The following is a 115,343-nucleotide window of genomic DNA, read 5'->3' as shown; positions in this document are numbered from 1 at the left end:
AAGTCTTCGGTTTCTTCATATTCTGTCTGCAACTGACTCGCGAAGGTCTCAATTTCTTTGGTGCGTCGGTATAAACTATCAAACGCTGACAGCAACTCTCCTTCAGAAACGACCGCCAGAGTAATTTCGCGTGGCGCGAGATGCTGAGTTACCGCATCAACCGCAGCCAAATCTGCCGGGTCGCTCATCCCCACCAGCGCCGTATCGCTATCGGCCTCAATCACTAAAGCACGGTAGCGGCGCGCTTGAACTTCTGGCAGTAATTGCACGTCTTTCGGGTTAATTTTTTTGTCGGCGACGCTGACACGCTCAAGCTTTAATTGCTGGGCTAAGAAGTCGAGCAACTGTTCTTCGGTTATGTACTCGAGATCAATCAGCGTAGCGCCGAGCTTACGCCCGCTTATTTGCTGCTCTTGCAGCGCACTTTCAAGTTGCTCTTCACTGATGACCTGCTCATGTACCAGCAAGTCACCCAGTCGCATTTTAAGACGAGGTCGCTTCATCCTGCTCTACCAATAAGTTGAGTTGTTGCTCGATAAAGTCGAGTGTGGGCGCATGTTGAATTAATTTCCGTGCACGCTTAAACGCACTTACGGCATTTTCAGTTTCGCCTAACTGCTGTTGCGCAATGGCTTGACCTAGCCACCAACGACCCTGTGTCGGTTGTGCTTCAGTGAGAGCTTTGTAGCTCTGAGCCATTACGACCCACTGATTCAATTGCTGGGCGAGTTGCGCTTTTAACCGATAATATTCTAAGTAGTCACTCACCTGCGGCTGCGCTTGGTGTAACAATGTCAGCGCCAACTGAGGTTGTTCACGTTTTTGCAGCATTTTAGCGGCAAGTAACCGTAGTTCATGCGCTTTGGGGTTCAGTTCGAGTCCGGTGGTTAGTACCTGCAGCGCGTCCTGCCAACGATTACGGCCAAATTGGAGTGCTGCCAGTTGGCGACGTGCTTCAATGTGATTGGGCTCAATGCTTAATACGCGCTGCCAATGCTTTGCAGATTCGCTCAGTAGTCCTTTGTCCGCTGTCTCATGTGCTGCGGTAATTTCACGCTCGATGAGCTGTTGAGGGGACAATTCAACCGATTTTTTCACCAATGCCGGTTCTGGTGTTGGTTCGGACTCTGAGTCAGCTTCGGGTTTAGAAACTATTTGAGGTTTCGATTCTGACACTGCCTGTACTGCTGTATCCGCTTCCCCTATCGACTCCGCTTCAACGGGCACCGGCTGAGGTTCAGGCTTTACGCTATCTACCTTTTGCGCATTGGCAGTTGAGGGCGTTGGTTGCGGCTCCGGCGTTGTTGCTGGACGGACGAAATCACTTTTTTGTGAGTTCGGCGCCTGCTGTACTAACCGAGGCTGTGATTGCTCATCGCTTTTTGCATCAAGTGAGCGGCTATCGCCGGCCCAGTAGGTCCAGCTAACGTAGCCGGCGACAAGGGCGATCACCAGCAGTATTAGCGCTGCAATGGCAAGCGCCCAAGGCAAGCGTGAGGATGGCCCCGCAACCGCCGAGCCACCACTGAGTTCGGCCTCGCCCGGCTTTTGTCCACGCTTATCCAAATCTTTTAACACTTTATTCAATATACTCATGCGACAGAATTCCACGGCCAAGCGGGGTGTTCAAACGTTAAGCCAAGTAATGCTGAAGCGCCCACCAGCACTAATAGCAATGTCCATATCATCAGGCGCACGACCGGCGAGCGATAGCGCGTATCTGCGGTATCCTTAGTTGCCAATTTTAAATCCTTATGTGACAACCTTTTCCGTCCTTCACCGTAAGCCAATAACAGCATTTTATGTGCCAGCACATTCACCAACCGCGGAATACCGCGACTACTCTCATACAACGCGGAAACCAAACCGGCTGAAAAAATCGGCTCGCCTTTGTATCCTGCGATACGCATCCGGTGGCCGATATACTGCGCGGTTTCACGTGCATTCATGGCTGTCAGCCGATGTGAAAAGGTGATGCGTTGCCTTAACTGACGAAAGTTATGTTGTGCCAAACGTTCATCAAGCTCGGGTTGCCCGACCAGAATAATATGTAGCAATTTACGCGATTCAGTCTCTAAGTTCGATAGTAGCCGCAACGCCTCTAGACTATCCTCCGGCAGCGCCTGCGCTTCATCCACAATCAACACGACCTCACGCCCAGACTGACTAATTTCTAGCAGTCTCTCCTGCAATGCGCGAGCGAGTTGGTGTTCACTCCCTACCTCGGCGGTATCAACGCCCAACTCTTGTGCCACCGCACGCCTCAATTGATCGGGGCTGAGATAAGAATCGGGCACATACGCGGTGTAGAAATAATCAGGTATTTCTTCTAGCAAGCGCCGACATAGCAGTGTTTTACCCGTACCGACCTCGCCAGTAACTTTGATAAAACCTTCACCCGTATTCAAGGCCGTTAACACCACTTTAGCCGCTTGATCGTGACTTTTCAGCTCACAGTAAAACTGTGTATTCGGTGTTATGGTAAACGGCAGTTGATTCAGCCCGTAATGATACAAGTACATAGCGATTCAACGTTTACTGGTCTTGAGCGATATCTGGAAACCAGGTTTCCAGCAGCTCACGCGAACGCTCCAGCTCCTTTTGCCAGGTGTCAGCACCGATAACGGTTGGCTTAATTAAAATAACCAACTCTTTCTTAGATGAATCATTGCTTTTATTTTTGAAAAGGTTACCCACCAGCGGCAAATCACCCAATAATGGCACTTTCTCGACATTCTCGGACGTCGAGTTTTGCATCAGCCCACCGAGCACCACGATTTCTCCGCTACGCGCACGGACGATGGTGTCCGATTCGCGAATATTGCTACGCGCCAACGGCAACCTTAACGTTTCATCACCAATAGTGATGACTTTTTCCTGCTCGCTGGTTTCGACCACTGATGGGTGAACATGCAAAGTCACCTCACCGTCGTCACTAATTTGAGGCGTTACATCAAGTGAGATACCCGAGAAAAACGGCGTCAAATCAACATTTGAACTCGTTAGCGCATCCTGTGTGACGGTGGTATTAGTTTGCGAGGTAACATCAGTGACGTAGTACTCATCTTCACCAATTTTAATTACCGCTTTTTGATTGTTCGATGCCGTGACGCGTGGGTTTGATAGCACTTGCACACTGCCTTGAGTCTGCAACAACTCTAAGAAACCGGTAAAACGATCAGAATTAAATGTCAGACCAAACACGCCGTCGGCTGTGGCAGCGGCAATATCATTCGGAACAGAGCCATTAAAGCCAAAGTCAAAACGACCACTCATGTTGAGTTCGTTCCAACGGATACCCTGTTGATACTGGTCGCCCAACGTCACCTCAACAATGCGTGCCTCAAGAATAACCTGACGTTGCAAACGTGACTGCAAGTTTTCTAGAAACTGATCGACCGCACGTAACTTCGACGGTTGCGCGGTCACACTGACTAATCCCGCTTGCGGTGAGAGCACCACACTACCGTTACCGCCTACGATGCCTTCTATCATTTCTTCTAGGCTACCCCACAAGTCTGTCTCAGACTGCGTGTTCACTGAAGCGCCATTGGCGCCGCCAGCATTCATACCACCAAAATTCTGGTTTTGGCCGCTGCCATTCAGGCCACCTAAGCCACTGTTATTGGAAAGGCTACTATTACTACGGTTGTTGTTGCCATAACCACTGTTGTTGTTACGTTCTTGGCTCACACCACCGCTGGTAATTTGCGTTTGCGACAAGCCAAAACGTTTCAACGAAAGATAGTCGAGTGCAAATGTTTGCGTGCGCACACCTGCTGGATACACTTGGATCATTCGGCCTTCGCGACGAACTTCATAACCATAGATATCACTCACAACATCGAGTGTTTCATCAATAGTCACGTCCTTTAAATCAAGTGAAATATCACCCGTTACATCAGGATGCACAACGATGTTATAGGGAGTATCCACGGTGAGGCTGTAAAAAAACTGCTTTGCCGCAACGCCATCCGCCTGCAACACAAAGCGCGGCTCTTCACCGACGAGCTCACTCGCACCAGATGCGTTACTCTCTGCAGACTGGTTTAAAAACGCAGCGACATCAGTCGGTAGTGTGGTGGGTTTCTTATTACTACCTTGCACAGGGGTATCTTGCTGCATCGCCTGATAAGCCTCTTGTGGTTTTTTATCGGGCTGATAGGCGCAACTCGTCAGCAACGCTGCTATCGCTGCTATCCAAAGCACTCTCATTCTTGATCTCCCTGAGATTCATTATTCTTTATATTCAATGGCTGAAATAACTTAAGCACGCGTTGCTCTTGATTACTACGCAGCACAACCTGGTTAGAACCGATACCGTCAACCTGATAACCTGCGATAGTATCCCCAGGCTTGAGCCATTGATTGTTAATTAACGCGCGTTGGGAGTCACTCGACACCACGACTTGCGTTAATACTAAATTCATATCTTGATTAACACTGGCACTGCGACCGGATTGCCAGCCATAAGGCCGCGTAGGGTCTTGCGCCAACGTTTGCATAGAAGTAAGCAGCAGGACGCTTGCAAGCAAATATCCAACACGATAAGGACTAGTTAGCACCGATAAACTCCTTATCCATACTAATAATGCGCCACGCAATCGTTAGTTGCGCTTGCGGATAGGCATCAACCTGATAATTGAATCGTAGCCATTCAACCTCTGGAAACGCGGTTTGCAATTGCTCGGCATAGCTTTTGATGGTAGCAAAGTCGCCCCTAAGCACGGCATCAACCCGGTGCTGATACAGCGCTCCACTGTCTTCATCGGTAATACGTTCAGGCTGTGGTGTATTGAGCGAAATCAGCTGCATGCTATCCGGATAGTTAAGCGCTTCACGCAAAAACTGCTTTCGTTGCGCAGCACCCAATACGCTGTGCCCACTGGCTTGTTCGACGAGTTGCTGCAAACGTTTTTGCTTACTTGTAATATCTTCGCGCAACGGCTGGTTTACGTCCTGTTGCAATTGCCGCTGAAGTTGTTCGTTCAAGGCTTCAGCTTGGGTCACTTGCTGTTGCAGTTGGGCAGTACGCTGACTTGCGGTATTCATGATTTTAATTTCTGGCATCACCAATACACTGACCAAGTAAACTGCGATAAGTACCCACAACAATGTAGCAATCAGAATGCGACGATCACGAGGTTGCTGCTGAAACCAGTCATTTATTTGTTGCCAGCGCTTATTCATCCGAACCTCGCTCACTCGCCAAACTGAAGGTTTGGTTGTCCTGCTCGTCTTGCGATAAGTCGACAACCGAGAAGCGACTATCACTCAATACCGGCTCGCCATCAAAACGCGCCATCCAGCTTGGGATAAGGTTGCCCTTAATGGCCTTACCATGCAGATTAATGCGCCCCTGTGAAATACCGAACTCGGTCAACCAAAGGCCTTCCATATCAATCGCTTGGAGCTCTGTCATCAACTGCTGAGGCGCAATTAGCTGACGCGACTCTAGATGAGTCAAACGTTCGTTGAGCTGCATTTGTTGCTGAATCCGTCGACTCAAGTTCTCGGATTGTTGAACTAACTGCTGATCAGGATTCTTTTGTTGTACCTGCGACTGTAATTGAGTTTGTTGCTGCTGCAACTGCTGCAGTTGCTGGTTAATATGGTCAACCTCGGCACTGCGTTGCTCGGCTATGTTCTGTAGAACAACCCAACCCACCACGATGACGAGGATCAGAACCAATGCTGCAATTAGGCTACGTACTAAAGAAAGTCTTAGAACAACAGGCTTGAGTTCGTCGGTGTATAAGTTAATCGACTGCTTCATTGGGCATCTCCCTGTGCGCTTGGCGTTATACTTGCCGCCAACGCCTCAAGGTCAGAAAAATCCCCCTCACACAACTCATTCATCCAGTGCGGATATTCGAACAGTTCAACGTCAACCGCCAACAATTCATGCAATGACTCCGCCATTGCCTCTCGCTGAGGACCCGCGATAGCTAATACAATTTCGCGCAAACCTGCTTGTCGTAACTGCCCTTCGTAGTAATCCATTGAGCGTTGAATTTCAGTCGCAAGCGGTTCGAGCGCGCCTAATTTAATTTCTTCTACGCTATATTTGGAGAGGTCTCGCACTCCGCGGAGCTCACGGGTAAATACAAGCTCACCGGCGCGATATATTTGCGCTACATAGCGATTTTGACTGAGCCCATAAAGCACCATGCAGGGTTTTTCTCGATGCTGAAATAAATTCTTTAACACCACTTCACTCACGGTAATATCGGTGAGCTGCCATGATTGTGCCACAACCGCATCAACGATATTCACTAACAGGTCCCTTGCAGCCACCACCGCGGTGACCTTATCCTGACCACTGGCTTGTAACGGAAGTTCATAGTAATCAGTAATCATCTGATCAGGACTCATTTCTGTCAGATCATCGAGCTGAAAGCGTAAACTAGCGGCAAGATCTTCGTCCGGCACATCAGGCCGATCGATCGCGGTCGATTGATAATGAGCAGGTTGCAATACGAACGTCACTTTGGCGTCATCTAACGACAACTTTTTATAACGTTCGTTAAGGTTGCTGAGCGCTTGTGCAATATTATTTTGCTTAAGTCGCTCGACATCATTGACGATTAACTCAGGTGCCTTATTTGGCTTTTCTTTAAGGATCAACAGACGAAGTTCAGCAGCGCTGATACTTATCACTAACTGGTAGTTAGAGCCTGTTTTTTTTCCGAACAAAAAGCGCACTGAGCATTCCTTTGTTTATTTTTTGTATATGGTATCAAACCTCTTACGCTTATTGGAACATAAATGGGCGATATTTCCACAATTTTTGCCCCTATTTTGATTAATCCAAAGAAAAACGTTTAACCGTTTGCTCGAGCTGTGCAGCCAATGTTTGCAGCGTATGCGCGGTACCACTGGAATGGCGTGTGGCTTCTTGGTTTTGTTGTGCCATGCCGGCAAAACGTTCGACGGTTTCTGCGACTTCATCGCTGGCGCGATTTTGCTCTTTCAGCGCATCGCTAATTTCCTGAACGACCTGCATGACCTCATCGAAACTACCGCGAATACGCGTCATTGCCTGTCCGGTCATATCAGCGAGCTCGACGCCCTCCTCGACCTCGCTCACGCCACTCTGCATCTGTTGAACGCTCGTTTGTGTACCTCGCTGGATCTCACCGACCATATGTTCAATTTCATCAGTTGATTCTGCTGTACGTTGTGCCAAGCTTCTGACCTCATCAGCTACAACTGAGAATCCGCGTCCTTGGTCACCCGCGCGAGCCGCTTCAATCGCTGCGTTCAAGGCAAGCAAGTTAGTTTGATCGGCGATGCCTTTAATCACTGACACGATGGCGTTAATTTTCTCCGACTGTGAATCAAGTTCCGTTAGCCGTTGCGAAGCTTGCGTCACCGCCTGATTAATGCGATCCATCGCCTGCGTCATTTGCTCAATAACCGTGCTACTCTCGCGTGCTTCATCACTCGCACGATGCGCGATGGTGCGCGCTTGCTCAGCGTTTTGCGAGACTTGTTCGATACTTGCGCTGAGCTCTTGAATTGCTGTTGCCACAGAGTCCGACGCTTGCGTTTGTTCATCGGACGATGCGGACAACTGCTCAGCGGTACTCGCAACGACACCACTGGACTCATTTAACTCATTAACGGCATTGCGGATATTATTCAACATGGCTTTGAGCTTGTCTTGCATTGCCACTAACGTTGATAGCACTTGCGCAATTTCATCGTTGCCATCCGCTTGAATACGATAATTTAGTTGCCCCTCGGCAATCGCATCAATAGCTTGCTGCGCGTCGGCCAAGCGATTTTGTAACTGCTTTTTAAATGTCCAAGCCGAACCAATAGCCACAAGTGCTACCACTAAACCGCCCAGTAACGTTGTCCATTCCGCCAATAAGCTCGCCTGATCGGCCTCCGCATGGCGCTCGGTTAACTGCGTACGCTCAAAGGTAATAAAGCTATCCATTAACTCGCGCATCGCTTGCATGTCTTCGCGGCCGCGGCCTTGTTTTACAAGGTATGCTGCCTGATCCAAGCCCATCGCACCGGGGCCGTATTGTAGCCGTATCGAAATAACCGGCTCCATCGCATCTTCGAGCCAGCGCTGATAAAGCCCATTAAACTCTTCTAGTCGTTTTAGTTGTGCCGATGAACCCTGGCTGAGCTGTTTAAGCTGCTCCCAAGACTGGCTCAGTTGTGCCTTACCTTCATCATACGGCACCTTGTCTTCATCGTTACCACTGATTACATAACCGCGCTGACTACTTTGAATCAGTAGTAATTGCTTAACTAAATCTTCCGCGACTGTAATAACAGTAAAGGTTTGTTCAGCTTGAGAAGTGGTACTCACGAGTGAGCGAATACTAAAAAGTGTGGTTGTAATGAGTACAACGAGCACTAGCAAGATGGCAGCAAAGGCTGAATAGAGCTTGTGGGTTAATTTCATGGGCTTGACCGATAGCAAAAATAAGAATACTCATTTTAGTATCGGTCAATCAAAAGATAACTTCAGCCCTGAGCATTGTCATAGAGCACTCAGGTCTGAACTTAATAGACGCTCTTTATGAACGCTTCCAGTGCAACGTTTGACCCGCGTAGTAAGGCACGATAGGTCCTGTTGCAGTTGACACTTGCTCGGGTACTTGCCAGGTCTCTTGCGTTAGCGTCAGGCGCTCTTCATTCAATGGTAATTGGTAGAATTGCGCACCAAATACCGAACTAAAGTTCTCCAGCTTATCAAGTGCATCATGCTGACTAAAAAACTCTGCGTAGAGTTCAATTGCAGCGGGCGCCGAATAGCAACCAGCACAACCGCATGCGGTCTCTTTGTTTGCCTTTACGTGCGGCGCTGAATCTGTTCCCAAAAAGAACTTAGCACTACCTGATAGCGCCGCTTTTTGTAAACGCTCTTGATGCTCACGACGTTTTAAAATAGGTAGGCAATAGTTATGCGGGCGCACACCGCCCACTAATAAATGGTTGCGATTCATCAATAAGTGCTGCGGCGTTATCGTTGCTGCGACATTGTCGTGAGCCGAGGTCACAAAATCGACCGCATCACCGGTGGTGATGTGCTCCAAAATCAACTTCAGCGCGGGAAACTGCTGAGTAATTGGAATCAAATGACGCTCAATGAACACTTTTTCGCGGTCAAAAATATCGATATCAGCGTCGGTCACTTCACCGTGAACCAGCAGTGGCACACCATGCGTTTGCATTGCTTCTAATACCGGCGCTAAAGCTTCGACTGATTTTACGCCAGAGGCTGAGTTGGTGGTTGCGCCCGAAGGGTAGAGTTTAAAGCCAATGACTGTTTCCTCAGCGGCTGCTTTTTTTACTTCCTCGACCGTCGTTTCACCTGTTAGATAAAGTGCCATACGAGGATCAAAGCGCTGATCCGCGCCGAGATGAGCCATGATGCGTTCACGATAACTTAACGCGGCAGACACGGTTGTCACCGGGGGGACTAAGTTGGGCATAACCACCGCACGGTGGAACACTTCAGCAGAATGCGGCACGGTAGTGGCCAGCATTTCTTCATCGCGCAAGTGCAAGTGCCAGTCGTCGGGGCGGCGGATCGTAATCGAGTTCATCAAGTTACCTCATCGGAGCGAATACACACCTACTAGTATACTGCGTTCGTCAAGTCAGCAACAGAACCTCGTTAACGAATACCCATCGCTTCTTTCCAATGGGTCCTGCAACATGATATGTAGCGGTCGTTACCGCCAATCGCAATTTGTTGGCCCATCTTTACTGCATTACCGTGCTCGTCCACCCTAAGCGACATCGTTGCTTTGCGTCCACAGTGGCAAATCGTCTTCATTTCAACCAGCTTATCTGCGACAGCGAGTAATACCGCACTGCCAGGAAACGCATCACCAAAAGCGTCGGTACGGATGCCGTAACACATGACCGGAATATTGTGTGTATCGACGATCGTCGTAAGCTGCCAAACTTGTTGCTCCGTTAAAAATTGCGCCTCATCAAGCAAAACACAATCAATCCGACGCTGATGGTACTGCTTCAAAATGAGTTCAACGAGATCACAGTCCTGCGTAAATTGGAGGGCATCACGCGCTATACCTAGGCGTGAAGCAATTTTCCCCTGTCCTGCGCGGTTATCGATCGCAGGGGTCATGAGTAACACTTGCTGCTCACGCTCCTCATAGTTATGTGCCACCTGTAATAATGAGGTGCTTTTGCCGGCATTCATTGCCGAATAGGTAAAATAAAGTGATGCCATAGTGGGATTCTTTTTATTATCCAAGTCAATTCTGTGCCAAAATAACGCCAAGCAAATGTTACCGAGGAGTTTTCGATATGCAATACCCTGCCGATTTTATCAAGGCCATTCCTAAAGCTGATCTTCACTTGCACTTAGATGGTAGCTTACGCGCTTCAAGCCTGATTGACATGGCAAAACGCGCCAGTATCGAACTCCCCAGTTATACAGAGGAAGGTCTGTTTGATCAGGTTTTTAAGTCTCACTACAACAACTTAGGTGAGTACTTAAATGGCTTTCAGTATACCTGCGCTGCGCTTCGTAACCTAGAAAACCTGGAGCAAGCGGCCTACGAGCTCGCCATTGATAACCAAGAAGAGGGGGTGAACTATATCGAAGTTCGCTTTGCGCCTCAGTTGTTAATGAATCCAGCTGCAGGTGTGACCTTTGACACTATTATGCATGTGGTCAACGATGGTCTGAAAAAGGCGAAAAACGAATACAATCAGCAGCCAAGTGTGCAACAAGGCGAAAAGCCGCCCTTTGACTATGGCATCATCAACTGTGCCATGCGCATGTTCGGTAAAAAGGGCTTCTCCCCTTACTACACTCAGCTATTCCAGCACCTACGCGACTTTGAACCCATGCAGGTGATCCGCACGGCAGCGATGGAGTTGGTGCGCGCCAGCGTCAGAATGCGTGATGATGAAGGTTTACCTATCGTCGGTTTAGATATCGCTGGACAAGAAATCGGCTATCCGGCAAGCCAGTTCAAAGATGTGTACGAATACGCCCATGAAAACTTCTTGTTAAAAACCGTACACGCGGGTGAAGCCTATGGCGCGGAAAGTATCTTTGAAGCGCTCACGCAGTGCCACGCGGATCGTCTAGGCCATGGCTACTCGTTATTCTCGCCTGAAATGACCGAGGATCCGTCGATTGAAGATCCTAAAGCGTATGGCGAAAACTTGGCTTCATATATTGCCGATCGCCGTATTGCTGTTGAGGTTTGTCTTACCAGTAATCTGCAAACCAATCCAAGCATCGGTGGTATCGAGAACCACAACTTTAAGCATATGCTCGATAACCGTCTAGCCACGGTTATTTGTACGGATAACCGATTGGTATCGCGCACGACGGTCAGCAACGAATATCAATTAGCTGTCGATAATTTTGATATCTCGCTAAAACGTCTAAAAGACATGGTCGCCTACGGTTTTAAAAAGAACTTCTTCCCAGGCGACTATGTGGCTAAGCGCGAATATGCGAAGAAAAACTTAGCTTATTTTGATCGTGTAGTTGAACAATTTGGACTAAAAGACGCCAGCCACTCTTGAGCAGGAACAGGATAAGCGAATAAATACCCTTGCATAACAATCGTGGGGCAGCGCTCGGTCAAGAAGCGCGCCTCACGCTCTGTTTCAACACCCTCGGCAATCATGCGTAAGTCTAAGTGCTCACCTATCGAGAGAATGGTTTCAACGAGCGCATCATGCGTCGTTTTCTCACCGATACTGCGGACGAAGCTTTGATCGATCTTGAGTTCACTCACCGGCAGTTTTTGTATATACGCTAAGGATGAGTAGCCTGTACCAAAATCGTCAATCGAGAAACGGATGCCGAGTTTGCTTAACTCACGCATGACTTCGATGACTTTATCCGTGTCTTCTATCAATACCCCCTCGGTGACCTCGATCATCAACTGATGGGGTTTAAAATGATAGTTTTCTAGTAACTCACTCACTGCATGAACTAAATCGCCCCGAACAAAATGTCGGGCAGAGATGTTCACTGACAATGCATCAATGGGGTTCTCAGCAATTTCCTTAGAAACAAGAATCTGTGCGGCACGCTGCAGTACCCAACGGTCAATCGATAGAATCAAATCTGAGCGTTCAGCAATCGGTATAAATACACCCGGGCTAATGAGCCCCTGCTCCGAATGATGCCATCGTACCAAACCTTCGGCACTGACCACCTTACCCGTCGCATCCACTTGAGACTGCAAATATAAATCAAGCTCATCGTTTTTTATCGCATGCCGTAGCATTCTCTCGACATCGAATTGCCGCTTAATCTCCTCTCCGTATTGCTGACGATAGACGGCGAAGTGATTGCCCCCGTATCGTTTTGCCTTATGCAAGGCTGTTTCGGCACGACGTAACAATTGTTCTGCATTACCACCTTTTTGTGGATAGACGACCGCGCCTATGGTTGCTGACATGGTCAGAACATCATCGTCTAACTGAATTGGCTTGCGGGTGATCTTGAGCAGCGCCTCGCAGGTCTCATAGAGCTTCTCTTTGGCCACCTCGCGTTTAGAAACTTGCGGTGGGAATAGAACAGCAAACAGGTCAGCCCCCAAATGCGCGAGCTGCACGCCCTGCTGTTCCGTCCACTGCTTCATTCGCTCAGCAAAAGCTTGGACCAAGCGATTGCCGAACTCATGGCCACGCGCATCATTAATCTGTTGTAATCGATCAATGTCGACGAGTAACAAGTAGCCCAGTTCATCCTCTTCTAACGACGCGAGTGCTTGGTCGATGATTTGGGTCATATGCAGTCGGTTGGGCAGGCCGGTCAATGTCTCGTAATAAGCCATATAGTGAAGCCGCTGCTCGTCGGCCTTGCGCTCGGTAATATCGTCCTCAACCGCAATATAGTGAGTGCATTCCCCCTGTTCGTTGTAGACCGGCGTAATAATCGAATACACCGTATAAACTTGCCCATCTTTACGTTGGTTGAGCAATTCACCGCGCCACGTTTTACCTTGGTTAAGGGTGTCCCAAAGTTCATGGTACACCGATTGTTGCGTCAGACCTGATTTGAGAATGCGGGGGTTATTGCCAACCAGCTCGTCTCGTTGATACCCGGTAATCCACTCAAACGCTTTATTCACATACTCTATTTGGCCTTTGGCATCGGTAATAATAATGCACTCATTGCTTTGGTCTACCGCGGTTTCTAGATTTTTAAGTTTGGACCAATGCGCATGACGATCGGCAGCGATCGCCTCGACCTGACGCGCCAGCGCCGCAATATCATCCTTGCCGCGTACGTCAATAGCAACACGCTGTTGCTCATCCCGCATCGCCTGCACACCGGTTTGCATGTGGCCAAGCCGTTTGCTAATACGGTAGTTCAGATACCTGTGCAGAAGGGCGACCAACAACAGCACGATAATGAGCTGAATTGTCAACGTGGTAAGACGCGACTGCGCCACACTCCAAAAGGTATGCTTTTGCTCGAACGCGATCATGAGTGAGAAAGGTCGAAATTCAGGAAAGTCCGAAGATACCGTCAGCGGCACGTAAACAGTCAAGCGACCTTGGTCCTCAACGTGATGCAGCGTGATGTCGCTGTTTGCATTGAGTTCATGCCAAGTTTGCGGCGCGATACTCAACGCCTGATATAAGGGTTTATCAAGCCAGTGATGATCAGCGGCATATTCTATACGCCCCTCTCGGTTATAGATAAACGCGGCTAGGACATTCGGTTGATCTTGTAGCTGGGAAAGAATTTCATGCAACAAATCCGTGCGCTCATAACGCACTACACGATCAAAAGTGGCCTGCATCATCTGCGCTGTAGTTAAGACTTCTTGTTCAACCACGTGACGATTCTCGGCTGTTTGTTCGGTGATGGTAAAAGTGGCCAAACTGACAAACATCGCAATGCCAACGAAGCCCACCAATAACGAGATTTGGGTGCTTAGTCGTTGAAAAAACTTAATTGACATCGATGTCATAGGAGGCGCTCCATCGCTAAAAACAGATATTAGATATCATTAACGCGAATTATGCGGCTTAGAGGAATTTTATCAACACTCAATGACCGTTTTTCTTTATTAACTGCCAAAACGCGTCGCCGCAAACTGATTCAACGCTTTATGTACGAGGTAACACACCATCATTGCTGCAATAATAGCGACTAAGGTGCTACTGAGTCGGTACAACCCTGAATAGACTAAGTCTTGCGTGGGCGAGAGGTACTGACCAAATAAAATACCCACTGTGGTCAAAGCGCCAAAACCCACGCCAGCTCCCGAGGCCTCAAGCACGTGAAGCCGAGCAAACAACATCACACCGACCCAGAATAAGGGCACAATAAGCCACAATGCGTCGTACCAATCATATAGTAATAGCTGTATCGCAAGCCCAAACATGACGCCGATTAGCGTGCCCATCGCGCGTTTACGCGCATAAGTCAGCGCACCATTCCAATGCATGGGGAATAACACCAAAATAGTGGTTGCTTGCGCGGATATTGAGTCTTGCAAATCAAACAGCTGAAAGACTAAAAATGACAAGGTTGTTACCGTGGCACCCAAAATCGCCTCATGACGTACGCGGTTGGATGATTTTTCAGGCGCTACGGGAGGCGCATTGGGCTCCGCTTTGTTGGGAATTAATGTATGCATCATAAAAGCAATAACGATAGCTAACAATGACGCGAAAAAATTACTCGCAATGAGGTTATTGACGTCGGTAGTTGGATAGCTCGCATAGTGCAACATAATACTTAGCATCAACACGCCGTTGGCACCAAATAAAAACGCAGTGCCGCGTGCCATGAAAGCAAAGCGATACAGAAACAACAAAAATGCGACCATCGTCATGAGTACCGGGTGCCCACCTAATAACTGCGCCACGATACCGACTTCAATCCCACACATGACTGATGCTGCTAATAATTGGCGCGCCACATGTCCGTTAATGACCGGCACTAAACCCAGCAAGAGCATGGGTAGTACGGTAAAGAACACACCATAGGATAAGTCAAACAGCGTGGTGACTAAGAAGCCAATGGACGCCCCGAAGGCAATGCGCAAGCATTGCCGCAGACCATTTTCAGTTAATCCGAGCGGTTTCATACGTGCTCCACGCTAGTAAATATAATGTAACCAACCCAGTAGACGCACTTGAGCTTGTGCAACGGTGGCTTTAAAGCGCCCATCGGGCACAATTTGTACCGTTGCCTTAGCGCCCGCTGGACGGGTGTTATCAATACCTTTGGCAAGGCTCAGGTGCACACGCATACGTTGGGCATCTCGCACCCAGCGGTTCGAGTTAATCGGTTGTGCGAGTGTGCCATCCGCGCTCAACTGACCTGCGTTAACACCGGCATCAACGCTATCGATCGTCGCCTCATAAACGGTACCTGGCTCGGCATCAAAGACAACCAGTGCGCGCTGACCTTTTTTTACATGGCGCAAATTCTTTTCCCTAAAATCAGCCACAATATCTGCTTGAGGTGATACCAATGCGAGTAACGGGTTACCTTGACGAGCATACACACCTTCGCTGAGTTTTAAGTTACTTACACGACCCGCGTGTTGCGCACGCACAGTGGTATAGCTCAAGTTCAGCTCGGCATTATCGACCGCATTTTTAGCCTGTTGAATAAGCAGGTTGTGGGCATTGTCTGAGTCACCGCGCTGAACTTTGAGGCTCTCCAGTTGCGATTTAACCGCATCAACATTTGCTTGCGCTTGCAGCGCCGCGCTCTGCGCCTGATCAAACGCTTGCTCAGACGTGCTGCCTTCCTTCACTAAGTCTTTGATTCGCTGCGCCTCACGACTTTGCTCATCAGCAGTCGCTTGCGCTGACTTTAGCTTTGCTTGTGCAGCACGAATTTGTGCATCCAGTTGACGGTTCGACTGTTGTGCTTGCTGCAAAGCTAATTCAGCTTGCTGTAGCTGCAAACGGAAAGGTCGAGGATCTAGCGTAAATAAAGGGTCACCCGGCTCCACATACTGATTATTGTGAACCAACACTTGCTCTACCGTACCGTTAACCTGCGGCGCGACCTGAGTGACTACGCGAGTCACCATTGCTTGCGGCGTAAGCGGTAACGCTAAATCGGCCCAGAGAAAGTAAGCAAACAATGCGATAAAGCCGATAAGCGCACGCTTAACCCACTTTGCGAATTTTTCATCAGCTGTCATTGTGTGTCACCTCCTTGCTTATCGTCTCGCTGCTTTTGTTCACTGCACATTTGGTGGGCGTTACGCGAAATCACAGCTAGTACATGCTTAACCGTTTCAATGTCTTCGTCGGCAATATCAGCCATCAGCGTACGACGTACTTTAAGGATTTTGGCTTCCATTTTTTTCACCAACGCATGACCTGCATCGGTTAGGTAAACTCGCTTCGCACGGCCATCGTCTGGACATACACGCCTTACAACAAGTGACTGTTGCTCTAGCTGTGTCAACGTTCGCATTAATGATGCGAGTTCTATTTCCAACGCCTCTGCCAATTGCTTTTGACTTGCGCCATCGCCGATTCGCACCAGCTTCCACATCGCGCTCCAGCGTGGGTAAGTTAAACCTAAGGGCGCAAGTTCACGATCTGCGACCGCTTGCCACTGACGTGCTACTCGGCCCAAACGTTCTGGCACGGACAGTTGTTTGAGTTGCTCTTGCGAGAGTGTCATAACCTGATCTCATTTAGTTAGCTTGCTAAGTATATTAACAAGGTTAGCAGGCTAAGTAAATTGAGAGAGTTTCGATGAGCCTAATCGGAGATACAGATACAAAAAAAGCCCTTAAAAGTAAGGGCTTAATTAGAATTCTTTACAGAATATGTCTCAGGTGAGCTCTAGAACGGAATATCGTCATCAAAATCGTTGTCGGGCGAGAACGGTTCTGGTTGTGAAGGCTGCTGATTTTGGTTAGAACGCATCGCATTGCCTTGGTTTGACTGACCGCCTTGGCCGCCTTGAAAGCCTTGCTGCTGTCCAAAACCTTGGTTCGGATTGCCCTGCTGATTAGACGCAGGCTGATTGCCGCCTTGGTTTTGATTCATGCCCTGGTTCATACCTTGATTCATGCCTTGGTTCATACCTTGGCCTTGACCCATGCCAGAGCCGCCACGAGAATCAAGCATTTGCATTTCGTTAATTACGATTTCTGTCGTGTAACGATCTTGGCCGTCTTGACCCTGCCATTTACGTGTTTGTAAGCGACCTTCAACGTACACTTTTGAGCCCTTTTTGAGATACTCACCGGCGATTTCTGCTAAGCGACGATAAGCAACACAACGGTGCCACTCAGTTTGTTCACGCGGTTCACCTGTTTGCTTGTCTTTCCACGTTTCGCTGGTTGCGATTGAGAGATTAGCAATAGCGGTACTGTTCTGGGTATACCGAACTTCAGGATCGGCGCCCAAGTTACCGACCAAAATTACCTTATTCACACCGCGACTGGCCATATTTCTCTCCTGTTCTAAAATTTTCTCTTTTAATAGTTTAACACGCTATTGGGCCGATTTGTGACGTTCGATCAATGCTTCGACTGCATGCTCATCATACTGCTTTTTATCAACTTTTAAATAGGTGACTTGGTCGTCCGATGCGAAGCGAACCTCTTCAACACCTGAAATACCGAGTAGCGCATCATTAAACTGATCAAGGGTTTGTTGCTCAAGCCCTTTCAAACTAATCACCACGTTTGTTACGGCTTTAGGATTTTGCATCAAACGGCTCAACACAAACCATAACGCTAGTATAGCTAAACTCGCGACACCAATCCCTTTAAGCTGATAAGTTTGTAAGAGCCAACCGCCTAGCGCGCCACCGACGAACGCCCCGCTAAACTGGCAGGTCGAATAGATACCACTGGCGCTCCCTTTACTGCCCGCAGGTGCAATACGTGTAAGCAATGACGGCAGTGTCGCTTCTAAGAAGTTAAAGCCTGTGAAAAACACCACCAACGCGATGGCTATCACAATCAGCGAAGCACCCCACCATGTAATGAGTGTCGCGCCCACCATCAACAATAAAATAGACAACCTAAACCAAGTGACATGTTGATTGGTTTTTGCGCCGTGAATAATCATGGGCACCATTAACGCGATCGATAGCACTAAGGTCGGTAAATAAAATAAGGCATGATATTCAGTCCGTACATCATGCGCTGCCAACAACGTTGGTAAGCTAATGAACCAAGAGGTCAGTACCGCGTGCAATACAAACACGCCGCCATTGAGTAACCAAAGTTGCCGATGTCTCACCAAGTGTTTGAGTTCCGTGGCAACAGGCAACGCCTCGCGACGAGCTGATTTAGTCAATGTTTTCGGCACTGCGACGAGTAACAAGCCAATCCCCACGAGAGCGCTTGCGGCAGTAAACCAAAATAGGCCTTGTAAGCCAATATGGTCGGCGAGTAACGGGCCGATAATCAGCGCCAGAGCAAATGCCAAGCCAATACACATACCGATAATCGCCATGACTTTCGAGCGTTGATTATCGCGTGAAACATCGGCTGCCATCGCTAAAATAGCCGCTGCAATGGCGCCAATTCCTTGCACAGCGCGACCAACAACAACGCCCATCAAGCTATCCGCTTGTGCAGCAATCACACTACCTAGAGCAAAGACCAATAGGCCACCCACGATGATAGGACGACGCCCTATTCGATCCGATAACATGCCCAGAGGAATTTGGAAAAAAGCTTGAGTTAAACCATAAGCCCCTAAGGCAACACCCATTAACGCTGGCGTGTAATCGGGGTACTGATGGGCATAAATTGCCATGACAGGCATGATCAAAAACAGGCCTAACATGCGTATGCCAAAGACTGAGGCAAGTGCGAACGCTGCGCGCTTTTCTGTTCTATTTAACTGTTGCTGACTCATAATGCTCGCTATTATGAACGACTGAGCCGGCATTGTACCAGATACCCTAGTCTGTGCGATAATACTCGGCTCACTCGGTTGAATCATTTACGCCTATGCGCGGAGAAAAAAGTTTACTATGGACAAAATCGAAGTACGTGGTGCGCGAACACACAACCTAAAGAATTTTAACCTGACCATACCGCGCGATAAGCTCGTAGTCATCACGGGGTTATCCGGCTCAGGCAAGTCATCGTTGGCGTTCGATACGTTGTACGCGGAAGGTCAACGGCGCTATGTCGAGTCACTCTCCGCCTATGCCCGTCAGTTTTTATCTTTGATGGAAAAACCTGATGTGGACGGCATTGAAGGTTTATCACCTGCGATCTCCATTGAGCAGAAGTCCACCTCTCACAACCCTCGCTCGACGGTGGGCACCATTACCGAGATATACGATTATTTACGTCTATTGTTTGCCCGTGTGGGTGAGCCACGTTGTCCTACACACGATGTGCCCTTGGCTGCGCAAACCATTTCACAGATGGTTGATCAAGTGCTCAGCGAGCCTGCGGAATCAAAACGCATGTTATTGGCACCCATCGTACAGAACCGTAAGGGCGAACACGTCAAGGTGCTAGAAAACCTTGCTTTACAAGGTTTTATCCGGGCGCGCATCGACGGTGAGATCTGTGACCTGAGCGATCCGCCGACACTCGAGTTGCAAAAGAAGCATACCATTGAGGTGGTTGTTGACCGCTTTAAAGTGCGTGAGGGAATCGAGCAGCGCTTGGCCGAGTCGTTTGAAACCGCTATTGATATGACCGGCGGTACTGCGTTTGTAGCACCAATGCCGGGTGAAGAAGGTGAGACACTGATTTTCTCGGCTAACTTTGCTTGTCCACACTGTGGTTACAGTATGCAAGAGCTGGAACCGCGTTTGTTCTCGTTCAATAACCCAGCCGGTGCCTGCCAAACCTGCGATGGCTTGGGTGTAGAGCAATTTTTTGATCCGAGTAAGGTGGTCGTCAATGGCGACTTATCGCTCACGGGCGGTGCTATCCGCGGTTGGGATAAACGCAATTTTTATTACTACCAGATGCTACAGTCACTGGCTAAGCACTATGACTTTAAGTTGTCGGTGCCGTTTAATGAATTGAGCGAAGATACTCGCGCAGTGCTGCTCTATGGCAGCGGCAAAGAAGAAATCAAGTTCACTTACATGAATGATCGGGGCGATAAAGTCGTTCGTGCGCATCCGTTCGAAGGTATTATTCCCAACATGCAACGCCGGTACCGCGAAACAGAATCACAAGCGGTGCGCGACGAGTTGGCAAAATACATTGCCGTACAACCCTGTAAAAGCTGTCACGGTAGCCGTTTGCGTACTGAGGCGCGCCATGTATTTATCGAAAATACCAACTTACCTCAGGTTTCAGAGCGTTCGATCGGCGATGCGCTAGACTTTTTCCAAAGTCTTGAACTTGACGGTCAGCGTGGAAAAATCGCTGAAAAAATATTGAAAGAGATTAACGATAGGCTCGGTTTCTTGGTCAATGTGGGGTTGAATTACCTGAGCCTGTCACGTAGTGCAGAAACCTTATCCGGTGGTGAAGCTCAACGAATCCGTTTAGCCAGTCAAATTGGCGCAGGTTTGGTGGGTGTGATGTACGTATTGGATGAACCGAGCATTGGCCTACACCAACGCGATAATGAACGTCTTCTAAACACACTGATTCATTTACGCGATCTAGGCAATACCGTGCTGGTAGTTGAACATGATGAAGATGCAATTCGTCAGGCGGATCATGTAATTGATATTGGTCCCGGTGCGGGTGTGCATGGGGGCGAGATCGTAGCCCAAGGCTCCGTTGACGATATCGTTGGCACCGAACGGTCACTAACCGGCGACTATTTATCAGGCCGTAAGGTCATCGAAGTGCCGGCTAAACGTAACGAGCCAGATGACCGTTGGCTAAAAATTATTGGCGCCACGGGTAACAACCTAAAAAATGTCGATTTAAACATTCCTTTAGGTTTAATGACCTGCGTCACAGGCGTGTCGGGCTCCGGTAAATCGACCTTAGTCAACGACACTTTGTTTAAAGTCGCTCATCGCGAACTGAACGGCGCAACCACGGGTGAAGCTGCGCCGCACGAACGTGTAGAAGGGATGGAGCTGTTAGATAAAGTAGTGGATATTGACCAAAGTCCGATTGGTCGCACACCACGCTCTAATCCTGCAACTTACACTGGAATTTTTACACCGATTCGTGAATTATTTGCCGGTGTACCAGAAGCCAGAGCACGCGGTTACAAACCTGGACGTTTTAGCTTTAACGTTAAGGGCGGTCGCTGTGAAGCGTGCCAAGGCGATGGTGTGATTAAAGTTGAGATGCACTTCTTACCGGACGTGTACGTACCCTGCGATATTTGTAAGGGTAAACGTTACAACCGTGAAACGTTGGACATTCAATATAAGGGCAAAAATATCCACGAAGTATTGGATATGACCATTGAAGAGGCTCGTGAGTTTTTTGACCCGATTCCGGCAATTGCGCGCAAGCTACAAACGTTAATGGATGTGGGTCTATCGTATGTGCGACTTGGCCAGTCGGCAACAACTTTATCCGGTGGTGAAGCACAACGCGTGAAGCTGTCACGCGAGTTGTCGAAGCGAGATACTGGACGTACGCTTTATATTCTGGATGAGCCTACTACAGGACTTCACTTCCATGACATTAAGCAGTTACTGGCGGTGATTCATCGTCTGCGTGACCATGGTAATACCGTGGTCGTTATCGAGCACAACTTAGATGTGATTAAAACCGCTGACTGGATTGTCGACTTAGGTCCTGAAGGTGGCTCGGGCGGTGGTGAGATCCTCACCGAGGGCGCTCCTGAAAAAATCGTTAATGAAACGCGGTCTCACACCGCACGCTTTCTTAAACCCATGCTTAAATCGTCATAGGAAGAGAGGATGTTAGAAGAGCAGTTTAAAGTTCGTTTTTATGAAACCGATGCCTTAGGTCATGTGAACAACACCGTTGTGCCTATGTGGATTGAGACCGGTCGGCTACCTATATTTGAGTTCTTTGGTGAAATGTCACCGGAAACAAAAAGCCTTATCGTTGCTCGTCTTGAAGTTGATTTCGCGCGTCCCATTTTCTTTGGCTCGAATGTGACCGTAAAGACTTTTGTTCAACGTCTTGGCGGCAGTTCCTTTGATATTGGTACCGAAATCTGGCAAAAAGGTGAGCTCTGCGCCAAGGGCAAAACCGTACTCGTTTATTTCGATTTTGAGCAACAACGTTCGGTTACCTTAAGTGATGAGCTAAGGCAACGCCTCGTTGAGCTACAACATCCGGAGCATCCCATTGACGCGTGATTTGGTAAGTGGTGGGCAAAAGATTCATGCCCCTGATGACCTCAATCGCTTGTTGACTGAAATTCATCAGCAAGCGATGCAGATCCAATCGGGGAAAGTTGCCGATTATATACCTGCGCTCGCTGCGGTCGACCCCGATCAGTGCGCCCTCACGTTAACGACACTGGATGGTGAAGTGTTTAACGTGGGTGACACAGACACATTGTTTTCTATCCAGTCCATTTCTAAAATTTTCGGCTTAATGATGGCGATGGATCGTTTAGGCGACGATTTGTGGAAACGGGTCAAGATGGAACCTTCAGGACAGGCGTTTAATTCGATTGTTCAGTTGGAATGGGAAAAGGGTATTCCCCGAAACCCCATGATCAACGCAGGAGCGATTTTAATTAGCGATGTGCTAGTTAGCCACTACTCGACAAGTAAAAACGCTGTGATGAGTCTTGTGCGTAATCTATGTGGCAACGATCGTATCTATGCGGATGAATCCGTACATGCATCAGAAAAAGAACACGGCCACCGCAATGCGGCATCTGCCCATTTGATGAAGAGCTTTAATAACATTGAATCCGATGTAGACGAAGTACTCGACCATTATTTTTGGCAATGTGCGATTAGCATGAGCTGCGAAAACCTCGCACGTTCGTTCACATTTCTTGCCAATGCCGGTGTATGCCCTTTTTCTCAACGGGAAATCATTAGTAAGCGAGATGCTCAACGGATCAATGCGTTGCTATCAACCAGCGGTATGTATGACCAAAGTGGTGAGTTTGCCTTTACCGTTGGCGTGCCTGCGAAAAGTGGTGTCGGTGGCGGGATTGTCGCTATTGTTCCTGACTTTGGCGTGATTTCAGCATGGAGTCCAAAACTCAATGCGTTTGGAAACAGCGCACGCGGCATGTTTATGGTGAGAGAATTAGCCAATAGGCTTGGCTTAAGTGTTTATTAGCGTCTTAAGCCAAGACGATAAACTTGAAAGCGCGTCAAATTAAATCGCTGTAACAATTTGTCGATATGCCCCTGACGCGCTAATTCACGAACAAGTTGCTGCATTGTTTCTTGAGTCAGGCGTTTATTATGACCGACAATCATGCTCAACATGTAATCATCAAAGATCTGATCAGAGACAAGCAAATCTTTCTCGTATTGATCACCGGCATTTTGTAGGGCTGATAGCAGTTCATCATTAATCGGCATGACATCAATGCGACCCCCCATTAACATCCGCAAGTTAGTCAGTGCGGAATGAGACAGATAAGCTCGATAGGCTCGACCTAATTCATCTGCGGTACGCTCAGTACCATCGAAATTATAATGATACCCCTTTACCGCACCTACAGTCTTACCCTCTAAGGTGTTGAAAAAGGCTTGAGTCCTGCCAGGCTTTCTTTTAGCAACAAAACGCTCACGGCCTCGAATAATTGGAATGGTCGATTCCACGTTTCGATTTTTCCAACCCCATTCCTCAGACTCAAAAAAGATGACGTCGCAGCAACCATTTTCAGACAATGCTTGATAACGGCCGTTGGGAGGAATGACTTGTAACTGAAAGTCGTAGGTATCTTGATATTCATTCAAAATCTGAATGAGTTCACGAGTGACATCAGTTTCAAGCCCCATCGAAAAGTAGGGGGGATAATCATATGCAGCAACATACACAGGTGTTTGTGCGCTTGCATTCTTGATGAATGAAACGCTCGACAGAAGGCATGTTATCAACAAAAAGAGACTTCTTCGCACTGCACTTATTTAGATTGAAACTGGACGGTTATAGTGAGGTTAAACCTGATAAATGTCAATAATTGGAGCCAAATGGGGCCGTTCTGACACGACTTTACACGGATAAACACCAACCCATAAAAAAACCCGGCCGAAGCCGGGTTTTTGTTAAACGTGTTAACGTTTAATTAGTCGATGATCTTAGATACAACGCCTGCACCTACTGTACGACCACCTTCACGGATTGCGAAACGCAAGCCTTCGTCCATTGCGATTGGAGCRATTAGCTCTACAACGAACTTCAAGTTGTCGCCTGGCATGACCATTTCTACGCCTTCTGGCAATTCTACTGCGCCCGTTACGTCAGTTGTACGGAAGTAGAACTGTGGACGATAGCCTTTGAAGAATGGCGTGTGACGGCCACCTTCGTCTTTGCTCAGTACGTATACTTCGGCTTCGAACTTGGTGTGCGGAGTGATTGTACCTGGCTTCGCCAATACTTGACCACGCTCTACTTCGTCACGCTTAGTACCACGTAACAACGCACCGATGTTCTCGCCTGCACGACCTTCGTCTAGCAACTTACGGAACATCTCTACACCTGTAACAGTGGTCTTCATGGTATCTTTCATACCTACGATTTCGCACTCGTCACCRGTCTTAACGATACCGCGCTCTACACGACCTGTTACTACCGTACCACGACCAGAAATCGAGAATACGTCTTCGATTGGCATGATGAACGGCTTGTCGATATCACGCTCTGGCTCTGGGATGTAGTTGTCTAACGCGTCTGCKAGCTCAACRATCTTCTTCGCCCACTCTTCGTCGCCTTCTAGCGCTTTAAGTGCTGAACCTTGGATAACTGGCAAGTCGTCGCCTGGGAATTCGTATTCTGATAACAGTTCACGAACTTCCATTTCTACCAATTCCAACAACTCTTCATCGTCTACCATGTCACATTTGTTCATGAATACAACGATGTAAGGTACGCCTACCTGACGTGACAACAAGATGTGCTCACGTGTTTGTGGCATTGGGCCGTCTGTCGCCGCTACTACCAAGATCGCGCCGTCCATCTGAGCAGCACCAGTGATCATGTTTTTAACGTAGTCAGCGTGTCCAGGACAGTCAACGTGCGCGTAGTGGCGAGTTGGCGTGTCATATTCAACGTGTGAAGTTGAGATGGTGATACCGCGCTCTTTCTCTTCTGGCGCGTTATCGATGGCTGCGAAGTCTTTCGCCGCACCACCATAGACTTTAGCCAGAACTGTCGTAATAGCAGCGGTTAAGGTAGTTTTACCGTGGTCAACGTGACCGATGGTGCCGACGTTTACGTGCGGCTTCGAACGTTCAAATTTTTCTTTAGACATTGCAGCCTCTCTAACAAAATTCTGTTGGATGTACCTAGCAACTATGTTGCATACCGGTCGCGGTTAGAGAGTAGCCTATGATGACGTGGTGCTGATAGGCGGATTCGAACCGCCGACCTCACCCTTACCAAGGGTGCGCTCTACCAACTGAGCTATATCAGCACTGGATTGTTTGGAGCGGGTGGCGGGAATCGAACCCGCGTCATCAGCTTGGAAGGCTGAGGTAATAGCCACTATACGACACCCGCTGAAACATTGGGCCACCTCAAAACCAAGAATTGCGTGGTGGAGGGGGCAGGATTCGAACCTGCGAAGGCTGAGCCGTCAGATTTACAGTCTGATCCCTTTGACCGCTCGGGAACCCCTCCCAAAAAGTGCAATTTGAATTGGTGCCGGCAGAGAGAGTCGAACTCCCGACCTACTGATTACAAGTCAGTTGCTCTACCAGCTGAGCTATGCCGGCACCCCGGTTAGGTGGAGCGCATTCTATGGTACTAAATTTGATAGTGCAATAGCTTTGCGCGATTTTTTTTAAGTTTTTGAAGTGATTGGTTAGTTTTTACCTAATTCGCTGGTTTAATAACCAATATTTGACTCAGTTTGCCTTGTCGCAGCACAAACTGCAACAAGGCGATCCGTTTTTATTTTGCGAACGGGTGACGCAAAACAATGGTTTCTTTCCGGTCAGGACCCGTTGAAATAATATCAACAGGTACACCTGTAAGCGCTTCAATACGCGCAATATATGCCAATGCTTGCGGCGGTAACTGATTATGTTCTGTCACCCCTACTGTGCTCTCTTGCCAACCTGGCAATGTCTCATAAACGGGTTCTACCGCTTCGTAATCTTCAGCGGCCATGGGTGGATATTCACTAATGGTTCCGTCAGGCAGCTTATAGCTAGTACAAATCTTTAACTCATCTAAACCATCAAGGACATCCAGCTTAGTTAAGCAGAATCCGCTCACAGAGTTAATTTGCACCGCTCGACGCATCGCTACGGCATCAAGCCAGCCGGTACGGCGTTTACGGCCTGTTGTTGCACCAAACTCATGCCCTTTAACGCCAAGATGTTGGCCCACGTCACAATCTAATTCAGTTGGAAATGGCCCACTGCCGACACGTGTAGTATAGGCTTTAACAATACCCAGTACGTAGTCAATGTATCGAGGGCCAAAGCCTGCACCTGTCGCCACACCACCTGCCGTGGTATTGGACGATGTCACGTAAGGGTAAGTACCGTGATCGATATCAAGGAGTGTGCCCTGCGCACCTTCAAACATGATCTCTTCACCGTTCTTACGCGCTTTATCAAGTAATGCAGGCACGTCTGCGACCATCGGTTTTAGCAACTCGGCAAATTCTTTGCATTGTTTTAAGACAACATCAAAATCAATCGCGGGTTCGTTGTAGAGCTTAGTCAATGCGAAATTATGGAAGTCGGTTAACTCTTTCAGCTTATCCTCTAAACGCGTAGCATTAAAAAGATCGCCGACGCGTAAGCCTCTGCGCGCGACTTTATCTTCATAAGCAGGGCCGATACCTCGACCTGTAGTACCAATTGCTTCTTTACCTAACGCACGCTCACGCGCTTGGTCTAAAGCGATGTGGAAAGGCAAGATTAATGGGCACGCCTCACTGATACGCAGACGTTCTTTTACTGGCACATTCCGCGCCTCTAACATCTCCATTTCTTCCATTAAGGCTTCAGGCGAAAGTACCACACCATTACCAATCACACATTGTACGTTGGTGCGTAGTATGCCCGACGGAATTAAGTGAAGTACGGTTTTTTCACCATCAATAACCAATGTATGACCGGCATTGTGACCCCCCTGATAACGCACCACGAGCGATGCTTTATCTGTCAGTAGATCAACAATTTTACCTTTACCCTCGTCACCCCATTGGGTGCCTAGAATCACGACGTTTTGACTCATGTTTGCCCCGCTTAAAAAAAATCGACGTAATTTTACCCTGTTGCGTTCGGTTTGTATATGGACATAAAAAAGCCCGCGATGACGCGGGCTTCAATTTGCTTGAGCTTACTCTTTCGGCTCGCCTTGAAGATCCTGAAGGTAGCGGAAGAAATCACTCTCCGCATCAAGCACGAGGACATCCGATCCCGAACTAAACGATTCGCTATATGCTTGCATGCTACGAATGAATGCAAAGAACTCTGGATCTTGTTGATAAGAGTCCGCATAAATCTTCGCTGCTTGCGCATCACCTTCACCCCGTAGTTGGCGAGATTGGCGCTTAGCATCCGCTAACATAACGGTTACGCGTGCATCCACATCAGCGCGGATAATTTCCGCCTGCTCACGACCTTCTGAACGGTGTTCAGTCGCGACTGCTTGACGTTCAGCGCGCATCCGCTGGTAGATAGACTGACTGACTTCATCAGGCAAGTTAATCTGCATCACACGTACGTCAATAACTTCGACGCCTAAGTCAGACGCACTCTCAGCACCTTTAATGAGGGCTTCACGCATCAACTCGTCACGCTCACCTGAGACGATATCGGAAATGGTACGGCTACCAAATTCGCTACGTAACCCGCTGTTGATACGACGCGTAAGCAACGCTTCAGCTTGCGTTTTGTTACCGCCATTGGTACTCAGATAGAAGGTCGAAAAGTCGTTAATACGCCACATCACGTAAGTATCAACGATCAAATCTTTTTTCTCACTGGTAACGAAACGGTCAGGGTCACCATCAAGCGTTTGCAAACGCGCATCTAAGCGTTTTACTTGCTCAATAAACGGTATTTTGAAATGCAACCCTGGCTCAAAAACCATAGCTTCGCCTGTCTCGGCATTACGCTCAACCTTACCAAATTGAATAAGAATTGCGCGCTCACCCTCTTTAACAACATAAAGAGACGACAAACCCAAAGCGACGAGTACTACTACAATAATTGCGATTAAATTTTTCATAATTATCGACCCCCGCCACGCGTATTTGTACGACCCGAATCAGTCGAATTGTTTGAACCATTTGCGCTGTTGCGCGATTGATTCATGTTTGAGTCGGTTGGGACACGCAAAGGCGATAAGTCATTGACCTTTCTTCCTTGCTTTTCAAGAATCTTGTCGAGCGGTAGGTACATCATGTTGTTGCTACCCTCAACATCGACCAACACTTTCGGTGTTTTAGCGTAGAGGTCTTGCAAGGTATCTAAGTAGATACGCTCACGCGTTACCTGCGGCGCGTTTTCGTACTGCGGTAACAGTTCGTTAAAGCGAGCCACTTCACCTTGAGCCTCTAGGATGATCTGCTCTTTATATGCTTGCGCTTCTTGTAGCATACGACGTACTTGACCACGTGCCAAAGGCTCGACTTCACGTGCATACGCTTCCGCTTCACGAATAAAGCGTTCTTCATCCTCTTGCGCAGCGATTGCGTCATCAAAGGCTTCTTTAACCTCTTCTGGCGGACGAGCTGGTAGCAAGTTGATATCAACGATTTGTAGTCCCATTGAATACGGGTCGATGGTGCGTTCAAGTAAATCAAGCGTACGCGCACGAACATCTTCACGGCCGCGTGTCAGTACTTCATCCATCGTCGTATGACCTACCACGTAACGTAACGCACTATCGGTCGCGCGTGACAATACTTGGTCTGCGTTATCGACGTTGAACAAGTAGTTGCGCGGATCGACGACGCGATACTGCACATCGAGCTGTACCACTACGACGTTTTCGTCTTGGGTCAACATAAAGCCTTCGGTGCTATCCGAGCGGATATTGTTAACATCGACATGCTCAACTGTATCGACAAACACAGGACGCCAATGCAGCCCCGACTCGACGAGCGTGTGGAAATTACCAAAGCGCAGCACCACGCCCCGGTCAGCTTCTTTTACCGTGTAAAAACCAGCGATAAACCAAATAATAACAGCGAGGATAGCAATAATTCCGACACCCTTTGCAGGAATACCCGATTTGCCGCTACCGCCGTTACCTTTATTTCCACCTAGACCCAACTTGGCGAAAAACTTACGTAGTGCCTCGTCGAGATCCGGGGGCCCTTGATCATTGCCCCCTTGGTTTTTCCATGGGTCGCGGTCTTTGTTACCGCCGTTACCCGGTTGGTTCCATGCCATGGATGACTCCGTTAAAGTTAAAAAAACGATTACTGAATATAGTTGTCGAGTCGGTTGTCGTATTCTTTCTGCAATTTGTTCCAGTCCACAACCGACATTTTTATATCAAGTTCTAATGCACCTTGCTCATCGATACGTTCTGCTGAAACACTATTAAGTTGATATAGCGTACCACGCAGTTTACCCATAGATGGTGGCAATTTTAAGCTTAATTTGACCATCTGGGGTCCGAGTCGCTCTTTTAACGCCTCGAAAATTAACTCAATGCCTATGTTCGCCTGAGCAGAAACCCACACACGAATAGGCTTCCCTTCATCATCTCTATCAATACGAGGCGTTGAGTCTTCCAGCTTATCAATTTTGTTGCAAATCATTAACTGGGGAACTTCCCCCGCATCGATTTCTGTTAGCACCTCTGAAACCTGCTCAATATTGCTCTGTTGGTGCTCATCGGCTACATCAACGACATGCAAAAGAATGTCCGCTTCCTGCGTCTCTTGTAGCGTCGCCTTAAATGCTGCAACCAAGTCGTGGGGTAGATGACGGATAAAACCCACGGTGTCAGCAAGAATAATACGGCCGACATCTTCGATTTCTAGTTTCCGTAACGTGGGATCAAGAGTTGCGAACAATTGGTCAGCCGCATATACGCCAGACTCGGTCATCGTATTGAATAACGATGATTTACCTGCGTTAGTATAGCCGACTAAACTAACTGTTGGAATTTCCGCGCGTTGACGCGCTCGCCGACCCTGCTCACGCTGCTTTTGTACTTTCTCTAAACGGCGCAGAATATTTTTTATTCGCCCCCGAATTAAGCGTCGGTCAGTTTCCAACTGCGTCTCACCGGGTCCGCGTAAGCCGATCCCGCCTTTTTGTCTCTCTAAGTGAGTCCAACCACGTACCAAACGCGTCGAAATATGCCGCAACTGGGCCAATTCAACTTGTAATTTACCTTCGTGAGTACGCGCACGCTGCGCAAAAATATCCAGTATCAGACCGGTTCGGTCCAATACTCGACACTTGCATATCTTCTCGAGGTTGCGCTCTTGCGTCGGCGATAAGGCGTGGTTAAAAATGACAATATTAGCTTCTAACGCCTGAACTTGTTCAGCGATTTCTTCTGCTTTTCCGCTTCCCACAAAGTATTTGGGGTTCGGTGCACTGCGAGAAGCCGTTACGACGCCCAGCGCTTCAACACCTGCTGAGCTAGCTAATAAATGAAGTTCGGAGAGGTCTTCTCTATCGACTTCGGCGGGCAAGTCCATGTGGACCAATACGGCATAATCGCCACCTTCATATCTGTCGAACAACGTGTGTAGACCTCCTCACTCTGATTTATTCTTCAATATCACCTTGGTTGTGTACGCCCTGCTGAGGCAGATAGTTTTGCGGAATACGTGCCGGCACGACAGTCGAAATGGCATGTTTGTAAACCATTTGGCTCACCGTATTCTTCAACAACACAACAAACTGATCAAATGACTCAATTTGACCTTGTAATTTGATACCATTTACAAGATAAATCGATACAGGTACTCTCTCGCGACGTAGTGCGTTTAAAAACGGATCTTGAAGCGTTTGCCCTTTCGCCATGGCGGATTCCTTTTTTTGTTATTAATATCCAAGTCAATTGAGTGGTCAGTTAACTGGTAGAAACCTACTACTCACCCTAGACCAACGGTAAAATTTTGCAACTTAAACATGCCATAACATACGCTGCATTCTCAAACTTTGATCTTAGGGCGATTCTTTATTTTTCAATCTTTTACCGAAAACTTTTCGGTTGGCCGTTGCAGCCGCGATCGTACTTGATCGAGTTTATCATGAGCGAAAGTATCCAGCCAATATACATCGGGCCAGCCGCGTAGCCACGTTAACTGCCGTTTTGCTAGCTGTCTTGTAGCAATAATCCCGCGCTCTTTCATTTCTTGATATTTCAACTCCCCCGATAAATATTGCCACATCTGACGGTAACCCACGCTACGGATCGAGGGTAAATCTGAATGCAGATCCTTGCGTTCGAAAAGTGCTTCAACCTCGTGTTGAAAGCCCTCTGCTAGCATTTGCTCAAAGCGCCTTGCAATGCGCTCATGCAACGTTGCGCGCTGCTGTGGCGCGACCGCAAATTGATAAATAGGATAATTTAGCGCACCTTGCCGTTGCTGAACTAACTCCGTTATTGGTTTGCCCGACAGCTGATAGACCTCTAGTGCACGCAGCGTGCGCTGAGGATCATTCGGGTGAATTCTGGCAGCCGCGTCGGGATCAACTTGGGCTAATCGTTGGTGAAGCGCCGATAATCCATGCGAATCGAGTTCAGCCTGCAATTGTTTGCGAATGGTAGCATCGGACTCTGGCAACGCCGACATACCCTCCAACAGGGCTTTAAAATAAAGCATCGTGCCACCAATGAGTATCGGCGTACGATTACGCTTCAAAATATCATTAATTAACGCGGTGGCATCTCTTTGAAACTCAGATGCTGAATAGGTTTCAGCCGGATCGCAAATATCAATTAAATGGTGTGCAACGCCCTGCCGCTCCTCGGCAGTCGGCTTTGCCGTGCCAATATCCATGCCACGATAAACTAAGGCAGAGTCAACAGAGATAATCTCACCATCGATCTGTTGCGCTAAGTCAATTGATAATGCGGTTTTACCTGCAGCGGTCGGTCCATAAATACAGATGACCGCAGGACTTGTTTTAGGCTTCATTAATGTGCGGTACCTTGATTTCGTGAAGCAGTAATGACGTACTATTAAGCTGACGTTGCCATTGCTGGCACCAGTAGTCTGCTTGCGATTTAGATAGCGACGATTCAGCGGCAGCATCAGCAAGTAGCGCGATTATTTCATCTGTCCCTTGTTCACAGGCGCTGAGCAGTTGTAACACGCTGTTCGCAATATGCTTACGTCTTAACATTGAGGGCATTTGCTCGACGATAAGCGCCTGACCTTGCCAATAAAATTTCACGCCACATTGCGCCAACAGTTCGCTGTATTGAAGCACCTGCTTTTTCTGCCAAGATGTATCACTTAAATTAATTTTTTGCTCAACCAACAGGGGCTGACCCGCCATCCCTTGTTGAAATTGCTGCTGGATCTGCGGAGCCAGTATCTTCCTCTGAACACCAACAAGATCAAGCCAAGCCGCTTGTTCATCACGTCGAATAAGAGCAAAGCGACCTTTAAATACATCGACTACACGCCATTGTCTCACATCGCCATCGAGCTGAACGGCATTCGGTAGAATGGATGCGCCCAGACCCTGAGTATTAGACACCGTTTTAACTACACTTGATTCCCGTGCAGTTAAGTCAGGTGCCGACAAGCGCTGCACCGACTCTTGAGGTCGCTGATATTGATGGTTCGCTGTGTGAGTTTGGCTAGGGTAAAGTGGCGTCTCAGTTGAGTGGGTGTCATACTGCTCGATGTCCTCAGTCTGGACCTGAGTTTGACTGTGATTAAACAGCAACTGTTTGACCGTCTGTAAGATAAAGTCATGTACTTGTCGCTGTTGATGAAAGCGCACTTCGTGCTTTGCAGGATGCACGTTTACATCAACTTGATCGGCTGGCAGGCTGAGATAAATTGCAAATGTTGGCACGCGTTCGGCGGTTAGATAGGTCTCATACGCTTGTCGAATGGCATGATTGATTAATTTATCTTTCATCATGCGACCATTCACAAAGCTATACTGAACATCCCCTTGATGTCTGCATTGCTCGGGGGCGGCAAGCCAACCTTCAATTTGAATATCGTGCGCTTGCTGCTGGAAATACAAGGCATCTTGTGCGAACGCTGAACCACATACTTTAGCTAACCGACGTCTCAAGTGGGTCTGTTGCTGTTCCCTTACGGCTGGATAGTGACGCACCCGTTTGCCATTGTGATTGACCGTAATTTCAACATCCCACCGACTGAGTGCTATGCGTTTAATTACCTCGTCGATATGGCCGAATTCAGTCTTGTCGGTACGTAAAAACTTGCGTCTTGCTGGGGTATTATAAAACACGTCTTGGATGTCGACGGTCGTACCGTCAGGATGCGACGCAGGTTCGATTTTTACCTGCATATCCTTGCCTTCCGCCCATGCTTGCCATGCCTCCGACTGCGCACTGGGTTTCGACACTAAGCGCAAACGTGATACCGAACTGATACTGGCTAACGCCTCGCCGCGGAAACCTAAGCTGGTGATTGCTTCTAAGTCATCAATATCCGCTATCTTACTGGTCGCATGGCGACTTAAGGCAAGAGCAAGTTCGTCATGTGGAATACCCGAACCATTATCTCTAATACGGATACGTTTAGCGCCACCCGCTTCGATATCAATAATCAACTGAGACGCGTCAGCGTCAAGTGCATTTTCGATAAGTTCTTTAACGATTGAAGCGGGGCGCTCGACGACTTCACCTGCGGCAATTTGGTTAGCGAGCTCAACCGGTAACTGTTTTATCGGCATCAGTCTCTCGGTATTGTAAGCTTTTGACCAATTCTAACCACATCGCTACGCAATTGGTTCTCTCGTTTAATCGCGCGGACAGTGGTTCCATAACGTTCAGCGATTTCAGATAATGAATCGCCTGACTTCACTGTGTATTCCATCGACGCCTGTTGGGCTAGTAAGGTGTTTTCAATGGGGTTATTAATAAAGTAACGTCTGATCCCATTATAAATCGCCCGCGCCAGCTTTTGTTGATGGCTATTACTCAATAGCAGACGCTCTTCACCCGGGTTTGAAATAAAACCCGTTTCAACCAAGATCGAGGGCTTATCGGGCGACTTCAAAACCGCAAGACTCGCGGCTTGCGGTGCCGTTTTATGCATTTTGGTCACGCTACCCATCTCATCGATAATATGGCGAGCAGCACTGTAGGCACCTGCAATCGAGCGGTCCATCGACATATCTAGTAATGTTTGCGCTAAGAAAGGTTCATGACTATTACTTTGAATGATCGCCTCGGCGCCACCTAATAATTCAGACTGACGTTCGCGGGTTTCGAGCCAACGACCAATTTCTGAGTCTGCACGCCGTTTAGACAGTACCCAGACTGAACCACCGCGCGGCTGCGGCGTTCTGAACGCATCCGCGTGCACGGAAACAAAGAAATCTGCCTTAGCATCCCACGCCTTCTGTGGCCGATCATTCAGACCCACGTAATAATCGCCAGTACGCACCAAGTAGGCTTGCATGCCAGGATCATCATTAATCATTTTCGCTAGCGCACGCGCAATTTTAAGAACAACCGTTTTCTCGTATGTACCACTCGGACCAATTGATCCGGGATCATCGCCGCCGTGACCTGCATCTACCGCTATTGTGATTTTACGATCCTTGAGTTCCTCGATTGATTTTGCCGGACCGCTACGCTCTATTGACTTACCCTTAATGTCCACCACTAACCGATCGTTATAACGCTCGTTGGCCGGCAATGGGAAGATTTCAAACTCTGCAGTTTTGTTAAGTTCAATCACGATACGCGTCGATTGTGCGTTCTTCGGAGTACTCGTTCGTACTTTATTAACGAGTAAGGATTCATTCGCCAAGTTTTTCAGGTTTGCACTTAGCTTAGTACCGTTAAAGTCAATAACGATACGATAGGGTGAACTTTGGTATAACTTAAAATAACTGTATTCAGGCGCTTGGCTTAAATCAAAAACAATACGGGTTTTATCAGGTGATGGCCAAACACGCACGCTTTCGATGGCATTCTGAGCAGCCCACACAGGGCTTATCAAGAATACTAAAAATAAAGCAGTGATCGAACGATATAGCGTTTTCATCATTATTTTAATTGCGCAACAATGTGTTCACCCACAGGCGTTTGAGCGATGCATTCGAGCTGTCGCCCTTCGTTTTCATAATCTAGGTTAATGACAATATCGGCTTTCGGCAACCACCCATCGCCGCGTTCCGGCCACTCAACAAGACTGATGCTGTGCTCCGAGAAATAGTCCCGAATCCCCATAAACTCAAGCTCTTCCGGGTCAGCGAGCCGATATAAATCAAAGTGATAAATAGCTATATCCGCCAGTTCATAGGGTTCGACAAGTGTATACGTTGGGCTTTTTACAGCGCCTGTGTGGCCTAACGCTTGAATGAAACCACGACTGATAGCCGTCTTCCCTGCTCCAAGTGGCCCATTTAAAAATATCACCAACGGTGCTTTCGCTTGCTTAGCTAAACGCGCTGCCCAAGCCTGGGTAGCTTTTTCATCAGCAAGAAAGTGTTTAATTGTTTGATTCATTTTCTACGACTACTCCGGCATCCAACCGTTCACTAATTTACGAATAATTGGCATTAAATCGCTCGCCAATGTACCTCGCGGCGCAACTTCACCCGCAACTTCTCCCGCCACTGCGTGCCAGAAGACGCCGGCTGTCAGCGCTTGTGCAGGCGCTAGCCCTTGTGCCAATAATGCGCCGACAAAACCGGCAAGACAATCGCCCATTCCACCTGATGCCATCGCAGGTGAGCCGCGGTCGACCAACCAGTTGCCTCGGGTTGAGCTGATCAAGCTACCAGCTCCTTTCAGTACGATCTGTGCATGATACTGATTATGAAGCAATAACGCATGCTCGAATCGATTGTTTTCAATATCTTGAGTACGGCATTTTAAAAGACGTGCAGCTTCGCCTGGGTGTGGCGTCAAAATCAGTTGCGAGCTTTGTACAGGGTCTTGCGCCAACCAATATAATCCATCAGCATCAATAACTTTACAGGTATTGACAGCCATACAGGTTCGATAAACCTTATAAGCCCATTCGTCGCGTCCGAGCCCGGGACCAATAACGATTGCAGTTGCGGCCTCCAACAGCTCGCTTAATTGCTCGGGTTGCTCAATACCATGGACCATCGCTTCGGGTTGTTGGCTGGCAATAATGCCTACGTTATTTGGATGACAAGCAACGGACACCTTGCCGGCACCCGCGCGTAAAGCGGCCAGCATCGCTAAAATTCCCGCGCCTGGCATACCTGCGCCTGCCCCAACAATCAATACGTGACCATGATTACCTTTATGAGCGTTCATTGCGCGGTCGCCTAACCAGTCATATGGACTCCCGCTCACCCGGCGCCAATCAGGCCGCTCCAATGTTACGAAATACTCACCGACACCGAGATCGGCTAACAACAACTGTCCTACATAGGCCGGGCTGGCTCCCGTAAATAACCCGCGTTTATAGGCAATCATAGTAACGGTTGTTTGCGCCACCAAAGCTTCACCCATGACACAGCCATTATCAGCATTTATGCCTGATGGGATATCGATAGCCAGCACTGGCTTTTGTGCCTGATTCACTTGTCTGATCCATTGCGCTATCTCACCCTCGATAGGTCGACTGAGGCCGATACCAAAAACAGCGTCAACGATGATATCGGGCGATAGTGATAAGCATTGGTTCAATGGATACTCAACAAGCCCCAACTCACGGCACGCTCGTCGCGCCTGTATGGCCGGTTGGTTGTTTTCGTGTTTAAGTTTCACATTGGGCTTAAGCGCGTAAAGATCGACTTTATATCCGGCTTGGTGCGCGAGTCGAGCGACAATGTAGCCATCACCGCCGTTATTCCCCTCACCACAACAAACAGCAATACGCGCACCTTCACTCACATGGTGTTGCAGCTGTTCAAATACGGCTCGTCCCGCCAACGACATAAGTTGAGCTAAGCTATAACCAGCTAGCTCCCCTGCACGCGCTTCACTGCGTTGTAGCTGTTCGGCACAATACAAACTCTGTGCTAAACTGTCGTATCCTGACGTTTCCATGTTTAAGCTCCCAACATCATGTCAAATTCTTCAATGCATTCTAGTTTGTCTCAGGCAGAACTTGAACAATTAGCCCAAAAAATCAAGCAATGGGGCCAAGAACTGGGCTTTCAAAAAGTCGGCATTACCGATCTAGATTTGCAAAAGCATGAGGCTACTTTACAGAAATGGTTGGATAAAGGCTATCACGGCGAAATGGGCTTTATGGAGCGCCATGGAATGTTACGCGCTCGACCTGCGGAACTTCATCCAGGCTCCGTGCGGGCCATTTCGGTTCGGATGAATTACCTACCCGCCGAAGCCGGTTTTGCCAAAACGTTGAATAATGACCGACTCGGCTACATATCACGCTATGCACTGGGACGCGATTATCACAAATTACTACGTAAACGTCTCAAACAACTGGGCGACAAAATAAAGGCCGAATTTACTGACACGGACTTTCGGCCATTTGTCGACTCCGCACCTATTCTAGAACGCCCTTTGGCAGAAAAAGCAGGGTTAGGCTGGACCGGTAAACATACCTTAATACTCGACAAAGACAGTGGTTCTTGGTTTTTCTTAGGTGAGCTATTAATCAATTTACCACTGCCAATTGATAGCCCAGTCGAAGAGGCTTGTGGTAGCTGTTCGGCGTGTATGACTATTTGCCCTACGCAAGCCATAGTGGCGCCCTATGAACTAGACGCTCGACGCTGCATTTCGTATTTAACCATCGAATTAAAAGGCAGCATCCCCGAAGAACTGCGCCCACTCATGGGAAACCGTATATACGGTTGTGACGACTGCCAATTAATTTGTCCATGGAACCGATACGCACAACTGACTGACGAAGCAGACTTTAATCCGCGTCATTATCTGCACACACCTGAACTGCTTACGCTATGGCAGTGGGATGAGGAAACCTTTAATGCGCGTTTGCAAGGGTCACCGATTCGGCGTATCGGTCACGAATGTTGGTTACGTAATATTGCGGTTGCGCTGGGTAATGCACAAGCAGACGCTGACGTTATTGAAGCGCTCGAATGGCGCAGTGGTCAAGTCTCGGAAATGGTACAAGAGCATATTGATTGGGCGCTCGACCGACAACGCAGCGGAGCAGCGCAAGTGACACAACAACTTAAGCGCTTGGTGCGAGCCGTCAGTAAAGGACTACCTCGCGACGCTTAACTTATTCGGGCTTAAATACACCAATCACTTGATCAAATTCGCGCTCGCTCCCTGTACCCTGCTGCTTGGGTTCACTAAAGCGGTGTTTACACTTCACGCACTCGACTTGTTCAACATCGTTCTCAATGAACAGCATCAAGGTGTCCATACTGTCGCACTTGGGACAGGTCGCACCGGCAATAAATCGTTTCTTTTGACGTGCCACGACAGCTCCTATGTCATAAACTACTCGGTCGATGTTACCATAGATATATCCGTCAGCCCACGTAAATGGCAGACGCCCATACACGCTCGCAGTTGAGGATTGAATAGACATTAACCATGATAAAAGCCAATCACATTTCATTAATGCGCGGCGGAAAAACGCTGCTTTCGGATACCAGTTTTACGATCTTTCCCCAACACCGGATCGGTTTGATTGGTAAAAATGGCTGTGGCAAATCCTCACTATTCGCGCTTTTTCGTGACGAGTTACAACTTGAAGAGGGCGAGTTACAACTACCCAGTGAGTGGCGAATCGCCAGCGTTGCTCAGGAAACACCCGCCCTAGCGCGTTCAGCTATTGATTATGTGATGGACGGCGATCAAGGTTTTCGGGCGGCCGAGCAAGCTTTACAAGCAGCCGAAGCCAAGGGGGATGGTCATGCAATTGCTCATAGTCATGAGCAATTGGCTCAGCTCGGCGCGTACGATATTCGTTCGCGCGCAGCGATGTTACTCGATGGTTTAGGTTTTCTCCCAGAGCAAATTGAGCAGCCGGTAAGCGCCTTTTCCGGTGGTTGGCGTATGCGTCTCAATTTGGCGCAAGCGTTGATTGCCCCATCTGATCTGATGTTGCTAGATGAACCTACCAACCACTTAGATGTTGATGCTATTTTTTGGCTCGAATCATGGCTAAAGAGCTACTCGGGTACCTTGGTTATTATTTCTCACGATCGTGATTTCTTGGATAATGTCGCCACTGATATTCTTCATGTGGAAAACCAAGTCATCTCAAGCTATACCGGTAACTACTCACAGTTTGAACATCAACGTGCCGAACACCTGATGCAACAGCAAAGTGAATACGAGAAAGCACAAGCCATTAAGAAACATATGCAGGCTTATGTTGATCGTTTTCGTTATAAAGCGAGCAAGGCAAAACAGGCGCAAAGCCGCTTAAAAGCGATTGAAAAGCTCTCGGTACAAGCCCCCCTACAAGCTGAGCGTGGTATCGACTTTGAATTCTTACCACCGGCTAAATTACCTAATCCGCTGATTAATATGCGCGAAGTGAAAGCCGGATATGGTGAAACTGTTATTCTTGAAAATATTAAACTCAATCTAGTACCTGGCACCCGTATGGGGTTGCTTGGGCGTAATGGTGCAGGTAAGTCGACCTTAATTAAAACGTTGTCTGGCAAACTCGAACCACTTGCGGGTGAGCGTACGGTTAGTCAAGGCGTCTCCGTCGGTTATTTTGCCCAACACCAATTAGAAGCCCTTGATCCCGACGCATCTCCTTTACTGCATTTACAGCGTTTGGATAGTCAAGCTACAGAACAACAATTGCGTGACTTTATTGGTGGCTTCGGCTTTTCAGGTGACCAAGCACTAGCACCTGTCGAACCGATGTCCGGCGGCGAAAAAGCGCGATTAGCACTGGCGTTGATTATCTATCAAAAGCCCAACCTTTTGTTACTCGATGAGCCCACTAACCACCTAGATATTGGTTTACGTGACGCCTTAGTCAATGCTTTACAAGCTTTTGAGGGCGCGCTAATTGTGGTATCACACGATCGTCACCTACTGCGTACCACGGTCGATGAGTTCTATCGTGTCCATGAAGGCCATGTTGAGCCATTTCCAGGCGACTTAGATCAGTACCACGATTGGTTAGAGCAACAAGCAAAGCAACGGCGTGAAAAAAACACGACACCGGTAACCCTTGGTAAAGAAGCCAAGGTCGATCGAAAGGAGCAAAAGCGCCGCGAAGCCGAGTTTCGCAAAGCGACCAAGCCACTACGTGATAGGATCGCGCAATCTGAACAGCAGCTGGAAAAAATTGCCGACGCATTGGAAGTTGTTCATCAAGGCCTATCGGATAGCAGCATTTACGATCTCGACAAAAAGGACGAATTAAATAAACTGCTGGCCGAACAGCGTCGACTTCAAGCAGAGCAAGAGACTCTGGAAGAACGTTGGATGGAGGCAGAGGGCGCACTGGCTGAAATGACCGAACAGTTTGAGCAGGAAGCTGATTCATGAACCGCTCTCAGCTATTTGTTCCGCGCCCATGGTTGCGCGCATCTCATCTTCAAACCCTGTTACCTCGCTTGATTTACCGTAAGCGCCAGTGGTACGGAGCATGGGAGGTTTTTGCTCTATCAGACGGAGACTTTATCGAGCTATGTTGGTACCAGATGCCCGAACCCGATAGCCGTCGTCCTCTTGTTGTACTATTTCATGGGCTCGAAGGTTCGGTAGATTCACCTTACATTTGGCAAACCATGGAAACGCTCGCTCAGCAAGGCTTCGACTCAGTGGTGATGCACTTCCGTGGCTGCGGTAAAACACCGATTAATCGCCTACCACGTGCCTATCACTCGGGCGACATTGGCGATCCTAAAGCCGTAATTGACGCGCTCGCAAAACGCTATCCCCAGCGCTCGCTCCACGCCATTGGCTTTAGCTTGGGTGGTAATATGCTAGCGCAGCTAATGAGCTCTGATACAGCTGAAACCATCAGCAGTGCTGCAATCTGTTGTGCTCCACTTGACTTGATGAGCTGCTCAAAACGCATTGACCACGGATTTTCTAAGTTATATCGCAAATACTTACTCACGCCATTAAAATATAAATTCTCCACAAAGCAACAACGTGGCGTTTTCCGCGATTGGCCGGCCATGGCTGACATCGATGTCAGCACCATGACGAGCTTTTTAGAGTTCGATGATAAAGTGACAGCGCCCCTACACGGATTTAAGGATGTGCATGATTATTATCAACGCGCGAGTGGCAAACAGTTTCTAAAGCACATTAAACAACCCACGCTTATCATACACGCAGACGATGACCCATTTTTAGGGTCCGATGTGGTGCCTCAACCCCACGAAATGAATAGTTTCGTGGATTACGAGCGACAGCCTCACGGCGGACATATGGGGTTTATTGATTACCAACGTGGTTTCTGTAGTTGGTTACCTGAACGCCTCGTTAAGTGGGTTAGCGAACAAGAGGTAAAGCAACCATGATCATACCGTGGCAAGAATTAGATACCGAGACACTCAATAATATTATTGAAGCCGTCATCTTACGTGAGGGCACCGACTACGGTGAGCGCGAGCTCAGCTTAGAGACCAAAGTGGAACAGTTACATTCGCGCTTAAAAGCAGGTGAAGCCGTATTGGTTTATTCGGAACTGCACGAAACCGTAGATATCGTCGATAAGGGCTCTGTCACCGGTGATATCAGCGAAAGTTAGGCGGATGAGCTATGAAGACCGCTTGCCAATCCACCGCGGGATCGCCCAAAACGTAGAAGTTAGGGTTGAGTAGACTCTCGGTTTCATTGTACGTAATCGGCTCGAAGTTCTCGTTCAATAAACTGCCGCCAGCTTCGGTCACAATCACCTGTGATGCGGCAGTATCCCACTCGCCGGTAGGCCCTAAGCGTAAAAAACAATCTGCCTTACCCTCAGCAATAAAGCAGGCTTTTAACGAACAGCTCCCAGTGGGCAAAGGTTGTATATCACGTTCAGTCTGGACACGCGCCATCACTTTATGTCGTGGCTGACGACGACTAATTGCTAAAATCAACGGGTCATGATGTGGATCATCTAGCCGACGTACCGAAATAGCCTGTTTCTCACCTAGCGCATGCTTATAAGCACCTTGGTCACGAATCGCGGAGTAAAGCGTTTCACCTGGCGGCCAGTAAATAACACCAATTGCGGGTTGTCTGGCTTCAATGTAAGCGATGTTAACCGCGAAATCGCCCGATCGGGCAATAAACTCTTGTGTTCCATCAATGGGATCAATTAAAAAATAAGACGACCATTTTGCACGGGTACTCAACGCTTCGTGGCGGCTCTCTTCCGACAATACAGGAATATCAGGAAAGGCGTGTTTAAGCGCTGCAACTATATACTCGCTCGCTTTAATATCAGCAGTCGTGACTGGGGATTCATCGGGTTTCTCGGCCGTTGCAAACGCACCACTATCATACAGTTCCATAACTAACTGGCCTGCATCTCGTGCGACTTCGGCTAATTTATCAGCAATCTCGTTTAAGCTAAATTGCACAGCTGACACCTTTATTTTTTCAATTGACGTAAAGTCATCAACAACGCCGCTACACTGCGCGCCTCTGTAAAATCGGGTTGAGCTAGTAAATCGTCGACTTGGTCGAGCGGCCAAACCACCTTCTCCAGCGGCTCCGGCTCGTCACCGACTAACTGTTCTGGGTAGAGTGATCGCGCGGTAAATAAAGTCATCTTGGCTGAGAAGAACTGCGGTGCCATCGTCACTTCGGATAATCGGCTCAGTTGTTCACAACCAAACCCAATTTCTTCTTTGAGTTCACGTTGAGCCGCTTGTTCTGGTGATTCACCCGGGTCAATCAGCCCTTTAGGAAAGCCGAGTTGGTAGTCGTGTAGCCCCGCGGCATACTCTCTTATCAACATGATATGTTGGTCATCGACAAATGGGACAACCATGACGGCACCGCGGCCACTGCCCTGCATACGCTCAAATTGGCGTTGCTCACCATTACTAAATTTAAGATCAACGGCTTCGATACGTAGCAAGCGACTTTGTGCAACCACTTCGCGTTTAAGTACTTTAGGAACTTGTCGTGATGCCATGTACTGCTCCTCCTGTTCTCCCCCTACTATAACGCGTCAAACCGCTAAAGCCAGTGTTAAGCATGACAAATATATTCACATTAGGCGCATAACTGCCGCTAATGTTATGATAGAACAAGCATTTAAAGCAGGGTCAGGAGTGAGGTGAAAGGTGACTAAGCATAAAGCAACCGAAGCAAATTTTGATGTTGCCGTTATTGGGACGGGACCCGGGGGCGAAGGCGCCGCCATGCAACTTGCCAAGAATGGCAAAAAGGTGGCCGTCATTGAGCGACATGACTCAATTGGGGGTGGCTGTACCCATTGGGGGACTATCCCATCAAAAGCTTTACGCCACTCCGTGAGCCGGCTCATCGAGTACAATAACAGCCCGCTGTTTACTGGTGTCGGTTGGCAAAGCGGTATGACGTTTTCGCAGATCCTACATTATGCGTCGGGCGTCATTCGTAAGCAGGTAAAGTTGCGCTCGTCTTTCTACGACCGTAATCATGTTACGGTCATTCATGGGAATGCCTCGTTCATCGACCAGAATCGTTTGAAGGTCACTAAGAATGATGGCTCATTCGACTTTTTAAATGTCGAGCAAATCGTTATCGCGACCGGTTCACGACCTTACCATCCCAATGATATTGACTTTGACCATCCACGTATTTACGACTCTGATACCGTGTTGAGCCTCAACCATGATCCAAAGAATATTTTGATTTACGGTGCAGGTGTTATCGGCAGTGAATATGCCAGCATTTTTCGCGGTATGGGTGTGAAGGTTGATCTTATCAACCAACGTGAGCGCTTACTTTCATTTCTAGATGCTGAAATATCTGACGCATTGAGCTATCACTTGCGCAATAACGGCGTAGTGATTCGGCATAATGAAGAGTACGAAAGTATCCGCGGCTATGATGATAAAGTCGTACTGAAGACTAAATCAGGCAAAGTGATGCAAGCCGACTGTTTATTATTTGCCAATGGGCGTTCAGGTAATATCGAGTCACTGAACTGTGACGCGGTCGGCTTGAAGCCAAACTATCGTGGACAACTGGAGGTTGATGAAAACTATCGTACCCAAGTTGATAATATTTATGCGGTGGGCGATATCATTGGCTACCCTAGTTTAGCGAGTGCAGCCTACGATCAGGGTCGAATTTGCGCAACCGCACTACTTCATGGCAACTGCGATAAAGCGTTGATTTCTAATATCCCGACAGGCATTTATACGATTCCAGAAATCAGTTCTGTGGGTAAATCCGAGGAAGAGCTTACCGAAGCTAAAGTACCCTACGAAGTCGGTCGCGCTCAATTCAAACACCTTGCGCGGGCACAAATATCGGGCAACGATGTGGGCTGCTTGAAGATCTTATTCCACCGTGAGTCGCGTGAAATCCTGGGCCTACATTGCTTTGGCGAACGCGCCTCAGAGATCATTCACATTGGCCAAGCCATTATGGAGCAGAAAAACGGAGGTAATACTGTCGATTATTTCGTCAATACAACCTTTAATTATCCGACTATGGCAGAAGCATATCGCGTTGCCGCTTTGAATGGTATCAACCGACTCGGTAATTAACCGGCAAGGGCTTTGCGAAGTGGTAAATCGATACGCACGCAAAGCCCACCCTCAGCTTGGTTTCTGAGCGTGATGCGGCCATTGTGACGATCAACAATACGTTTAATGATTGCCAAACCTAAACCAGAACCCACACCGCCTCGCGCTTTGTCGCCTTGAGTAAAGGGCTGAAACAGATTTTGCTGTTGTTCTTCAGGAATACCTGGGCCATCGTCAGATACCGAGAACCAAACGGTTTTACGCTGCTTATCATAGCCAGAGCGGACGCATGCTTTTGTGTTTCCATAACGTTCAGCGTTCTCTAGCAAGTTGATAACCACGCGTTTAATGGATAACGGACGGACCCAAACCAATGGGCAGTCACCGAGATCCGCACTGAACGTTTTTTCCCAGCTATCGGGCAAATTAGCCAGTGTTTGCTCAAGTAGTTCATTGAGTGATTCACGTGAAGCCTTTTCCTGCTGATCAAGACGCACATAATCAATAAACTGGTCGATGATATCGTTCATATCATCAATGTCCTCAATGATCCCCTGAGCTAAATAATCCTCAGATTCTGGCATCATTTCGGCCGCTAAGCGTATGCGCGTCAGCGGTGTCCTTAGATCGTGAGACACCCCTGCCATCAGCAAATTACGGTCGTTTTCTAGTTCTTTTATCCCGCGTGACATTTGATTAAATGCCTTAGTCACCGACATAATCTCGCTCGCACCTTTTTCGCTCAACTGCGCAGGGAACTCACCTCGACCCACTTGCTGAGCAGCCGTTTCTAACGCTTTAAGTGGTCTGTTGAGCCAATTAGCAAACAAAATTCCGCCGAGTACGCTAAGCACTCCGATAACGATGAGATACACCACCAGTGGTGAAAACTCGCCCGAGTGAATACTCTCTAAAGGAACCCGCACCCAATAACGCGGGGCTTGCGGCGGCTTAACCCAAATATAAAATGCTTGCCCTTGCGATACTCGCACCTCTGCTGGGCCGTTCAGGTGTTTAGACATTAAACTTGATAGGTAGCCATAATAGGTCGTCTTATCGAGACCTTCGCTTTGTGCTTGCTCATCGGAGAACACGCGGATACCTGTCGCGTTATAAAACGCAACAGCGAGTGACTCATTTTGATTCGAAAGGACTCGGTCGCTAATGAACATAGTGCGAATTTGCTTAGCGACCAACTGCGACATCTGCTCAATAGAGGGCTTTACTACGTAGTTACTCACCATCAAATAAGACACTATTTGATTCAGCAGCAAAACTAGCGCCAACAAACCGACCGTACGAGCAAATGCCGACTTAGGAAACAGTTTCATTAATTCTTAAGTTTCCCATCGGGCACAAATACATAGCCCAAACCCCATACCGTCTGAATATAGCGCGGTTTGGCTGGGTCAGCCTCGAGCATGCGGCGTAAACGCGAGACTTGCACATCAATCGAACGTTCGAGCGCACTATAGTCGCGGCCACGTGCTAAATTCATCAGTTTATCTCGCGACAAAGGTTCGCGTGGGTGGCTTACCAGCGCCTTTAACACCGCAAACTCGCCACTGGTGAGTGGCATCGGTGTATCGCCGTCAAACATCTCCCGTGTCCCGAGGTTAAGTCGATAGGTGCCAAAGGTAATTTCTTGGTCATCTTGCGAAGGCGCGCCTGGCGCTTCAACACCACGGCGGCGCAACACTGCACGAATACGTGCGAGCAATTCGCGAGGGTTAAAAGGTTTGGCTAAATAGTCGTCCGCACCAAGCTCCAATCCAATAATACGATCCACCTCGTCGCCTTTAGCGGTTAGCATAATGACAGGAATCGTGTTGTTTGCTTGTCGCAAACGTTTACAAATAGATAATCCGTCTTCGCCTGGTAACATCAGGTCAAGCACCAGTAAATGATAGTTTTCACGCGTCAATAGACGGTCCATTTGCTCTGCGTCTGAAGCCACTCGCACCTGAAAGCCTTGCTCGTGCAAGTACCGCTCTAACAGACTACGCAAACGTGCATCGTCGTCGACAACCAGTATTTTAAACGTTTCCTGACCCATGATGTTCCCTGACTTAAACTTTTCTATGCTGTTAAGATAGCGCGAGATTCATCACTTATGAAGCCCGCGTGTGTTAACAAATGTGTCAATCTTGCGCCAACGAACGACTATCTGCAAGCCAAGGGAATAACGCATAGTAGAGTAACGGCACCACTAGTAACGTCAGTAATGTTGACACAGCCAGACCGAAAATTAGCGAAATGGCTAAGCCATTAAAAATGGGATCGCTCAAGATAAAGTACGCGCCCACCATTGCTGATACCGCGGTAAGTGCAATCGGTTTTAAACGCACCGCGCCAGCCAATATGACCGCTTTCTCTAACGCCATACCTCGGGTAATGCGTTGCCGGATAAACACCACTATCAGGATTGAGTTACGCACAATAATGCCCGCCAGCGCGATCATGCCAATCATTGATGTCGCAGTGAACTCTTTATCCAACAACCAATGTCCCGGCAAAATCCCCACCAAAGTCAGTGGTATGGGCGACATAATGATTAATGGCATTAAGTAGGAGCGAAATTGCGCAACCAGCAAAACAAAGATCATGAAAATGCCCACACTGTAGGCAATGCCCATATCACGAAACGTCTCATAGGTGATTTGCCATTCGCCTTCCCACTTAATGGCAACAGGCCCTTCAGCATTGGGTTCGTTAATAAAATACTGCTCAGGTGCATCGGGCATGGCAGCGATTTTATCAACCACCGCTAACATGCCGTAAATAGGCGAATCTGTCTCACCCGCCATATTACCTTGCACATAAGTGACGGGTCGCAGATCTTTGTGATAAACGCTGCCCTGCCATTGTTGTTGCTCAAATTGGGCAAAGCTGGACAACGGGATTGGCTTACCTGCATTATTGACCATAGGCAAGCTAAGCCAGTCACTTTGGCTTGCCCTCAGTTGTGTCGGAATTTGAAGCCAGATCGGCACAGCATACTTGGCGTAGGGATCGTCTAAGTAACCCAGGGGTTCGCTCCCACTCAACGTATTAATCGCCCTAGCGGTATCTGCCTGAGTCAGCCCTGCTTGCGCCGCTGCCTCCCGATCAACCGTTAATTGCCATTTAGGTGTCGGCTCGGTCAACGAAGTATCCACATCGACCACCCCGGGCACTTCGTGCATCACGTTTTTCAACTTTTCTGCGAGCGCGGCCTGCGTGGTCAGTGTGCCACCATAAATCTCTGCTACGATAGGCGCAAATACAGGCGGTCCAGGTGGTACTTCAACCACTTTTACACGGCCGCCATTGCGGCTTGCGATTTCGGCTAAAGAATCACGAATAGCGATTGCTATCATATGCGAGTCACGCTCGCGATCAGACTTATGTTTTAACTGAATCTGTATGTCGCCTTGATAGGGTGCGTTACGCAAATAATATTGCCGCACTAACCCATTAAAATTAATCGGGCTCGCCGTTCCAGCATAGCGCTGCCAACTCTCCACCTCATCAATCTCTTTCAGGTAATCAGTCATCTCGCCCAGCACACGCTGTGTTTCTAATACCGAGGTAGACTCCGGCATATCCAACACAACCTGTAACTCGGACTTATTGTCAAAGGGAAGCATCTTTAAGATAACCGCCTGATTAGCAGGTAATAATATGCTACCAATCAATAACGCGAGAATACCCAACCCCAGAAAGAAACGGCGTTTCCGATAATTAGCACCAATAAAGGCGCCCAACACACGATTAAACACCTTCATGACTTTATCAGGCGCGCCATCCTCGAGCTCTTTATCTGCATCTGAGCTATGTCGTTGGTTTCTAAGCAGTCGTAATGCCAACCAAGGCGCAACTATAAATGCCATGAGTTGAGAGAACACCATACCTGCAGACGCATTAATCGGAATAGGGCTCATATAGGGACCCATCAAGCCTGTCACAAACGCCATCGGCAATAGTGCGGCGATAATCGTTAATGTTGCCATAATTGTTGGCGAACCGACTTCATCAACCGCTTGTGGAATAAGTGATTTAGCAGGCCTATTTGAGAGCCCAAGTCGACGGTGGATGTTTTCGGTAATTACAATCCCATCATCAACCAAGATGCCGATCGAGAAAATCAGCGCAAATAGCGATACGCGATTAAGTGTGAAGCCCCAGAACCAACTGAAAACTAGCGTAAAGAGTAACGTTACTAGAACCACAACACCAACAATCAGCGATTGTCGCCAACCCATAGTGAGTAAAACTAATACGATAACCGATACCGTTGCCGATATGAGATCGGTAATGAGTTTAGTCGATTTTTCCGCGGCCGTTTGACCATAGTTACGCGTGACTTGCACATCGACATCTGCAGGGATCAGTCGGTTTTGCCAACTCGCTAAATTCGCGTTCACTGCATCAGCAACATCTATCGCATTCTCCCCAGGCTTTTTGGCAATACTGATTGTGACAGCGGGCGTATCGGTTTGACCGCCAGAGCTGAGCACTGACTGCGGCATTTGCACGTCTGCGTAGCTGAGATTAGCAATGTCATTTAGATATACCGGCGCATTGTCGTAAACCGCGACAACGATCTTTTTCAAATCATCCATCGAACTCAATGGTTGACCTACCTGCATTGGGATCGACTGACCATTGACCACAATACGTTGCTCAGCGCTTACTAAGTTACTTTGTTTTAGCGCTTGCTGAATCGCAGCCACTGACAGCTGATAACGCGCAAGTGCACTAGGCTGTATAGTCAGATGAATGGATCGCGGTACGCTACCGAGCGTTCGAATATCGCGTGTGCCAGGAATTTGCTTCAACGCTATTTCCAGTCGATGTGCCACAGCAGTCAGCGACTGTGCACTTTTGGCCCCTTCTTTAGCGCGTAGCGTCAATGTCATAATAGGTACGTCGTCAATACCTTTAGGTTTTATAATGGGTTGTGCGACACCCAATTGGGTCGGGAACCAGTCGGCATTTGACTGCACTTTATTATAAAGGCGCACTAACGCTTGCTGTCGCGGGAGACCCACTTCAAACTGAACCGTGATAATCCCCATACCAGGCTGAGCCACTGAATAGACATGCTCAACATCGGACATTTCACTCAATACCTGTTCGCCCGGTGTGGTAATGAGGCTCTCAACTTGCTGGCGACTCGCGCCAGGAAATGCCACCATGACATCCGCCATCGTGACATCGATCTGAGGCTCTTCTTCCTTCGGGGTAGCCCAAACAGCGATTACACCCAATACGACCGCCAGTAAAATAATGAGCGGTGTGAGCTGAGAGTGTTGAAATATGCGTGCAATATGACCCGATGGGCCGAGCGATTCAGGCTTACTCATAACGAATCCGACTCCAGTCTTGAGCCACGCGTTCGCCTGGTTGGAGACCCGCCAGTATCTCGACATGGTCGCGAGTGATGCGCCCTGTATATACTTGCCTTAGTTGCGGGTTGTTGCCCTTATCGACGACATACACCGCACGCAATTCCCCATCAATGTGCAAAGCAGAGCGGGGAACTTGAATGACATCACGCTCACCGATTTTTAGCCATACATCAACCGCAGAACCGGGTAATAGTCGCAAACCTTGTGACGGCACCAGCATTCGCAACTTAAAACTATGGCTCGGTTGCTGAGCATAAGGAAAAAACGTCAGCGCCGTGGCGTCGATAGATACCCCATTATCCAGCTGGATCTGTGCCGTAGAAAAGTCTCGCGCCAACGTATTAAATTGCTGAGGCACGTCTGCCACCACCCGTAACTGCTCGAGTGACAAGCCGGTAATGAGACGCTGTCCGGGCTGGACTGACTCACCTAACTCAACCCAACGATCGGTAACAATGCCTGCATACGGTGCGGTGACGCGTGTATAGGATAACTGCTTACGCGCTTCTTCGAGTCCTGCCTTAGCTTGCTTAACCGACGACTGTGCGCGTTCGAGCGCGGTCTTTGCTTGATCCAGTTCCGAGGTCGACACCGAGTTTTGTTGGAATAACTGTTGAACGCGTTGAAACTGCTTTTGATTCTGGTCTAGCGTTGCTTCTGCACTGGCGAGTTCCGCCTCACGCTGTTGCAAACGCGCTTGTTGCTCGGAGTCGTCCAAGCCTACAATCAGGGCGCCTTGCGGTACGGTATCGTCGACATCGTACGGTAACTCAACGATCGTTCCCGCTGTTTGCGCAGAGACTGTCGAACGTTGAGTGGCCTCTACCACGCCATTGACTTTTAGCCACTCAGGTTGTTGCTCAACGGTCACCTCAATCGTTTGTTGAGCGAAGCTATTGAAGCTCGCGAGCATGACCAGCGCAATCAAGAGGAAACGTAAGGCTCTCATTTTAACCTCTTACAATATGTTTTTATATATAATGATAATATCAGTCTTTTTGCCAATGCGCTAGCGGTTCGGGGCGACCTAAATAAAACCCTTGCAGTTGATTACATCCTAATTCGACCAAACGATTCTGTTGTGCTTCAGTTTCCACGCCCTCGGCAATAGTTTCGAGTCCCAAGCCATTAGCTAATGCGATTACCGTTTTAACAATCGCTTCATCACTGCGGTCGCTCAATAAATCTTTAACGAAACCTTGGTCAATTTTCAACCGTCTAAGCGGCAACAGCTTGAGGTAAATCAACGATGAGTAACCGGTGCCAAAATCGTCCAAAGCGAACTGGATTCCCGTAGCAGACACATCCCTCATCAGCTGAGCCACTTCATCGATGTCATCAATCAGCACACTTTCGGTTATCTCAAACTCAAGGTGTCGAGCCAAGCGAGGCTCTTCATCAACACGTTGTTTAAGATCGTGTAAGAAGTCACTCGCTCTAATTTGGCTCGCGCTCACGTTAATAGCCACGACCCAGTTATCATCAGTGAAACAGTGACCCAAAACGTCCATATCTTGAGTAACTTGGTCCATCACCAGATGATGCAATTGCGACATCAGTCCATTCGATTCGGCCAATGGAATAAACTCACCGGGTGAAACATAGCCGTGTTCATTATCATGCCACCGCAGTAACGCCTCAAAACCAATGCATCGAGTTTCTCCGGTTGCCGTTTGACGATACTGGGGCTGATAAGCAAGTGATAGCTGGCGATGCGTGATGGCTGCTTTTAATGAATCAAGGAGTACTTGTCGTTGGTTAAACTCTTGTTGCATCCGCTCATTAAAGAATCGAATACAGTCACCACCTGAAACTTTAGCCTGTTGAACCGATAAGTCAGCCGCTTTCATCGCTTCGAGATAATCTTTGCAGTCGGCTAAACTGACCAATCCAAAGCTAAATGAGACTGACAGTTGCGTTTCTGCTATCCAAAATGGCGCATTAAGCTTTATAACAAGCTGATTAAGCCACTCGTCCAAATCAGACAGTCGAAGCTGGTCATGGGTTGATTGGCTCAGACAATAAAACTCATCTGCGCCGAGCCGTCCAACAATCTCATCTTCTTTACAATGAGACTTGATGCGCTCACCCACTTGTGTCAGTAATTGGTCACCTACGTCGTGTCCGTAGCGATCATTGAGCGTCTTAAACTGATCAATATCAACGAACATCAACCAATCCGATGGAGCAAAGCTATTTTTTGAGTATCGCTCCGCTAACTTGTCGATTAATGTGCGTCGGTTTCCTAAATTGGTTAGGGGGTCAAAGTTAGCGAGTTTCTGCACTTCCGATTTCAGCGCTTCATACTCCGACACATCGGTCGCAATACCACAAATGCCGATAAGCTTTCCGTCAGGAGCCGTCAATGGGACTTTTACTGACCAAAATAATCGTTCCTCACCGGTTTGTTGATCAACATGCTGCTCCTGGTAGGCGAGTCGCTTTCGCGTGCTTAGTACATGGCGATCTTTTTCATTAAGGAAGTCTGCCATCGGCTTTGAAAATAGTTCATGATCATTTGAGCCGCTGATCTGCTCCAATGGCATACGTAATAACTCAGCGCAGCGCTGATTTGCATACTGATAGTTTAAGTCGCAATCTTTAATAAAGATGCAGGCATCGACACTATTCAAAATGACTTCAAGACGCTTTTCGCTCACCGCGAGTTGTTGTGTCTTTTCCTGCACTCGGCGCTTCAGCATGCGGTTGAATATAATAAAGCCAATGGTTAACAACACCAGTAGGCTCATCACATACCATATCCACTTGGGCAGCTTAATCAGCTTGGTTGCGGGCTCGTAACTGTCAAGTATCTGATAATACGCTGAATCACTATCAGCCTTGAGCGCGGCTAACGCCTTGTCGATACTATTGAGTACTTCCTTGTGAGTACCTTTTGCAACGGCGTAATAGAGTTCTGTCGGCATAAATACGATAGGCGTACTATCGAGCGCCTTGTCCACCACATAGTTATCACCAAAAAATTGATTACTCGCAACAGCATCCACTTGCGCATCTAATAGCTGCTGAAAACCACTTTCAAAACTTATGACGGGTGTCAAAATAAGTGGCGTATCAAAACCTGTCGCAATATCAGTCAAATAACTCTGTTGAACAGAGCCATCGACCACGGCAATGCGTTTGTTTTCTAGATCAAAAATATCGCGAATATTTGCGCCTGAGCGGGTATAAATTTTTGACCAGCTCAGTAGTGCAGGCTCGGTGTGAACAGAAATAAACGAAGCACGATCTTGCGTCATCGCAACATCAGGCAATATATCTATGTGTCCCTCCTTGAGTAAGGTTAAGCAGTCAGCAAACTCGCACGCTACTGGCTGAAGTTGCCAACCTTGCTGCTCGGCGATATGGCTAAGCAAGTCGCCGAGAATCCCCGATACTTCTCCCTCATCGGACTGAAAAAGTTTGGGTGGATTGTCATACACCCCAACTTTCAGATGCTTTACGGAATCAGCAAAGACATCGCTCGCGGGAACGTATAAACTGAGACAAAGAAGAAACGTAAGTATTATGCGCAAATGACAGATACCTTTGCTTAATATCATTTTTGATGAATAAAAATCACACTTATGTTGCGATCGTGCATATTTATTATTCTATATATAACATTCATTAAAACATTATGAAAACGAATCTTATCACTCGAAATGGCTTCGATAAGTTGCAACAAGAACTGAATCATTTATGGCGTGTTGAGCGCCGAGAAACTGTTGAAAAGGTCTCCTGGGCTGCGAGCCTTGGTGACCGCAGTGAGAATGCAGATTACAAATACAATAAGCAAAAGCTGCGCCGCATCGATAGCCGGATTCGTTATTTGAGTAAGCGCCTTGATCAGCTCAAGGTGGTCGATTATTCACCTCAACAAGATGGACAAGTATTTTTTGGTGCATTTGTTGAGATAGAAGACGAGCAAGGTACAATCCGTCGTTTTCAGATTGTTGGGCCTGATGAGATTTATGACTCGAAAGACGTAGTCTCGATCGATGCGCCGATGGCAAGAGCACTTTTAAAGAAGCATGTCGATGATGAAGTCATCGTTGTGACCCCGAAAGGCGAGCAATGTTGGTTCATTAATAAAATACAGTATCACGCCTTTAGCGAAACGGATTGCAGTAACGCAAAGCCGAGCCAATAGAGGCCAGTTGGATTTAGAAGTAGAGTAACTTATGGAAAGAATTAGTCAGCAAATCGCGCAGGAACTCAGCGTACAAGAAAAGCAAATAACAGCAGTTATCAAATTGCTCGACGAGGGTGCCACCATCCCATTCATTGCGCGTTATCGTAAGGAGCTCACCGGCGGCCTTGATGACACGCAACTGAGACAAGCGCATCAACGCCTGAATTATTTAACAGAATTAGAAGAACGTCGCGGCGTTATCTTGCGTTCAGTCGAGGAGCAAGGAAAGCTCAGCGACGATTTAGCCGCCAAAATTAATGCGGCAGATACAAAGACCGAGCTCGAGGACCTCTACCTACCTTATAAACCCAAACGTCGCACCAAAGGTCAGATTGCGATTGAAGCAGGGCTTGAACCCTTAGCCGACCAGCTTTGGCACAATCCAGACTTAACACCTGACGAAACCGCTAACGCGTACCTCAATACAGAGCACAAAATTAATGAGCCAAAAGATGCATTGGATGGCGCTCGAGCTATCCTAATGGAACGGTTCTCGGAACAGGCTGAGTTGCTAAAACAGCTAAGAAACCACTTATGGACACATGCTCACTTACGCGCTCAAGTAGTCAAAGGCAAAGAAACAGAAGGTAGCAAGTTCCGCGATTATTTTGACTTTGCTGAAGCATTTAACCGTATACCATCGCACCGCGCGCTCGCTCTTTTTCGCGGTCGAAACGAAGGCGTCTTACAGTTGTCGTTGGATCCAGCACCTTCACTAGAAACACAGAAAGATGCTGAAGTTGAACGGATGATTGCTGAGTTTGTCGGGTTTTCCGATCAACGTCGACCTGCTGATGCTTGGCGTGCCCAAGTTGTACAGTGGACGTGGAAAGTAAAACTATCGCTCCATCTAGAAACCGAACTCATGGCTCGGGTACGTGAGCAAGCCGAGAGCGCAGCAATTCAAGTTTTTGCAAATAACTTGGCTGATTTGCTCATGGCCGCGCCAGCGGGTGCCAAGCGCACGATGGGTCTCGACCCGGGCGTTCGCACCGGGGTGAAGGTCGCGGTTATCGATGAAACGGGTAAGGTTCTGGATACTAATACTGTTTTTCCGTTTCAACCGCAGAACCAAAAAGACAAGGCAATGCGCACCTTAGCCGGACTCTGTAAACAGCATAAAGTGGAATTGATTAGTATCGGTAATGGTACCCACTCACGCGAGACCGATAGCTTGGTTGCCGAGATGCTGAAAGCGAATGCCGATGTTAAAGCGACCAAGGTCATGGTCAACGAAGCAGGTGCTTCTGTCTATTCGGCATCGGAACTCGCTGCGCAAGAGTTTCCGAACATGGATGTTGCTTTACGTGGTGCAGTATCAATTGCGCGCCGCCTGCAGGATCCGCTGGCTGAGCTCGTTAAAATTGAACCGAAATCGATCGGCGTGGGGCAGTACCAACACGATGTTAGCCAAGCACAGCTAGCTCAAAGTCTCGATGCCGTCGTTGAGGATTGCGTAAACGCTGTCGGCGTTGACGTTAATCGAGCTTCAGCAGCGCTCCTGCAACGTGTGGCAGGACTATCCAAAACACTTGCGAAGAATATCGTTGAGTACCGTGATACACATGGCGCTTTTTCTACTCGTAAAACCTTAATGGATGTTCCGCGCATGGGACCTAAAGCGTTTGAACAGAGCGCCGGATTCATGCGCATCAATGAAGGTCAGCACCCACTCGATGCGTCGGCTGTTCACCCAGAGTCTTATCACATTGTTGAGTCGATGGCTGACAAAGCAGGCATTGCCGTTGAGCAGCTCATTGGTAACAAAACAGCGATTGACCAACTCGATTTAAATGCTTTTGTCACCGAGACGGTCGGCTTACCCACGCTGCGAGACATCGTTCGCGAACTTGAAAAGCCCGGGCGTGACCCTCGCCCTGAATTCAAAACCGCACAGTTTAAAGAAGGTGTAGAGAAAGTCGCTGATCTTGAGCCCGGCATGCTGCTAGAAGGGGTCGTCACCAATGTTGCCAATTTCGGTGCATTTGTGGATATCGGTGTACACCAAGATGGTCTTGTTCACATTTCTGCGCTCGCCGATACCTTCGTCAGTGATCCTCGTGAGGTTGTGAAGGCAGGTGATATCGTAAAGGTACGTGTTGTTGAGGTTGATATCGATAGAAAACGTATCGGTCTCAGCATGCGCAAAAATGATGATGCAGCACCTGCGAAGAAAACTCATAAGCAGGGCAAGTCTCCGGCGACGGCTAACGCCAAAAAGAAACCTGTAGATAAAGCATCATCTGCGATGGGTAGCGCATTTGCAGATGCCTTCGCTAAAGCGAAAAAAGATTAAGCAGACACCCTAAAGCCCGGGTCGGCACTCGGGCTCACCGCTTTGCTATAGCGTGCGCCCACTACAGTGCTAGCGGATTCTTTAGGTTGTTCATCGACTGAAGATGATTCTTTATCGGCTGCAAAGCTAGGCTGTGCTTGCTGGCTCTGCTCAGGGTTGAGTTGCTGCTGTGCTAATTCGGCACGAGCTGCCGATGCTTTTTGGGTTGCCTCAGAGGCAATAGAACGGTCAGCACTTGAAGGTTCAGCCGGTGCCAGTGCAGCTCGCTTAACAATCGCCATCTTATCAATTGTGGCCTGCGGGTCACCCTCCACCACACTGACATCAATTTGCACTTCCCCCGCTACGGCATACGATTTACCGTCACTGCCGCGTTCATATTCATAACTCGGCGCCCCAGCATAGCGCCCACCTGCAGCCGCATGCGCTTGTTCGTGCACACGCACTTCTTGGTCGCGCTGTTTTAACTCCTGCAACTCTTGCGCTGCTTGAGCTTCCTCGCGATTGGATGGCTTTGAAGGGCGTTCTTCTGCTTTGCCTGACTTATCATCGGCTTTCGATTGCGACGTCTGCTCACCCTCGACTGACTCGGGTTGCTTTACTGCAGGACGCTCTTGATTATCACCTGCTAGCTGTTCACTAGCAGGTGCTGTAATCGGGGGATAAGGAGGTAACGCAGGTGAGATATTCAAAGATAATCACACCTTGGTATCAATTAAAGTACCCAGTACTTCGTCAGCTGTTTCGACGCTTCGCGTGTTCGCTTCAAATACTTGTTCGCCTTGCGCTAGAGAAACCAGCGAATCAGTTGCAGTGTTAGCTGGAACACTGTTCAGCGTCTCGCTCGCAGTTTCCGAGCCGTTCACAGAATCTGTGTCAGCTTGCTGCCAACGGGCATTACTATCCTGAGGATTAGCGAGTTCTGCACTGGCTTCAGTCACTTGCTGACTTGCTCGTTGCATACCCTGCAAACCAGCAGATAACGCATTATTAATATCCATGAGCACTCCTCAATTCAATTAAGTATGTGCTCATTATTGTTGATTTTTTATTCAGATTCAAGCGTAACGCTTAATCTCGGTCAGCAATGAACGCCAATGCCGTTGTTGCTCCTCAAGATTTTCCTTGAGTTCATCGATGCGTTCTTGCAAACCGTCGAAATGAACCTGCTCTTTCAACTGCTTAGCCTTAGCATCTAACAGCTTCTTACGTGTTTGATAATACTCACGCAAACAGGTTGCCATCTGCTGATAGTGTTCGTGCGCGCTATCGATTAACACCTGCGGTGCTGACTTCGCCTTTCTTGACACACGCGTTAATTGCATGGTCAATTTAGCACGCTCAATTTGGTAACCCGATGTGCGCTTCAAGTCGCTTGTCAGTCCAAGATACGATAGACCACGGATCAGCCATTTTGTTGGATCAAATTGATACCAACGGATACCATTTCGATAATCCGCCGAAAAGATATGGTGGTAGTTGTGATAGCCCTCGCCAAAGGTCAAAAAAGCGAGCACACCATTATCCCGCGCTGTGTTCTTATCGGTATAAGGTTGCGAGCCCCAAATATGGGCCAGCGAATTAATAAAGAATGTGGTGTGGTGATTGAGTACAAGACGCAACACCCCTACAACCAACAAGCCACCTAATACGTCACCGATCATCCAGCCAAATAACAATGGCCAACCAAAGTTAGTCAGCAAGGTAAGCAATAAATAGTGCTTGTGTTGCCACATGACAATCGGGTCTTCTTGTAAATCTTTTACGTTGTTGTAGTCGCTATAACGACTGGCTTGATACTCACGCAGCATCCAACCGATATGCGAATACCAAAAACCTCGTTTCGCTGAATAAGGGTCTTTGTCGTTATCGTCTACATGAGTATGGTGCACACGATGGTCACTTGACCAGTGCAGCACACTATTTTGTAACGCAACGGCACCGCCAATTGCGAACAGGAAACGCACAATAGGGTGCGCTTTATAAGCCTTGTGGGACCATAACCGGTGATAGCCGGCGGTGATTGAAATACCCGCGAAGCAGGCTGTTCCCAACAATGCCCACCAAAGACTGGAATCAATGCCATGTACATAGGCATAAACAGGTACACCTATCGCCGCAATGGCGAAGGTAATTGCGAACACCCAAACATTCAACCAGATGATTGGGGGTTTTGCATTAATCGAATTCATTCGTAACTCACATTTAGTTAATTCTTACCACGCCAGGTAGTTAAAACTGATAATCTTTAAAGATCAGCTAACACCTGTACGCTGAATTCTACTTCTTTAATAAAAAAACTCAAGCAATGATTGTCTTTTAAGCTATGTTATTATTCTATTTACGACATGAAGCACAGTTTTGGACACGATTTTGGAAAAAGCCCAAACGCTCGGTGTACGAGCACAACAAAAAGAAAAAACCAGACGCGCTTTGATCAACGCCGCGATGAATCAGTTGAGCGCGGAAACCGGCTTTTCAAGCCTGAGTCTTCGTGAGGTCGCTCGTGAAGCAGGTATCGCCCCCACCTCCTTTTATCGCCACTTTCGTAATATGGATGAGCTCGGACTCACCCTGGTCGACGAGTGTGGTTTGACGCTTCGACAACTGCTTCGACAAGCACGCCAACGCATTGATAAAGGTGGCTCAATTATTCGTGTTTCAATCGAGACCTTCATGCAATTTGTGGCTGATAATACCGCTATTTTTAGATTGTTATTACAAGAGCGCACAGGTCGCTCTCGCGAGTTCCGTAAGGCGGTTGAACGCGAACTCGAGCATTTTAAGGCTGAACTCATTGAATATTTACGTGACGAGCAAGGTTTCAGCGCTCGGCTCGCTGACTTGCAGTCTGATGCAATCGTAAAAATTGTGTTCAGCGCAGGTGCCGATTGCTTCGACGTCGATGACACCCAACGGCTTCAGATCGCAGAACAAACAATACAACAAGTGCGTCTTGTCGCTCGCGGTGCAGAGGCCACTCGACGTGCTAAAGTAGAATAAATTACAACAACCTTAAATGGAGAACACCATGATAGCGAGAACGCTCGGAGCTGTCAGTTTGTTGGGCTTGGCCGTAACAGGACAAGCGCGCGACATGACATTAATGGAGACGGTTACGGCCCAATCGGTTGTCGATGTTAACCTATCCCCTAACGGTCAATTCACGGCTATTACCAAGTACTACCCCGCACGCCCTTATACCGACAAGGACGACAGTGGTAAAACCGAATTAGTTATTCGAACCAGTGATGGTAAGGAAACGGTTTATTTAAGCAAGGATGAATCTTTTTCTGACGTCGAGTTCGGCCCTAACAGCGAATATATTTACTTTACCGCTAAGCGTGACGGCGATGATTACAGCGAACTCTATCGCATTCCACTCGCCGGTGGTGGCGTCCAATCAGTTTACGAATTCGATGGCTCAATCACAGCGTACGATTTAAGTTCAGATGGTCAGTCATTAATTTTTCTCTCAACGGGTAGCAGCGACAAAGACGCCAAAAAAGAGGCTGAGTACGGTTTCAAAGCAGAAGTCTACGAAGAGGATCTTACCTACCGTCATTTATACCAAGTCGACTTGAGCCAAGCCGATGCAGAGGCTCAACAAATGACTCCTGATGATGTTCAGGTCATCTCTGCTCAATGGAGTCCAAATGACGAGCAACTACTGGTACGCACCGCTCCAACGCCGTTAGTCGACGATCTCTACATGAGCAGCCAATATCAAATCATGTCTATAACTGGTGAGACTGTTGCGAGTATTGCTACTGAAGGAAAGCTGGGCAAAGCCGAATTTTCACCAAACGGTCAGTATGTTGCATTGATCAGTGCCGCTGATTATAACGATCCATCAGCCAGCGTACTCAAGGTATACAATACCCAAGACGCTACTATCCGTCGTGTACTACCCGATTACCAAGGTTCAATCCAAGACTTTACCTGGCGTACTGAGCAGGAGTTAGTTTGGTTAGGTCACCGGGGCACCGAATCAGAAGTCAAAGCGTTAACCCTGCAGTTCCTGGAGAATCGCGACTTGATTGACGCGGGTGAAGCGATCTTTACCGGTTTAGACGGTGCTGCTGGCGTGGATAAGATTGTCTTACGAGGCAACCGCCCTGCCCATCCTAATGAAGCATTTGAGTTTACCTCGCGTGGTTTAAACCGTTTAACCTTTTCTAATCCATGGTTAGAAGAAGTGACGATGCCTAAGCAGGAAACGATCACTTATAAAGCGCGCGATGGTCTTGAACTCGAAGGAATCCTTGTTTATCCAACTGACTATCAAGAAGGTGAAAAATACCCTTTGATTATGGTTATTCATGGAGGTCCTGAGTCACATTACTCTAATGGCTGGTTAGATCGTTACTCATCGCCAGTGAAACATGCGGCAGCGCAAGGTTACGCGTTATTCTTCCCTAATTACCGTGGTAGCACAGGCCGTGGTGTGGAGTTCTCTAAACTTAGCCAAAATGACTACGCGGGTAAAGAATTTGACGATATTGTTGATGGCAAACAGCATCTGGTCGATATGGGTCTAGCTGATGAAGCTCGCGTTGGGATCACGGGTGGTTCTTATGGTGGTTACGCGTCAGCTTGGGGTGCGACCGCTCAAACTGAACATTTTGCCGCAAGCGTGATGTTTGTTGGTATCAGCGATAACCTTTCAAAGTTTGGTACGACCGATATTGCCAAAGAAATGAACGCCGTACACGCTCGCAGCTATCCTTGGGATAAATGGCAATGGTACCTCGAGCGTTCACCTATCTATCATGCGGAAAAAGCGCGCACGCCTATCCTTATTATGCACGGCAAGGAAGACACCCGTGTGCATCCATCGCAATCCATGGAGCTTTATCGTTACCTTAAGACGCACGGTAATGTACCCGTCCGCTTGGTGTTGTACCCAGGCGAAGGACATGGTAACCGTCATATGGCAGCACAACTCGATTACAGCATCCGATTGATGCGCTGGATGAACTCATTCTTAGTCGAACAAGCAGAAGACAAACCGCCTTTTGCTATCGACCACATTGAGCAAATTAAGTAAGTCTTGAGTATCATAAAAAACGCCGCATTTTGCGGCGTTTTTTAGTTTAAGCATTAGCCTCGTATGGCATTCCAAATATCTTTCCAACTGGGCTCTTTACCATAGAATTGTATTCCCATAGCAAACAAACGAGCCGCAACGTTCCGCATCCAGATAAGACTGACCACTAACAACGCTAAACTGAGGCCTATTTGCCACCAAGCGACGTCGGTTTGTGCCAAGCGCGCTGGCATCATCATGAATGATGAAACGGGTAAAATACTCATAATTTGTGCGAGCGTACCGTCCGGACTATCGACAACGCTGAAGCAAAGAAATATAGGCAACAACGGGATGAGCATAAACGAGCTACGTGATGAATGATTCGGGTCGTCAATCGTGGCCGAGAAACCTGCCAGCATTGCATTAATCATCAGTAAGCCGAGCATGACAAACACAAACGATGCAATCACAACAAAGGGATCAAAGGTAAAACTTATTGAACCATCGCTACTAAAGCTCGCAGCGAGTAATGCGATAGCGCCAAAGAATAAGCCGATGAATACCATCGCCTTCAAACTGTGTAAGGTGATGCCAACAATCTTCCCATCCATCCACTCGCGTGGGGAAATAATCGTTAGTAGCTGCTCAGTCACTCGCTGCTGTTTCTCCGCCGTAATCGACATCATCATCAAGCCAAAACCGGTAAATACGCCAACGGAGATACCAATACCTAAAAACATTCCCAGCTCGCTACTTCCTTCGTCATCAGTTACCGACTCATCAACATCGACTTTAGCAATATCAAGCGTTACTTCGGGTTTAGAGTCGAGAACTGCACGCTGCTCATCGGTAAGCGCTAATCCAGCAACGCGTAACGTTTGTAAGTAACTTTGTAGTAAGTCGGTTAAATCGCTTTGCCAATCGTCACGTTTATGCACGCGCAGTGTCGCTGTATTATCTGGGTGGACAATCACCACGACGTCGAGCGTCTCTGGTAGCTGCGACTTCCACTTCTCAATTTCCATCGAGCCTGCGTCACGCAAAGTGATATCTTTAGGGGCTTCATAGTCGCCGGGGTTAGCGCGTTGCTCGAAATAAATTGCGCCATTATATTGCTCTTCGAATACGGCACTAATCGCTCCCCACCCCGTACTTACAGCCATGATGACAACCAGTAGGCCGATAGAGATAAGCTCTTGCTTCCATTTGAAAAAGCGACGGAACTCCCACCACGCGATTTTCGATACTTTGCTACTAAGCAGGCTCATGCTGAACATCCTTTGATTTGTTATTGTTTTGCTCAATGGTGTTGAGATACAACTCATGCAATCCAAGTTGTAGCGGCGAGAAGCTGCGCATGGGTACATGTTGATTAAGATCTGGCCATAAATGCTGGACATCGACGTAAGGGTCAACTGTCACATGTGCCAAATCGGTATCTATCACAGACACATCAACGATAGCCTCATGTTGGGCCCATTGACGTTGAGCGACTTCAGCATCACATTCGATACGATAAACTCGCTGAGGTTGCAGTTTTGCACGTATTTCAGCCAATGTACCTTGTGCTAACGCACGCCCATGAGACATCAACAACATCTTATCGGCGAGACGTTCCACCAATGCCATTTGATGAGCGCTCAGTAGTACTGTCTTACCCCGTTGCTTCAAGTCGGTTAAAACGTTCATCACATGCTCTTGGTTAACCGGATCGAGACCTGAGAATGGCTCATCTAAAATCACCAAATCGGGATCGTGAATCAGTGTCGCAATTAACTGCACCTTTTGCTGATTACCTTTGGAAAGCTGTCGCATGGGCTCCTTTTTCCGATCAGTGAGATCAAAATACGCTAACCATTGGTCAATGCGCTGCTGCGCTAGCGACTTTTCTAGACCACGTAATTCAGCAATAAAGCCTAGGTTATCCAGTATCGTCCGATCTTGATATAAGCCTCGATCTTCAGGTAAATAGGCGAAGTCCTCAGGACTGAGTTGAGGACGGGGACCGCTGGCATCGGAAATTTCAATACTGCCCTCGTCAGCTTGGGTTAAACCCACCAGCATACGCACTAAAGATGATTTACCTGCGCCGTTGGGTCCTAGCAATGCGTATATTTCGCCTGAGTTGACCGTGAGCGATATATTATCAACCGCGGTGACGGTCTTATAACGCTTAGTTAAGTTTGTTATTTGTATATTCATGATTCTCGCAGCGTTTAGATAAATGTAAAAAATACGTAATTTAGAATTGAGTATATCTTACAGAGCAAAAAAAACCCGCAACAGCCGTTGCGGGTTTTTATTTTGTTTCAATTTGTAAGCTGCGATTTATTTAAACGCTGGGTCCTGCAGCTACTAACGCTTTACCGTTTTCAGTATCAGTGAACTTCTCAAAGTTCGCTACAAAACGCTGCGCGAGGTCTTTCGCTTTCAAGTTCCAGTCCTCTACGTCCTCGTATGTATTACGCGGATCAAGAATAGCGCTATCTTCAACGCCCGCCAATGCAGTCGGCATTGCCAAGTTGAAGTATGGCAACTGATGGAATTCAGCATCTTCAATCGAACCATCAAGAATGGCATCAATGATTGCGCGCGTTGCCTTAATGGAAATTCGCTTACCGGTTCCGTTCCAGCCGGTGTTAACTAAATACGCTTCAGCCCCGGCAGCTTCCATACGCTTCACTAGTACTTCAGCATACTGAGTCGGGTGCAACGTCAAGAAAGCCGCACCAAAACAGCTTGAGAAGGTTGGCGTGGGTTCAGTGACGCCACGTTCAGTGCCCGCTAATTTAGCTGTAAAGCCAGACAAGAAGTGGTACTGCGCCTGCTCTTTAGTTAACTTTGATACAGGAGGTAATACACCAAACGCATCTGCAGTTAGGAAAATAACCTTCTTCGCATGCCCCGCTTTTGACACTGGCTTAACGATATTATCGATGTGATAAATCGGATACGAAACGCGGGTATTCTCAGTTTTGCTATTGTCATCAAAATCAACGCTGCCATCTTCGCGCACGGTGACGTTTTCTAATAGCGCATCACGACGAATGGCATTATAAATATCAGGCTCCGCTTCTTTAGACAGGTTGATAGTTTTCGCATAACAACCGCCTTCAAAGTTAAATACGCCATCGTCGTCCCAACCGTGCTCATCATCACCGATAAGTGCTCGCTTTGGATCCGTCGACAATGTTGTTTTACCGGTTCCCGATAAACCGAAGAACACCGCAACATCACCGTCTTTACCCACGTTAGCTGAGCAGTGCATCGATGCCATGCCTTGTAACGGCAAGAAGTAGTTCATCATCGAGAACATACCTTTTTTCATCTCACCGCCGTACCATGTACCGCCAATCAACTGGATTTTTTCGGTCAGGTTAAACGCCACGAAGTTTTCTGAGTTAAGACCTTGCTCTTGCCAATCTGGGTTGATGCATTTTGCTCCGTTCATCACCACAAAGTCAGGCTCAAAGTTTTCTAACTCTTCCCCTGATGGACGAATAAACATGTTTTTCACGAAATGCGCTTGCCAAGCCACCTCGGTGATGAAGCGCACCGCTAGGCGCGTATCTTCATTAGCACCACAATACGTATCAACGACAAACAAGCGTTTGTTCGATAGCTGATTGGTCACCAACCCTTTTAAGTGTGTCCAGGTTTCTTGCGACATCGCTTTGTTGTCATTCTTACCCTGATCCGCCCACCAAACAGTGTCACGTGTTGTGTCGTCTTTAACGATGTATTTATCTTTTGGTGAACGACCGGTAAAGATACCAGTATCTACTGCAACGGCACCGAGCTTGGTCACGGTTCCTTTTTCAAAACCATGCAGGTCGTTGCGAGTTTCTTCCTCAAATAGAACATCATAAGAGGGGTTATGAACAACTTCTTGGACATCATTGATGCCGTAGCGGCTCAGATCCAAATTTGGCATGACAAGGGCTCCTGAGATACGGTCTTGCATTAAACGAACGTTATTTCTTGCGGCACTCGCGTAAATCCCTTTATGCACTCGCCACAAGCATAAAATTTGGTCGCGAATGTTACCTTTTATTGGTAAAAAAAGATAGGGCAAAATTTTCTCAGTCCGTTAGAATGCCACCTCTTTTACTTAATATTTAACTAAAGTTGTTTTGTCCTTATGCGTGACTCATTTAAGTCAAGAATTGGATTCGTGTTAGCGGCGGCGGGGTCAGCCGTTGGTTTAGGTAACATTTGGGGGTTTCCGACCCAGGTTGCAAATCATGGCGGCGGCGCGTTTTTACTCGTCTATTTGTGTGTGATTTTTGTGCTTGCTATTCCTGCGCTTTATAGTGAGATGCTTATTGGTCATCACGCGCAAGCCAATCCAGTTCGCTCGCTCAAACAACTTAGCGAGGAACGCATGCGTCCGGTAGGCGCGACGATGGGGTTACTTAACGTCATTGGCTCGTGTTTAATGTTAAGTTTCTATCACATCGTTGCCGGTTGGATGTTAGTTCACGCACTGGGCTATCTTGCCACTGCCATGGGCTTGTCAGGCATTGCTGACTTTTTACTGACCGGCAGCATGGTGCGCGATCTGGTCTTTACCTCCGTGTTCTTAATTCTTACTGCCTCGGTTGTCCTTAAAGGCGTCGAACAAGGTATCGAACTCTGGTCAAAACGTTTGATGCCGCTGCTGGTTATTCTATTAGTCGGGCTCATCGTTTACATAGCCAGTTTACCCGGTGCAGGCGAAGGCTTTAAAACGTATCTGATTCCGGAGGTTCAACAGTTTACCGATCCCGATATTTATATAGCCGCCATGGGTCAGGCTTTTTTCTCGTTATCGATTGGTTTGGGCGGCATGATGATTTACGGCTCATATTTGCGTCCGGGTGCGCAATTGGGTCGTTTAAGTTTATCTGTAGCCGCGTTAGATACGTTGGTCGCATTCTTAGCGGGCTTGCTGATTATTCCTGCATTATTTGTCGCTATTAAATTGGGCGTTTCCGTTGAACAAGGCAACCAGTTTATTGGTGAAGGACAGTTGATATTCGCTGTTTTACCAGAACTGTTCGGCAGTATGGGCTTTGCCGGTTTATGGGTTGGCTTTGGCTTCTTTATTTTACTCAGCATAGCCGCACTCACATCAACCATGGCGCAGGCGGAGGTGCCGGTCTCCTATTTACTAGAAGAGCACGACTTACCACGTCCTGTCGCCGTCGCCATTGCCATGCTCGTTATCGCGCTGCTCGCGCTGTCCCTAGTGCTCTGGTTTGAGCCGCTGTTTGGCTGGGTGGTTACCGCCGTAACACAATTCCAATTACCGCTGTCGGGATTATTTTACTTGCTTGTTATCGGCTGGTTCTGGAAGCGCAGTAATCATGTTACAGCGTTGGCAGCGCAGGGATTGCGCTACCGTTTACTGCGTTGGCATTTACGCTATATCTGCCCGGTACTGATGGGGCTGGTTTTTTACCAAAGCGCTATTGCTTAACTGATTAAGGGCGCTGGCCAGCAAACTTCTGCTGCAGCGCCTCAGCCACTCGCGCATCCACGAACTCACCGACATCTCCGCCATGAAGTGCGACTTCCTTAACTAACGTGGAAGAAATAAACGAATTTTCTTCAGCCGGCGTGAGAAAAACACTCTCTAATTCTGGAAATAGACGACGATTCATATTGGCTAACTGGAATTCATACTCAAAGTCTGAGACGGCGCGCAATCCACGGATAAGCACCGAGGCTTCGTGGTCTTTAGCGAAGTTAACCAAAAGTCCTGAAAAGCCCACCACACGGACATTATCGAGCTTCTCAGTCACTTGTTGAGCTAATAGCACCCGTTCTTGCAAGCTAAATAACGGCTTCTTACTTGGACTTTCTGCTACACCGACGATGATCTCACTGAACAGGCTTGCAGCGCGCTCGATGAGGTCGGCGTGGCCATTAGTTATGGGATCAAAAGTGCCAGGATAAATAGCTCTACGGTGCATAGGTTCCTCGTTTTAACGTTGTGCAAACTTTACAGTACATCCTCAAAACTGGCTCATCTTTATAGCTTTTGCAAATTAGGGATGCGGCTTTCAGTGAACATGCGTAAAATACAGGGTAATGTTAAGAAAGCCAAATGACTGAACAGGATTTCGTAATGAACACAAATTTTTATCAGCACCTTAATGAGCAACTCGAGCAGACCAAATCAGACGGCCTGTACAAAAAAGAACGTGTTATCACTTCTGATCAAAGTTCTGAAATTACCGTTAATGGTCAACAAGTGTTGAACTTTTGTGCCAACAATTACTTAGGTCTTGCCAATCACCCTGACCTGATTAAAGCGGCCAAGCAAGGCCTTGATGAGCACGGTTTTGGTACTGCATCAGTGCGCTTTATTTGCGGCACGCAGGATATTCACAAAACCCTCGAAACGAAACTCAGTGACTTTCTGGGTACCGAAGACACGATTCTTTATTCTTCGTGTTTTGACGCCAATGGGGGTCTGTTTGAGACCTTGATGGGCCCAGAAGACGCTATTATCAGTGATGAGTTAAACCACGCCAGTATTATTGATGGCATCCGTCTTAGTAAAGCAAAACGCTACCGCTACAAAAACAATAATCTTGATGACCTTGAACAACAACTTAAACAAGCCGATGCCGATGGCGCACGTTTTAAGCTGATTGCGACTGATGGCGTGTTCTCAATGGACGGTGTTATTGCAGATTTAAAAGGCATTTGCGATTTAGCCGACAAATACGATGCCTTGGTAATGATGGATGACTGTCATGCAACCGGGTTCTTGGGCGCTAACGGTAAAGGTACCCATGAATACTGCGACGTTTTAGGTCGTGTTGATATCATCACGGGCACTCTAGGTAAAGCCTTAGGCGGGGCTTCAGGTGGTTACACATCGGGAAAAAAGGAAGTAATCGATTGGTTACGCCAACGTTCGCGTCCTTATTTATTCTCTAACTCAGTAGCGCCGGCTATCGTTCAAGCGTCTATTAAAGTGCTTGAAATGCTTGAGCACGGTAACGAATTGCGTGAGCAACTCTGGGACAACGCAACCTATTTCAGAACCGAAATGGAAGCGGCGGGCTTTACTCTGAGCGGTGCTGATCATGCGATTATTCCAGTCATGATTGGCGACGCACGCCTTGCTTCTGAAATGGCTGATCGTTTGCTCGAAGAAGGTATCTATGTCATCGGATTCTCATTCCCTGTCGTACCTAAGGGCAAAGCGCGTATTCGTACGCAAATGTCTGCGGCGCACACACGCGATCAACTTGACCGCACCATTGAAGCATTTACACGTATTGGTAAAGACCTCGGTGTTATTTAACACCGAGTCTAAGGACTGATTATGAAAGCATTAGCGAAATTGCATTCAAAACCGGGTATTTGGATGACCGACGTCGAGAAGCCGGAATATGGTTACAACGACGTTCTCATCAAAATTAAAAAGACCGCGATTTGCGGTACCGATGTCCACATTTATAAATGGGACGATTGGTCACAAAAAACGATTCCAGTGCCTATGGTTGTAGGCCACGAATACGTGGGTGAAGTAGCCGCCATGGGTGATGGCGTGCGCGGCTTTGAAGTCGGTGATCGTGTATCCGGTGAAGGGCATATTACCTGTGGTCACTGCCGCAACTGTCGTGCTGGACGCCGTCATTTGTGCCGCAATACCTATGGTGTTGGGGTCAACCGCCCAGGCGCGTTTGCCGAATATTTGGTTATCCCGGCCGATAACGCGTTTAAACTGCCAGATGATGTCACTGACGATATGGCGGCCATCATGGATCCGTTGGGTAACGCGGTGCATACCGCCCTTGCCTTTGATCTCGTTGGCGAGGATGTTCTGATTACCGGCGCAGGTCCAATCGGTATTATGGCGGCGGCAGTGGCTCGTCATGTTGGTGCGCGTCACGTGGTGATCACCGACGTGAACGAATACCGACTTGAGCTAGCCAAAAAGATGGGTGTAACTCGTGCCGTTAACGTGGCAGAAGAGAGTCTTAAAGACGTTATGTCAGAGCTGGGCATGAAAGAAGGCTTTGACGTAGGCTTAGAGATGTCCGGTGTACCATCAGCGTTCTCGCAAATGCTTGCGACGATGAACCATGGCGGTAAGGTTGCAATGTTAGGTATTCCACCTGAAAACGTTGCCATTGACTGGAACGAAGTTATCTTTAAGGGTCTGGTCATTAAAGGTATCTATGGTCGTGAAATGTTTGAAACTTGGTACAAAATGGCCAGTTTGCTGCAATCAGGCTTAGATATTTCACCGATTCTGACCCATCAAATGTCAGTCGATGACTACGAAGAGGGATTCGAAACCATGGTCTCGGGTCAGTCAGGTAAAGTCATTCTTAATTGGGACTAACGATGACTCAGTCTGTTCGTCATATTTCATTGGTAGAAGCCCACCAAGCATGGGCTTCGGACACCTCGCCCGTGTTCGTTGATATCAGAGACCCGCAATCCTTTCACGCGGGTCATATCCCTAATGCGCAACCGCTCAACAACGACAATATTGGTGACTTTCTAGCGAATACCGATAAAGACGCTCAAGTGATTGTCGTGTGTTACCACGGTATAAGCAGTCAACAAGCCGCGTTGGTGCTCGAATCCCAAGGTCTCACGCAAGTGAGTAGTATGGATGGCGGTTTTACCGCTTGGCAAGCGGCCTATCCAGACGCGGTCGAGCAGGGATAAATTAATGAAACGTTTACTCACAACTCAGGATGGCCCCTATCTTCAGCAGTTATATGCGTGGCTTCGTAGCCAAGGAATCCCTGTCAGCGTGAGTGAACGAAACGGTAAGCTAGATTTGTTACTGCATCAAAGCAGTTACGAAGCACGGGCACGCCAACTCATCGACGAGTTTAAGGCTGACCCCGATATTATCGCTGTTCAACAAAGCACAAAAAACCGCCAATTAGTGACTGATCTGATGAAAAACACAGGTTGGTTAACCCGTATCGTTGCCGTGATTTGCGTGCTTATGTTTATGGGCGTTATGGCGGGCGGTGATGCTTTTGTCCGTTACTTTATCATCAGCGATAGCTTTTCTCAGCTTCCGCTCGATGCACCTTGGCGCTTACTAACCCCCGCCTTTCTTCACTTTTCCGCTACCCACATCGTTTTTAACTTATTTTGGTGGTGGTATCTTGGCGGACGTATTGAGGTCTACTTAGGTACGCGCTGGTTGTTCGCGTTATTCGTGCTTACCGCCGTCAGTGCTAACGTTGTTCAGTTTTATGTGAGCGGTCCTAATTTTGGCGGCATGTCGGGTGTTGTTTACGGCCTGCTTGGATTTTGTTGGTTATACAGTGGGCAGCGTAACACACCGCTAAAGCTGCCGCCGGCACTCATCTTATTTATGCTTGGTTGGTTGATACTCGGGTATACCGATGTGCTTTGGGTCAATGTAGCTAATGAAGCTCACTTAGCTGGCTTAATAGCAGGCTGCATCGCTGGTATCACAGTTCGTCAACTGAAACCGAAGCCACGCTATTGATACAAGTATTTGGTGAAAATGACTTGTTTAATCACTGGGTTACCCGTTTCTTGCGTCATTAATTCTTGAGCCCGTTCAAAGCATTTCAAACGCAGTTGATCACGCCCTGTCATCGTTTTGATTTGATGTTCACTGGCGGTACTCAATATTTGAATGAACGCATCGCGTATCAGCGGTGCATGATGTTCCACCACACTCACATTCTTTGGATTATCAACCATCACCTCAACAGCGACTCGGATAAAGCCTAGCCGATACTCGTCTTTATCTTTCACAAAGTTGGTAATGATATCCGGTTCAAATCCGTAGTAGGCGACATCTTGCGCTCGCGCAATGCCAGCCGATAGTGTCGTTAAACTTAAAATCAATACGATGTTGATAAGCCAACGTTGCGGGATCATAATTCTATAGCCTTTATAATGTTTAACGGCAATGGCTTTGGTATGATAGCCAAAGAATATCTTAAGTACCAATAACTATGTCTGTACAATTTCTCAGTACTGAGCCTTGTCATTGGCAGCATGCCTCTGACGTCCACTTAAAGCCACTCGTCAGTGACTGGTTACTGGACGAAAAATCACTCACTGCCAAACTCAGTGCATTACCGGGCACTTTTGCGGTTGAACTCATCGGTCAAGCTGTAGCCTCCCCTTTTGCCAACGAACGCGCAGAGTTTCCCCAACAGACGCACTTCATAATTCGAGAAGTATTACTTAAGCTAGACGAACAGCCCTTTGTCTTTGCTCGCAGTGTTTTTCCTATATCGGCGGCCGACCATAAAAACCTTAATCTAGGTGAACTCGGCACTCAATCACTGGGCCAATCATTATTTAATCAATCCGATCTCAAGCGTTCGACATTTGAAGTCACTCAACTACCATTAGATCATGGTATCAGCCGAATTAATCGGTATTATTATCAGCAAAACGAAGCTATATGGGGTCGGCGAAGTCTATTCAACACTCAAGGGCAAAACGTTTTAGTCAGTGAATTCTTTTTAAGCCCCGTGCCGATATACTGAGGTAGTCAATGAATAAATTGAATAGCTATTGGCGTTTAATGCGTGCCGATCGACCGATAGGCACCTATTTGCTTGCATGGCCAACGCTGTGGGCATTGCTTATTGCGGGAGCCGGTAACCCGCCCCTCAAAGTCGTCGTCATTTTCATGTTAGGCACATTCCTAATGCGCTCGGCGGGCTGTGTGATTAATGACTTCGCCGATCGCAATCTTGACGGTCATGTCGAGCGCACAAAGTTACGCCCTCTTGCCGCTGGAGAGGTGAATAGCACAGAGGCCATTCTGTTGTTTTTCGGCCTATTATTACTCGCATTTCTACTGGTACTTCAGTTCAATACGCAAACCATTATGCTGGCTTTCGCAGCAGCGGGAGTCGCGTCACTATACCCGTTTTGCAAACGTTGGACGCAGCTCCCTCAAGTGGTACTCGGTATCGCCTTTAGCTTTGGCATTTTGATGGCCTTCAGTGCGCTCAACAATGATCAATGGTGGCTCGCAGGCGGTTTATTCTTTGCCAATATCGTTTGGACGATTGCCTACGATACTGAGTATGCTATGGCTGATCGGACGGATGACCTCAAAATTGGAATCAAAAGTACGGCTATCCTGTTTGGTCGTTACGATAGACTTATTATCGCTGGTTTACAGCTTGTCACTTTAATCATCCTCGCTTTGCTCTGGCATCAACTTAATGTGCAGTGGTACGCATGGGTTGGTCTTATTGCGGCGGCTGGCTTATTTGGTTATCAACATTGGATGATACGAGAACGCGCGCCTAAAGCCTGTTTCCAGGCTTTTCTGCATAATCATTATGTAGGGATGGTTATCGGCGTGAGTCTCGCGCTTCACTATTGGTATTAGTTAACCCGATTGATGGTCAACGCGGCTAATCTGCGCTGACCATCAATTGCTGGACCGACTGCCGAATGGTTTGCAGAATCGTCGGATCGAGCAGCTCGTCAATATCATCACTTAACGCGCCAATTTCTGGTGCAGCAACCTGATCACCATCATCATTCACTTGCAATAGTGACTGCGCCTTTAAACTTGCAATGAAACTGGTCATTACTTTTTTGTCATAAAACTCCGGCGCATCAATTCCATGAATCGAGCTAAGTCGCTCAGCAAGTGTTATCGACTGACGCTCAAGTTCGGCGCGTTTTATCGGCTGGGCTTGCTGTAACAACTCTAAAACGATTGCATACCGTTGCAGCGTCTCGCTCGCACTGCCAGCTAACAACTTAAGTTGCAACCAAGCAGCGGTCTCTCGGCTAGCAGCACGCACGGTTTCATCATCAAGGCTGACAAGCTGTTGACGAGCCAACTCCTCCACAATAGCACGCACCCATGTATCCAAATCGGCATCGTTATGAGACAGGAACAGCTCAGCCTGCAGCATCGGGTATACTGCTCTGCAACGCTCAACAATAGTTGTGACGTTCACTTTTTGCTTAGCATGAATCAATGATGCAATAACACCGGGTAATATCATTAAGTGAAGCACATTGTTACGATAATAAGTCATTGCGATGGCGTTAGCTGCATGCAGCGAAATCACCTGCCCCATCGAATCGTCTTGTACTTCAAACTTATCGGTACGTAGCGCCAACGACAGTAGCTCATCTGCGGACTGCTCTGGTACATTAACGTGATGCGTGTATGGCACTTCGCGAAGTAAATTCAGGTAAACATTAATTTGGGCAATCAGTTCTTCTCGCGTTAGCGCGTTATGCTCAGAACTTAATAACGCTAATGCAGTAAGATTAACGCTGTTGGCCGCCGCACAGTCGTTGATGCCGCGCATAACTTTCTCGGCTAAGCCATTGACGGTAGGTGTTAACCAACTGGGTCTTTCAGGCTCTTCAGCACCTCGTGTAACAGAACGCTGCCAATCATCAACATGATTATCTAGGTAGGCTTTCAAATCAATCGGCGATCCAAACGTGACAAACCCTTGACCAAAGTTCTTCAATTTGGTGACAGATTTAAGTACTTGGAACAACGACTCCTTCTCTTTATTTTTACCTTTAAGCTCTTTAAGGTAAGTCGCTACTTCCATTACGTGCTCATAACCTAAGTACACGGGTACAATTGAGATGGGTCGTTGTTGGCCTCGCAACATACCTTGCACAGTCATGGCAAACATACCCGTTTTAGGCGGCAGCAAGCGCCCGGTGCGTGAGCGCCCACCCTCGGTAAAATACTCAACGGGATAGCCCTTTTGAAACAACCAGCACAGGTACTCACGGAATACCGACGAATAGAGCTTATTGCCACGAAAGGAGCGACGAATAAAAAATGCACCACCACGACGGAAAATCGAACCGACCGGGAAGAAATTTAAATTGACGCCTGCTGCGATATGCGGCGGTACTAAACCTTGTTTATAGATGACGTAACTTAACAGTAAGTAGTCCATATGACTTCGATGACACGGCACGTATATAATTTCGTGACCTTGCTGAGCGAGCTTTCGGACTTCATCGGCACCACGCACATCAATACCGTTATAAATCCGACTCCACATCCATGTCATAAAGCGATCTAATATACGGACTAGGGTTTCGCTATAGTTCGCGGCTATTTCGTTGAGATAGCCTTTTGCCTTTTTTACTGCCTGCGCTTCATCCGCTTTATTCGAGCGTTGCTCATCTTTAATCGCTTTTTTAAGTGCCGGCGTTTCGAGTAGCTGGTTCATCAGCTCATTACGGTCGCTCAACTTAGGACCCGCCACCGCATAGCGCATACGCACAAAATGAACGCGTGCCACGCGCGCCAATTTATGTGCGATACGATAATCTGCGCCACTTTGACGACTCATCTGACCTAAACTTACAGGACGCGACATGCGGCACAGAACCTGACGCCCAGAGAACATGATCAACCAGAACTTTCGCAGATGACCGGGATTGTCTAAGTCACCCGTCATAGCATTGCCCGCATGCGCTTCTTGACCTGGCTTACGCCCCCAAAATACGCCCACAGGTAATAGCTGTACGTCGATGTCGGGGTCAGCCTGATGCGCTTCAAGTAGCGCTTGGAACTGCGACAACGCACGTGCAGAAGCACTGTCATCACGTTCGGGTAGTAACAGTACACGGTCAAATGACTTTCCATTGATATAGAGCGGCTGTTGCGGATCGGGTAGATTATTCTCTCGCGCAGCACGTTGCAGAATCGCAAAATCCGACTTAGCATTCGATCGCATCACGTATACCACAGGTGCACCGGTGATATCCGCTTGATCGGCCTCGGGTTTATCAATTATGGTCATTGCTCGTGTCATCCATCGAATAGGATGCTTTAAGAGCGCGTAACTCCAGCTCACCGCAGTCATGATATTCCTTGCTACCCTTGCGTTTAAAACAGTAAGACAATAATCATAACAATTCCGTTCTAAAAAGTCGTCGAATAAAATGACTTGCATATCAAAAATACCTGTATATACTCACAGTATACTGTACAGATAAACAGGTAACTGAAATGCGTCCACTGACTCCCAGACAAGCCGAAATTCTTGAGTTAATTAAAGATAACTTACAAGCAACCGGTATGCCGCCAACGCGCGCTGAAATAGCGAGTCGGTTGGGCTTTCGCTCAGCTAACGCCGCCGAAGAGCATTTAAAAGCTTTAGCTAAAAAAGGTGTCATTGAAATCATGCCCGGTATGTCACGCGGCATTCGATTAATCGGTGAGGATATTGAGGAAGAACTCGGTTTACCGCTGATTGGTCAAGTAGCGGCTGGTGAGCCTATCTTAGCGCAAGAGCATATTGAGCGGCACTACCAATTAGACGAATCCATGTTTTATCCCAGCGCGCAATTTTTGCTTCGTGTTAACGGGATGAGCATGAGAAATATTGGAATTTTGGACGGCGACCTACTAGCCGTCCATAAAACCGAACAAGCGCGAAATGGGCAGATTGTAGTCGCCCGCGTCGAAGACGAAGTCACAGTTAAACGATTTGAACAGAAAGGCCGACAAGTCTTGTTGCATCCAGAAAATGAAGAGTTTTCGACGATTGTTGTGGATCTCGCACAACAAGTTTTTGCAATCGAAGGACTTGCAGTCGGCATCATCCGTAATGGAGCTTCTTTATGAAAAGACTACAATCAGATTTCAGTAATCACCCTGGCATGTGGACATACAAAGCTCAACAACCAGAGACTATGACTGCCAACCTCGCTCCGTCAAGTCTATCGGCAGCACTTGAAGCCGCGGTCCACAGCATCGGACAACGTTGGATTACCGTCATTGGTGGGCATAGCCAGTTCATTCAACAGCTTGTCGATGCTGGTATTCCACGTCAGCGTATTCGATGGTTACGTCCGGGTAAAACTCACGATCGCGCTTGGGCACTTGAACAAGCCGTGTTATCCGGAACAAGCGATGTAGTTGTCGCATGGGTCAATGGATTCGATAAACGCGCTTTACAACGTATTCGTCTATCATCGCGTTTAAGCCAAACCCAAAGTTTTATGTTTGAAGAGGATGTATTAACCCCCCACCTGCACTAATCCCCCACTAAGGGTTAATACATTTCAGGCTGCTTCGGCAGCCTTTTTTTAACATTTATGGATACTTTTTAACCATTCGGCGTTTTTGATCTAGATCTTTGTGTAGATTTTAGTTAATAAATGATACTACCCAACTATATAAATTAGTATAACTTAAAAACTACAACAAAGAGTTGGTAGAGAAAGTGATTTCTGGGGAGATGCTGTTCCTTTTTCTGCTTACCTCTTTGTTCTTCCAAGCTAGCGTTTTGCTAAAGCAAAGAAGAATGAGAGGAGAAGTCACGTGAAAATGAAGCCGTTATGGGCACTACCCCTGTTGTATAGTGCATCTGCGCTATCCCAAGAGCGCAGCCTCAACCTCACGCAAGGTGTTACAGAAGTCAGTCGTGACGTGTACGACTTGCACATGACAGTATTTTATATCTGTTGTGTCATTGGTGTGGTGGTTTTTGGACTCATGTTTTATTCCATGATCCGACACCGCAAATCCCGCGGTCGCGAACCTGCAAAATTCCATGAGAACGTAAAAGTCGAGATTCTTTGGACCTTGATACCTTTCCTGATATTGGTTGGTATGGCGATTCCAGCGACTTCTACCCTAATTGCTATGGAAGATACCTCGGACGCTGACGTCACTATTCAGGTCACAGGCTCTCAATGGAAGTGGCACTACAAATATTTTGACCGTGAGGTCGAATTTTTTAGCCGTCTCGCAACTCAACAAGAACAAATAAGTAATAAGTTCGAGAAGAGCGAGAACTATCTTCGTGAAGTTGATAACCCCCTCGTTGTGCCGACGGGCGAAAAAGTTCGCTTCTTGGTCACTTCAGATGACGTCATCCACAGCTGGTGGGTGCCCGACTTTGCCGTCAAAAAGGATGCTAACCCCGGTTTTATCAATGAAGCTTGGACGCGTATTGATGAGCCAGGCATATACCGCGGCCAATGTGCTGAGCTATGTGGCAAGGACCACGGATTTATGCCCATCGTAGTCATTGCAAAAACCCCTGAAGACTATGCCAAGTGGATTGACGAAACCGAGGCCAAACAGATTGCTGAGCGAGAGCGCCAGCAAGAACTGCTCGATATGGAAATGTCGATGGATGAATTAATGGCAATGGGTGAGAAAATTTACAACAGCACCTGTGCAGCTTGCCACCAACCTAACGGTCAAGGCATTCCAGGCACCTTCCCAGCTCTTGCAGGCAGCCCCATAGCGTCTAAACCTGAAAATCTCGACAAGCACGTCGATATTGTTGTCCATGGCGTTCAGGGTTCTGCGATGCAAGCGTTTGCGCAGCAACTCACAATGCAAGAACTGGCTGCAGTAGTAACCTACGAGCGTAATGCTTGGGGCAACGATACTGGTGAAATGGTGCAAGCCGCTGACATCAACGCAGCGATAAATGAATAAGGAGACGGTGATGAGCACAGTAGTGGACGATCACAATCACGAAGCACACCACGATCATAAGCCGTCTGGCATTACTCGTTGGTTGTTTACCACAAACCACAAAGATATTGGGTCAATGTATTTGTGGTTCAGTTTAATTATGTTTTTTGTCGGCGGTGCGATGGCGATGGTCATTCGTGCCGAGTTATTTCAACCCGGCTTACAGTTAGTTGAGCCTCAGTTCTTTAATCAGATGACCACCGTACACGGTTTGGTTATGATCTTCGGTGCCGTTATGCCCGCTTTCACCGGCCTAGCCAACTGGATGGTACCGATGATGATAGGCGCGCCGGATATGGCGTTACCGCGTATGAATAACTGGAGCTTTTGGATCCTCCCATTTGCTTTTGTCATTCTTCTATCATCACTCTTTATGGAAGGCGGCGGTCCTGATTTTGGCTGGACGTTCTACGCACCACTGTCAACGACGTATAGTAACGACTCTACCGCACTATTCGTTTTCGCGGTTCATATCATGGGTATTTCATCCATCATGGGTGCGATCAACGTGATTGTAACCATCATCAACATGCGCGCCCCTGGCATGACCTATATGAAAATGCCGTTGTTTGTGTGGACTTGGTTGATTACGGCGTTCCTGTTGATTGCAGTGATGCCTGTGTTAGCGGGTGCGGTCACTATGGTACTTACCGATAAGTATTTCGGTACCAGTTTCTTTGACGCGGCCGGTGGGGGCGATCCGGTCATGTTCCAGCATATTTTCTGGTTCTTCGGCCACCCCGAAGTGTACATCATGATTTTACCGTCATTCGGTATCGTTTCTGCCATTATACCGGCGTTTTCTAGGAAGAAACTGTTTGGCTATTCATCCATGGTCTACGCAACCGCGTCCATTGCGATCCTCTCATTCCTAGTATGGGCTCACCATATGTTTACCACGGGCATGCCAGTATTTGCAGAGCTCTTCTTCATGTACTGCACAATGCTGATTGCCGTTCCGACGGGCGTCAAAGTATTTAACTGGGTTGCCACAATGTGGCGAGGCGCAATTTCATTTGAAGTACCTATGTTGTTTGCCCTCGCGTTCGTAATTTTATTCACGATTGGCGGATTTTCGGGCGTTATGTTGGCAATGACACCGGTCGACTTCCAGTACCATGACACTTACTTTGTTGTGGCGCATTTCCACTATGTATTGGTGACAGGTGCCATCTTCTCAATAATGGCAGCGAGTTATTATTGGTTGCCTAAGTGGAGCGGTCATATGTACGACACCACCTTGGCTCGCTTGCATTTTTGGAGTTCTTTGATATCGGTTAACGTGCTGTTCTTCCCAATGCACTTTGCTGGTTTAGCGGGTATGCCTCGTCGTATTCCTGACTACGCGGTGCAATTTGCCGATATCAACCAGATCACAAGTATCGGTGGCTTTGCCTTCGGGTTATCGCAGTTGATATTCCTTTGGTTGGTTATCAAGTGTGCTCGTGGGGGTGAAAAAGCACCTGCGAAGCCATGGGATGGTGCCGAAGGGCTTGAGTGGACAGTGCCCTCACCGGCGCCCTACCATACCTTTGAGACGCCACCCAAAGTGGAGTGATGGTTATGTCTAACCAAGGTCCTGATAACAGTAAAATCGTCAAACGCCTGCTGCTCACCGTAGCAGGCATGTTTGCCTTTGGTTTTGCATTGGTACCGCTGTACAACGTTTTTTGCGAGGTTACCGGCTTCAATGGCCGTACCAATAACGAGCCAGCAGCAGTCAGCCAGCACGAGGTTGATAAGAGCCGCACGGTGCGGGTTCAGTTTATTACTCGCACTGCACAGGGTATCCCGTGGAAGTTTGAGCCTGAGATTAAAGAAGTTCGTGTCCACCCGGGTGAAGTTCGCGTTGTTAACTTTTTAGCGTCGAACCCGACTCGCGATGACATGGTTGCTCAGGCAATTCCTTCCATTGCTCCTGCAGAGGCGTCGTTGTACCTAAATAAAGTCGAGTGCTTTTGCTTTAATCAGCAACCACTTGCCGCTGGCAATGACGCCGAAATGCCGATGCAGTTTTATATCGATCCTGAAATACCGGACCATATCACCACCTTTACCCTGTCATACACGCTGTATGATATGACAGCCAATGCGACGCCAGAGTCTCTGGCTTTGCTCGAGTCAACAGAATAAGGAATACGTCGTTATGGCAGAACAACAAAATTACTATGTTCCACCTTCCAGTATTTGGCCAATTGTCGGCGCACTGGGGTTAGGTCTGATCGCCTGGGGCGCTGCTCATACCGTTATCGAAACAACAAGCGATCAGCAAGGCTGGGGATCCCATGTCTTGTTTGCTGGGTTTGGTGTCATTGCTGTGATGCTATTTGGTTGGTTCCGCGACCAAATCAATGAGACCATGAGCGGACTTCACAGCGACCAACTCGACAACTCTTATAAACAAGGTATGAGTTGGTTTATCTTTTCCGAAGTCATGTTCTTTGCGGCCTTTTTTGGGGCACTCTTTTACGCAAGGATGATTGCCGTACCTTGGTTAGATGGGGCCAGCAATAATGTCATGACCGGCGAAGTATTGTGGCCAGAGTTTGTCGCACAGTGGCCCTTAGTAGAGACGCCCGGCGGCACAACAACACAAGCCATGGGTTGGTATGGCCTTCCTCTAATTAATACCGCCATATTGATTGCTAGTTCAGTTACCTGCCATTTTGCACACGTTGGTTTAGAGAAAAATAAACGCGGGCAATTAGCAGGTATGCTCAGCCTCACCATCATACTCGGTTTAATTTTCCTCTTTTTACAGGGTGCTGAATATATCCACGCTTATGAGGAACTGGGGCTAACGCTGCAATCAGGTGTTTACGGTAATACCTTTTATTTACTAACTGGATTTCACGGTATGCACGTGACCCTGGGTACGCTCATGCTTATTATCATGCTGCTACGCGTCCTCAAGGGCCACTTCACACCACAAAAACATTTCGCCTTCCAAGCTACAAGTTGGTATTGGCATTTTGTTGATGTGGTATGGATCTGCTTGTTTGTTATCGTCTATGTGCTGTAGTTGTTAATACGGTCGAGGATGAAACGGCAGGAACCCCGCATATGCCGCGATCACCATAAGCAGTAACACGATCGCGGCAATACCCACTCGACGTCCTAAATAGCGTGACATAGGTGGTTTTTCAGGGTCATTGCTCAACATTACAAATAGAGCGCGAAATAAATTAAAAATCATGTAAAGAAGAAGCGCGACAATAATGAGTTTGAAAAGAAGTAACATAAAAATCCCCTTGGTAGCGTCAATAGTTACTTTGATTGCTATTGCCATTTTGGTCAAGCTGGGATTCTGGCAACTCGATCGCGCCCAACAGAAGCAAAAACTGTTCGCCGATTTTGCGCAGGCTCAGGCTATGCAGGCGCGCCCGCTCGCGCAGCGACTATCGAGTACCACGCAACTCACTCGTTTCGAATTGGTCAGCATTACAGGACGATTTGACACTCAACGCTATTTTCTAATCGATAATCAGATGGTCGATGGTCAACCGGGCTACCACGTCATTGCTTTACTCAAGAGCCAGCAATTGCGCGAACGACTCCCCGTTAACTTAGGCTGGATTAAAGCTCCCCGCTCAAGAGCCGAGATTCCAACGGTCGAGCTACCGCAGCAAGAATTAACATTAGAGGGCTTAGTTCGCATCCCACAAGCAAACCAATTTATTTCGCAAGTGTTTGAGGAACAACAAACGGCTTGGCCTAGACGAGTACAGGAGTTTATCCCTCAAACAATCAGTGAGTACACAGGAATCGAACTCAAGCCTTATGAACTGTTGTTGGTTTCACCACAACTGAAGGGCTTTCGACAACAGTGGGAGCCACAAGTGATGGAACCTGCTAAACATCAGGCTTACGCTGTGCAATGGTTTTCACTCGCTATTGCCTGCTTAGTGGTATACCTTGTAGTGCTATATAAATTAAATAAAACAAAACAAGAGGAGACACCATGAGCTCCCTCACACGCTCACAACGCACACTGCTCATTGTTATTGCTGTATTTGCACTGCCGGTCATAGGCGCATGGCTGACACTTAAGACACACTGGTATCAACCCGCTACCAATAAAGGCGTGTTGCTTGAACAACCGCTCGCTTTGTCGCAACTCGAAGCGTTACCGGAAGGTTGGCGCGTTGCTTATCGGATGCCAAACCAATGTAATGAACAATGTAAAAATACACTTTACGTACTCGGTCAGCTTGATGTCGCTTTGGGTAAAGACAGTGATCGTGTCACCCCTATTATTCTATCGCGGCAAATGTTGCCAGAGCAGCGCGAGCTACCCCACTGGGATGATATCGTTGCAGTACAATCAAAAGCGCTTATCGATGCCGTTGAAAGCATTCCATTCGATCATGTATTTATCATCGACCCGCAAGGTCATGTGATGTTGCACTACCCGACTCATACCGAGCACGAAACTATGGTTATGGAAGGCAAAAATATTCTGGCTGACCTTCGTAAAATGTTAAAACTCTCTCGGATTGGGTAGGATAAGCTCATGCGCATGCTTGTTAAAATCAGTTTAATTTTGGCATTTTGTGTCATTGTTTTGGGTGCTTTTACGCGGCTTACAGAGGCAGGTTTAGGCTGTCCCGACTGGCCAGGGTGCTATGGCTTTATGAGTGTTCCTACTCAAGAACATCACGTCGCCGAAGCACAAATGCGTTTTCCAGATTCGCCGCTTGAGCATCATAAAGCTTGGAATGAAATGATTCACCGCTATTTTGCCGGTGCTTTGGGTGTTTTAATCCTCTTTATTGCGATTGGGTCTTTACTTAAAAAGCGCTCTACTTTTGAGTCAAAGCCAGCGCCAAAGAAATTACCCTTGTTTATATTACTATTAGTCATCTTCCAAGCCACACTGGGCATGTTAACCGTTACCATGAATCTTCAGCCGCTCATCGTCATGGGTCACTTACTCGGCGGCTTTAGCGTGCTCTCACTACTATTTTTGCTGTCACTGCGCTTAGAGCCTTATCGACTCGGGGGAGGCGATCCGGAACTGCGGAAGTACCGTGGTTTGGCATTATTTGCGCTACTGGTTGTCATTGGTCAAATTGCATTAGGTGGCTGGGTAGCCGCTAACTATGCGGCGGTCGCTTGTACCGAACTGCCATTTTGTGAGGGTGATTGGGCGGCTCAACTCGATTTTACTGGCGCGTTTAGTATACCCGAGGCAACGAGTTATCAATTTGGCGCGCATGATTACGACGATCGAATGACGATGCACATCATGCATCGTTTTGGCGCAATCTTTACTACACTGGTATTAGCTTGGCTCCTGTTTAAATGTTGGCGCAAAGCCCAATCTGGCTTTTTCCGTCGCTCATTAAGTTGGGTCTCTTTGTTGCTCGTCATCCAACTGTGTGTAGGCTTAAGCAATGTGCTTTATAGCCTGCCCTTACCGGTGGCGGTTGCTCATAACGCGGTAGGTGCACTGTTGCTGCTATCGCTCGTTGCACTTAATTATAATCTTTCACGCAAAGCGTAAGAGGTGTTTATGCAAACAATAACAAGCAATAAAAAGCTCGAACACCAGACCATCAAATGGCGCGAATATCTAGAGCTCACTAAGCCACGTGTGGTGGCCATGCTACTCCTGACGGCTGTGGTTGGTATGTGTTTGTCGACGCAAGGCACATTGCCTGTTTGGACTCTGATACCGGCGCTCGTGGGTATTGGCCTGATGTCAGCCGCCGCAGCGGCGATTAATCATTTAGTCGACCGCCATATTGACGCCAAGATGGCCAGAACTTTACGTCGTCCGCTACCACAAGGCAGTCTCTCACCTACTCGCGTGTTGACCTTTGCAGCGGTATTGGGCTCGGTAGGATTTGTCATGTTGTACGCGTGGGTAAACCCGCTAACCGCTTGGCTAACGTTTGCTAGCATGGTTGGTTACGCAGTGGTCTACACCATGTTTTTAAAGCGCGCCACGCCACAAAATATTGTAATCGGTGGTCTGGCAGGTGCCGCGCCACCGCTGTTGGGTTGGACAGCGATGACCAATGAGATCCACGGTTTTGCGATTCTTTTAGTCATGATCGTGTTTACTTGGACGCCGCCCCATTTTTGGGCTCTCGCCGTGCACCGTGAAAAGGATTACGCGCGCGCTAAAGTTCCCATGCTACCCGTCACGCACGGTATTGAGTTCACCAAAACCTGTATTTTCTTATATACCATCTTGTTGACTGTAGTATGCCTGCTGCCCTATTTAGTCGGTATGTCTGGAGCCCTCTATTTGGTTGGTTCGACTGCGCTAAACTTGGTGTTCTTGGGCTATGCGTGGAAGCTTAAATATGCGCCTGAAAAGAATACAGCGTATAGCATGTTTACCTTCTCCATCTGGCATCTCATGCTGATGTTTGTCATCTTGCTATTCGACCATTATTTATAAGGATTACCGATGAGTTCACGCTGGTTGATTATCGTAGGTGGATTACTCGCAGCAGTAGCCGGCCTATTTGCCTTTATTAATATGCCGCAAGAGCAGCCCGAAGCGTTGGTATATCAGCCACCACGAGCGCTCGCGCCGTTTGAACTCGAGTCCACGGCCGCACCGACTAAAATTGATAGTGAGGCACTCAAGGGACAATGGACCTTACTTTTTACTGGGTATACTTATTGTCCCGACATTTGCCCCACGACACTGTCATCGCTAAAAAGTATCTTGCCGCAACTACAAAAACACGCTGAGAAACCAGTTAAAGTATGGATGATTTCTGTCGACCCTCAGCGCGACTCACTCGATCGGTTAAAAGAGTACACAGGTTACTTTGGCGAACAATTCGTCGGCGTACGCGCAGAACACCCTCAGTTGTTTCCCTTTGTACGCGACTTGGGCTTGATGTACTCAGTTCCTGAAGAAGGCGAGGAAAACTATCTCGTTAATCATAGCGCCGCTATTATATTGGTTAACCCAGATGGTAAGCGGCTCGCGATCTTTAATGCGACCCACGAGCCTGGCGCTATTCCAACGGTTGATATGGAACAGCTTGTCCGTGACTTTGCTATATTAGCGGGTTAGTCGGGCCAGGTACCTTGGCTATCGGGGCGAATGAGCGCGACCGAAAACCAATGATAACCGCCACTGGTACTCGGCGCTGTGCAATTAATACGAGAGCGTCCAATCGGGATGTCGCTCTTGGGGGTCACACTAAATTGCATTTCAGAGTCCCAGTGAGGCTCAAGCACATCACTCCCTGCAAAGCAGCGCAGCGCATTCGTGTTCATTCCCTCTGCCTTACTAAGTTCAACCGTCACAGTCGGGCGCGTTTCGGAATGAGATACTAACGGATCGGCCGGCGTATAATGGGTGACAGCCATAGGTAGACTATTCAGTTTGACCGACAGCGTCTCTAAGTTAGCGTAGCGTCCTGACGCTGGAAAACGTGGGATCGCTGTAGCTGGGCTCCATTGACTCCAAGCCCCTGAATGCTGAGCAAACCCTTTAAAGCCCCAGTCCTCTAATAGCTTCTCAAGTGCCGGCGAGTATTCGCCGTAAGGATAGGCAAAGTACTTAGGTTGTTCACCTAACTGGGCATCAATCGCTTGTTGCGCCGAAACAACATCCTGCTTCATTCGCGCCTGCCACTGCGCCTCTGATTCGTTTTCATTGCGACGAATTAAGTGATCATGAGTCTGTCCATGGTTCACGATGGTCGCGCCTTCGGCGTCGATCGTTTTCAACTGTTGCCAACTCATATAGGCAGACGGATGGGCTTCAAGTAAATCAGGATTGACGAAAACAGCGTACGGAAACCCATATTCCTTAAGTTTCGGATGGGCATTTTCAAGTACATTGTCATATCCGTCATCAAACGTTATCACCACCGTTTTACGTGGAATAGTTGCGCCTGCATCGATCCATTCCGCGGCTTGCTCGATAGCAACCACATTAAAATCATGCTCTTTCAAATAACGTAGGTGCTGCTCAAACTGGTCGGGGGTAATAGATGTGACTGCGGGCGTAGTCGCCGACACATGATGATATTGAAGCACATGCACACCAGGGTATTCCTCGCTAGCCGAGCCCGCACATGCAGAAAAGCTTATTAACCCTGTCATGGTTAGAAAAAGTTTTAATAATTTCATCAAACTATCCAGAAAGTTACCGGTGAATGTTACATTAATACCAGTCTACATGAATTAGTTGGAATTCGCTTAATGCAAAAGTTGTTGGGCTTTGCGCGCGCCGATCACCGTCGGGTATTTGCGATTGCTTTACCCATGATGATTTCGAACATCGCTGCGCCCCTTTTAGGCTTAGTTGATACGGCTATCATCGGGCATTTACCCAATAGCGTGTATCTATCATCGGTTGCTATTGGCGCCATGGTGGTCAGCTTTATTTACCTACTTGCGGTATTTCTTCGTATGGCGACGACCGGCGCCATCGCTCAGGCCTTTGGTGCCGATGATGCCACTGAACAACATCAGCTTTTCACTCACGGCATCCTCACAGCGTTATTTCTCGGCATTGTGATCATTGCCTTAAGTCCCTTTATAACTTCAGTTTCATTGTGGCTGGTTGCGCCCGACCCACAGTTACTCGACTACGCGACTGATTATATTCAGATTCGATTGTGGTCAGCGCCAGCGGCACTCACAACACTAATTTGCCTCGGTGTTTTACTCGGTCGCCAAGATAGTCGAAGAGCGATGTGGTTAGTGATTATTACTAACTTCGTCAACGTTGTGCTTGACCTCGTACTCATCGTCGGATTGAACATGAACGTTAAAGGTGCAGCCTACGCGTCACTCTGTGCTGAGTGGACAACAGCTATCGTCGGTTTCTATTGGTGTCGTCACACCCTAGGTTGGCAGTTGCGCAAGGCACGTATTGTTGCCAGTAAATTAAGCTTGTTCTTACAGGCTAATGGCAATATTTTTGTTCGCAGCCTGACACTGCAACTTTGCATGGCGATGATGACAGGCTACGCCGCACGATATGGCACGACCATAGTGGCTGCCAATGCAGTGTTAATGCAATTCTTAATGCTGATATCACTTGGGCTTGATGGCATCGCATATGCTGTTGAGGCGTTAGCCGGCGAAGCCAAAGGACGAAGTCGCCCAAATCAAGTACGCTACTGGTGCAGGATTACACTGTTGTGGTCGAGCCTGTTCGCGGTCGGCTATTCACTCATATTTTGGTTGTTAGGACAGCAAATTATTGGCTTGATTACTGACTTATCAGCCGTAGTGGATACTGCAATGCGCTATTTACCGTGGGTGGTCGCACTACCGTTGCTTGCACATTGGAGCTATTGGCTGGATGGTGTGTTTATCGGTCTAGCATGGTCAAAAGCCATGCGAGATACCATGTTGCTTGCGGCTATTACTGGTTTTATCCCGATTTGGTGGCTAAGTAAGCCACTCGAGAACCATGGTTTGTGGCTGGCTCTGAGTGGCTTTCTCATTATGCGTGCTGTTTACCAAGCGATTTGGTTACTGCGCAGGAGTCGCAAGGTCGTCTAGTAAAATAACCTGTGGAGGTGTGCCACCACCGTCAGCATCTACCGCGATAACTGTATAGATACCACCACCTTCTAAGTTGAATAATACAGGACCAATTGCTGCAGTCTTAGTGCCTGCTGCAGTGACAGTCGCGTAGTATTCACCTGGAGTGACTTGTAAGCTACCTGTTGACACCAAGCCTTCAACATCAAAAGGTACATCGGCAACAACGGGATCAGCATCGCTAATATCTTCAGCTGCGGTCAAATAGATATCCACGTTACCTGCTGAAGGAGACGCATGCACCACTTGAAGCTGCGCGGCCGTTGCGATACTACGACGTTGCTCAGTTAATGCCTGTAGAGCTAATGAGTCATCACCTAAAGCACCCACCGCATAAATGCTATAACTCATTGTGGCTTCTAGCGAGAACTCGACATCATCTAACACTTGCGGTGTGCCACCTGTTGCGGCGACATCGACCAAATAGTCACCTTCTGCGACGTTGATATAGTCAGTTGCTGATTGAAACGCAAGATCAGTGATTTGCGGATCGGCTGCGTTATTCAGCGTTACATCAACATTCGGTGCGTCGGCAGCGGCGTGAATAACACGTACATCAGATCCTGCGTTTGCGTCAGGCACTAACACTGTACCGTCACCCGTCGCAATCTGTAGCGTCACAGGTGAATCGCCCGTTGCTGTATTATCTGTTGCGGCAACGATATAGTCGCTACCATCTGGCAGCGCAATAGTACCCGAGTCATAGACCACGGTTGTTTCACCTACTGGGGTTAGACGAACACGATAGTCACCGGCTTCAACCGAGACTTGACCGGAGTCATCACTGAACTCCAATGTTGCAGCGGGCGATGCGTCGGCAAGTGCTGCGTCAGGAGCTGTTAAATACACATCAACACCTGGCGCATTATAAGCAGCGTGTACCACTTGAATGCGGCTATTACCACTTGCAACGTCCGATACTGGGTTACTAATGACTAAAGGCTCTATGCTCTCATCACCGACGTTTCCCACAGCAAATACTTCATAACGGGTATCTGCATTGAACGTGAGATCAGCCGGGCCAATAACAGCTGCGGTCGATGCGTCAGGTAAAATGCCTTCGACTGTAATCGAATATTCGCCAGCATCGACTTCAAGGATACTTGAGCTAGCCTGATATGGCACATCTTCTAACAGTGCCGTGTCACCCGCTAGCACATTGACGTTAGGGGCGTCTGATGCGGTGTGGTGCACGCGCACGAAGCTACTTTCTGGTGTAGGCTCAACAACAACTTCGTCATCGTTGTCGTCATCATCTAGCCAACAACCCGACAAGACAAGCGTCGGTAAAAGTAGTAAACTGAACTTTGTGATTCCTCGCATTGTAAATTCCTCGTAATGATTAGGGCAAATATCACTACGAAGCATATAAATGCGAGGGATCACATCTAATTAACAAATTTTGTAAAGCTTTTGTAAACTTGTATAGTTAAACAGAGCTAGTAGTACGAGTGTTCCCCACGCTCATGTTCAGTTACATCTTTGACGCCTGTGATTTCATTTGGGAAACGTTCAATCAATTCTTTCTCGATACCATTTTTAACCGTCACATCGATCATGCTGCAGCCATTACAGCCACCACCAAATTGTAGAACCGCTTTTCCGTCATCAGTAATCTCTGTTACCAACACATGACCGCCATGATTGGCAAGCTGCGGGTTAATCTCTGCTTGAATAACGTATTCAACACGATCAATTAATGGCGCATCATCGGCAACTTTACGTGCTTTAGCGTTAGGCGCTTTTAATGTCAGCTGCGAACCTAACTCTTGCTCTTCAAAGTCAATGACTGCGTCTTCTAAAAATGGCGCGCTACCTGAGTCAACGACAGCATCAAAACCATTAAATGGCAGACGCTCATCATCAGGCTCAACCGAATCGGGTGGGCAGTAAGACACACCGCACTCAGCATTCGGCATACCTGGATTGACAACAAACACACGAATGTTGGTACCTTCGGGCTGATCAGCTAACAACTTACAGAAGTGCTTTTGCGCAGATTCCGAAATGCGGATCATAATTTCACCGTCCCTATACTTGAGTAATTTACTAGGTTTTATTCTAACGCAGACACAGTTAAAAGACTAGTGTCTGTCGGCGGCTGGCGAGGGTTGTATGCTAAGCTCCACACATCAACCGAGGACGCCCCCACGTTATACAGCGCCTCGCTCGCGGCGCACAGACTTGCGCCTGTGGTACAGATATCATCAATGACCGCAATCGAGTGACACGATAACAGACGGGCCGCGCTCATAGCCTCCATTCGGTTAATCCAACGTTGTTGACGGCTCGCGAGTTTTTGCTTCTCGACGTGTTTTATCCAATATAAACCGCGCTTTACCACCTTAATGTCAAGTAATCGTCCACATTCATGGGTAATAAGACCTGCCGGATGAAAGCCGCGTGCTCGCCAGTCTGCTTCAAAGCAAGGCATGGCTACTAAATACTCAGGTAGTGGCTGATTGTGGTAACGGTACACGAGCAGTGCTTGTGCGCTCAACTGCAGTGCTAATATACGTGTCCAGTGACTATTTCCACCTTCCTTATAACGATTCAGCAACCAACGTATGGCCTGTCGATAACGCCAGACACTAATACAGAGGCGCTGTCGTTTTAACATATGCTTGGCGAATGAAGGCGCATTACTCATCAGCAAATGTCGATATGAGCGTGGAAACATCCGTGGTAACTGTGAGCTACACATATCACAGATCCCCGTCAAGGCGCGCGTGGATTGCTGGCAAAAGACACAATCATTGAATTGCAGTATGATAGCGAGGTGAGTTAGCCAAGGTAACATTTTGATTATTCAGTCGGTAAAAAGAGAAACATAGTGAGTATTGCGATAGACCAACTAGGGCAAGGCGAAGATTTAGTTGTACTCCATGGCTGGGGGATGAACCGTCATGTTTGGAGTTCAATAAAGGAGCCACTTAGCAAAACATTTAAATTGTGGTTAGTAGATATCCCGGGATTTGGAGACAGCCATGATGAAGCACTCCCGCAGTCAGTTGATGCCATTGCAGAAGCACTCCTCCCTCATTTACCGAAACGCTTTCACATCCTAGGTTGGTCGATGGGAGGGTTAGTAGCAACGGCTACCGCTGCAAAGTACCCCGACCGTGTGAATAAGTTAGTGACCGTTGCCTCGTCACCCTACTTTTTAGAGCAAAGTGACTGGCCGGGGATTAAACCGCGCCTGATGAAGCAATTAGAGAACGACTTACATAATGACTTTCGTAAAACGGTTGAGCGCTTTCTCGCGTTACAAGCAATGGGAAGCAAAGACGCCAAACAACAAGTTAAGCAACTCAAGCAATGGTTATTTAAATCACCTCTTGCATCCGAAGAGACGTTAGCGACGGGACTGACACTGCTCGAACAGACCGACCTTAGAGAAACGCTTCAAACGATTAAAGTGCCGCTATTACGTATGTATGGTCGCCTTGATGGTTTAGTGCCGATTAGTGCTGCTCAGGCGACCGATAAATTAGCGACGCAGTCGTCATGTTGTATTTTTAACGAAAGCGCTCATGCACCGTTTATCACCGAACCTGAGCTGTTTATTCAGCAGCTGACACGATTTATCAATGGTTAACTAACGCTGGCATTGTGTGCAATACACCGTGCTGCGTTGACCTAAGCGGATCTCACGCAGTGGCTTTTTACAGCGCATGCACATCTTACCGCCACGACCATAGACTTGTAGCTTTTGTGCAAAATAGCCCGGGGAACCATCAGCACGCGTAAAATCGCGTAACGTAGTACCACCCTGTTTTATCGCTTCAGCCAGCGTTTCTTTTATATGCATAACTAACCGCTCATAGCGCGCTTTACTAATCGCACCGGCAGCGCGTTTAGGATGAATACCTGCTTTAAATAACGCTTCGTTAGCGTATATATTTCCGACACCGACGACCTGATGGTTATCCATAATGAAGGTTTTTATCGACTGCTTCTTATCGCGCGAACGCTCAAACAGATAATCGGCATTAAAGTACTCGGTTAATGGCTCTGGGCCGAGCATCGCCAATAGTTTATGCTCATCAACGTTATCCTCGGTAAACAGCAAAGCGCCAAACCGGCGAGGGTCGTTGAGTCGTAGGCACTGGCCCGAAGAAAACTCAATTTGTATATGGTCGTGCTTAACACGTGGGGTGTCGATGGGAACCACGCGCAACTTGCCAGACATCCCCAAGTGCAGAATCAATACGCCCTGCTCGGTTTCCAATAATAAGTACTTTGCCCTACGCTTCACTCGAATCAAGTCGCCCCCCTCTACCTGGTGCACTTGTTCGGGTACAGGCCAACGCAACCGCGCATCATATACATTAACACGTGTTATTTTATGGCCTTCGATGTGTGGGGCTATGCCCATCCGGCTGACTTCAACTTCAGGTAACTCTGGCACAGCTTGGCTCCGTTAATGATTAGGGGTTAATGATGCTTGGGTGGCGTTCTCAACCAAAAATAATTGGTTTTGTTGTGGCAACCTTAAGATCAGCGTCGGTTGACTGTATAGCTCGACCTCCGCGTAATTGTTGTTACCAAATAACAAAATCACTTGCTTTGCTTCACCTTGAGGCCGCTGAGTTGTGGATGAAATTGCTAGGTTTTGCCACTTACTGACTAAACTCTGAACTTGGTCAGGCGACGCTTTACAATTACCTTCGCAACGCCACTGCTGATCATCGATGCGATAAATGGAACCATCGAACTCAATGCCCGTCAGTTGATCGGCATCACTCATTAGACGTTGAGTGGGCCCGGAACTCGTTTCAGTGTTCGGGTTAGGAAACACAAACCAAAACGTCGCCACAATGAGTAGCACGACATACACAATAATGTTGTTCCAAGTGCTTTTTTTTAACGTGAGTCCAAAGAACCGACGTTTCTCATTAATATCCATACACTATCTTTGATAAAACAATTGTTGATACCACAATAATACTTTATATTCTCGCCGCTCATATTATTTAATCATGGCTATGGAAAAAATACCTCACCACATTGACGCGATACTCGACGATTTAGTTGAGCGCGGTTACGCGATCATTCCGAGCTTTTTACCTCATGCGGTCTCAGATCCACTGTATCAAGAGGCCAACCAAATTGCTTCTCCACATTGGCAAACTGCGGCTATCGGTCGAGCACAAAGCCACGCCATTAATACGATGGTACGTAACGATAGGATTATCTGGTTAGACGATAATAGCGCCTATGGCAAGCCTTTTCTTGGTGTTATGGAAGAATTGCGACTCGCCGTAAATCGCTCACTTTTTATGGGGCTATTCGATTACGAGTGTCACCTGGCACATTATCCTAAAGGTGCTTTTTATAAAAAACATCTCGACGCTTTTAAAGGTAAAAGCAACCGTAAGCTTACGACAGTGCTCTACCTTAACCCAGAGTGGAACGAAACAGATGGTGGCGAGTTGGTGATCTATGGAAAACGAGGTGAGGTATTGGAAAAAGTCTTACCCAAGCGCGGTACGCTAGTGGTTTTCTTAAGTGATCAGTTTGTTCACGAAGTACTTCCCAGCCAACGTGATCGCTTTAGCTTAACAGGTTGGTTCCGATTAAACGCGAGCATTTCCGGTATCATCGATCCCCCACGCTAGGCCACCAGTAACCTTTGTAAGGATGAATTTTAGACATAAAAAAACCGGCCTTTAAGCCGGTTTTTTGCGAAGCGAAGTCAAATTACTTGATTTTCGCTTCTTTGAAGATCACGTGTTTACGAACCACTGGATCGAACTTTTTGATCTCCATTTTCTCTGGCATGGTGCGTTTATTTTTGTCTGTAGTATAGAAATAACCTGTACCAGCAGACGACACCAAACGAATCTTATCGCGCATAATATCTGTTCCTTACACCTTGATACCACGGCCGCGGAGATCCGCTAATACCGAGTCAATACCATTTTTATCGATGATACGCATACCTTTGGTAGAAATGCGTAATTTCACCCAACGCTTCTCGCTCTCAACCCAGAAGCGGTGAGTTTGTAAGTTTGGTAAAAAGCGACGCTTAGTCGCATTGCGTGCGTGCGAGCGGTTGTTACCGACTACCGGACGCTTACCTGTAACTTGGCATACTTGTGACATGTCTCTACTCCAAAATTGCTGCAAGCTCGCCTGTCGCCCAATTTGACCTTGCCTAGAAATCCGAGGGCGCATTTTATACAGCAAACAGGCCCGCTAATCAAGCTAAAACGGCGGTTTTTTGATCTCTGTGATCGTTCGGGCGCAATTTTACGCTATCTTGCAATAGATCTCCAGTGATTATTAAATAAGCCCTCTTTCGGCAAATGAAACCGGATCGCCACTGCCGATCACGAAATGATCCAGCAATGCAACATCTATCAGCGACAGTGCTTTTTGAAGCCGCTCTGTAACTCTTTTATCGGCCTGACTCGGCTCGGCGACACCCGAAGGGTGATTATGTGCGAGAATAACCGCTGCGGCGTTATGTTGCATGACTAATTTGAGGACCTCACGTGGATAGACCGGAGCCGCATTGATGGTACCGTAAAATAATTCCTCATAACGCAGCAGTCGATGTTGGCTATCAAGCAACAATAACGCAAAAACCTCGCGACGTTGATGCCGCAACTGAGTCGAGAGATACTCTTTCACCATCGAAGGTTCAGTAAATCCATCGCGCCTTGAGAGTTGCCAAGCTAAATAGCGTTTAGATAACTCCAGTACCACTTGCAACTGGTTAATACGCGCGGGACCGAGTCCTTTGACCGCCATTAACTGCTCATTCGATGATGTCAGCAATGGGCCGATGCCATTGAATTGTACCAACAACTGTCGAGCAAAGGTGACCACATCCAGACCGCGACACCCGCTACCTATTAAGATTGCCAATAATTCCGCATCGGATAACGCGCTTGCCCCCAATTGCTGAAGTTTTTCCCGCGGGCGTTCAGACTCAGGCCACGACTTTACACTCATTTGCTAGGCTCCGCTAAAATGCCAGAGTATAGCCAGACAGACTACCGCCTTGCCGTAGCTCATGTTATCTTTACGTGTCTTAACATACGGACGTTGGTGAATCGTCATGAGCGCACTTACAGGTCAACATATTTTACTGGGTATTACCGGGGGCATAGCCGCCTATAAAATCCCTGAATTGATACGTCGCCTTAAAGATGAAGGCGCACAGGTGCGAGTGGTGTTAACTCGAGGTGGCGAGGCCTTTGTTACTCCCATGACGCTGCAAGCGGTATCGGGTGAAGAAGTGCATAGTGAACTACTCGACACACAGGCAGAAGCCGGTATGGGTCACATTGAACTCGCTAAGTGGGCCGATGTCGTCATGATTGCTCCTGCCAGTGCTAATACACTGGCTCGGCTAGCTCACGGCTTTGCCGACGATTTACTAAGCACAGTGTGTTTGGCGACTTCAGCGCCCCTGCTATTAGCCCCCGCGATGAATCAGCAAATGTGGCAACACCCCGCGGTACAAGCCAACATGACACAATTAATCGCGCGTGGTGTACGTGCGATTGGACCTGAATCCGGATCACAAGCATGTGGTGATGTGGGTGCCGGCCGCATGAGTGAGCCACACCAGATCAAAGCGTTTATTATCGAGCAGTTGCAAGGTTCGACGGATAAGCCGTTAGAGGGGGTTCACCTTACCATCACGGCAGGACCGACACGAGAAGCTATTGATCCAGTAAGATACATCAGTAACCACAGTTCAGGTAAAATGGGCTTTGCATTGGCGCAAGCGGCAGCTAAACACGGTGCCAAAGTGACGCTCATTGCTGGCCCTGTCGATCTGCCAACACCGTTTGGCGTTAACCGTATCGATGTGGAATCGGCGCGCGATATGTTGGATGCTGCGCTCGCTCAGCCGTGTGATATTTTTATTGGCTGTGCTGCGGTGGCGGACTACCGTGTAGTTAATGTCGCTGAACACAAAATGAAAAAGACCGCACAAACAGATGCACCTACACTGGAGCTGGTCGAGAATCCCGATATTCTGAAAACTATCGCAGGACAAGATATGCCTCCAATGTGCGTCGGTTTCGCCGCAGAAACACGAGATGTCGAAACCTATGCGATGGATAAGCTGAAGCGTAAAAATTTGGCGCTCATCATCGCGAACGATGTGAGTAATAACGATATTGGCTTCAATAGTGAAGAAAACGCTGTTGTGGTACTTAGTACGAACGACCGAGTGGTGTTTGAACAACAAACTAAAGCGTCACTTGCCCACCAACTAACGCGCTATATTGCGAGCCACTTTCATAAGAACTTTCGTAAATAATTGAGGAACCGAATCACTATGACCTCGGTAGAAGTTAAAATACTGAACCCCAAGATTGGCACCGATATTCCGCTTCCTGAATATGCCACTACCGGCTCAGCAGGCATGGATCTGCGCGCCTGTATCGATACGCCAATGAATATTGCCGCGGGACAAACCCAGTTAATTGGTACGGGTATCGCGATGCATATTGGCGATCCAGGCTACGCCGCTACCCTGCTACCACGATCGGGTTTAGGTCATAAACACGGTATCGTACTCGGCAATCTGGTCGGTCTCATTGACTCTGACTATCAAGGCGAATTAAAGGTTTCGGTATGGAACCGTAGTGATAAGGATTATCTAATTGAGCCGGGCGATCGCATTGCACAGCTCGTTATCGTACCCGTCGTTCAAGCACAACTTAAGGTTGTCGATGAATTTGCCACTAGTGATCGTGGCGAAGGCGGATTTGGCCATTCTGGTAAGCAATAAATAATTGGATAACGCGATGACACAACAAAAAAGAAACCGTCGTGAAGAAATTCTACAAGCCCTTGCCGCGATGTTGGAAACAAGTCCTGGACAACGTATTACAACAGCTAAGTTAGCGGCTAACTTGGGCGTATCTGAAGCGGCGCTGTATCGTCATTTTCCATCGAAGGCACGCATGTTCGAGGGACTTATTGAGTTCGTCGAAGATACGCTGTTGAGCCGTATTAACTTGATCATGAACGAGGAAAAGGACACGCTAACTCGTTGCCAAACCATACTTAAGTTAGTACTTACTTTCGCTGAAAGGAACCCAGGTATTACTCGTGTCATTTCAGGTGATGCACTGATGGGCGAGCACGATCGACTACGTCATCGGATAGAAGACTTGTTCAACCGCATTGAGTCACAACTTAAACAAGTTTTGCGTGAAAAAGCACTGAGAGAGCAAAAACGGTTCGCTGTGGAAGAAGGTGTATTAGCAAACTTATTGCTATCATTTGCTGATGGAAAGATCAGTCAATTCGTGCGTTCAGACTTTAAACGCCTACCGACAGAACATTTTGAACACCAGTGGCAACTTATCGAACAACAATTACTGGCTGCTTCTTAGCAGCCAGTGTTTTCGTCATTCGTTTTTCTTAGCTCGACTCAATAACGCGATAGCTGCTTCCTCTGGTGCCTTACCCTCATAAAGCACTTTATAAATCTGCTCGCAGATGGGCATTTCGCAGTCTTCACGATGCGCCAAAGACACAACTTCTCGAGTATTGCGATAGCCCTCGACTGCTTGTCCGATAGATTTTAGAGCGTCATCGACTGACTTGCCTTGACCCAACGCTAAACCAAATCGACGATTACGCGACTGATTATCCGTACACGTGAGAATTAAGTCACCTAAACCGGCCATCCCCGTAAACGTCTCGCTTTTGGCACCGAGCTTAAGACCTAATCGAGTTAGCTCCGCCAAACCGCGGGTAATAAGCGCTGTACGTGCATTCGCGCCAAAACCAATACCATCCGCCATGCCGGCACCAATCGCTATGACGTTTTTTACTGCACCACCGAGTTGTACGCCGATGAAGTCATCATTGGTGTAGACACGAAATGACCGCTCGCAATGTAGCATTTCCGAGAGTTCATCGACAAAATCTTGGTCAGTTGATGACATCGAGATCGCGGTCGGCAAACCCTTCGCCATTTCAATCGCAAAGGTCGGTCCGGACAAAACCGCCAACGCGTGTGTTTGACCAAGCGCTTCTTCAGCCACCTCATAAAGTAAGCGCCCGCTCTCTGGCTCTAAACCTTTGGTTGCCCATGCGACACGCGCATGTGGATCTAACATAGGCTTTATGGTTGTTAAGATATCGGCGAACGCGTGACTCGGAACAACCACGACTACATTTTTTACACCGTTGACCGCTTCGTTAATGTCAGCCGTTACAGCTAAACTCTCCGGGAACTTGCATCCTGGAAGGTAGTGAGCGTTTTCGCGATGCTCTCGCATCGCCGCAACTTGTACTTCGTCGCGCCCCCAAAGAATCGTTTTGACACCTTTTCGGGCGAAACAAATAGCAAGGGCGGTGCCATAAGACCCCGCCCCTAGAATCGCAACTTCTGCTTGCTTCATATTAAGCAACTAGTCCTTACGCGTCAGCTTGCTGTTGTTGTGCTTGCTGTTGCTGAACGTGTTGCGCGAAGATTGCATCAAAGTTTACAGGCGCCAAGTTCAACTGTGGGAAAGTCGCACGGTTAACCAAGCTTGCCACGCACTCACGTGCATATGGGAACAAGATGTTCGGACAGAAAGAACCTAATGTATGCGCTAATTGACCTTCTTGAACTTCGTCACCGATGGTGAAGATACCCGCTTGATGAACTTCACAAAGGAATGCGACTTCTTCGCCCACTTTATTTGTTGCAGTTAAAGTAAGTACAACTTCATAAACGTTATCTTCAAGCTTTTCATGCTTAACGTTCATATCGAGCTTCAGGTCTGGCTTCCACTCTTTACGGAATACTGAAGGCGAGTTAGGCGCTTCAAAAGAAACGTCTTTGGTGTAAACGCGTTGGATAGCAAACTGCGGTTGTTGTTGTTGATTTTCGGCAGTTGCGCCATTTGCTTGCTGTTCGTCAGCCATGATGATACTTCCTATTAAAACGTTGGTTATTCACTAAACTAAATTGTCGGTTATCGACTTTAGCTAAATTTTTAATTAAAAACTACTTTCCTGTTGCAATGGGTAACTTATCATTGCGCCAAGCATTCATGCCACCTGCTAGGACAGCGACTTGGTTAAAGCCTTGTTCTTGTAAACCTTTAGCGACCGAGATCGCAGTATGTCCAGTGTTGCATACCAATACAATGGGGGCATCCTTAAACTTTTCAATAGCATGCACTTTTTTGTCTTTGATCTGCTGTTGTGGCAACGATATCGCTCCACTCACGTGACCTTTGCGGTATTCGTCAGTCGAGCGAATATCAACAAACGTACCGTTTTCACGGTTAGTCCAGATAATAGCTTGTTGCGCCTGTAACTGCTTGATACCTTGCATGGTAGAGCGAATAGTCATAATGATTAACGCGAGCAAAAGAACAATCCACAGTCCGCTCATGAATGGATTATTCGCTACAAATGTCATTAATTGTTGCATGCTAACTCGTTTATTTATTCGGTTAATGGTGACCCCTCACAGGTGGAGGGTATGTCCTTTTAGAGAGGGAAAGTATACCCTCTGAAGCCCTAACTACCAATAGCAAATCGAGTGGATGCGAAATAGACAGAAATCCAGTAAACTGAACACAATTGATTTTTGCTTTCAAGCGCATAGGTAGTCGATATGGCACATGATAAAAAACCTTTGGTTTTGATGATCTTAGATGGCTGGGGATACCGCGATTCAGCTCCAGACAACGCGATAACTGCGGCGAATACGCCAGTGATGGATCGATTGTGGAATGAATACCCTCACTGTTTAGTCGATGGCTCAGGTGGAGCTGTTGGTTTGCCCGATGGCCAAATGGGCAATTCAGAGGTAGGCCACGTTAATTTGGGTGCAGGTCGTGTTGTTTATCAAGACTTCACGCGCATTTCACAAAGCATAAAAACTGGCGAGTTTTTCGATAATCCTGTGTTGACTGAAAACGTTGAGCAGGCAGTTACTAAAAATGGTGCTGTTCATATCATGGGGCTACTTTCCGCAGGAGGTGTTCACAGTCATGAGGAGCACCTCATGGCGATGGTTGAACTGGCCCACAAGAAAGGTGCTCAACGGATATATGTTCATGGCTTCCTCGATGGTCGTGACACACCACCTAAATCAGCACGTCCCTCCATTGAAAAGTTTGAAGCATTGTTTGAACGCTTGGGTGTTGGCCGTTTTGCCTCTTTATCCGGTCGCTTTTACGCAATGGACCGAGATAATCGCTGGGAGCGCATCGAAGGCGCGTTTAACGCAGTTTATCATGGACGTGCTGAACAGCATGCCAATAATGCGCTTAATGCCCTCGCCGACGCTTATGAACGTGGCGAGTCCGATGAGTTTGTCAGCCCGGTGGTCATTGGAGAGCCGGCTGCGATAGAGGACGGTGATGCGGTATTCTTTATGAATTTCCGCGCTGATCGGGCGCGCGAGATGACACGTGCGTTTATTGATAATGAACTTGATACGTTTGAGCGTGGCATTCGCAAACAACTCAGTGGGTTTGTCATGCTGACTCAGTATGCCGATGAGTTTGATACCCCCTGCGCCTTTCCACCTGTAAGACTCGACAATGTCTTAGGCGAGTGGTTAGCTAAGCACGATAAAACGCAACTGCGCATTTCTGAAACCGAGAAATACGCGCATGTCACATTCTTCTTTAGTGGAGGACGCGAAGAAGAGTTTGATGGCGAACAACGCAAACTCATTCCTTCACCAAAAGTAAAAACCTACGACCTGCAACCTGAGATGAGTTCAGAGCAGCTCACTGATGCGATCGTTGAAGCCGTTGATGGACAAAAGTATGACGTCATTATTTGTAACTACCCCAATGGTGACATGGTCGGTCATACGGGTAACTTTGATGCGGCGGTGAAGGCCTGTGAAGCCGTTGACCACTCTGTGGGACGAGTGGTTGAAGCATTGCAAAAAGTCGGTGGTGAATGTCTTATTACCGCTGACCACGGTAATGCCGAACAGATGAGCGACCCTAGCACTGGACAAGCCCACACAGCGCATACCAGCGAGCTTGTTCCGTTTATCTATGTCGGTCGTCATGCAACACCACGTAATGGCATTCTCTCCGATGTGGCGCCTACCATGTTGCATCTAATGGGGCTTGAGCAGCCGAATGAAATGACGGGTAAAACGCTCATGCAACTGGACGATTAATTGATGTTGAAACTCGTTGCGTGGAGCCTCCTTCTCGCCGTTTCTTTGGTCTCTGTTGTAGCGCTTGCGCAACAGCCGACCGAACAAACAAAAGCTGAGAAGCAGGCAGAGCTTAAAGCAATTCAAGCCGAGATCGAATCTCGGCTTGAGGCTTTTGAATCACGCAAACAAGCGCTCACATCAAGTCAACAGGCGCTTAAGAAACTGGAGTTACGCACCGCCAAGCTCGCTGAGACACTACAAAACACGCGACAACGGTTACAACAGTTAGAAAGCAAGATCGACAATAATGAAGCGGAGCAAACTCGGCTCGAAGCAGACATCCGTGAACAACTGAACGCGTTGAAAGATCAAGTCATCGCTGCCTATGCAAACGGAGATTACGATTATCTCAAGTTGCTATTGAATCAGCAAAAGGCATCCTCTTTAGAACGTCAGCTGACTTATTATAAGTACCTGAACGATGCCCGTATTGCAGCGATCGACAGCTTAAAAAAAACACAGGCTCAATTAGAACAGGTCAAACAAGCGCTGCAGGCACAATATCAGCAGCAAACTGAGCTACGCGCTGAGCAAACAGCGCAACGGTCCGCACTGACCGAGCAACAAGAAAAACAAGAGCAGGCGATTGCTAAGCTGCGCAATGAACAACGCTCAGAGGAAGAAAAAATCGCTGAGTTACGAAGCAGCCAAGCCGAGCTGGAGCAGGTTATCGCAGCAATCGAAGAGGCACTTAGTGATCGCATTGAGTTAATCGGATTAAAACCTATCAAAGCGAGCTTACAGTGGCCAACCAATGGTAAAGTGCAGCGTTTGTTCGGCGAACGTCGCGAAGGCCCTATTCGCTGGAAAGGCGTGCTAATTGATGGTGAACAGGGACAAAGCATCCGCAGCATTGCCGATGGTCGTGTTGTTTTTGCCGACTGGTTACGCGGATTCGGGCTAGTAATAGTGATTGATCACGGTGAGGGCTATATGAGTCTTTATGGCTACAATCAAGTGATATTCAAGAATGTTGGCGAAGAGGTACAACAGAACGAGGAAATTGCGCTGATGGGTCAAAGCGGGGCACAGAACTCACCGGCGCTGTACTTCGAAATCCGCTTTAAAGGTCAACCGGAAAATCCAACCCAATGGATCCGCTAACTGCTATGCACCGCTACTTGTATCTGATTTTTCTTAGCTTTTTATTGACCACGCCTGTGATCGCTAGCGATAAAATTGCGATTATCATTGATGACATCGGTAACCATCCTGAAGATCTAGCGGCAGCTGAGTTACCTGGTGACGTTACGTTTGCCGTGTTACCTTTTACCCCGTACGGTCGGTCTTTTGCCTTAAAAGCGCATCATCAAGGCAAACAAATTATGGCGCATGTTCCAATGCAAGCTTTAGCGGGTAATGCACTGGGCTTAGGTGCGCTAACATCTGATATGTCGAGTGCAGAGATAAAACTAAAACTCCGTCAAGTATTAGATGATATTCCTTATGTAGCCGGTATCAACAATCACATGGGTAGCCAACTCACACAACTTACTCAACCCATGCAAGCGGTGATGGAGTCACTGAAGAATCATGACTTGTATTTCGTAGACAGCCGCACCACTGAGTATACCGTCGCCGAGCAAATCGCACACCACTATCAGGTGCCTGTCGCGCGCCGTCATGTTTTTATCGATAACGAAACAAGTGAGCGGTATCTTACTCAGCAATTTGATGAATTAATCCGAATTGCTCACCAACAGGGTGCAGCGATAGCTATCGGGCATCCCTACCCCGAAACGATTGCTTTTTTAAAGCGGCGCTTGGGCTCGTTAGATCAGGATGGTGTGCAATTAGTCTTTGCGTCGGAACTAACGATTAAAAGCGATTCAAGCATTCCCAGTAGCTTGCTCCAGACGAGTCAATAGAATAAGCGCTTGCGCGCGGTTATCACCACACACATCGCGTGTCGCATCAAAATCTGAACACACCTGTGGTCGGCGTGGATCACCAAACAAACGACACAAGTTGTCGTCGTCAAGTTGGACGCAGCGTTCACCTGCCTTTTTCCCCTCTGGCATCCCAGGAATCGGTGAACTGATGGAAGGGGCAATGCAGCAGGCGCCACACCCCAAACGACAATCCATGAACACCCCCTAAAAAAAGAGACAAACAGAAACGAAAAAGGCGCTACAAAAGTAGCGCCTTTCAAGATAATTCAAAGTCAGCTAGGACATCGCTGCACGAAGCTTTTTCATCGCATTTTGCTCGAGTTGACGCACTCGTTCAGCCGATACCTCATATTTTGCAGCAAGATCGTGCAGTGTTGATTTACTCTCGGACAACCAACGTGACTGAACGATATCCTGACTACGTTCATCAAGCTCACCCATCGCTGAGAACAGCTTCTTCTGAGTATGTGCTTCGTAGTCTTCAGTTTCGATTTCTTCCGCAAGGTCCGAGCGTTTATCCTCGAGATACATCGCGGGTGAGTAAGTCGAGCCTTCTTTAGAATCGTCGTCGTCAGAACTCAGTTCAAAAGCTTGGTCATGAGCACTCATCCGCGCTTCCATTTCCATGACTTCTTTGCTCGAAACACCTAGTTCTTTTGCCACCGTTTCGACTTCGTCTTGATTGAACCAGCCTAAACGTTTCTTCATTTTACGCAAATTGAAAAACAATTTACGCTGCGCTTTGGTGGTAGCGACTTTAACAACTCGCCAATTACGCAATACATATTCGTGAATCTCTGCCTTAATCCAATGCACAGCAAATGAAACAAGGCGCACACCCACTTCTGGGTTAAAGCGTTTTACCGCTTTCATGAGACCAATGTTACCTTCTTGAATCAAATCCGCTTGCGGCAGGCCGTAGCCAGAATAGCCACGGGCGATATGCACGACAAAACGTAGATGCGACATGATTAACTCTTTCGCTGCATCTAAGTCTTTATCTTCCTGCAAACGTTTTGCCAGCGCTTTTTCTTTCTCAGCGCTCAGCATTGGAATGCGGTTGACTGACTGAATGTAACCGTCAAGACCCCCGCCCTGAGGGACCGATAAAGCCATGGTTTTTAATTCAGTGCTCATTTAACAACCTCTAATTACTCACTACATGTATCGACTAGCATAGCCTATTCATATGACCGTTTTTTTACACGCAAGTTCCCTTTAGCGCAACAGGTCGTTATTACTGGACCCGAAAAAAACACTCGCCAAGAATCTCAGTATAACGCGCATGTTTGTCAACGCAAGTCTTGCGATCGTTTTCGATCATGCGTCTGGTTCGATACTTTTTATGTGCTTTCTCACCGCTAAAAAACTACCGATTAAGCCCAGCGCCACAGCGACCAACCAGACCATTAACATCTCTCCCACAGTCAATCCTGAAAGGGAAAACTGTGATTGATATAATTCAGTTACATCCGTTACGGCAGAACCTATCCACCAGATCAATAATTGGGTTGCCAACCATGCAATCACGCCGCCTGCAACACCATACCAAACACCGGTATAAAGAAACGGCCGTTGAATAAATGCGTCGGTGGCTCCGACCAGCTTCATTATAACGATCTCATCACGTTTACTGAGTATATTCAGACGGATCGTATTGCTGACGATCAGAATCACAGAGATACATAACAACAATGCTAATGCGGCCAATACGTCCTGAATTAAGTCGACAATCGCTTGCAAGCGCGACAGCCAAGCAACATCAAGCTTACCCATTTGCACTTCACGCGCTTGCTGAAGCTCCTCTAACAACGCCTCGGCTCGTGCTGGGGTCCGTGCTTGTTGTGCGGGCGTGACAATGAGCACATCAGGCAGTGGATTACTATCGAAATAATCCAGTGTTTCACCGAAGCCTGAGGTCGCTTTAAACTGTTCGAACCCTGCTTGTTTAGTAACCCACTGAACCGACTCAACGTCATTACGAATACTTATTTGCTGCTTCAGTGTAGCAACCGATTGTTGGCTTGCATCAGTACGCAGAAATAAAGAAATTTCAGAGGCTTGCTGCCACTGATCAGCAATTTGGGTGGTATTTTTCACCATCACATACAGCGCACTGGGTAATGTTAAGCTTAACCCGAGTACAGCGACCGTCATTAAGCTAGCAATTGGGTTTCGCCATAACTCACCTAAGCTACTCACTGCCTGTTGTAGGTGGTGAACCGGCACCATCAACAAGCGCCGCCAAAGTGGCAACCCCTTTTGCTGCTGTGCGCCTTTTTCGATCACTCGGTTACGGAACAATAGACTCATACCGATTGCTCCTGCAAACCATCATTAATGAGCCGTCCCTCTTTTAAGGTCAAAGTCCGATATTTTAACCGCGCAATCAGACCTAAATCGTGCGTCGCAATAAGAACCGATACACCGACTTGGTTAAACTCCTCAAATAGCCGAATAATATCCATTGAGAGCTTAGGGTCTAGGTTACCCGTCGGTTCGTCGGCTAATAGTAACGGTGGTTTTGTTACGATAGCGCGTGCAATACCGACTCGCTGCTGTTCACCACCTGAGAGCATCATGGGAAAATGCCGATATTTGTCCGCCAAACCAACCTTTTCAAGGGCCGCAAGCACTCGTTTACGGGCCTCTTGTACGCTGTAACCTTCTATGATTAAGGGTAGTGCGACGTTATCAAACACCGATTTGTCCATTAACAGCCGATGGTCTTGAAATATCATACCAATGTCGCGACGTACGAAAGGAACCTGCCTCGGCTTAATTGTATTGAGATCATGACCATTGATACGCACTCGACCGGCGGTCGGACGCTCCATCACACTGATTAACTTGAGTAAGGTACTTTTACCCGCGCCGGAGTGTCCTGTCAGAAACGCCATCTCGCCGGGTTCAACATGAAAATCAACATGACTGAGGGCTTGGTGCCCCCCAGGATAGGTTTTACTGACTTGCTCGAAGCGTATCATAGTGTCTTAAGGTTGTTTTATTCTTGGTCTAGCTTACGGTCAAATAGCGCTTGAATAAAGTCTCGCGCGACAAATGGCCTTAGATCGTCCAGTTGCTCGCCCACACCAATGTATCGGATCGGTATTTTGAACTCATCAGCAACGGCAAAGATGACGCCCCCTTTTGCAGTTCCATCCAGTTTCGTCATCACGATACCGCTCACCCCTACAGCTTCGGTAAACAGTTTAGCTTGCGAGATGGCATTCTGACCGGTGCCCGCATCTAATGTCAGCATCACTTCGTGGGGCGCTTCTGGATCCTGCTTTTTCATCACCCGTACAATTTTCTTCAGTTCTTCCATGAGGTTAGATTTATTTTGCAAACGCCCAGCCGTATCGGCAATAAGCACGTCTATGCCACGGGCTTTCGCCGCCTGCATTGCATCGAACAATACCGATGCACTATCAGAACCGGTTTGTTGTGCAATGACAGGGATTTCGTTGCGTTCGCCCCAAATCTGTAACTGTTCTACAGCAGCGGCGCGGAACGTGTCCCCGGCTGCGAGCATGACTGACTTACCCTCGCGTTTGAACTGTTTAGCGAGCTTACCAATGGTGGTGGTTTTACCCACACCATTTACACCAGTCATCAAAATAACGTAGGGCGTTTTACTCGTATCGATCGCTAGCGGCTTATCAACCGGCTCGAGCAAGGCTTCCATCTGCTCTTGTAGCAATTCATACAGCGCTTCGGCATCTTTAAGTTGTTTGCGATCCGCTTGATGCGTCAGATTATCGATGATTTTTGTGGTCGTTTTCACACCTAAATCAGCCATTAATAGCTGCGTTTCCAGCTCTTCAAACAGATCGTCATCGATCTTCTTACCTTTAAAAACGCCGAATAAGCCCGAGCCAATACTGCCCGATGTCCGCTTGAGTCCCTCGGTCAAACGAGCCCAAAGCCCCTTCTTCTTAGCGGGTGCTGCTTCAGCCTCAATGTTAGACTCAGCTCCTGTCTCGTTTGTAGAGACAACCTCAGGTTCGAGTTCAGGTTCAGGCTCAGACTGCTTAGGTGGTTCCGGCTCGACCTTGGGTAACGGCTTTCCTGCGGCTGAATCGGCCGTCACTTGCGCACAGTCTTCCGTTGCATCAGCATCACGTGGGCTCGACTGCTGCTCTTGTTCATCTTGTTTTATTTCTTTCTCATCTTGTTTCGACGATTTATTGCGTCGAAACATTGAAAACAAACCTTTTGCCATAATTGAATACCTTGGAACTACAACCATTAAATCGTTAAACTAGTGATAGTTTACCACGCTGTAGCGAAACTGACGACGCACCCAGATAATTAACCAGGCCGATTATATTGTGAGAAAGCAAAGCAACAAGAAAACAGGGGAATTGCGCCTCATTGCCGGGCAATGGCGCGGTCGCAAGCTGCCCATACTGACAGCCGAGGGACTTCGCCCCACCACGGATCGCGTACGAGAAACCTTATTTAATTGGCTGCAATTTGATATTCAAGGTGCACAAGTTGCTGACCTGTTTGCTGGCAGCGGCAGCTTAGGCTTTGAAGCCGCATCGAGAGGCGCCCAACAGGTAACTCTGATAGAGATGGATAAGGCGGCGGCGCAGCAATTGAAGCAAAATGTCAGTCGCTTATCGGCACCACAAATTAATGTGATACAACAAAGCGCTCTCGATTGGCTAATAGCGGAATCAACTCAACACACTAAGCTAGACATCGTATTTATCGATCCACCGTTTAATAAATCACTCGTCAGTCCGACGCTTGACGCGCTGAAACGAGGTGAGTGGTTACATTCGGATTCGCTAGTTTACGTCGAAAGTGAACGCAACCTGCCGCCTGAAGTCTTCAATGACTTCGATATCCTCAGAGAAAAACATCACGGTCAGGTCAGCTTTAGGCTGCTCACTCCATCAACTGAAGAGACAACACACGCATGAATATGATTTTACTTCTCGGCAAAGCTATTTTTGCCATTATATGGATTGCTTTGCTTGCGCTTTTGTCGGGTTTAGTCGTCGACATGAGCACCCAAGCTTATGGGCTAATTGCCATGTTACTCGGCATACTTGTCATTATGCATTTGTTATTGCTGGGGATTTTTGTTGCCACGATGAAAGCTCAGCTCCCTTGGAAAAAGGGAGATGGCTGGCAGATTCTTATCTTCGGCATTTTTGGATGGCTAACAATCTACGCACGTCAGTCTGATGACTGATTCACTTCAAGGCCGATGTTAGAGATACCTTCATCGGCCACCATTTGCTTCAGCTGGTTAACCAATGCCTTAGTCACTGTCGGTTGCGCTTCGAGATAGTTGAGCATCGCTTGCTGCATTTCAACTTCGTACTGATACAACTCATGTTGATTAACCGCCTCTCGTAACTGCTCGGCGGGCACCTCATCGGCGATATTGAGTTCAATGAATTTAGCCACCGAGGCTTGCGATACTTTCGCCACATCAACAAAGTTTTTTGAGTCTTTATCGAGCACGCCTTGCAGCAAGGTACTGATAGCAGTACACGCATCCATCGCAGGATATACCCCGAGCATGTCATGACCATATTCACTCGGCGTCACTTCATCGACTTTCTCTTGCCAACGTTCCGCATTAATTTTGCTGTGTTTAGGATTAGCATGACGGTCCCATAGCGCGTTGAGTGCACCACGCAGCGGTTTGAGTTCACCGAACCCCGTGAGCTGATGAAAAAATTCATAATTTGGCAGCATCCGCTCGCACAGATACAATGCAAACAATGATTGTTTTTCGGTTTCCATCGCACGGATGCGCTGAAACGTATTTAATTGACCCACAAGCAATCCTCGTTTTCGCTGAAGGACCCGTATTATGCCTAAAATAAGCTTGCCTCGCTACGATGACATTGTATTAGCTGCCAATCGCTTGGAGGGTTTCATTAAACACACACCGGTACTCACATGTTCAGAAATCGATGATGCCCTGGGCTGTGAAGTTTTCTTTAAGTGCGAAAACCTCCAGAAATCCGGCGCGTTTAAGTATCGAGGCGCCAGCAATGCGTTGTTATCTCTGTCAGAGCAACAACGTCAAACTGGTGTTTTTACCGTATCATCAGGTAATCACGGTGCCGCGCTGGGCTATGCTGGCGCACGTTTGGGCATTTCCGTTACGGTCGCGGTGCCCAATAATGCGCCTGCGATTAAACGTAACAATATTGAAGCCAGCGGAGCCTCAATAGTGACTATAGAGCCCGGTATGGAAGCGCGAGAGCGATTCGCAGCAGAACGAGCGCATACCGGTGAGACATTTATTCCCCCCTATGATCATCCCGATATTATCGCGGGACAAGGAACAGCAACGTTAGAGCTACTCAAACAAGTTGAAGATTTAGACGCCGTCGTCACCCCTTTGGGCGGTGGTGGTCTGCTGGCAGGCGCATGCCTAGCGGCGCAAGGACTGGAAGTTTATGGCGCTGAACCGATGCTCGCCAATGATGGGTTTGAGTCGCTCAGCAGCGGAATCCGACAACCCGCGAAACCACCGCGTAGTATTTGCGATGGCTTACTTACGCAATTAGGTGAATATAATTTCGAAATATTAAAGCGCCACGTAAGCGATGTGCTTGTCATTGAGGATAAAGACACGAAAGCGGCAATGGAACTGATTTGGCAGCGTCTTAAAATCATTGTAGAACCATCCTCAGCGATCACGCTGGCGGCGCTGAAGCAAGAGCGAAGCCGATTCGCCGGAAAACGAGTTGGGATTATATTAAGTGGTGGGAATATCGCGGCCGAGCCCAGTCAGCCGCTCAAGGTTTAAGTCGCGAAGATATCGTCGTCGCTTTTGAACGTTTTAAATTCAAGCGCATTGCCGCAGTAGTCGTAAAAAAACATCGTGCCTTGCTCACCCGGTTTGCCCTGGAAACGAATGTATGGTTCGATGACAAACTCAATATCTGACTCAGCAATTTTGCGCGCAACGTCATCCCAATCTTCGCGTAATAACACGACACCGAAGTGAGGTACGGGCACATTATGACCATCGACGCCACTGTGGTTTTTAACACCGGCTATTTCAGGTGCCACATGCGTCACGAATTGATGACCAAAGAAGTTCCAATCGATCCAATCATCACTACTACGCCCCTGTTCCAGCCCCAAGATCTCACCATAGAACTTGCGTGCATTATCGAGGGACTTTACAGGTAAGGCTAAATGAAACGGACGTACTGCTGGCATTGGCGATTACATCCGTGCTTGAGGTTCATGAATAGACTGACGCATCGCTGGAGAACGCTTCCACATACGGTGCCCGATAGCAGCAAGTAACAGACCCCAATTGAGCGGAGGAATAAACCCTGCAGTCAATACCGCTAATAAACTCCAAAGGGGTTTAGATTGATACTGACCGACTAAGCCGTAAAACAATAACGCGGCTACGAGTCCCTGAAGTAACAGTAGGCTCAATAGCATAATTATTTCCTTCTTTAGCGAACATTTTTATCACTGCGAACTGCAGTTTTTTGTTATTCCTAAGCCTACTCAATTATGACGAAACTGTAAAATAATGTATAAATTATTGATTTATATATAAAAAAACCGGTCTGGCGACCGGCTTTTAAGTTGTATAACTTTGATTTTAATCGATAATATCGTTTAGAACGCGTTTAGAGCAGCATCCAGATCGGCTTTAAGATCGTCTAGATCTTCAATACCCACCGAGACACGAACAAAGTTGTCTAAGATACCTAGTTTCTCACGATTTTCTTTTGGTACCGACGCATGTGTCATGATCGCAGGGTGTTCAATTAACGATTCAACCCCACCTAAACTTTCTGCTAGGGCAAAGATTTCGACCGACTCTAAGAACTTACGGGCGGCCGCTAAATCGCCTTTCAATAAAATTGAGATCATGCCGCCAAAACCGGACATCTGACGCTTCGCAAGCTCATGTTGTGGATGGCTTTCAAGACCTGGGTAGATCACCTTCTCAACTTTCGGATGTTGCTCGAGCCACTGTGCCAACTCGAGCGCTGCTTGATTATGATGACGCATACGCAACGCGAGGGTTTTCACTCCGCGTAGCGCCAGATAAGAATCAAAAGGACCCGCAACAGCACCCACCGAATTTTGCAAGAATAGCATCTGTTCGACTAAGTCTTGGTTATCACCGACAACAGCGATACCACCCACCATGTCAGAATGACCATTTAAGTACTTAGTCGCCGAATGCATTACGATGTCGGCTCCCAGCTCAATTGGACGCTGATTAAAAGGCGTCGCGAACGTGTTATCCACTACTACGATGATGTCTGGGTTATGTGCCTTTGCTGTTTTTACAATGGCTTCGATATCAACCAATTTCAACATTGGGTTGCTCGGTGTTTCAACCCAAATCATACGTGTTTCTGAGGTCAGCGCCTGTTCGACTTGTTTAATGTCGGCAAGGTCAACGTATGAGAACTTAAGTCCTGCTGAACGCCCACGTACCTTATCGAACAAACGGAAACTACCGCCGTATAAGTCATCCATAGCAACCACGTGGTCGCCGCTATCAAGCAACTCTAAAATTGTTGAAGTCGCCGCCATGCCGGAAGCAAAAGCAAGACCTTGAGTGCCCCCTTCCAAATTCGCGACTGCGCGTTCCCAAGCAAAACGTGTTGGGTTATGCGAGCGCGAATATTCAAAGCCTTTATGTTCGCCCGGACTCTCTTGCGCATAGGTTGAACTGGTAAAAATCGGAGGCATAACAGCCCCAGTGACCGGCTCAGGTGACTGACCACCATGAATGGTGCGTGTCGCAAATTTCATTGGTTTGTTTGATGCCATTATTACAACTCCTTACAGCAAATTATTTTCACGCATCCACTCATCGTTGAACAATTTCGATAAGTAGCGGTTACCCGTATCACATGCAAGTGTGACGACTTGCTTTTTCTCTGTTTGATCTTGGCAATAACGCACTGCAGCAGCGATTAAGGTGCCGCTTGAGGAGCCCACCATAACGCCCTCTTTCTCGAGCACCTGACGCGCCATCTGCATACCTTCTTTATCAGAGATAGCGTAGGCTTTATTGGCTAATTCAATTTCGCAGATTTTTGGTACGAAATCCTCGCCAATACCTTCTGCCAACCAGCTGCCCGCTTCGACGTGCTCTCCACGATTAACTAATGGTTCCAAAATTGAACCCGCGGGATCGGCAAGCACTAAATCAACATCGGACTTCTGCTCACGGAGATAGCGGCCAATACCTGTTAGTGTACCGCCTGAACCAACACCACAGACGAAGGCATCAATGTCGCCGTCCGTTTGTTGCCAAATCTCTGGACCCGTGGTTTTGTAATGCGCCTCTACGTTGGCAGGATTCTCAAATTGGTTTACATAAAACCAGCCGTTTTCTTCGGCTAAGCGCGCGGCCATATCTTGGTAGTATTCAGGATGACCTTTTTGTACATCTGAGCGAGTCTGTTTGACTGTCGCACCCATTGCACGCAAATTGTTGACTTTCTCTTGGCTCATTTTATCAGGCATTACGATCATCAAGGGGTAGCCCTTGCTTGCCGCAACTAGCGCCAAACCCAAGCCTGTATTACCCGCAGTTGCTTCAATAATGGTGTCGCCTGGCTTCAGTTTGCCATCACGCTCAGCTGCATTAATCATCTCAACGGCGATGCGGTCCTTGATAGACCCACCCGGATTCTGCAGCTCTAATTTGAGGTACAAGTCACAGGGACCTGTATCAATGTTATTCACTTTTACTAACGGCGTGTTGCCAATCATTTCCAATACGTTGTCATATACTTTCATATCGCGTCGCTTTTTCTCATCTGTTCAATGCGGTTCATTATCCCTATACTTTGACCACTTAACAACCACCGCCTTAGAACGCTTTGTTCAATACAATAACTAGTCAAGCGAGACGCAAATGGATTTAAGAAGCGATACAGTAACCCAACCAACTTTAGCGATGCGTGATGCAATGACTCGCGCTGATGTGGGTGACGATGTGTATGGTGAAGATGCCACAATTAACGCGTTAGAGCAGCGCGTTGCACGTTGGCTAGGTAAAGAGGATGCGCTTTTCTGCAGTTCCGGCACACAAAGTAACTTATTAGGTTTGCTCAGCCATTGTCGTAACGGTGAAGAATATATCGTCGGTCAGGAATATCACACCTATCGTTATGAGGCGGGCGGCGCTGCGGTGCTCGGAGGCATCGTGCCACAAACCATCGAAGTCGAAGCCGATGGTACTCTGTCGTTAGACACTATCGCCGAGCGCATCAAGCCAAATGATCCTCATTTTCCGATTACCCGCTTACTTGCATTTGAGAACACGCATGCCGGTCAGGTGGTTTCTCAAGACTACTTCGCTCAAGCACGATCGCTTGCTGAACAGCACGGTTTAAAAATGCACCTCGACGGCGCCCGATTAGTTAACGCTATGGCCGCAACCCAGTTGACTGCCGCCGAGTTGGCTGCGCCATTCGATTCTGTTTCAGTATGCTGCTCGAAAGGTTTAGGCGCCCCGGTTGGCTCTTTACTCGTTGGCCCGGCCGACTACATTGCACGTGCCAGACGTTGGCGTAAGATGGTCGGCGGGGGGATGCGCCAAGCGGGTATTTTGGCAGCCGCCATTGATTATGCTTTAAACCATCACCTTGAGCGCATTCAAGATGATCACGATAACGCCAAATGGCTTGCCGCTACGCTACAAAATCTCTGCGTTAATTCACATATTGGTGTGAGTGATGCGCGTACTAATATGGTGTATGTAACCTTACCATCACTCGAGTTTGCTCAGTCTCTCCAGCGGTTTATGGAAGAAAATAAGATAAAAGTGGGGGCGGCAAGAAAATTACGGTTAGTGACTCATTTAGATATTACCCGACACGACTTAGAACGCTTTACAGTGCTTTTTGAAGAGTTTCTAAAAACACAATAGACTAAAGCGCGATTTAAACTAGCCGATACACTCTTCATAAGCTGAGGAGAGTTCACATGCGTTTACAATCAAAATTAACTTTGGGCATCGCTATTGCGATGATGACCCTATTGGTCATCAATCTCACAATAACCGGCTTGATGATATCAACGATGCTCAACAAACGCGTAATTGAACAAGAATTACCTGCCACACTTGGCGAGGTAAGAGGCGAGATTGGAGCGCTCATTAGTGAGCCAATTCAAGCATCGACCGCCTTAGCTCAGAACACTTTTCTTATTGAAGCACTGCAAGATGGTGAATCTCAGGAGTCACAACAAGCCATCGTGAACCATCTCGACTCAGTGCTCAATAATAATCAGGCAAGCGCTGCCTTCTTAGTATCCGACTTGAGCAGTAATTATTACACCGCCGATGGTCTACTTAAACAAGTCAGCCAAAGCAATGACCGCGATCAATGGTTTTATAACTTTTTAAATGGCACTCATCCTGTTGAGCTCAATTTCGATGTCGATGAAAACACCGGTATCCCGACGATTTTTGTCAATGTCAAAGTCACTAATGGCGATCGCGTCATCGCCGTTGCTGGTATTGGTAAATCGCTAGAAAAGCTCACTCAGGCCATCACTGATTATAAGGTGGGTGAAAATGGAACTGCGTATTTGGTCAATCAGCAAGGTAATATCCAAATTCATTCAAGTTTAACGCAGCAAGTTGCACTGGCTAACGTGGTCGGTGACTCCGTCGCAAACGAATTACTTAAGCAGGGTGAGTTCCATCATTCGGTTACCGAGCGCAACGGTGAATCGTTCATCGTTGCAAGTACTGAGCTCCCCAATACCCAGTGGCGCATTATTGTTGAACTCCCCGAGCAAGAGGTTTTTGGCGAGCTTTACACGACGCTCGTTACGCTAATTATTGTTTCACTATTAGTTGGTGCGTTATTCGTACTAGCCATGGCATTTTATGCGCGGCGTATCGTCAAACCCATCAAACATGTTGCACAACGGCTCACCTCGATGGCTCAGGAGGGCGGTGATTTGACCCAACGTCTTGAGGTGGTTACCAATGATGAACTAGGCGAATTAGCATTGGGCTTTAATGCGTTTGTTAATAACCTCGGCAATATCATTGATACGGTGCGTCAAACTAACGAGCAGCTTAATCTCAAAGTGGACGAAATCGACCGCTCAATGTCGCAAATTAATCGCCTGTCCAGTGATCAAGAAGATAAAACCGACCAAGTGGCTGTGGCGATGAGTGAAATGGAAACCACAGTTAAAGAGATTGCCCATAATGCCAATGAGACAGCAACGGGCGCAGCAACAGCTAATGAGAGCACACAACAGAATCGCACTAAGTTACAACAAGCTGAACAGCGCATGCAGTCGCTTTCCAACGAGATCGACCATGCCTCTCAGACGGTTTCTGAATTGGCTGATAAGGTACAAGGCATATCATCGGTTATTGAAACAATTGAGGCGATTTCAGAACAAACGAATTTACTCGCGCTCAATGCGGCGATTGAGTCCGCTCGCGCGGGTGAGGCGGGACGTGGTTTTGCAGTTGTCGCAGATGAGGTACGCACACTCGCACGCAAAACTAATGAATCTACAGAACGCGTGCGAGAACAGATGGCTGAATTACGGCAATCGGCTGCGGATGCAGTCAAACGCATGCAACACAGTCGAGGTGATGCAC

114 protein-coding genes and 4 tRNA genes (2 of these 118 running past the window's edge) are annotated in these 115,343 nt (G+C 47.8%); 45 read left to right on the top strand and 73 right to left on the bottom strand.

Annotated elements, in window-relative coordinates; all coding sequences use genetic code 11:
* The 11 genes from BFR57_RS05490 to BFR57_RS05440 form a co-directional block, all read right to left on the bottom strand.
* A protein-coding gene (locus BFR57_RS05490; protein WP_071463022.1) for a GspE/PulE family protein crosses the window boundary here: on the bottom strand, positions 1-503 show its 5' portion. The gene continues 1,261 nt to the left of window position 1, outside the view; 503 of the gene's 1,764 nt are visible here — the first part of the coding sequence; the start codon lies at positions 501-503; the stop codon falls past the left edge of the window.
* The gene (locus BFR57_RS05485; RefSeq protein ID WP_071463021.1) at positions 484-1,596 is read right to left on the bottom strand and encodes a tetratricopeptide repeat protein; all 1,113 of its coding nucleotides are present in this window, start codon (positions 1,594-1,596) and stop codon (positions 484-486) included. Before BFR57_RS05485 ends, BFR57_RS05490 begins: the two co-directional genes overlap by 20 nt.
* The gene (locus BFR57_RS05480; RefSeq protein ID WP_071463020.1) at positions 1,593-2,522 is read right to left on the bottom strand and encodes an AAA family ATPase; all 930 of its coding nucleotides are present in this window, start codon (positions 2,520-2,522) and stop codon (positions 1,593-1,595) included. Before BFR57_RS05480 ends, BFR57_RS05485 begins: the two co-directional genes overlap by 4 nt.
* Before the next feature lie 13 nt (positions 2,523-2,535).
* Positions 2,536-4,215 carry a pilus (MSHA type) biogenesis protein MshL gene (mshL, locus tag BFR57_RS05475; RefSeq protein WP_071463019.1) on the bottom strand — a complete coding sequence of 560 codons (1,680 nt, stop codon included), beginning with the start codon at positions 4,213-4,215 and terminating at the stop codon, positions 2,536-2,538.
* Complete coding sequence (locus BFR57_RS05470; protein WP_071463018.1) at positions 4,212-4,565, bottom strand: hypothetical protein; 354 nt, start codon at positions 4,563-4,565, stop codon at positions 4,212-4,214. Before BFR57_RS05470 ends, mshL begins: the two co-directional genes overlap by 4 nt.
* A complete protein-coding gene (locus tag BFR57_RS05465; protein ID WP_071463017.1) occupies positions 4,555-5,190 on the bottom strand; it encodes a hypothetical protein in 636 nt (211 codons plus the stop codon). The genes BFR57_RS05470 and BFR57_RS05465 overlap by 11 nt, the downstream gene beginning before the upstream one ends.
* Positions 5,183-5,776: a PilN domain-containing protein gene (locus BFR57_RS05460; RefSeq protein WP_071463016.1), complete on the bottom strand. Its 594-nt coding sequence runs from the start codon at positions 5,774-5,776 to the stop codon at positions 5,183-5,185. The genes BFR57_RS05465 and BFR57_RS05460 overlap by 8 nt, the downstream gene beginning before the upstream one ends.
* Complete coding sequence (locus tag BFR57_RS05455) at positions 5,773-6,705, bottom strand: hypothetical protein (RefSeq protein ID WP_083405047.1); 933 nt, start codon at positions 6,703-6,705, stop codon at positions 5,773-5,775. Before BFR57_RS05455 ends, BFR57_RS05460 begins: the two co-directional genes overlap by 4 nt.
* Positions 6,706-6,805: 100 nt before the next feature.
* Positions 6,806-8,428: a methyl-accepting chemotaxis protein gene (locus BFR57_RS05450; RefSeq protein WP_071463015.1), complete on the bottom strand. Its 1,623-nt coding sequence runs from the start codon at positions 8,426-8,428 to the stop codon at positions 6,806-6,808.
* 115 nt (positions 8,429-8,543) lie between these two features.
* Positions 8,544-9,575, bottom strand: coding sequence for a dihydroorotase (pyrC, locus tag BFR57_RS05445; protein ID WP_071463014.1), 1,032 nt, complete (start codon positions 9,573-9,575; stop codon positions 8,544-8,546).
* Positions 9,576-9,646: 71 nt separating this feature from the next.
* Positions 9,647-10,228, bottom strand: coding sequence for a thymidine kinase (locus BFR57_RS05440; RefSeq protein WP_071463013.1), 582 nt, complete (start codon positions 10,226-10,228; stop codon positions 9,647-9,649).
* Positions 10,229-10,305: 77 nt separating this feature from the next.
* On the opposite strand from BFR57_RS05440, the gene BFR57_RS05435 reads away from it, so the two are divergent.
* Positions 10,306-11,544 (top strand): adenosine deaminase family protein, encoded by a 1,239-nt coding sequence (locus BFR57_RS05435; protein WP_071463012.1) that lies wholly within the window; start codon positions 10,306-10,308, stop codon positions 11,542-11,544.
* On the opposite strand, the gene BFR57_RS05430 is transcribed toward BFR57_RS05435, so the two are convergent.
* The 6 genes from BFR57_RS05430 to BFR57_RS05405 all read right to left on the bottom strand — a co-directional run bounded on the left by BFR57_RS05430 (position 11,490) and on the right by BFR57_RS05405 (position 18,846).
* On the bottom strand, positions 11,490-13,955 hold the full coding sequence (locus BFR57_RS05430; protein ID WP_071463011.1) for an EAL domain-containing protein: 2,466 nt from the start codon (positions 13,953-13,955) through the stop codon (positions 11,490-11,492). The genes BFR57_RS05435 and BFR57_RS05430 overlap by 55 nt on opposite strands.
* A gap of 99 nt (positions 13,956-14,054) precedes the next feature.
* Positions 14,055-15,080: a DUF2955 domain-containing protein gene (locus BFR57_RS05425; RefSeq protein ID WP_071463010.1), complete on the bottom strand. Its 1,026-nt coding sequence runs from the start codon at positions 15,078-15,080 to the stop codon at positions 14,055-14,057.
* A gap of 12 nt (positions 15,081-15,092) precedes the next feature.
* Positions 15,093-16,154, bottom strand: a complete 1,062-nt coding sequence (locus BFR57_RS05420; RefSeq protein ID WP_071463009.1) for an HlyD family secretion protein — start codon at positions 16,152-16,154, stop codon at positions 15,093-15,095.
* Positions 16,151-16,645, bottom strand: coding sequence for a MarR family transcriptional regulator (locus tag BFR57_RS05415; RefSeq protein ID WP_071463008.1), 495 nt, complete (start codon positions 16,643-16,645; stop codon positions 16,151-16,153). The genes BFR57_RS05420 and BFR57_RS05415 overlap by 4 nt, the downstream gene beginning before the upstream one ends.
* 164 nt (positions 16,646-16,809) lie before the next feature.
* Entirely contained in the window at positions 16,810-17,421 is a 612-nt protein-coding gene (ssb, locus tag BFR57_RS05410; protein WP_071463007.1) for a single-stranded DNA-binding protein, read from the bottom strand.
* 45 nt (positions 17,422-17,466) lie between these two features.
* Positions 17,467-18,846: an MFS transporter gene (locus tag BFR57_RS05405; protein ID WP_071463849.1), complete on the bottom strand. Its 1,380-nt coding sequence runs from the start codon at positions 18,844-18,846 to the stop codon at positions 17,467-17,469.
* Between the two features lie 118 nt (positions 18,847-18,964).
* Here BFR57_RS05405 and uvrA point away from each other — a divergent pair, with 118 nt between their 5' ends.
* The 3 genes from uvrA to BFR57_RS05390 are packed head-to-tail and all read left to right on the top strand — an operon-like array spanning position 18,965 to position 23,156.
* Positions 18,965-21,793 (top strand): excinuclease ABC subunit UvrA, encoded by a 2,829-nt coding sequence (gene uvrA, locus BFR57_RS05400; protein WP_071463006.1) that lies wholly within the window; start codon positions 18,965-18,967, stop codon positions 21,791-21,793.
* A gap of 9 nt (positions 21,794-21,802) precedes the next feature.
* On the top strand, positions 21,803-22,210 hold the full coding sequence (locus tag BFR57_RS05395; protein WP_071463005.1) for a thioesterase family protein: 408 nt from the start codon (positions 21,803-21,805) through the stop codon (positions 22,208-22,210).
* The gene (locus tag BFR57_RS05390; RefSeq protein WP_071463004.1) at positions 22,200-23,156 is read left to right on the top strand and encodes a glutaminase; all 957 of its coding nucleotides are present in this window, start codon (positions 22,200-22,202) and stop codon (positions 23,154-23,156) included. Before BFR57_RS05395 ends, BFR57_RS05390 begins: the two co-directional genes overlap by 11 nt.
* Here BFR57_RS05390 and BFR57_RS05385 read toward each other — a convergent pair.
* The 16 genes from BFR57_RS05385 to BFR57_RS05310 form a co-directional block, all read right to left on the bottom strand.
* Positions 23,153-23,929: an ABC transporter substrate-binding protein gene (locus tag BFR57_RS05385; RefSeq protein WP_253183607.1), complete on the bottom strand. Its 777-nt coding sequence runs from the start codon at positions 23,927-23,929 to the stop codon at positions 23,153-23,155. The genes BFR57_RS05390 and BFR57_RS05385 overlap by 4 nt on opposite strands.
* 185 nt (positions 23,930-24,114) lie before the next feature.
* Positions 24,115-25,299, bottom strand: coding sequence for an elongation factor Tu (tuf, locus tag BFR57_RS05380; RefSeq protein ID WP_071463002.1), 1,185 nt, complete (start codon positions 25,297-25,299; stop codon positions 24,115-24,117).
* 86 nt (positions 25,300-25,385) lie between these two features.
* A tRNA-Thr gene (locus BFR57_RS05375) sits at positions 25,386-25,461 on the bottom strand.
* A gap of 11 nt (positions 25,462-25,472) precedes the next feature.
* A tRNA-Gly gene (locus BFR57_RS05370) sits at positions 25,473-25,547 on the bottom strand.
* 35 nt (positions 25,548-25,582) lie between these two features.
* A tRNA-Tyr gene (locus BFR57_RS05365) sits at positions 25,583-25,667 on the bottom strand.
* 19 nt (positions 25,668-25,686) lie between these two features.
* Positions 25,687-25,762: transfer RNA gene (locus tag BFR57_RS05360), tRNA-Thr, on the bottom strand.
* A 178-nt stretch (positions 25,763-25,940) separates the two neighbouring features.
* Complete coding sequence (locus BFR57_RS05355) at positions 25,941-27,239, bottom strand: adenylosuccinate synthase (protein ID WP_071463001.1); 1,299 nt, start codon at positions 27,237-27,239, stop codon at positions 25,941-25,943.
* Positions 27,240-27,344: 105 nt separating this feature from the next.
* Positions 27,345-28,238 carry a protease modulator HflC gene (gene hflC, locus BFR57_RS05350; protein ID WP_071463000.1) on the bottom strand — a complete coding sequence of 298 codons (894 nt, stop codon included), beginning with the start codon at positions 28,236-28,238 and terminating at the stop codon, positions 27,345-27,347.
* Positions 28,239-28,240: 2 nt separating this feature from the next.
* Positions 28,241-29,407: an FtsH protease activity modulator HflK gene (gene hflK / locus BFR57_RS05345; RefSeq protein WP_071462999.1), complete on the bottom strand. Its 1,167-nt coding sequence runs from the start codon at positions 29,405-29,407 to the stop codon at positions 28,241-28,243.
* 29 nt (positions 29,408-29,436) lie between these two features.
* Positions 29,437-30,720, bottom strand: a complete 1,284-nt coding sequence (hflX, locus tag BFR57_RS05340) for a ribosome rescue GTPase HflX (RefSeq protein ID WP_071462998.1) — start codon at positions 30,718-30,720, stop codon at positions 29,437-29,439.
* A 25-nt stretch (positions 30,721-30,745) separates the two neighbouring features.
* Positions 30,746-31,003 (bottom strand): RNA chaperone Hfq, encoded by a 258-nt coding sequence (gene hfq, locus BFR57_RS05335; RefSeq protein ID WP_006953800.1) that lies wholly within the window; start codon positions 31,001-31,003, stop codon positions 30,746-30,748.
* 164 nt (positions 31,004-31,167) lie between these two features.
* Positions 31,168-32,124 carry a tRNA (adenosine(37)-N6)-dimethylallyltransferase MiaA gene (miaA, locus tag BFR57_RS05330; RefSeq protein ID WP_071462997.1) on the bottom strand — a complete coding sequence of 319 codons (957 nt, stop codon included), beginning with the start codon at positions 32,122-32,124 and terminating at the stop codon, positions 31,168-31,170.
* Complete coding sequence (gene mutL / locus BFR57_RS05325; protein ID WP_071462996.1) at positions 32,114-33,871, bottom strand: DNA mismatch repair endonuclease MutL; 1,758 nt, start codon at positions 33,869-33,871, stop codon at positions 32,114-32,116. The genes miaA and mutL overlap by 11 nt, the downstream gene beginning before the upstream one ends.
* Positions 33,871-35,196 carry an N-acetylmuramoyl-L-alanine amidase gene (locus BFR57_RS05320; RefSeq protein ID WP_071462995.1) on the bottom strand — a complete coding sequence of 442 codons (1,326 nt, stop codon included), beginning with the start codon at positions 35,194-35,196 and terminating at the stop codon, positions 33,871-33,873. Before BFR57_RS05320 ends, mutL begins: the two co-directional genes overlap by 1 nt.
* On the bottom strand, positions 35,196-35,657 hold the full coding sequence (tsaE, locus tag BFR57_RS05315; RefSeq protein WP_071462994.1) for a tRNA (adenosine(37)-N6)-threonylcarbamoyltransferase complex ATPase subunit type 1 TsaE: 462 nt from the start codon (positions 35,655-35,657) through the stop codon (positions 35,196-35,198). Before tsaE ends, BFR57_RS05320 begins: the two co-directional genes overlap by 1 nt.
* A gap of 9 nt (positions 35,658-35,666) precedes the next feature.
* Positions 35,667-37,178, bottom strand: coding sequence for a bifunctional ADP-dependent NAD(P)H-hydrate dehydratase/NAD(P)H-hydrate epimerase (locus tag BFR57_RS05310; protein WP_071462993.1), 1,512 nt, complete (start codon positions 37,176-37,178; stop codon positions 35,667-35,669).
* 18 nt (positions 37,179-37,196) lie between these two features.
* On the opposite strand from BFR57_RS05310, the gene queG reads away from it, so the two are divergent.
* Complete coding sequence (queG, locus tag BFR57_RS05305) at positions 37,197-38,348, top strand: tRNA epoxyqueuosine(34) reductase QueG (protein WP_253183606.1); 1,152 nt, start codon at positions 37,197-37,199, stop codon at positions 38,346-38,348.
* A 1-nt stretch (position 38,349) separates the two neighbouring features.
* Here queG and BFR57_RS12900 read toward each other — a convergent pair whose 3' ends face one another.
* Positions 38,350-38,553, bottom strand: a complete 204-nt coding sequence (locus BFR57_RS12900) for a YheV family putative zinc ribbon protein (protein ID WP_040487456.1) — start codon at positions 38,551-38,553, stop codon at positions 38,350-38,352.
* Between the two features lie 116 nt (positions 38,554-38,669).
* Between BFR57_RS12900 and BFR57_RS05295 the strand changes: the two genes are divergently transcribed.
* Genes BFR57_RS05295 through BFR57_RS05285 form a run of 3 tightly spaced genes read left to right on the top strand, consistent with a single transcriptional unit; the run spans position 38,670 to position 41,811 of the window.
* Positions 38,670-40,595 (top strand): ATP-binding cassette domain-containing protein, encoded by a 1,926-nt coding sequence (locus BFR57_RS05295; protein WP_071462992.1) that lies wholly within the window; start codon positions 38,670-38,672, stop codon positions 40,593-40,595.
* On the top strand, positions 40,592-41,581 hold the full coding sequence (locus BFR57_RS05290; RefSeq protein WP_071462991.1) for a hydrolase: 990 nt from the start codon (positions 40,592-40,594) through the stop codon (positions 41,579-41,581). The genes BFR57_RS05295 and BFR57_RS05290 overlap by 4 nt, the downstream gene beginning before the upstream one ends.
* The gene (locus BFR57_RS05285; protein WP_071462990.1) at positions 41,578-41,811 is read left to right on the top strand and encodes a YheU family protein; all 234 of its coding nucleotides are present in this window, start codon (positions 41,578-41,580) and stop codon (positions 41,809-41,811) included. Before BFR57_RS05290 ends, BFR57_RS05285 begins: the two co-directional genes overlap by 4 nt.
* Here the strand turns inward: BFR57_RS05285 and cysQ are convergent.
* On the bottom strand, positions 41,798-42,631 hold the full coding sequence (cysQ, locus tag BFR57_RS05280; RefSeq protein WP_083405046.1) for a 3'(2'),5'-bisphosphate nucleotidase CysQ: 834 nt from the start codon (positions 42,629-42,631) through the stop codon (positions 41,798-41,800). The two genes, BFR57_RS05285 and cysQ, sit on opposite strands and share 14 nt — an antisense overlap.
* Positions 42,632-42,642: 11 nt before the next feature.
* Complete coding sequence (nudE, locus tag BFR57_RS05275; RefSeq protein WP_071462989.1) at positions 42,643-43,191, bottom strand: ADP compounds hydrolase NudE; 549 nt, start codon at positions 43,189-43,191, stop codon at positions 42,643-42,645.
* Positions 43,192-43,342: 151 nt separating this feature from the next.
* Between nudE and sthA the strand changes: the two genes are divergently transcribed.
* Positions 43,343-44,758, top strand: a complete 1,416-nt coding sequence (gene sthA, locus BFR57_RS05270; RefSeq protein WP_071462988.1) for a Si-specific NAD(P)(+) transhydrogenase — start codon at positions 43,343-43,345, stop codon at positions 44,756-44,758.
* On the opposite strand, the gene envZ is transcribed toward sthA, so the two are convergent.
* The 5 genes from envZ to BFR57_RS05245 all read right to left on the bottom strand — a co-directional run bounded on the left by envZ (position 44,755) and on the right by BFR57_RS05245 (position 53,666).
* Positions 44,755-46,068, bottom strand: a complete 1,314-nt coding sequence (envZ, locus tag BFR57_RS05265; protein ID WP_071462987.1) for a two-component system sensor histidine kinase EnvZ — start codon at positions 46,066-46,068, stop codon at positions 44,755-44,757. The two genes, sthA and envZ, sit on opposite strands and share 4 nt — an antisense overlap.
* Positions 46,068-46,793 (bottom strand): two-component system response regulator OmpR, encoded by a 726-nt coding sequence (gene ompR / locus BFR57_RS05260; RefSeq protein WP_071462986.1) that lies wholly within the window; start codon positions 46,791-46,793, stop codon positions 46,068-46,070. The genes envZ and ompR overlap by 1 nt, the downstream gene beginning before the upstream one ends.
* Positions 46,794-46,878: 85 nt before the next feature.
* The gene (locus tag BFR57_RS05255) at positions 46,879-50,085 is read right to left on the bottom strand and encodes an efflux RND transporter permease subunit (RefSeq protein WP_071462985.1); all 3,207 of its coding nucleotides are present in this window, start codon (positions 50,083-50,085) and stop codon (positions 46,879-46,881) included.
* A complete protein-coding gene (locus tag BFR57_RS05250; RefSeq protein WP_071462984.1) occupies positions 50,078-51,079 on the bottom strand; it encodes an efflux RND transporter periplasmic adaptor subunit in 1,002 nt (333 codons plus the stop codon). Before BFR57_RS05250 ends, BFR57_RS05255 begins: the two co-directional genes overlap by 8 nt.
* Before the next feature lie 40 nt (positions 51,080-51,119).
* Positions 51,120-53,666, bottom strand: a complete 2,547-nt coding sequence (locus BFR57_RS05245; protein WP_171903941.1) for an EAL domain-containing protein — start codon at positions 53,664-53,666, stop codon at positions 51,120-51,122.
* A 104-nt stretch (positions 53,667-53,770) separates the two neighbouring features.
* Here BFR57_RS05245 and greB point away from each other — a divergent pair, with 104 nt between their 5' ends.
* Both greB and BFR57_RS05235 read left to right on the top strand, forming a co-directional pair.
* The gene (gene greB / locus BFR57_RS05240; protein WP_071462982.1) at positions 53,771-54,283 is read left to right on the top strand and encodes a transcription elongation factor GreB; all 513 of its coding nucleotides are present in this window, start codon (positions 53,771-53,773) and stop codon (positions 54,281-54,283) included.
* Positions 54,284-54,314: 31 nt separating this feature from the next.
* Positions 54,315-56,621: a Tex family protein gene (locus tag BFR57_RS05235; protein WP_071462981.1), complete on the top strand. Its 2,307-nt coding sequence runs from the start codon at positions 54,315-54,317 to the stop codon at positions 56,619-56,621.
* Here BFR57_RS05235 and BFR57_RS05230 read toward each other — a convergent pair.
* The 3 genes from BFR57_RS05230 to BFR57_RS05220 are packed head-to-tail and all read right to left on the bottom strand — an operon-like array spanning position 56,618 to position 58,813.
* Positions 56,618-57,313, bottom strand: coding sequence for a putative metalloprotease CJM1_0395 family protein (locus BFR57_RS05230; RefSeq protein ID WP_071462980.1), 696 nt, complete (start codon positions 57,311-57,313; stop codon positions 56,618-56,620). The genes BFR57_RS05235 and BFR57_RS05230 overlap by 4 nt on opposite strands.
* A gap of 6 nt (positions 57,314-57,319) precedes the next feature.
* A complete protein-coding gene (locus BFR57_RS05225) occupies positions 57,320-57,622 on the bottom strand; it encodes a hypothetical protein (protein ID WP_071462979.1) in 303 nt (100 codons plus the stop codon).
* A gap of 57 nt (positions 57,623-57,679) precedes the next feature.
* Positions 57,680-58,813, bottom strand: a complete 1,134-nt coding sequence (locus BFR57_RS05220) for a fatty acid desaturase (protein WP_071462978.1) — start codon at positions 58,811-58,813, stop codon at positions 57,680-57,682.
* 181 nt (positions 58,814-58,994) lie between these two features.
* Here BFR57_RS05220 and fabR point away from each other — a divergent pair, with 181 nt between their 5' ends.
* Positions 58,995-59,624 carry an HTH-type transcriptional repressor FabR gene (gene fabR / locus BFR57_RS05215; RefSeq protein ID WP_290439324.1) on the top strand — a complete coding sequence of 210 codons (630 nt, stop codon included), beginning with the start codon at positions 58,995-58,997 and terminating at the stop codon, positions 59,622-59,624.
* Between the two features lie 28 nt (positions 59,625-59,652).
* Complete coding sequence (locus tag BFR57_RS05210; protein ID WP_083405044.1) at positions 59,653-61,671, top strand: S9 family peptidase; 2,019 nt, start codon at positions 59,653-59,655, stop codon at positions 61,669-61,671.
* A gap of 53 nt (positions 61,672-61,724) precedes the next feature.
* Here BFR57_RS05210 and BFR57_RS05205 read toward each other — a convergent pair whose 3' ends face one another.
* The 3 genes from BFR57_RS05205 to pckA all read right to left on the bottom strand — a co-directional run bounded on the left by BFR57_RS05205 (position 61,725) and on the right by pckA (position 65,587).
* A complete protein-coding gene (locus BFR57_RS05205) occupies positions 61,725-62,921 on the bottom strand; it encodes an ABC transporter permease (protein ID WP_071462976.1) in 1,197 nt (398 codons plus the stop codon).
* Entirely contained in the window at positions 62,908-63,855 is a 948-nt protein-coding gene (locus tag BFR57_RS05200; RefSeq protein ID WP_071462975.1) for an ABC transporter ATP-binding protein, read from the bottom strand. The genes BFR57_RS05205 and BFR57_RS05200 overlap by 14 nt, the downstream gene beginning before the upstream one ends.
* 130 nt (positions 63,856-63,985) lie before the next feature.
* Complete coding sequence (pckA, locus tag BFR57_RS05195; RefSeq protein ID WP_071462974.1) at positions 63,986-65,587, bottom strand: phosphoenolpyruvate carboxykinase (ATP); 1,602 nt, start codon at positions 65,585-65,587, stop codon at positions 63,986-63,988.
* Positions 65,588-65,794: 207 nt separating this feature from the next.
* Between pckA and BFR57_RS05190 the strand changes: the two genes are divergently transcribed.
* Complete coding sequence (locus BFR57_RS05190) at positions 65,795-67,114, top strand: sodium-dependent transporter (protein ID WP_071462973.1); 1,320 nt, start codon at positions 65,795-65,797, stop codon at positions 67,112-67,114.
* A gap of 4 nt (positions 67,115-67,118) precedes the next feature.
* Here BFR57_RS05190 and coaD read toward each other — a convergent pair whose 3' ends face one another.
* On the bottom strand, positions 67,119-67,610 hold the full coding sequence (gene coaD, locus BFR57_RS05185; protein ID WP_071462972.1) for a pantetheine-phosphate adenylyltransferase: 492 nt from the start codon (positions 67,608-67,610) through the stop codon (positions 67,119-67,121).
* A gap of 155 nt (positions 67,611-67,765) precedes the next feature.
* Here coaD and BFR57_RS05180 point away from each other — a divergent pair, with 155 nt between their 5' ends.
* Genes BFR57_RS05180 through BFR57_RS05165 form a run of 4 tightly spaced genes read left to right on the top strand, consistent with a single transcriptional unit; the run spans position 67,766 to position 71,140 of the window.
* Complete coding sequence (locus BFR57_RS05180; RefSeq protein ID WP_071462971.1) at positions 67,766-68,956, top strand: glycine C-acetyltransferase; 1,191 nt, start codon at positions 67,766-67,768, stop codon at positions 68,954-68,956.
* Between the two features lie 21 nt (positions 68,957-68,977).
* Positions 68,978-70,003, top strand: coding sequence for an L-threonine 3-dehydrogenase (tdh, locus tag BFR57_RS05175; RefSeq protein ID WP_071462970.1), 1,026 nt, complete (start codon positions 68,978-68,980; stop codon positions 70,001-70,003).
* 2 nt (positions 70,004-70,005) lie between these two features.
* Positions 70,006-70,335, top strand: coding sequence for a thiosulfate sulfurtransferase GlpE (gene glpE / locus BFR57_RS05170; protein WP_071462969.1), 330 nt, complete (start codon positions 70,006-70,008; stop codon positions 70,333-70,335).
* 4 nt (positions 70,336-70,339) lie between these two features.
* Complete coding sequence (locus BFR57_RS05165; RefSeq protein WP_071462968.1) at positions 70,340-71,140, top strand: rhomboid family intramembrane serine protease; 801 nt, start codon at positions 70,340-70,342, stop codon at positions 71,138-71,140.
* On the opposite strand, the gene BFR57_RS05160 is transcribed toward BFR57_RS05165, so the two are convergent.
* The gene (locus BFR57_RS05160; protein WP_071462967.1) at positions 71,134-71,541 is read right to left on the bottom strand and encodes a flagellar basal body-associated protein FliL; all 408 of its coding nucleotides are present in this window, start codon (positions 71,539-71,541) and stop codon (positions 71,134-71,136) included. The two genes, BFR57_RS05165 and BFR57_RS05160, sit on opposite strands and share 7 nt — an antisense overlap.
* Before the next feature lie 77 nt (positions 71,542-71,618).
* Here BFR57_RS05160 and BFR57_RS05155 point away from each other — a divergent pair, with 77 nt between their 5' ends.
* Both BFR57_RS05155 and ubiA read left to right on the top strand, forming a co-directional pair.
* The gene (locus BFR57_RS05155) at positions 71,619-72,161 is read left to right on the top strand and encodes a chorismate lyase (protein ID WP_071462966.1); all 543 of its coding nucleotides are present in this window, start codon (positions 71,619-71,621) and stop codon (positions 72,159-72,161) included.
* 8 nt (positions 72,162-72,169) lie between these two features.
* On the top strand, positions 72,170-73,021 hold the full coding sequence (ubiA, locus tag BFR57_RS05150) for a 4-hydroxybenzoate octaprenyltransferase (protein ID WP_071462965.1): 852 nt from the start codon (positions 72,170-72,172) through the stop codon (positions 73,019-73,021).
* A gap of 25 nt (positions 73,022-73,046) precedes the next feature.
* Here ubiA and plsB read toward each other — a convergent pair whose 3' ends face one another.
* On the bottom strand, positions 73,047-75,497 hold the full coding sequence (plsB, locus tag BFR57_RS05145) for a glycerol-3-phosphate 1-O-acyltransferase PlsB (protein WP_071462964.1): 2,451 nt from the start codon (positions 75,495-75,497) through the stop codon (positions 73,047-73,049).
* A 146-nt stretch (positions 75,498-75,643) separates the two neighbouring features.
* Here plsB and lexA point away from each other — a divergent pair, with 146 nt between their 5' ends.
* The 6 genes from lexA (at position 75,644) to BFR57_RS05115 (ending at position 81,152) form a co-directional block, all read left to right on the top strand.
* Positions 75,644-76,261, top strand: coding sequence for a transcriptional repressor LexA (gene lexA, locus BFR57_RS05140; RefSeq protein ID WP_071462963.1), 618 nt, complete (start codon positions 75,644-75,646; stop codon positions 76,259-76,261).
* Positions 76,258-76,677, top strand: coding sequence for a hypothetical protein (locus BFR57_RS05135; RefSeq protein ID WP_071462962.1), 420 nt, complete (start codon positions 76,258-76,260; stop codon positions 76,675-76,677). The genes lexA and BFR57_RS05135 overlap by 4 nt, the downstream gene beginning before the upstream one ends.
* Before the next feature lie 289 nt (positions 76,678-76,966).
* Entirely contained in the window at positions 76,967-78,091 is a 1,125-nt protein-coding gene (gene coxB / locus BFR57_RS05130; protein WP_071462961.1) for a cytochrome c oxidase subunit II, read from the top strand.
* A 10-nt stretch (positions 78,092-78,101) separates the two neighbouring features.
* Positions 78,102-79,688, top strand: coding sequence for a cytochrome c oxidase subunit I (ctaD, locus tag BFR57_RS05125; protein WP_071462960.1), 1,587 nt, complete (start codon positions 78,102-78,104; stop codon positions 79,686-79,688).
* A gap of 5 nt (positions 79,689-79,693) precedes the next feature.
* Positions 79,694-80,263: a cytochrome c oxidase assembly protein gene (locus BFR57_RS05120; protein WP_071463845.1), complete on the top strand. Its 570-nt coding sequence runs from the start codon at positions 79,694-79,696 to the stop codon at positions 80,261-80,263.
* A 13-nt stretch (positions 80,264-80,276) separates the two neighbouring features.
* Positions 80,277-81,152 (top strand): cytochrome c oxidase subunit 3, encoded by an 876-nt coding sequence (locus BFR57_RS05115; RefSeq protein WP_071462959.1) that lies wholly within the window; start codon positions 80,277-80,279, stop codon positions 81,150-81,152.
* 3 nt (positions 81,153-81,155) lie between these two features.
* On the opposite strand, the gene BFR57_RS05110 is transcribed toward BFR57_RS05115, so the two are convergent.
* The gene (locus tag BFR57_RS05110) at positions 81,156-81,371 is read right to left on the bottom strand and encodes a DUF2909 domain-containing protein (RefSeq protein ID WP_006953847.1); all 216 of its coding nucleotides are present in this window, start codon (positions 81,369-81,371) and stop codon (positions 81,156-81,158) included.
* A 10-nt stretch (positions 81,372-81,381) separates the two neighbouring features.
* Here BFR57_RS05110 and BFR57_RS05105 point away from each other — a divergent pair, with 10 nt between their 5' ends.
* Genes BFR57_RS05105 through BFR57_RS05085 form a run of 5 tightly spaced genes read left to right on the top strand, consistent with a single transcriptional unit; the run spans position 81,382 to position 85,172 of the window.
* Entirely contained in the window at positions 81,382-82,095 is a 714-nt protein-coding gene (locus BFR57_RS05105) for an SURF1 family protein (RefSeq protein WP_216096895.1), read from the top strand.
* Complete coding sequence (locus BFR57_RS05100; protein WP_071462957.1) at positions 82,092-82,634, top strand: hypothetical protein; 543 nt, start codon at positions 82,092-82,094, stop codon at positions 82,632-82,634. Before BFR57_RS05105 ends, BFR57_RS05100 begins: the two co-directional genes overlap by 4 nt.
* Positions 82,635-82,643: 9 nt before the next feature.
* Complete coding sequence (locus BFR57_RS05095; RefSeq protein WP_071462956.1) at positions 82,644-83,636, top strand: heme A synthase; 993 nt, start codon at positions 82,644-82,646, stop codon at positions 83,634-83,636.
* A 9-nt stretch (positions 83,637-83,645) separates the two neighbouring features.
* Positions 83,646-84,542: a heme o synthase gene (cyoE, locus tag BFR57_RS05090; RefSeq protein WP_071462955.1), complete on the top strand. Its 897-nt coding sequence runs from the start codon at positions 83,646-83,648 to the stop codon at positions 84,540-84,542.
* Positions 84,543-84,551: 9 nt separating this feature from the next.
* Positions 84,552-85,172 (top strand): SCO family protein, encoded by a 621-nt coding sequence (locus tag BFR57_RS05085; RefSeq protein ID WP_071462954.1) that lies wholly within the window; start codon positions 84,552-84,554, stop codon positions 85,170-85,172.
* Here BFR57_RS05085 and BFR57_RS05080 read toward each other — a convergent pair.
* A complete protein-coding gene (locus BFR57_RS05080) occupies positions 85,169-86,239 on the bottom strand; it encodes a polysaccharide deacetylase family protein (RefSeq protein WP_071462953.1) in 1,071 nt (356 codons plus the stop codon). The genes BFR57_RS05085 and BFR57_RS05080 overlap by 4 nt on opposite strands.
* Before the next feature lie 72 nt (positions 86,240-86,311).
* Between BFR57_RS05080 and BFR57_RS05075 the strand changes: the two genes are divergently transcribed.
* Positions 86,312-87,625: an MATE family efflux transporter gene (locus tag BFR57_RS05075; protein WP_071462952.1), complete on the top strand. Its 1,314-nt coding sequence runs from the start codon at positions 86,312-86,314 to the stop codon at positions 87,623-87,625.
* Here the strand turns inward: BFR57_RS05075 and BFR57_RS05070 are convergent.
* The 3 genes from BFR57_RS05070 to BFR57_RS05060 all read right to left on the bottom strand — a co-directional run bounded on the left by BFR57_RS05070 (position 87,596) and on the right by BFR57_RS05060 (position 90,371).
* A complete protein-coding gene (locus tag BFR57_RS05070; RefSeq protein ID WP_071462951.1) occupies positions 87,596-88,990 on the bottom strand; it encodes a DUF4397 domain-containing protein in 1,395 nt (464 codons plus the stop codon). The genes BFR57_RS05075 and BFR57_RS05070 overlap by 30 nt on opposite strands.
* A 116-nt stretch (positions 88,991-89,106) precedes the next feature.
* Positions 89,107-89,685 carry a Fe-S biogenesis protein NfuA gene (gene nfuA / locus BFR57_RS05065; protein ID WP_071462950.1) on the bottom strand — a complete coding sequence of 193 codons (579 nt, stop codon included), beginning with the start codon at positions 89,683-89,685 and terminating at the stop codon, positions 89,107-89,109.
* Positions 89,686-89,723: 38 nt separating this feature from the next.
* Positions 89,724-90,371 (bottom strand): ComF family protein, encoded by a 648-nt coding sequence (locus BFR57_RS05060; protein ID WP_071462949.1) that lies wholly within the window; start codon positions 90,369-90,371, stop codon positions 89,724-89,726.
* Between the two features lie 129 nt (positions 90,372-90,500).
* On the opposite strand from BFR57_RS05060, the gene bioH reads away from it, so the two are divergent.
* Positions 90,501-91,265 (top strand): pimeloyl-ACP methyl ester esterase BioH, encoded by a 765-nt coding sequence (bioH, locus tag BFR57_RS05055; protein ID WP_071462948.1) that lies wholly within the window; start codon positions 90,501-90,503, stop codon positions 91,263-91,265.
* Here the strand turns inward: bioH and mutM are convergent, their stop codons facing one another.
* Together mutM and BFR57_RS05045 are read right to left on the bottom strand one after the other, a co-directional pair.
* Complete coding sequence (gene mutM / locus BFR57_RS05050; RefSeq protein WP_071462947.1) at positions 91,266-92,078, bottom strand: bifunctional DNA-formamidopyrimidine glycosylase/DNA-(apurinic or apyrimidinic site) lyase; 813 nt, start codon at positions 92,076-92,078, stop codon at positions 91,266-91,268. It abuts the gene before it with no gap.
* Between the two features lie 12 nt (positions 92,079-92,090).
* Positions 92,091-92,576 carry a hypothetical protein gene (locus BFR57_RS05045; protein WP_071462946.1) on the bottom strand — a complete coding sequence of 162 codons (486 nt, stop codon included), beginning with the start codon at positions 92,574-92,576 and terminating at the stop codon, positions 92,091-92,093.
* A 79-nt stretch (positions 92,577-92,655) separates the two neighbouring features.
* On the opposite strand from BFR57_RS05045, the gene BFR57_RS05040 reads away from it, so the two are divergent.
* Positions 92,656-93,288: a 2OG-Fe(II) oxygenase gene (locus tag BFR57_RS05040; protein WP_071462945.1), complete on the top strand. Its 633-nt coding sequence runs from the start codon at positions 92,656-92,658 to the stop codon at positions 93,286-93,288.
* 82 nt (positions 93,289-93,370) lie between these two features.
* Here BFR57_RS05040 and rpmG read toward each other — a convergent pair whose 3' ends face one another.
* From rpmG to radC, 3 genes are all read right to left on the bottom strand, one after another.
* Positions 93,371-93,526 carry a 50S ribosomal protein L33 gene (gene rpmG / locus BFR57_RS05035; RefSeq protein WP_006953863.1) on the bottom strand — a complete coding sequence of 52 codons (156 nt, stop codon included), beginning with the start codon at positions 93,524-93,526 and terminating at the stop codon, positions 93,371-93,373.
* Positions 93,527-93,538: 12 nt separating this feature from the next.
* A complete protein-coding gene (rpmB, locus tag BFR57_RS05030) occupies positions 93,539-93,775 on the bottom strand; it encodes a 50S ribosomal protein L28 (protein ID WP_006953864.1) in 237 nt (78 codons plus the stop codon).
* Positions 93,776-93,955: 180 nt separating this feature from the next.
* Entirely contained in the window at positions 93,956-94,630 is a 675-nt protein-coding gene (gene radC / locus BFR57_RS05025) for a DNA repair protein RadC (protein ID WP_071462944.1), read from the bottom strand.
* A 106-nt stretch (positions 94,631-94,736) separates the two neighbouring features.
* On the opposite strand from radC, the gene coaBC reads away from it, so the two are divergent.
* Genes coaBC through slmA form a run of 3 tightly spaced genes read left to right on the top strand, consistent with a single transcriptional unit; the run spans position 94,737 to position 97,038 of the window.
* Entirely contained in the window at positions 94,737-95,954 is a 1,218-nt protein-coding gene (gene coaBC, locus BFR57_RS05020; RefSeq protein WP_071462943.1) for a bifunctional phosphopantothenoylcysteine decarboxylase/phosphopantothenate--cysteine ligase CoaBC, read from the top strand.
* A gap of 18 nt (positions 95,955-95,972) precedes the next feature.
* Positions 95,973-96,428, top strand: coding sequence for a dUTP diphosphatase (dut, locus tag BFR57_RS05015; protein WP_071462942.1), 456 nt, complete (start codon positions 95,973-95,975; stop codon positions 96,426-96,428).
* A 16-nt stretch (positions 96,429-96,444) separates the two neighbouring features.
* Positions 96,445-97,038, top strand: coding sequence for a nucleoid occlusion factor SlmA (gene slmA, locus BFR57_RS05010; RefSeq protein WP_071462941.1), 594 nt, complete (start codon positions 96,445-96,447; stop codon positions 97,036-97,038).
* A 15-nt stretch (positions 97,039-97,053) separates the two neighbouring features.
* On the opposite strand, the gene gpsA is transcribed toward slmA, so the two are convergent.
* The 3 genes from gpsA to BFR57_RS04995 all read right to left on the bottom strand — a co-directional run bounded on the left by gpsA (position 97,054) and on the right by BFR57_RS04995 (position 99,080).
* Positions 97,054-98,055 (bottom strand): NAD(P)H-dependent glycerol-3-phosphate dehydrogenase, encoded by a 1,002-nt coding sequence (gene gpsA, locus BFR57_RS05005; protein ID WP_071462940.1) that lies wholly within the window; start codon positions 98,053-98,055, stop codon positions 97,054-97,056.
* Between the two features lie 16 nt (positions 98,056-98,071).
* Positions 98,072-98,566, bottom strand: a complete 495-nt coding sequence (secB, locus tag BFR57_RS05000; protein WP_071462939.1) for a protein-export chaperone SecB — start codon at positions 98,564-98,566, stop codon at positions 98,072-98,074.
* An 82-nt stretch (positions 98,567-98,648) separates the two neighbouring features.
* On the bottom strand, positions 98,649-99,080 hold the full coding sequence (locus tag BFR57_RS04995; RefSeq protein WP_071462938.1) for a rhodanese-like domain-containing protein: 432 nt from the start codon (positions 99,078-99,080) through the stop codon (positions 98,649-98,651).
* A 186-nt stretch (positions 99,081-99,266) separates the two neighbouring features.
* On the opposite strand from BFR57_RS04995, the gene gpmI reads away from it, so the two are divergent.
* From gpmI to BFR57_RS04980, 3 genes are read left to right on the top strand one after another with little or no spacing between them, the layout of a single operon-like run.
* The gene (gpmI, locus tag BFR57_RS04990) at positions 99,267-100,799 is read left to right on the top strand and encodes a 2,3-bisphosphoglycerate-independent phosphoglycerate mutase (RefSeq protein ID WP_071462937.1); all 1,533 of its coding nucleotides are present in this window, start codon (positions 99,267-99,269) and stop codon (positions 100,797-100,799) included.
* Between the two features lie 3 nt (positions 100,800-100,802).
* Entirely contained in the window at positions 100,803-101,945 is a 1,143-nt protein-coding gene (locus tag BFR57_RS04985) for a peptidoglycan DD-metalloendopeptidase family protein (RefSeq protein ID WP_071462936.1), read from the top strand.
* The gene (locus BFR57_RS04980) at positions 101,933-102,709 is read left to right on the top strand and encodes a divergent polysaccharide deacetylase family protein (RefSeq protein ID WP_253183605.1); all 777 of its coding nucleotides are present in this window, start codon (positions 101,933-101,935) and stop codon (positions 102,707-102,709) included. The genes BFR57_RS04985 and BFR57_RS04980 overlap by 13 nt, the downstream gene beginning before the upstream one ends.
* Here the strand turns inward: BFR57_RS04980 and BFR57_RS12715 are convergent.
* The 5 genes from BFR57_RS12715 to ftsY all read right to left on the bottom strand — a co-directional run bounded on the left by BFR57_RS12715 (position 102,671) and on the right by ftsY (position 106,958).
* Positions 102,671-102,928 (bottom strand): YkgJ family cysteine cluster protein, encoded by a 258-nt coding sequence (locus BFR57_RS12715; protein WP_083405043.1) that lies wholly within the window; start codon positions 102,926-102,928, stop codon positions 102,671-102,673. The genes BFR57_RS04980 and BFR57_RS12715 overlap by 39 nt on opposite strands.
* Positions 102,929-103,009: 81 nt before the next feature.
* Positions 103,010-103,870, bottom strand: coding sequence for an RNA polymerase sigma factor RpoH (gene rpoH, locus BFR57_RS04975; protein ID WP_071462935.1), 861 nt, complete (start codon positions 103,868-103,870; stop codon positions 103,010-103,012).
* Positions 103,871-104,053: 183 nt separating this feature from the next.
* Positions 104,054-105,046, bottom strand: coding sequence for a permease-like cell division protein FtsX (ftsX, locus tag BFR57_RS04970; RefSeq protein ID WP_071462934.1), 993 nt, complete (start codon positions 105,044-105,046; stop codon positions 104,054-104,056).
* A complete protein-coding gene (gene ftsE, locus BFR57_RS04965) occupies positions 105,043-105,720 on the bottom strand; it encodes a cell division ATP-binding protein FtsE (protein ID WP_071462933.1) in 678 nt (225 codons plus the stop codon). Before ftsE ends, ftsX begins: the two co-directional genes overlap by 4 nt.
* A gap of 17 nt (positions 105,721-105,737) precedes the next feature.
* Positions 105,738-106,958: a signal recognition particle-docking protein FtsY gene (gene ftsY, locus BFR57_RS04960; protein ID WP_071462932.1), complete on the bottom strand. Its 1,221-nt coding sequence runs from the start codon at positions 106,956-106,958 to the stop codon at positions 105,738-105,740.
* A gap of 109 nt (positions 106,959-107,067) precedes the next feature.
* Between ftsY and rsmD the strand changes: the two genes are divergently transcribed.
* Positions 107,068-107,667, top strand: coding sequence for a 16S rRNA (guanine(966)-N(2))-methyltransferase RsmD (gene rsmD / locus BFR57_RS04955; RefSeq protein ID WP_143441047.1), 600 nt, complete (start codon positions 107,068-107,070; stop codon positions 107,665-107,667).
* The gene (locus BFR57_RS04950; RefSeq protein WP_071462930.1) at positions 107,664-107,942 is read left to right on the top strand and encodes a DUF1145 domain-containing protein; all 279 of its coding nucleotides are present in this window, start codon (positions 107,664-107,666) and stop codon (positions 107,940-107,942) included. Before rsmD ends, BFR57_RS04950 begins: the two co-directional genes overlap by 4 nt.
* On the opposite strand, the gene BFR57_RS04945 is transcribed toward BFR57_RS04950, so the two are convergent.
* Entirely contained in the window at positions 107,927-108,538 is a 612-nt protein-coding gene (locus BFR57_RS04945) for a YjaG family protein (RefSeq protein WP_071462929.1), read from the bottom strand. The two genes, BFR57_RS04950 and BFR57_RS04945, sit on opposite strands and share 16 nt — an antisense overlap.
* 34 nt (positions 108,539-108,572) lie before the next feature.
* On the opposite strand from BFR57_RS04945, the gene BFR57_RS04940 reads away from it, so the two are divergent.
* The gene (locus BFR57_RS04940) at positions 108,573-109,520 is read left to right on the top strand and encodes a threonine/serine dehydratase (RefSeq protein WP_071462928.1); all 948 of its coding nucleotides are present in this window, start codon (positions 108,573-108,575) and stop codon (positions 109,518-109,520) included.
* Here the strand turns inward: BFR57_RS04940 and BFR57_RS04935 are convergent.
* The 4 genes from BFR57_RS04935 to BFR57_RS04920 form a co-directional block, all read right to left on the bottom strand.
* Positions 109,517-109,939 (bottom strand): VOC family protein, encoded by a 423-nt coding sequence (locus BFR57_RS04935; RefSeq protein WP_071462927.1) that lies wholly within the window; start codon positions 109,937-109,939, stop codon positions 109,517-109,519. The two genes, BFR57_RS04940 and BFR57_RS04935, sit on opposite strands and share 4 nt — an antisense overlap.
* A 6-nt stretch (positions 109,940-109,945) precedes the next feature.
* Positions 109,946-110,173 (bottom strand): hypothetical protein, encoded by a 228-nt coding sequence (locus BFR57_RS04930; RefSeq protein WP_006953888.1) that lies wholly within the window; start codon positions 110,171-110,173, stop codon positions 109,946-109,948.
* 183 nt (positions 110,174-110,356) lie between these two features.
* On the bottom strand, positions 110,357-111,529 hold the full coding sequence (locus tag BFR57_RS04925; RefSeq protein ID WP_071462926.1) for a PLP-dependent aspartate aminotransferase family protein: 1,173 nt from the start codon (positions 111,527-111,529) through the stop codon (positions 110,357-110,359).
* A 12-nt stretch (positions 111,530-111,541) separates the two neighbouring features.
* On the bottom strand, positions 111,542-112,507 hold the full coding sequence (locus tag BFR57_RS04920; protein ID WP_071462925.1) for a cysteine synthase A: 966 nt from the start codon (positions 112,505-112,507) through the stop codon (positions 111,542-111,544).
* A 118-nt stretch (positions 112,508-112,625) separates the two neighbouring features.
* Between BFR57_RS04920 and ltaE the strand changes: the two genes are divergently transcribed.
* Complete coding sequence (ltaE, locus tag BFR57_RS04915) at positions 112,626-113,642, top strand: low-specificity L-threonine aldolase (RefSeq protein WP_071462924.1); 1,017 nt, start codon at positions 112,626-112,628, stop codon at positions 113,640-113,642.
* A gap of 56 nt (positions 113,643-113,698) precedes the next feature.
* Positions 113,699-115,343, top strand: partial view of a methyl-accepting chemotaxis protein gene (locus tag BFR57_RS04910; RefSeq protein ID WP_071462923.1) — the 5' portion only. Its footprint extends 272 nt past the window's final position; the window shows 1,645 of its 1,917 coding nt (coding positions 1-1,645); the start codon lies at positions 113,699-113,701; the stop codon falls past the right edge of the window.

Origin of the sequence: Idiomarina sp. MD25a, from assembly GCF_001870515.1 — a bacterium.
Taxonomy (GTDB): Bacteria; Pseudomonadota; Gammaproteobacteria; order Enterobacterales; family Alteromonadaceae; genus Idiomarina.
This window is presented reverse-complemented; position numbering and strand designations above follow the sequence as displayed.

Bases quoted from the DNA above. Each gene is read 5' to 3' on its own strand.
- BFR57_RS05485 (WP_071463021.1), bottom strand. From the start codon at position 1,596: ATGAGTATATTGAATAAAGTGTTAAAAGATTTGGATAAGCGTGGACAA.
- BFR57_RS05480 (WP_071463020.1), bottom strand. From the start codon at position 2,522: ATGTACTTGTATCATTACGGGCTGAATCAACTGCCGTTTACCATAACA.
- mshL (WP_071463019.1), bottom strand. From the start codon at position 4,215: ATGAGAGTGCTTTGGATAGCAGCGATAGCAGCGTTGCTGACGAGTTGC.
- BFR57_RS05465 (WP_071463017.1), bottom strand. From the start codon at position 5,190: ATGAATAAGCGCTGGCAACAAATAAATGACTGGTTTCAGCAGCAACCT.
- BFR57_RS05460 (WP_071463016.1), bottom strand. From the start codon at position 5,776: ATGAAGCAGTCGATTAACTTATACACCGACGAACTCAAGCCTGTTGTT.
- BFR57_RS05450 (WP_071463015.1), bottom strand. From the start codon at position 8,428: ATGAAATTAACCCACAAGCTCTATTCAGCCTTTGCTGCCATCTTGCTA.
- pyrC (WP_071463014.1), bottom strand. From the start codon at position 9,575: ATGAACTCGATTACGATCCGCCGCCCCGACGACTGGCACTTGCACTTG.
- BFR57_RS05440 (WP_071463013.1), bottom strand. From the start codon at position 10,228: ATGGCATCACTTTATTTTACCTATTCGGCAATGAATGCCGGCAAAAGC.
- BFR57_RS05435 (WP_071463012.1), top strand. From the start codon at position 10,306: ATGCAATACCCTGCCGATTTTATCAAGGCCATTCCTAAAGCTGATCTT.
- BFR57_RS05430 (WP_071463011.1), bottom strand. From the start codon at position 13,955: ATGACATCGATGTCAATTAAGTTTTTTCAACGACTAAGCACCCAAATC.
- BFR57_RS05425 (WP_071463010.1), bottom strand. From the start codon at position 15,080: ATGAAACCGCTCGGATTAACTGAAAATGGTCTGCGGCAATGCTTGCGC.
- BFR57_RS05420 (WP_071463009.1), bottom strand. From the start codon at position 16,154: ATGACAGCTGATGAAAAATTCGCAAAGTGGGTTAAGCGTGCGCTTATC.
- BFR57_RS05415 (WP_071463008.1), bottom strand. From the start codon at position 16,645: ATGACACTCTCGCAAGAGCAACTCAAACAACTGTCCGTGCCAGAACGT.
- ssb (WP_071463007.1), bottom strand. From the start codon at position 17,421: ATGGCCAGTCGCGGTGTGAATAAGGTAATTTTGGTCGGTAACTTGGGC.
- BFR57_RS05405 (WP_071463849.1), bottom strand. From the start codon at position 18,846: ATGAGTCAGCAACAGTTAAATAGAACAGAAAAGCGCGCAGCGTTCGCA.
- uvrA (WP_071463006.1), top strand. From the start codon at position 18,965: ATGGACAAAATCGAAGTACGTGGTGCGCGAACACACAACCTAAAGAAT.
- BFR57_RS05395 (WP_071463005.1), top strand. From the start codon at position 21,803: ATGTTAGAAGAGCAGTTTAAAGTTCGTTTTTATGAAACCGATGCCTTA.
- BFR57_RS05355 (WP_071463001.1), bottom strand. From the start codon at position 27,239: ATGAGTCAAAACGTCGTGATTCTAGGCACCCAATGGGGTGACGAGGGT.
- hflC (WP_071463000.1), bottom strand. From the start codon at position 28,238: ATGAAAAATTTAATCGCAATTATTGTAGTAGTACTCGTCGCTTTGGGT.
- hflK (WP_071462999.1), bottom strand. From the start codon at position 29,407: ATGGCATGGAACCAACCGGGTAACGGCGGTAACAAAGACCGCGACCCA.
- hfq (WP_006953800.1), bottom strand. From the start codon at position 31,003: ATGGCGAAAGGGCAAACGCTTCAAGATCCGTTTTTAAACGCACTACGT.
- miaA (WP_071462997.1), bottom strand. From the start codon at position 32,124: ATGAAGCCTAAAACAAGTCCTGCGGTCATCTGTATTTATGGACCGACC.
- mutL (WP_071462996.1), bottom strand. From the start codon at position 33,871: ATGCCGATAAAACAGTTACCGGTTGAGCTCGCTAACCAAATTGCCGCA.
- BFR57_RS05320 (WP_071462995.1), bottom strand. From the start codon at position 35,196: ATGATGAAAACGCTATATCGTTCGATCACTGCTTTATTTTTAGTATTC.
- tsaE (WP_071462994.1), bottom strand. From the start codon at position 35,657: ATGAATCAAACAATTAAACACTTTCTTGCTGATGAAAAAGCTACCCAG.
- BFR57_RS05310 (WP_071462993.1), bottom strand. From the start codon at position 37,178: ATGGAAACGTCAGGATACGACAGTTTAGCACAGAGTTTGTATTGTGCC.
- queG (WP_253183606.1), top strand. From the start codon at position 37,197: ATGTCAAATTCTTCAATGCATTCTAGTTTGTCTCAGGCAGAACTTGAA.
- BFR57_RS05295 (WP_071462992.1), top strand. From the start codon at position 38,670: ATGATAAAAGCCAATCACATTTCATTAATGCGCGGCGGAAAAACGCTG.
- BFR57_RS05290 (WP_071462991.1), top strand. From the start codon at position 40,592: ATGAACCGCTCTCAGCTATTTGTTCCGCGCCCATGGTTGCGCGCATCT.
- BFR57_RS05285 (WP_071462990.1), top strand. From the start codon at position 41,578: ATGATCATACCGTGGCAAGAATTAGATACCGAGACACTCAATAATATT.
- nudE (WP_071462989.1), bottom strand. From the start codon at position 43,191: ATGGCATCACGACAAGTTCCTAAAGTACTTAAACGCGAAGTGGTTGCA.
- envZ (WP_071462987.1), bottom strand. From the start codon at position 46,068: ATGAAACTGTTTCCTAAGTCGGCATTTGCTCGTACGGTCGGTTTGTTG.
- ompR (WP_071462986.1), bottom strand. From the start codon at position 46,793: ATGGGTCAGGAAACGTTTAAAATACTGGTTGTCGACGACGATGCACGT.
- BFR57_RS05255 (WP_071462985.1), bottom strand. From the start codon at position 50,085: ATGAGTAAGCCTGAATCGCTCGGCCCATCGGGTCATATTGCACGCATA.
- BFR57_RS05250 (WP_071462984.1), bottom strand. From the start codon at position 51,079: ATGAGAGCCTTACGTTTCCTCTTGATTGCGCTGGTCATGCTCGCGAGC.
- greB (WP_071462982.1), top strand. From the start codon at position 53,771: ATGAAAACGAATCTTATCACTCGAAATGGCTTCGATAAGTTGCAACAA.
- BFR57_RS05235 (WP_071462981.1), top strand. From the start codon at position 54,315: ATGGAAAGAATTAGTCAGCAAATCGCGCAGGAACTCAGCGTACAAGAA.
- BFR57_RS05225 (WP_071462979.1), bottom strand. From the start codon at position 57,622: ATGGATATTAATAATGCGTTATCTGCTGGTTTGCAGGGTATGCAACGA.
- BFR57_RS05220 (WP_071462978.1), bottom strand. From the start codon at position 58,813: ATGAATTCGATTAATGCAAAACCCCCAATCATCTGGTTGAATGTTTGG.
- BFR57_RS05210 (WP_083405044.1), top strand. From the start codon at position 59,653: ATGATAGCGAGAACGCTCGGAGCTGTCAGTTTGTTGGGCTTGGCCGTA.
- BFR57_RS05205 (WP_071462976.1), bottom strand. From the start codon at position 62,921: ATGAGCCTGCTTAGTAGCAAAGTATCGAAAATCGCGTGGTGGGAGTTC.
- BFR57_RS05200 (WP_071462975.1), bottom strand. From the start codon at position 63,855: ATGAATATACAAATAACAAACTTAACTAAGCGTTATAAGACCGTCACC.
- pckA (WP_071462974.1), bottom strand. From the start codon at position 65,587: ATGCCAAATTTGGATCTGAGCCGCTACGGCATCAATGATGTCCAAGAA.
- BFR57_RS05190 (WP_071462973.1), top strand. From the start codon at position 65,795: ATGCGTGACTCATTTAAGTCAAGAATTGGATTCGTGTTAGCGGCGGCG.
- coaD (WP_071462972.1), bottom strand. From the start codon at position 67,610: ATGCACCGTAGAGCTATTTATCCTGGCACTTTTGATCCCATAACTAAT.
- BFR57_RS05180 (WP_071462971.1), top strand. From the start codon at position 67,766: ATGAACACAAATTTTTATCAGCACCTTAATGAGCAACTCGAGCAGACC.
- tdh (WP_071462970.1), top strand. From the start codon at position 68,978: ATGAAAGCATTAGCGAAATTGCATTCAAAACCGGGTATTTGGATGACC.
- glpE (WP_071462969.1), top strand. From the start codon at position 70,006: ATGACTCAGTCTGTTCGTCATATTTCATTGGTAGAAGCCCACCAAGCA.
- BFR57_RS05165 (WP_071462968.1), top strand. From the start codon at position 70,340: ATGAAACGTTTACTCACAACTCAGGATGGCCCCTATCTTCAGCAGTTA.
- BFR57_RS05160 (WP_071462967.1), bottom strand. From the start codon at position 71,541: ATGATCCCGCAACGTTGGCTTATCAACATCGTATTGATTTTAAGTTTA.
- BFR57_RS05155 (WP_071462966.1), top strand. From the start codon at position 71,619: ATGTCTGTACAATTTCTCAGTACTGAGCCTTGTCATTGGCAGCATGCC.
- ubiA (WP_071462965.1), top strand. From the start codon at position 72,170: ATGAATAAATTGAATAGCTATTGGCGTTTAATGCGTGCCGATCGACCG.
- plsB (WP_071462964.1), bottom strand. From the start codon at position 75,497: ATGACTGCGGTGAGCTGGAGTTACGCGCTCTTAAAGCATCCTATTCGA.
- lexA (WP_071462963.1), top strand. From the start codon at position 75,644: ATGCGTCCACTGACTCCCAGACAAGCCGAAATTCTTGAGTTAATTAAA.
- BFR57_RS05135 (WP_071462962.1), top strand. From the start codon at position 76,258: ATGAAAAGACTACAATCAGATTTCAGTAATCACCCTGGCATGTGGACA.
- coxB (WP_071462961.1), top strand. From the start codon at position 76,967: ATGAAGCCGTTATGGGCACTACCCCTGTTGTATAGTGCATCTGCGCTA.
- ctaD (WP_071462960.1), top strand. From the start codon at position 78,102: ATGAGCACAGTAGTGGACGATCACAATCACGAAGCACACCACGATCAT.
- BFR57_RS05120 (WP_071463845.1), top strand. From the start codon at position 79,694: ATGTCTAACCAAGGTCCTGATAACAGTAAAATCGTCAAACGCCTGCTG.
- BFR57_RS05115 (WP_071462959.1), top strand. From the start codon at position 80,277: ATGGCAGAACAACAAAATTACTATGTTCCACCTTCCAGTATTTGGCCA.
- BFR57_RS05110 (WP_006953847.1), bottom strand. From the start codon at position 81,371: ATGTTACTTCTTTTCAAACTCATTATTGTCGCGCTTCTTCTTTACATG.
- BFR57_RS05100 (WP_071462957.1), top strand. From the start codon at position 82,092: ATGAGCTCCCTCACACGCTCACAACGCACACTGCTCATTGTTATTGCT.
- BFR57_RS05095 (WP_071462956.1), top strand. From the start codon at position 82,644: ATGCGCATGCTTGTTAAAATCAGTTTAATTTTGGCATTTTGTGTCATT.
- cyoE (WP_071462955.1), top strand. From the start codon at position 83,646: ATGCAAACAATAACAAGCAATAAAAAGCTCGAACACCAGACCATCAAA.
- BFR57_RS05085 (WP_071462954.1), top strand. From the start codon at position 84,552: ATGAGTTCACGCTGGTTGATTATCGTAGGTGGATTACTCGCAGCAGTA.
- BFR57_RS05080 (WP_071462953.1), bottom strand. From the start codon at position 86,239: ATGAAATTATTAAAACTTTTTCTAACCATGACAGGGTTAATAAGCTTT.
- BFR57_RS05075 (WP_071462952.1), top strand. From the start codon at position 86,312: ATGCAAAAGTTGTTGGGCTTTGCGCGCGCCGATCACCGTCGGGTATTT.
- BFR57_RS05070 (WP_071462951.1), bottom strand. From the start codon at position 88,990: ATGCGAGGAATCACAAAGTTCAGTTTACTACTTTTACCGACGCTTGTC.
- nfuA (WP_071462950.1), bottom strand. From the start codon at position 89,685: ATGATCCGCATTTCGGAATCTGCGCAAAAGCACTTCTGTAAGTTGTTA.
- BFR57_RS05060 (WP_071462949.1), bottom strand. From the start codon at position 90,371: ATGTGTAGCTCACAGTTACCACGGATGTTTCCACGCTCATATCGACAT.
- BFR57_RS05045 (WP_071462946.1), bottom strand. From the start codon at position 92,576: ATGGATATTAATGAGAAACGTCGGTTCTTTGGACTCACGTTAAAAAAA.
- BFR57_RS05040 (WP_071462945.1), top strand. From the start codon at position 92,656: ATGGAAAAAATACCTCACCACATTGACGCGATACTCGACGATTTAGTT.
- rpmG (WP_006953863.1), bottom strand. From the start codon at position 93,526: ATGCGCGATAAGATTCGTTTGGTGTCGTCTGCTGGTACAGGTTATTTC.
- rpmB (WP_006953864.1), bottom strand. From the start codon at position 93,775: ATGTCACAAGTATGCCAAGTTACAGGTAAGCGTCCGGTAGTCGGTAAC.
- radC (WP_071462944.1), bottom strand. From the start codon at position 94,630: ATGAGTGTAAAGTCGTGGCCTGAGTCTGAACGCCCGCGGGAAAAACTT.
- coaBC (WP_071462943.1), top strand. From the start codon at position 94,737: ATGAGCGCACTTACAGGTCAACATATTTTACTGGGTATTACCGGGGGC.
- dut (WP_071462942.1), top strand. From the start codon at position 95,973: ATGACCTCGGTAGAAGTTAAAATACTGAACCCCAAGATTGGCACCGAT.
- slmA (WP_071462941.1), top strand. From the start codon at position 96,445: ATGACACAACAAAAAAGAAACCGTCGTGAAGAAATTCTACAAGCCCTT.
- gpsA (WP_071462940.1), bottom strand. From the start codon at position 98,055: ATGAAGCAAGCAGAAGTTGCGATTCTAGGGGCGGGGTCTTATGGCACC.
- secB (WP_071462939.1), bottom strand. From the start codon at position 98,566: ATGGCTGACGAACAGCAAGCAAATGGCGCAACTGCCGAAAATCAACAA.
- BFR57_RS04995 (WP_071462938.1), bottom strand. From the start codon at position 99,080: ATGCAACAATTAATGACATTTGTAGCGAATAATCCATTCATGAGCGGA.
- gpmI (WP_071462937.1), top strand. From the start codon at position 99,267: ATGGCACATGATAAAAAACCTTTGGTTTTGATGATCTTAGATGGCTGG.
- BFR57_RS04985 (WP_071462936.1), top strand. From the start codon at position 100,803: ATGTTGAAACTCGTTGCGTGGAGCCTCCTTCTCGCCGTTTCTTTGGTC.
- BFR57_RS04980 (WP_253183605.1), top strand. From the start codon at position 101,933: ATGGATCCGCTAACTGCTATGCACCGCTACTTGTATCTGATTTTTCTT.
- BFR57_RS12715 (WP_083405043.1), bottom strand. From the start codon at position 102,928: ATGGATTGTCGTTTGGGGTGTGGCGCCTGCTGCATTGCCCCTTCCATC.
- rpoH (WP_071462935.1), bottom strand. From the start codon at position 103,870: ATGAGCACTGAATTAAAAACCATGGCTTTATCGGTCCCTCAGGGCGGG.
- ftsX (WP_071462934.1), bottom strand. From the start codon at position 105,046: ATGAGTCTATTGTTCCGTAACCGAGTGATCGAAAAAGGCGCACAGCAG.
- ftsE (WP_071462933.1), bottom strand. From the start codon at position 105,720: ATGATACGCTTCGAGCAAGTCAGTAAAACCTATCCTGGGGGGCACCAA.
- ftsY (WP_071462932.1), bottom strand. From the start codon at position 106,958: ATGGCAAAAGGTTTGTTTTCAATGTTTCGACGCAATAAATCGTCGAAA.
- BFR57_RS04950 (WP_071462930.1), top strand. From the start codon at position 107,664: ATGAATATGATTTTACTTCTCGGCAAAGCTATTTTTGCCATTATATGG.
- BFR57_RS04940 (WP_071462928.1), top strand. From the start codon at position 108,573: ATGCCTAAAATAAGCTTGCCTCGCTACGATGACATTGTATTAGCTGCC.
- BFR57_RS04935 (WP_071462927.1), bottom strand. From the start codon at position 109,939: ATGCCAGCAGTACGTCCGTTTCATTTAGCCTTACCTGTAAAGTCCCTC.
- BFR57_RS04930 (WP_006953888.1), bottom strand. From the start codon at position 110,173: ATGCTATTGAGCCTACTGTTACTTCAGGGACTCGTAGCCGCGTTATTG.
- BFR57_RS04925 (WP_071462926.1), bottom strand. From the start codon at position 111,529: ATGGCATCAAACAAACCAATGAAATTTGCGACACGCACCATTCATGGT.
- BFR57_RS04920 (WP_071462925.1), bottom strand. From the start codon at position 112,507: ATGAAAGTATATGACAACGTATTGGAAATGATTGGCAACACGCCGTTA.
- ltaE (WP_071462924.1), top strand. From the start codon at position 112,626: ATGGATTTAAGAAGCGATACAGTAACCCAACCAACTTTAGCGATGCGT.